Origin of the sequence: Pseudarthrobacter sp. NIBRBAC000502770 (assembly GCF_006517815.1) — a bacterium.
GTDB classification, from domain to species: Bacteria; Actinomycetota; Actinomycetes; order Actinomycetales; family Micrococcaceae; genus Arthrobacter; species Arthrobacter niigatensis.
In genome coordinates this window covers 2,564,381-2,676,353 of sequence record NZ_CP041198.1, presented here as the reverse complement: position 1 = coordinate 2,676,353, position 111,973 = coordinate 2,564,381, and the positions used below count along the sequence as shown (strand labels likewise).

112 protein-coding genes, 3 tRNA genes and 3 pseudogenes (2 of these 118 cut by a window edge) are annotated in these 111,973 nt (G+C 65.5%); 80 read left to right on the top strand and 38 right to left on the bottom strand.

The window, feature by feature from the left end; all coding sequences use genetic code 11:
• The 5 genes from NIBR502770_RS12855 to NIBR502770_RS12835 all read left to right on the top strand — a co-directional run.
• On the top strand, positions 1 to 1,382 hold the 3' portion of the coding sequence (locus tag NIBR502770_RS12855; protein WP_141159698.1) for a cystathionine beta-synthase. Its footprint begins 4 nt before the window's first position; the window shows 1,382 of its 1,386 coding nt (coding positions 5-1,386); its start codon lies beyond the left edge, outside the window; its stop codon occupies positions 1,380 to 1,382.
• A 24-nt stretch (positions 1,383 to 1,406) separates the two neighbouring features.
• Positions 1,407 to 2,570, top strand: coding sequence for a cystathionine gamma-synthase (locus NIBR502770_RS12850; protein ID WP_141159699.1), 1,164 nt, complete (start codon positions 1,407 to 1,409; stop codon positions 2,568 to 2,570).
• Between the two features lie 65 nt (positions 2,571 to 2,635).
• Positions 2,636 to 3,142, top strand: a complete 507-nt coding sequence (locus NIBR502770_RS12845) for a helix-turn-helix domain-containing protein (protein ID WP_141182160.1) — start codon at positions 2,636 to 2,638, stop codon at positions 3,140 to 3,142.
• Positions 3,139 to 4,485, top strand: a complete 1,347-nt coding sequence (locus NIBR502770_RS12840) for an MFS transporter (protein ID WP_141182159.1) — start codon at positions 3,139 to 3,141, stop codon at positions 4,483 to 4,485. The genes NIBR502770_RS12845 and NIBR502770_RS12840 overlap by 4 nt, the downstream gene beginning before the upstream one ends.
• A 25-nt stretch (positions 4,486 to 4,510) precedes the next feature.
• Positions 4,511 to 5,281, top strand: a complete 771-nt coding sequence (locus NIBR502770_RS12835; protein WP_141182158.1) for an SDR family oxidoreductase — start codon at positions 4,511 to 4,513, stop codon at positions 5,279 to 5,281.
• A gap of 22 nt (positions 5,282 to 5,303) precedes the next feature.
• On the opposite strand, the gene NIBR502770_RS12830 is transcribed toward NIBR502770_RS12835, so the two are convergent.
• From NIBR502770_RS12830 to NIBR502770_RS12815, 4 genes are read right to left on the bottom strand one after another with little or no spacing between them, the layout of a single operon-like run.
• Positions 5,304 to 6,479, bottom strand: coding sequence for an acyl-CoA dehydrogenase family protein (locus tag NIBR502770_RS12830; RefSeq protein ID WP_141182157.1), 1,176 nt, complete (start codon positions 6,477 to 6,479; stop codon positions 5,304 to 5,306).
• The gene (locus tag NIBR502770_RS12825) at positions 6,476 to 7,969 is read right to left on the bottom strand and encodes an APC family permease (RefSeq protein WP_141159704.1); all 1,494 of its coding nucleotides are present in this window, start codon (positions 7,967 to 7,969) and stop codon (positions 6,476 to 6,478) included. The genes NIBR502770_RS12830 and NIBR502770_RS12825 overlap by 4 nt, the downstream gene beginning before the upstream one ends.
• Complete coding sequence (locus tag NIBR502770_RS12820; RefSeq protein ID WP_141159705.1) at positions 7,966 to 9,177, bottom strand: glutathionylspermidine synthase family protein; 1,212 nt, start codon at positions 9,175 to 9,177, stop codon at positions 7,966 to 7,968. The genes NIBR502770_RS12825 and NIBR502770_RS12820 overlap by 4 nt, the downstream gene beginning before the upstream one ends.
• 1 nt (position 9,178) lies before the next feature.
• Positions 9,179 to 9,784 carry a Tat pathway signal protein gene (locus NIBR502770_RS12815; RefSeq protein WP_141159706.1) on the bottom strand — a complete coding sequence of 202 codons (606 nt, stop codon included), beginning with the start codon at positions 9,782 to 9,784 and terminating at the stop codon, positions 9,179 to 9,181.
• A gap of 179 nt (positions 9,785 to 9,963) precedes the next feature.
• Between NIBR502770_RS12815 and NIBR502770_RS12810 the strand changes: the two genes are divergently transcribed.
• The 5 genes from NIBR502770_RS12810 to yidC all read left to right on the top strand — a co-directional run bounded on the left by NIBR502770_RS12810 (position 9,964) and on the right by yidC (position 14,484).
• On the top strand, positions 9,964 to 10,617 hold the full coding sequence (locus tag NIBR502770_RS12810; protein ID WP_141182156.1) for an MOSC domain-containing protein: 654 nt from the start codon (positions 9,964 to 9,966) through the stop codon (positions 10,615 to 10,617).
• Between the two features lie 408 nt (positions 10,618 to 11,025).
• Positions 11,026 to 13,095 carry a DEAD/DEAH box helicase gene (locus tag NIBR502770_RS12805; protein WP_141159708.1) on the top strand — a complete coding sequence of 690 codons (2,070 nt, stop codon included), beginning with the start codon at positions 11,026 to 11,028 and terminating at the stop codon, positions 13,093 to 13,095.
• Between the two features lie 301 nt (positions 13,096 to 13,396).
• Positions 13,397 to 13,468, top strand: a tRNA-Thr gene (locus NIBR502770_RS12800).
• A 61-nt stretch (positions 13,469 to 13,529) separates the two neighbouring features.
• Positions 13,530 to 13,603 (top strand) — tRNA-Met (locus tag NIBR502770_RS12795).
• Between the two features lie 92 nt (positions 13,604 to 13,695).
• A complete protein-coding gene (gene yidC / locus NIBR502770_RS12790) occupies positions 13,696 to 14,484 on the top strand; it encodes a membrane protein insertase YidC (protein WP_371416460.1) in 789 nt (262 codons plus the stop codon).
• 8 nt (positions 14,485 to 14,492) lie between these two features.
• On the opposite strand, the gene NIBR502770_RS12785 is transcribed toward yidC, so the two are convergent.
• Complete coding sequence (locus NIBR502770_RS12785) at positions 14,493 to 15,392, bottom strand: SDR family oxidoreductase (RefSeq protein WP_141159710.1); 900 nt, start codon at positions 15,390 to 15,392, stop codon at positions 14,493 to 14,495.
• On the bottom strand, positions 15,389 to 15,841 hold the full coding sequence (locus NIBR502770_RS12780; RefSeq protein WP_141159711.1) for a nuclear transport factor 2 family protein: 453 nt from the start codon (positions 15,839 to 15,841) through the stop codon (positions 15,389 to 15,391). Before NIBR502770_RS12780 ends, NIBR502770_RS12785 begins: the two co-directional genes overlap by 4 nt.
• A gap of 92 nt (positions 15,842 to 15,933) precedes the next feature.
• Here NIBR502770_RS12780 and NIBR502770_RS12775 point away from each other — a divergent pair, with 92 nt between their 5' ends.
• A complete protein-coding gene (locus tag NIBR502770_RS12775) occupies positions 15,934 to 16,593 on the top strand; it encodes a TetR/AcrR family transcriptional regulator (protein WP_141182155.1) in 660 nt (219 codons plus the stop codon).
• Positions 16,594 to 16,660: 67 nt separating this feature from the next.
• Positions 16,661 to 17,215, top strand: a complete 555-nt coding sequence (locus NIBR502770_RS12770) for a dihydrofolate reductase family protein (protein ID WP_141182154.1) — start codon at positions 16,661 to 16,663, stop codon at positions 17,213 to 17,215.
• Here the strand turns inward: NIBR502770_RS12770 and NIBR502770_RS12765 are convergent.
• Genes NIBR502770_RS12765 through NIBR502770_RS12745 form a run of 5 tightly spaced genes read right to left on the bottom strand, consistent with a single transcriptional unit; the run spans position 17,200 to position 25,325 of the window.
• The gene (locus tag NIBR502770_RS12765; RefSeq protein ID WP_141159714.1) at positions 17,200 to 18,420 is read right to left on the bottom strand and encodes a nitrate/nitrite transporter; all 1,221 of its coding nucleotides are present in this window, start codon (positions 18,418 to 18,420) and stop codon (positions 17,200 to 17,202) included. The genes NIBR502770_RS12770 and NIBR502770_RS12765 overlap by 16 nt on opposite strands.
• Before the next feature lie 38 nt (positions 18,421 to 18,458).
• Positions 18,459 to 19,256, bottom strand: a complete 798-nt coding sequence (gene narI / locus NIBR502770_RS12760; protein ID WP_141159715.1) for a respiratory nitrate reductase subunit gamma — start codon at positions 19,254 to 19,256, stop codon at positions 18,459 to 18,461.
• 2 nt (positions 19,257 to 19,258) lie between these two features.
• A complete protein-coding gene (gene narJ, locus NIBR502770_RS12755) occupies positions 19,259 to 19,909 on the bottom strand; it encodes a nitrate reductase molybdenum cofactor assembly chaperone (protein ID WP_246839640.1) in 651 nt (216 codons plus the stop codon).
• Positions 19,906 to 21,615, bottom strand: a complete 1,710-nt coding sequence (gene narH, locus NIBR502770_RS12750) for a nitrate reductase subunit beta (protein ID WP_141182153.1) — start codon at positions 21,613 to 21,615, stop codon at positions 19,906 to 19,908. The genes narJ and narH overlap by 4 nt, the downstream gene beginning before the upstream one ends.
• Positions 21,615 to 25,325 (bottom strand): nitrate reductase subunit alpha, encoded by a 3,711-nt coding sequence (locus NIBR502770_RS12745; protein ID WP_141182152.1) that lies wholly within the window; start codon positions 25,323 to 25,325, stop codon positions 21,615 to 21,617. The genes narH and NIBR502770_RS12745 overlap by 1 nt, the downstream gene beginning before the upstream one ends.
• A 104-nt stretch (positions 25,326 to 25,429) precedes the next feature.
• On the opposite strand from NIBR502770_RS12745, the gene NIBR502770_RS12740 reads away from it, so the two are divergent.
• Together NIBR502770_RS12740 and NIBR502770_RS12735 are read left to right on the top strand one after the other, a co-directional pair.
• Positions 25,430 to 26,086 carry an SDR family oxidoreductase gene (locus NIBR502770_RS12740; RefSeq protein ID WP_141182151.1) on the top strand — a complete coding sequence of 219 codons (657 nt, stop codon included), beginning with the start codon at positions 25,430 to 25,432 and terminating at the stop codon, positions 26,084 to 26,086.
• 21 nt (positions 26,087 to 26,107) lie between these two features.
• Positions 26,108 to 27,678 (top strand): annotated as a pseudogene (locus tag NIBR502770_RS12735) (Na+/H+ antiporter).
• 7 nt (positions 27,679 to 27,685) lie between these two features.
• On the opposite strand, the gene NIBR502770_RS12730 reads toward NIBR502770_RS12735, so the two are convergent.
• Positions 27,686 to 28,897, bottom strand: a complete 1,212-nt coding sequence (locus NIBR502770_RS12730; protein WP_141182150.1) for an ROK family protein — start codon at positions 28,895 to 28,897, stop codon at positions 27,686 to 27,688.
• Between the two features lie 96 nt (positions 28,898 to 28,993).
• Here NIBR502770_RS12730 and NIBR502770_RS12725 point away from each other — a divergent pair, with 96 nt between their 5' ends.
• From NIBR502770_RS12725 to NIBR502770_RS12710, 4 genes are all read left to right on the top strand, one after another.
• The gene (locus NIBR502770_RS12725) at positions 28,994 to 30,709 is read left to right on the top strand and encodes a glycoside hydrolase family 13 protein (RefSeq protein WP_141182149.1); all 1,716 of its coding nucleotides are present in this window, start codon (positions 28,994 to 28,996) and stop codon (positions 30,707 to 30,709) included.
• The gene (locus NIBR502770_RS12720) at positions 30,709 to 31,650 is read left to right on the top strand and encodes an aldo/keto reductase family oxidoreductase (RefSeq protein WP_141183416.1); all 942 of its coding nucleotides are present in this window, start codon (positions 30,709 to 30,711) and stop codon (positions 31,648 to 31,650) included. Before NIBR502770_RS12725 ends, NIBR502770_RS12720 begins: the two co-directional genes overlap by 1 nt.
• Positions 31,651 to 31,806: 156 nt before the next feature.
• Positions 31,807 to 32,670 (top strand): CoA ester lyase, encoded by an 864-nt coding sequence (locus NIBR502770_RS12715; protein WP_141159722.1) that lies wholly within the window; start codon positions 31,807 to 31,809, stop codon positions 32,668 to 32,670.
• A 148-nt stretch (positions 32,671 to 32,818) separates the two neighbouring features.
• On the top strand, positions 32,819 to 33,043 hold the full coding sequence (locus NIBR502770_RS12710) for a DUF3188 domain-containing protein (protein WP_141159723.1): 225 nt from the start codon (positions 32,819 to 32,821) through the stop codon (positions 33,041 to 33,043).
• On the opposite strand, the gene NIBR502770_RS12705 is transcribed toward NIBR502770_RS12710, so the two are convergent.
• A complete protein-coding gene (locus NIBR502770_RS12705; protein WP_141182148.1) occupies positions 33,033 to 34,709 on the bottom strand; it encodes a SulP family inorganic anion transporter in 1,677 nt (558 codons plus the stop codon). The genes NIBR502770_RS12710 and NIBR502770_RS12705 overlap by 11 nt on opposite strands.
• The gene (locus NIBR502770_RS12700) at positions 34,706 to 35,086 is read right to left on the bottom strand and encodes a metalloregulator ArsR/SmtB family transcription factor (RefSeq protein WP_141159725.1); all 381 of its coding nucleotides are present in this window, start codon (positions 35,084 to 35,086) and stop codon (positions 34,706 to 34,708) included. Before NIBR502770_RS12700 ends, NIBR502770_RS12705 begins: the two co-directional genes overlap by 4 nt.
• A gap of 130 nt (positions 35,087 to 35,216) precedes the next feature.
• Between NIBR502770_RS12700 and NIBR502770_RS12695 the strand changes: the two genes are divergently transcribed.
• The 5 genes from NIBR502770_RS12695 to NIBR502770_RS12675 are packed head-to-tail and all read left to right on the top strand — an operon-like array spanning position 35,217 to position 39,632.
• Positions 35,217 to 35,678, top strand: coding sequence for a MaoC family dehydratase N-terminal domain-containing protein (locus NIBR502770_RS12695; RefSeq protein ID WP_141159726.1), 462 nt, complete (start codon positions 35,217 to 35,219; stop codon positions 35,676 to 35,678).
• Between the two features lie 2 nt (positions 35,679 to 35,680).
• Positions 35,681 to 36,118 carry a MaoC family dehydratase gene (locus tag NIBR502770_RS12690; protein WP_141182147.1) on the top strand — a complete coding sequence of 146 codons (438 nt, stop codon included), beginning with the start codon at positions 35,681 to 35,683 and terminating at the stop codon, positions 36,116 to 36,118.
• 10 nt (positions 36,119 to 36,128) lie between these two features.
• Positions 36,129 to 37,403: an MFS transporter gene (locus tag NIBR502770_RS12685; protein WP_141182146.1), complete on the top strand. Its 1,275-nt coding sequence runs from the start codon at positions 36,129 to 36,131 to the stop codon at positions 37,401 to 37,403.
• A 22-nt stretch (positions 37,404 to 37,425) separates the two neighbouring features.
• Positions 37,426 to 38,493: a UDP-N-acetylmuramate dehydrogenase gene (locus NIBR502770_RS12680; protein WP_141182145.1), complete on the top strand. Its 1,068-nt coding sequence runs from the start codon at positions 37,426 to 37,428 to the stop codon at positions 38,491 to 38,493.
• Between the two features lie 35 nt (positions 38,494 to 38,528).
• Positions 38,529 to 39,632: a winged helix DNA-binding domain-containing protein gene (locus tag NIBR502770_RS12675; RefSeq protein WP_141182144.1), complete on the top strand. Its 1,104-nt coding sequence runs from the start codon at positions 38,529 to 38,531 to the stop codon at positions 39,630 to 39,632.
• Between the two features lie 248 nt (positions 39,633 to 39,880).
• Here NIBR502770_RS12675 and asd read toward each other — a convergent pair whose 3' ends face one another.
• The 11 genes from asd to NIBR502770_RS12620 all read right to left on the bottom strand — a co-directional run bounded on the left by asd (position 39,881) and on the right by NIBR502770_RS12620 (position 50,021).
• Complete coding sequence (gene asd / locus NIBR502770_RS12670; protein WP_141159731.1) at positions 39,881 to 41,011, bottom strand: aspartate-semialdehyde dehydrogenase; 1,131 nt, start codon at positions 41,009 to 41,011, stop codon at positions 39,881 to 39,883.
• 104 nt (positions 41,012 to 41,115) lie between these two features.
• Complete coding sequence (locus NIBR502770_RS12665) at positions 41,116 to 41,532, bottom strand: hypothetical protein (protein WP_141159732.1); 417 nt, start codon at positions 41,530 to 41,532, stop codon at positions 41,116 to 41,118.
• Positions 41,533 to 41,534: 2 nt separating this feature from the next.
• A complete protein-coding gene (locus NIBR502770_RS12660; protein WP_141182143.1) occupies positions 41,535 to 42,179 on the bottom strand; it encodes a hypothetical protein in 645 nt (214 codons plus the stop codon).
• A 23-nt stretch (positions 42,180 to 42,202) separates the two neighbouring features.
• On the bottom strand, positions 42,203 to 43,180 hold the full coding sequence (locus tag NIBR502770_RS12655; protein ID WP_246857263.1) for a hypothetical protein: 978 nt from the start codon (positions 43,178 to 43,180) through the stop codon (positions 42,203 to 42,205).
• Between the two features lie 120 nt (positions 43,181 to 43,300).
• Complete coding sequence (locus NIBR502770_RS12650; RefSeq protein WP_141159734.1) at positions 43,301 to 43,519, bottom strand: NF038396 family protein; 219 nt, start codon at positions 43,517 to 43,519, stop codon at positions 43,301 to 43,303.
• A 4-nt stretch (positions 43,520 to 43,523) separates the two neighbouring features.
• A complete protein-coding gene (locus tag NIBR502770_RS12645) occupies positions 43,524 to 44,108 on the bottom strand; it encodes a dihydrofolate reductase (RefSeq protein ID WP_141159735.1) in 585 nt (194 codons plus the stop codon).
• On the bottom strand, positions 44,105 to 44,908 hold the full coding sequence (locus NIBR502770_RS12640) for a thymidylate synthase (protein ID WP_141182142.1): 804 nt from the start codon (positions 44,906 to 44,908) through the stop codon (positions 44,105 to 44,107). The genes NIBR502770_RS12645 and NIBR502770_RS12640 overlap by 4 nt, the downstream gene beginning before the upstream one ends.
• A gap of 44 nt (positions 44,909 to 44,952) precedes the next feature.
• Positions 44,953 to 45,921 carry an NUDIX hydrolase gene (locus NIBR502770_RS12635; RefSeq protein ID WP_141182141.1) on the bottom strand — a complete coding sequence of 323 codons (969 nt, stop codon included), beginning with the start codon at positions 45,919 to 45,921 and terminating at the stop codon, positions 44,953 to 44,955.
• Between the two features lie 11 nt (positions 45,922 to 45,932).
• On the bottom strand, positions 45,933 to 48,182 hold the full coding sequence (locus NIBR502770_RS12630) for an RNA degradosome polyphosphate kinase (RefSeq protein WP_141159738.1): 2,250 nt from the start codon (positions 48,180 to 48,182) through the stop codon (positions 45,933 to 45,935).
• Positions 48,183 to 48,320: 138 nt separating this feature from the next.
• Positions 48,321 to 49,289, bottom strand: a complete 969-nt coding sequence (gene mshD, locus NIBR502770_RS12625) for a mycothiol synthase (protein ID WP_141182140.1) — start codon at positions 49,287 to 49,289, stop codon at positions 48,321 to 48,323.
• A gap of 33 nt (positions 49,290 to 49,322) precedes the next feature.
• Positions 49,323 to 50,021, bottom strand: a complete 699-nt coding sequence (locus NIBR502770_RS12620) for a response regulator transcription factor (protein WP_133345752.1) — start codon at positions 50,019 to 50,021, stop codon at positions 49,323 to 49,325.
• Positions 50,022 to 50,360: 339 nt separating this feature from the next.
• On the opposite strand from NIBR502770_RS12620, the gene NIBR502770_RS12615 reads away from it, so the two are divergent.
• The 6 genes from NIBR502770_RS12615 (at position 50,361) to NIBR502770_RS12590 (ending at position 55,792) form a co-directional block, all read left to right on the top strand.
• Positions 50,361 to 51,128 (top strand): permease, encoded by a 768-nt coding sequence (locus tag NIBR502770_RS12615; protein WP_141182139.1) that lies wholly within the window; start codon positions 50,361 to 50,363, stop codon positions 51,126 to 51,128.
• A gap of 172 nt (positions 51,129 to 51,300) precedes the next feature.
• Entirely contained in the window at positions 51,301 to 51,909 is a 609-nt protein-coding gene (locus tag NIBR502770_RS12610; RefSeq protein ID WP_141159741.1) for an FABP family protein, read from the top strand.
• Between the two features lie 41 nt (positions 51,910 to 51,950).
• Complete coding sequence (locus tag NIBR502770_RS12605) at positions 51,951 to 52,688, top strand: flavodoxin family protein (protein WP_141182138.1); 738 nt, start codon at positions 51,951 to 51,953, stop codon at positions 52,686 to 52,688.
• Between the two features lie 22 nt (positions 52,689 to 52,710).
• Entirely contained in the window at positions 52,711 to 53,793 is a 1,083-nt protein-coding gene (locus NIBR502770_RS12600; protein ID WP_168223167.1) for a folate-binding protein YgfZ, read from the top strand.
• Positions 53,793 to 54,218: an ankyrin repeat domain-containing protein gene (locus NIBR502770_RS12595; protein WP_141159743.1), complete on the top strand. Its 426-nt coding sequence runs from the start codon at positions 53,793 to 53,795 to the stop codon at positions 54,216 to 54,218. The genes NIBR502770_RS12600 and NIBR502770_RS12595 overlap by 1 nt, the downstream gene beginning before the upstream one ends.
• Positions 54,219 to 54,271: 53 nt before the next feature.
• Positions 54,272 to 55,792 (top strand): DHA2 family efflux MFS transporter permease subunit, encoded by a 1,521-nt coding sequence (locus NIBR502770_RS12590; RefSeq protein ID WP_141182137.1) that lies wholly within the window; start codon positions 54,272 to 54,274, stop codon positions 55,790 to 55,792.
• On the opposite strand, the gene NIBR502770_RS12585 is transcribed toward NIBR502770_RS12590, so the two are convergent.
• The 5 genes from NIBR502770_RS12585 to NIBR502770_RS12565 all read right to left on the bottom strand — a co-directional run bounded on the left by NIBR502770_RS12585 (position 55,754) and on the right by NIBR502770_RS12565 (position 59,804).
• Positions 55,754 to 56,470, bottom strand: a complete 717-nt coding sequence (locus NIBR502770_RS12585) for a GNAT family N-acetyltransferase (RefSeq protein ID WP_141159745.1) — start codon at positions 56,468 to 56,470, stop codon at positions 55,754 to 55,756. The genes NIBR502770_RS12590 and NIBR502770_RS12585 overlap by 39 nt on opposite strands.
• Positions 56,471 to 56,497: 27 nt before the next feature.
• Complete coding sequence (locus NIBR502770_RS12580; protein WP_141159746.1) at positions 56,498 to 57,523, bottom strand: ATP-dependent 6-phosphofructokinase; 1,026 nt, start codon at positions 57,521 to 57,523, stop codon at positions 56,498 to 56,500.
• 180 nt (positions 57,524 to 57,703) lie between these two features.
• A complete protein-coding gene (locus tag NIBR502770_RS12575; RefSeq protein WP_141159747.1) occupies positions 57,704 to 57,961 on the bottom strand; it encodes a PspC domain-containing protein in 258 nt (85 codons plus the stop codon).
• 3 nt (positions 57,962 to 57,964) lie between these two features.
• On the bottom strand, positions 57,965 to 58,222 hold the full coding sequence (locus NIBR502770_RS12570; protein ID WP_141159748.1) for a hypothetical protein: 258 nt from the start codon (positions 58,220 to 58,222) through the stop codon (positions 57,965 to 57,967).
• 1 nt (position 58,223) lies between these two features.
• Complete coding sequence (locus tag NIBR502770_RS12565) at positions 58,224 to 59,804, bottom strand: PspC domain-containing protein (RefSeq protein ID WP_141182136.1); 1,581 nt, start codon at positions 59,802 to 59,804, stop codon at positions 58,224 to 58,226.
• Positions 59,805 to 59,929: 125 nt separating this feature from the next.
• Between NIBR502770_RS12565 and NIBR502770_RS12560 the strand changes: the two genes are divergently transcribed.
• Together NIBR502770_RS12560 and NIBR502770_RS12555 are read left to right on the top strand one after the other, a co-directional pair.
• A complete protein-coding gene (locus NIBR502770_RS12560) occupies positions 59,930 to 61,267 on the top strand; it encodes an ATP-binding protein (RefSeq protein ID WP_141182135.1) in 1,338 nt (445 codons plus the stop codon).
• Positions 61,264 to 61,953 carry a response regulator transcription factor gene (locus tag NIBR502770_RS12555; protein WP_141182134.1) on the top strand — a complete coding sequence of 230 codons (690 nt, stop codon included), beginning with the start codon at positions 61,264 to 61,266 and terminating at the stop codon, positions 61,951 to 61,953. The genes NIBR502770_RS12560 and NIBR502770_RS12555 overlap by 4 nt, the downstream gene beginning before the upstream one ends.
• Before the next feature lie 443 nt (positions 61,954 to 62,396).
• Here the strand turns inward: NIBR502770_RS12555 and NIBR502770_RS12550 are convergent, their stop codons facing one another.
• A complete protein-coding gene (locus NIBR502770_RS12550; RefSeq protein ID WP_141182133.1) occupies positions 62,397 to 63,614 on the bottom strand; it encodes a pyridoxal phosphate-dependent aminotransferase in 1,218 nt (405 codons plus the stop codon).
• 279 nt (positions 63,615 to 63,893) lie between these two features.
• Here NIBR502770_RS12550 and NIBR502770_RS12545 point away from each other — a divergent pair.
• The 9 genes and pseudogenes from NIBR502770_RS12545 to rplL all read left to right on the top strand — a co-directional run bounded on the left by NIBR502770_RS12545 (position 63,894) and on the right by rplL (position 70,433).
• Positions 63,894 to 63,966: transfer RNA gene (locus tag NIBR502770_RS12545), tRNA-Trp, on the top strand.
• A gap of 82 nt (positions 63,967 to 64,048) precedes the next feature.
• Positions 64,049 to 64,333 carry a preprotein translocase subunit SecE gene (secE, locus tag NIBR502770_RS12540; RefSeq protein ID WP_056388913.1) on the top strand — a complete coding sequence of 95 codons (285 nt, stop codon included), beginning with the start codon at positions 64,049 to 64,051 and terminating at the stop codon, positions 64,331 to 64,333.
• Positions 64,334 to 64,447: 114 nt separating this feature from the next.
• A complete protein-coding gene (nusG, locus tag NIBR502770_RS12535; protein ID WP_141159753.1) occupies positions 64,448 to 65,266 on the top strand; it encodes a transcription termination/antitermination protein NusG in 819 nt (272 codons plus the stop codon).
• A gap of 128 nt (positions 65,267 to 65,394) precedes the next feature.
• Positions 65,395 to 65,826, top strand: coding sequence for a 50S ribosomal protein L11 (gene rplK, locus NIBR502770_RS12530; protein WP_141182132.1), 432 nt, complete (start codon positions 65,395 to 65,397; stop codon positions 65,824 to 65,826).
• Positions 65,827 to 66,005: 179 nt separating this feature from the next.
• The gene (gene rplA / locus NIBR502770_RS12525) at positions 66,006 to 66,713 is read left to right on the top strand and encodes a 50S ribosomal protein L1 (RefSeq protein WP_018760471.1); all 708 of its coding nucleotides are present in this window, start codon (positions 66,006 to 66,008) and stop codon (positions 66,711 to 66,713) included.
• A 126-nt stretch (positions 66,714 to 66,839) separates the two neighbouring features.
• Positions 66,840 to 67,979: a GNAT family N-acetyltransferase gene (locus NIBR502770_RS12520; RefSeq protein WP_141182131.1), complete on the top strand. Its 1,140-nt coding sequence runs from the start codon at positions 66,840 to 66,842 to the stop codon at positions 67,977 to 67,979.
• A gap of 7 nt (positions 67,980 to 67,986) precedes the next feature.
• A pseudogene (locus tag NIBR502770_RS12515) lies at positions 67,987 to 69,104 on the top strand (GNAT family N-acetyltransferase).
• 292 nt (positions 69,105 to 69,396) lie between these two features.
• Complete coding sequence (gene rplJ / locus NIBR502770_RS12510) at positions 69,397 to 69,978, top strand: 50S ribosomal protein L10 (protein ID WP_141159756.1); 582 nt, start codon at positions 69,397 to 69,399, stop codon at positions 69,976 to 69,978.
• A gap of 77 nt (positions 69,979 to 70,055) precedes the next feature.
• On the top strand, positions 70,056 to 70,433 hold the full coding sequence (rplL, locus tag NIBR502770_RS12505; protein ID WP_018760467.1) for a 50S ribosomal protein L7/L12: 378 nt from the start codon (positions 70,056 to 70,058) through the stop codon (positions 70,431 to 70,433).
• Between the two features lie 54 nt (positions 70,434 to 70,487).
• Here the strand turns inward: rplL and NIBR502770_RS12500 are convergent, their stop codons facing one another.
• Entirely contained in the window at positions 70,488 to 71,015 is a 528-nt protein-coding gene (locus NIBR502770_RS12500) for an aminoacyl-tRNA deacylase (RefSeq protein WP_141182130.1), read from the bottom strand.
• On the bottom strand, positions 71,015 to 72,214 hold the full coding sequence (locus tag NIBR502770_RS12495) for an acetyl-CoA C-acetyltransferase (protein WP_141182129.1): 1,200 nt from the start codon (positions 72,212 to 72,214) through the stop codon (positions 71,015 to 71,017). The genes NIBR502770_RS12500 and NIBR502770_RS12495 overlap by 1 nt, the downstream gene beginning before the upstream one ends.
• Positions 72,215 to 72,464: 250 nt before the next feature.
• Here NIBR502770_RS12495 and NIBR502770_RS12490 point away from each other — a divergent pair, with 250 nt between their 5' ends.
• The 9 genes from NIBR502770_RS12490 (at position 72,465) to NIBR502770_RS12455 (ending at position 87,230) form a co-directional block, all read left to right on the top strand.
• A complete protein-coding gene (locus tag NIBR502770_RS12490; protein WP_246857262.1) occupies positions 72,465 to 72,950 on the top strand; it encodes a hypothetical protein in 486 nt (161 codons plus the stop codon).
• Positions 72,951 to 73,260: 310 nt separating this feature from the next.
• Positions 73,261 to 76,770: a DNA-directed RNA polymerase subunit beta gene (gene rpoB, locus NIBR502770_RS12485; RefSeq protein ID WP_141159759.1), complete on the top strand. Its 3,510-nt coding sequence runs from the start codon at positions 73,261 to 73,263 to the stop codon at positions 76,768 to 76,770.
• Between the two features lie 103 nt (positions 76,771 to 76,873).
• A complete protein-coding gene (locus NIBR502770_RS12480) occupies positions 76,874 to 80,773 on the top strand; it encodes a DNA-directed RNA polymerase subunit beta' (protein ID WP_141159760.1) in 3,900 nt (1,299 codons plus the stop codon).
• A gap of 398 nt (positions 80,774 to 81,171) precedes the next feature.
• On the top strand, positions 81,172 to 81,546 hold the full coding sequence (gene rpsL, locus NIBR502770_RS12475) for a 30S ribosomal protein S12 (RefSeq protein WP_009358312.1): 375 nt from the start codon (positions 81,172 to 81,174) through the stop codon (positions 81,544 to 81,546).
• A gap of 1 nt (position 81,547) precedes the next feature.
• Positions 81,548 to 82,018 carry a 30S ribosomal protein S7 gene (gene rpsG / locus NIBR502770_RS12470; protein ID WP_003803829.1) on the top strand — a complete coding sequence of 157 codons (471 nt, stop codon included), beginning with the start codon at positions 81,548 to 81,550 and terminating at the stop codon, positions 82,016 to 82,018.
• A gap of 69 nt (positions 82,019 to 82,087) precedes the next feature.
• Entirely contained in the window at positions 82,088 to 84,202 is a 2,115-nt protein-coding gene (gene fusA, locus NIBR502770_RS12465) for an elongation factor G (protein WP_141159761.1), read from the top strand.
• 253 nt (positions 84,203 to 84,455) lie between these two features.
• Entirely contained in the window at positions 84,456 to 85,646 is a 1,191-nt protein-coding gene (tuf, locus tag NIBR502770_RS12460) for an elongation factor Tu (protein WP_141159762.1), read from the top strand.
• 101 nt (positions 85,647 to 85,747) lie between these two features.
• The gene (locus tag NIBR502770_RS21670; protein WP_256371453.1) at positions 85,748 to 85,873 is read left to right on the top strand and encodes a hypothetical protein; all 126 of its coding nucleotides are present in this window, start codon (positions 85,748 to 85,750) and stop codon (positions 85,871 to 85,873) included.
• A 106-nt stretch (positions 85,874 to 85,979) separates the two neighbouring features.
• On the top strand, positions 85,980 to 87,230 hold the full coding sequence (locus NIBR502770_RS12455) for an Nramp family divalent metal transporter (RefSeq protein WP_141182128.1): 1,251 nt from the start codon (positions 85,980 to 85,982) through the stop codon (positions 87,228 to 87,230).
• Between the two features lie 4 nt (positions 87,231 to 87,234).
• Here the strand turns inward: NIBR502770_RS12455 and NIBR502770_RS12450 are convergent.
• Positions 87,235 to 88,685 (bottom strand): annotated as a pseudogene (locus NIBR502770_RS12450) (GH1 family beta-glucosidase).
• A gap of 396 nt (positions 88,686 to 89,081) precedes the next feature.
• On the opposite strand from NIBR502770_RS12450, the gene rpsJ reads away from it, so the two are divergent.
• The 23 genes from rpsJ (at position 89,082) to map (ending at position 102,211) form a co-directional block, all read left to right on the top strand.
• Positions 89,082 to 89,390, top strand: a complete 309-nt coding sequence (gene rpsJ, locus NIBR502770_RS12445) for a 30S ribosomal protein S10 (protein WP_003803825.1) — start codon at positions 89,082 to 89,084, stop codon at positions 89,388 to 89,390.
• Between the two features lie 17 nt (positions 89,391 to 89,407).
• Positions 89,408 to 90,058: a 50S ribosomal protein L3 gene (gene rplC, locus NIBR502770_RS12440; RefSeq protein ID WP_141159765.1), complete on the top strand. Its 651-nt coding sequence runs from the start codon at positions 89,408 to 89,410 to the stop codon at positions 90,056 to 90,058.
• A gap of 4 nt (positions 90,059 to 90,062) precedes the next feature.
• Positions 90,063 to 90,683 (top strand): 50S ribosomal protein L4, encoded by a 621-nt coding sequence (gene rplD / locus NIBR502770_RS12435; protein ID WP_141159766.1) that lies wholly within the window; start codon positions 90,063 to 90,065, stop codon positions 90,681 to 90,683.
• Positions 90,680 to 90,985, top strand: a complete 306-nt coding sequence (gene rplW, locus NIBR502770_RS12430; RefSeq protein ID WP_011692807.1) for a 50S ribosomal protein L23 — start codon at positions 90,680 to 90,682, stop codon at positions 90,983 to 90,985. Before rplD ends, rplW begins: the two co-directional genes overlap by 4 nt.
• A 29-nt stretch (positions 90,986 to 91,014) precedes the next feature.
• The gene (gene rplB / locus NIBR502770_RS12425) at positions 91,015 to 91,854 is read left to right on the top strand and encodes a 50S ribosomal protein L2 (RefSeq protein WP_141159767.1); all 840 of its coding nucleotides are present in this window, start codon (positions 91,015 to 91,017) and stop codon (positions 91,852 to 91,854) included.
• Positions 91,855 to 91,866: 12 nt separating this feature from the next.
• Positions 91,867 to 92,148, top strand: a complete 282-nt coding sequence (gene rpsS / locus NIBR502770_RS12420) for a 30S ribosomal protein S19 (RefSeq protein ID WP_003803803.1) — start codon at positions 91,867 to 91,869, stop codon at positions 92,146 to 92,148.
• 38 nt (positions 92,149 to 92,186) lie between these two features.
• Positions 92,187 to 92,552, top strand: coding sequence for a 50S ribosomal protein L22 (rplV, locus tag NIBR502770_RS12415; protein WP_009358304.1), 366 nt, complete (start codon positions 92,187 to 92,189; stop codon positions 92,550 to 92,552).
• Positions 92,553 to 93,383 (top strand): 30S ribosomal protein S3, encoded by an 831-nt coding sequence (rpsC, locus tag NIBR502770_RS12410; RefSeq protein ID WP_141159768.1) that lies wholly within the window; start codon positions 92,553 to 92,555, stop codon positions 93,381 to 93,383.
• The gene (gene rplP, locus NIBR502770_RS12405; protein WP_043454603.1) at positions 93,384 to 93,800 is read left to right on the top strand and encodes a 50S ribosomal protein L16; all 417 of its coding nucleotides are present in this window, start codon (positions 93,384 to 93,386) and stop codon (positions 93,798 to 93,800) included.
• 2 nt (positions 93,801 to 93,802) lie between these two features.
• Positions 93,803 to 94,132, top strand: a complete 330-nt coding sequence (gene rpmC / locus NIBR502770_RS21720) for a 50S ribosomal protein L29 (protein ID WP_018769136.1) — start codon at positions 93,803 to 93,805, stop codon at positions 94,130 to 94,132.
• A complete protein-coding gene (gene rpsQ / locus NIBR502770_RS12395) occupies positions 94,129 to 94,434 on the top strand; it encodes a 30S ribosomal protein S17 (RefSeq protein ID WP_141159769.1) in 306 nt (101 codons plus the stop codon). Before rpmC ends, rpsQ begins: the two co-directional genes overlap by 4 nt.
• A gap of 632 nt (positions 94,435 to 95,066) precedes the next feature.
• A complete protein-coding gene (gene rplN / locus NIBR502770_RS12390) occupies positions 95,067 to 95,435 on the top strand; it encodes a 50S ribosomal protein L14 (RefSeq protein ID WP_003803789.1) in 369 nt (122 codons plus the stop codon).
• A gap of 3 nt (positions 95,436 to 95,438) precedes the next feature.
• Positions 95,439 to 95,801, top strand: coding sequence for a 50S ribosomal protein L24 (gene rplX, locus NIBR502770_RS12385; RefSeq protein ID WP_015937845.1), 363 nt, complete (start codon positions 95,439 to 95,441; stop codon positions 95,799 to 95,801).
• A complete protein-coding gene (rplE, locus tag NIBR502770_RS12380) occupies positions 95,801 to 96,382 on the top strand; it encodes a 50S ribosomal protein L5 (protein ID WP_018769138.1) in 582 nt (193 codons plus the stop codon). Before rplX ends, rplE begins: the two co-directional genes overlap by 1 nt.
• An 82-nt stretch (positions 96,383 to 96,464) precedes the next feature.
• On the top strand, positions 96,465 to 96,863 hold the full coding sequence (gene rpsH, locus NIBR502770_RS12375; RefSeq protein WP_015937843.1) for a 30S ribosomal protein S8: 399 nt from the start codon (positions 96,465 to 96,467) through the stop codon (positions 96,861 to 96,863).
• Between the two features lie 18 nt (positions 96,864 to 96,881).
• Positions 96,882 to 97,418, top strand: a complete 537-nt coding sequence (gene rplF / locus NIBR502770_RS12370; protein WP_141159770.1) for a 50S ribosomal protein L6 — start codon at positions 96,882 to 96,884, stop codon at positions 97,416 to 97,418.
• Between the two features lie 2 nt (positions 97,419 to 97,420).
• On the top strand, positions 97,421 to 97,804 hold the full coding sequence (gene rplR, locus NIBR502770_RS12365; protein ID WP_141159771.1) for a 50S ribosomal protein L18: 384 nt from the start codon (positions 97,421 to 97,423) through the stop codon (positions 97,802 to 97,804).
• Positions 97,801 to 98,517, top strand: a complete 717-nt coding sequence (gene rpsE, locus NIBR502770_RS12360; protein ID WP_141159772.1) for a 30S ribosomal protein S5 — start codon at positions 97,801 to 97,803, stop codon at positions 98,515 to 98,517. Before rplR ends, rpsE begins: the two co-directional genes overlap by 4 nt.
• A gap of 2 nt (positions 98,518 to 98,519) precedes the next feature.
• Positions 98,520 to 98,726 (top strand): 50S ribosomal protein L30, encoded by a 207-nt coding sequence (rpmD, locus tag NIBR502770_RS12355; RefSeq protein ID WP_009358731.1) that lies wholly within the window; start codon positions 98,520 to 98,522, stop codon positions 98,724 to 98,726.
• Positions 98,727 to 99,212, top strand: coding sequence for a 50S ribosomal protein L15 (gene rplO / locus NIBR502770_RS12350; RefSeq protein WP_141159773.1), 486 nt, complete (start codon positions 98,727 to 98,729; stop codon positions 99,210 to 99,212).
• 211 nt (positions 99,213 to 99,423) lie between these two features.
• Entirely contained in the window at positions 99,424 to 100,734 is a 1,311-nt protein-coding gene (secY, locus tag NIBR502770_RS12345; protein ID WP_141159774.1) for a preprotein translocase subunit SecY, read from the top strand.
• 5 nt (positions 100,735 to 100,739) lie between these two features.
• Entirely contained in the window at positions 100,740 to 101,309 is a 570-nt protein-coding gene (locus NIBR502770_RS12340; RefSeq protein WP_210411207.1) for an adenylate kinase, read from the top strand.
• A gap of 74 nt (positions 101,310 to 101,383) precedes the next feature.
• On the top strand, positions 101,384 to 102,211 hold the full coding sequence (gene map / locus NIBR502770_RS12335; protein ID WP_141182127.1) for a type I methionyl aminopeptidase: 828 nt from the start codon (positions 101,384 to 101,386) through the stop codon (positions 102,209 to 102,211).
• A gap of 106 nt (positions 102,212 to 102,317) precedes the next feature.
• Here map and NIBR502770_RS12330 read toward each other — a convergent pair whose 3' ends face one another.
• From NIBR502770_RS12330 to NIBR502770_RS12320, 3 genes are all read right to left on the bottom strand, one after another.
• Positions 102,318 to 103,667 (bottom strand): ABC transporter substrate-binding protein, encoded by a 1,350-nt coding sequence (locus NIBR502770_RS12330; RefSeq protein ID WP_141182126.1) that lies wholly within the window; start codon positions 103,665 to 103,667, stop codon positions 102,318 to 102,320.
• A 73-nt stretch (positions 103,668 to 103,740) separates the two neighbouring features.
• The gene (locus NIBR502770_RS12325; RefSeq protein ID WP_141159778.1) at positions 103,741 to 104,661 is read right to left on the bottom strand and encodes a carbohydrate ABC transporter permease; all 921 of its coding nucleotides are present in this window, start codon (positions 104,659 to 104,661) and stop codon (positions 103,741 to 103,743) included.
• Complete coding sequence (locus tag NIBR502770_RS12320; protein WP_210418862.1) at positions 104,658 to 105,617, bottom strand: carbohydrate ABC transporter permease; 960 nt, start codon at positions 105,615 to 105,617, stop codon at positions 104,658 to 104,660. Before NIBR502770_RS12320 ends, NIBR502770_RS12325 begins: the two co-directional genes overlap by 4 nt.
• 222 nt (positions 105,618 to 105,839) lie before the next feature.
• On the opposite strand from NIBR502770_RS12320, the gene NIBR502770_RS12315 reads away from it, so the two are divergent.
• The 8 genes from NIBR502770_RS12315 to NIBR502770_RS12280 all read left to right on the top strand — a co-directional run bounded on the left by NIBR502770_RS12315 (position 105,840) and on the right by NIBR502770_RS12280 (position 111,082).
• Entirely contained in the window at positions 105,840 to 106,772 is a 933-nt protein-coding gene (locus tag NIBR502770_RS12315; protein ID WP_141182124.1) for a P1 family peptidase, read from the top strand.
• Between the two features lie 171 nt (positions 106,773 to 106,943).
• Positions 106,944 to 107,165 carry a translation initiation factor IF-1 gene (gene infA / locus NIBR502770_RS12310; RefSeq protein WP_009358723.1) on the top strand — a complete coding sequence of 74 codons (222 nt, stop codon included), beginning with the start codon at positions 106,944 to 106,946 and terminating at the stop codon, positions 107,163 to 107,165.
• Between the two features lie 71 nt (positions 107,166 to 107,236).
• Entirely contained in the window at positions 107,237 to 107,350 is a 114-nt protein-coding gene (gene rpmJ / locus NIBR502770_RS12305) for a 50S ribosomal protein L36 (RefSeq protein ID WP_009358722.1), read from the top strand.
• Between the two features lie 184 nt (positions 107,351 to 107,534).
• Positions 107,535 to 107,909: a 30S ribosomal protein S13 gene (gene rpsM, locus NIBR502770_RS12300; protein ID WP_003803743.1), complete on the top strand. Its 375-nt coding sequence runs from the start codon at positions 107,535 to 107,537 to the stop codon at positions 107,907 to 107,909.
• A gap of 54 nt (positions 107,910 to 107,963) precedes the next feature.
• On the top strand, positions 107,964 to 108,365 hold the full coding sequence (gene rpsK / locus NIBR502770_RS12295) for a 30S ribosomal protein S11 (protein WP_018760435.1): 402 nt from the start codon (positions 107,964 to 107,966) through the stop codon (positions 108,363 to 108,365).
• A 130-nt stretch (positions 108,366 to 108,495) separates the two neighbouring features.
• Positions 108,496 to 109,506, top strand: coding sequence for a DNA-directed RNA polymerase subunit alpha (locus tag NIBR502770_RS12290; RefSeq protein WP_013601812.1), 1,011 nt, complete (start codon positions 108,496 to 108,498; stop codon positions 109,504 to 109,506).
• 68 nt (positions 109,507 to 109,574) lie between these two features.
• Entirely contained in the window at positions 109,575 to 110,156 is a 582-nt protein-coding gene (rplQ, locus tag NIBR502770_RS12285) for a 50S ribosomal protein L17 (protein ID WP_141182123.1), read from the top strand.
• A 32-nt stretch (positions 110,157 to 110,188) separates the two neighbouring features.
• Entirely contained in the window at positions 110,189 to 111,082 is an 894-nt protein-coding gene (locus NIBR502770_RS12280; protein WP_141182122.1) for a tRNA pseudouridine(38-40) synthase TruA, read from the top strand.
• 12 nt (positions 111,083 to 111,094) lie between these two features.
• On the opposite strand, the gene NIBR502770_RS12275 is transcribed toward NIBR502770_RS12280, so the two are convergent.
• Positions 111,095 to 111,973, bottom strand: partial view of a cell wall metabolism sensor histidine kinase WalK gene (locus NIBR502770_RS12275; protein WP_141182121.1) — the 3' portion only. The gene runs 783 nt beyond the window's last position; only the last 879 of its 1,662 coding nucleotides appear in the window; the start codon falls outside the window, past its right edge; the stop codon is at positions 111,095 to 111,097.

The following is a 111,973-nucleotide window of genomic DNA, read 5'->3' as shown; positions in this document are numbered from 1 at the left end:
AGTACGCCCAGTCCATCCTGGACCTCATCGGCAATACGCCGCTCATCAAACTGAACCACGTGACCGACGGGATCAAAGCCACCGTCCTGGTCAAACTGGAGTACCTGAACCCCGGCGGTTCCATCAAGGACCGCATCGCGGCGCAGATGATCGAGGACGCCGAACGCGAGGGCAAGCTGAAGCCGGGCGGCACGATCGTGGAGCCAACGTCCGGCAACACCGGCGTAGGCCTGGCCCTGGTGGCGCAGCAAAAAGGCTACAAGTGCGTCTTCGTGGTCCCGGACAAGGTAGGCGAGGACAAGCGTGCCGTGCTGCAGGCCTACGGCGCCGAAGTGGTGGTCACGCCCACCTCCGTTCCACCGGACAGCCCGCAAAGCTACTACGGCGTCTCGGACCGGATCACCCGCGAGACCCCGGGCGCCTTCAAACCGGACCAGTTCTCCAACCCCGCCGCGCCCGGCAGCCACTACAAGACCACCGGCCCGGAGATCTGGCGGGACACCGAGGGCAAGGTCACGCACTGCGTCATCGGCGCCGGCACCGGCGGCACCATCACCGGGACCGGCCGGTACCTCAAGGAGGTCTCGGCTGACAGGCCGGAGTCCGACGGCGGGGTGGTCCGGATCATCGGCGCGGACCCGGAAGGTTCTGTCTACTCAGGCGGCACCGGGCGTCCGTACTTCGTGGAGGGCGTCGGGGAGGACATGTGGCCGGCGAATTACGACAAGACCATCCCTGACGACGTCATCGCGGTCTCCGATGCTGACTCGTTTGCCATGACCCGGCGCCTGGCGCGGGAGGAGGGCCTGCTGGTGGGCGGTTCCTCCGGCATGGCCGTGGTAGCCGCACTGCAGGCGGCCAAGGACCTGCCGGAGAGCGCCGTCGTCGTGGTCATCCTGCCCGACTCCGGACGCGGCTACCTGGCCAAGATCTTCAACGACCAGTGGATGCGCTCCTACGGTTTCCTCTCCGGCGGCGAGGAAACCTCCGTGGGGGAGGTCATCAAATCCAAGAACGGCGAACTGCCGGACCTGGTGCACATCCACCCCAACGAGTCGGTGCGCGACGTCATCAACATCATGAACGAGTTCGGCGTCAGCCACATCCCGGTCCTCTCGCAGGAACCGCCCGTGGTCATGGGTGAGGTCCTGGGCGCCGTGGATGAGCGCACCCTGACCGCCAAGCTGTTCCGCGGCGAAGCGAAGCTGACGGACAAGATCTCCGAACACATGGGACCCAAGCTTCCCGTGATCGGCTCACTGGAAACCATCTCCGCGGCACGGGAACTGCTCTCGGACGCGGACACCCTGATGGTCACGTTCGTGGGCGCCCCCGTGGGCATCCTCACCCGGCACGACCTGCTGGCCTACCTCAGCAACTGATCTGCGCTACCCAAAAGGAGCATCATGACTGCCTCTGGAAACCAAGGTTTCAACACCCGCGCCGTCCACGCCGGCCAGGCCTTCGAGCCCCGCACCGGCGCGGTGGTTCCGCCGCTGCACTTCAGTTCCACCTACGCCCAGGACGGCATCGGCGGCCTGCGCAGCGGCTACGAATACGGGCGCGGCGGCAACCCCACGCGGGACGCGCTGCAGGAACAGCTCGCGGCGCTGGAACTGGGCACCCACGCCTACAGCTTCAGTTCCGGGCTCGCCGCGGAGGACGCCCTCATCCGCGCGCTCACCCGCCCCGGCGACCACATTGTGCTGGGCAACGACGCCTACGGCGGCACCTACCGGCTCATCAGCCGGGTGCTGGGGGACTGGGGGATCGGCAACACTCCGGTGGACATGGCCAACCTTGACCGGGTCCGCCATGCGGTGGCCGCGCACAAGACCCGGTTCGTGTGGGTGGAAACGCCGTCCAACCCGCTGATGAAGATCACCGACATTGTGGCGCTCGCCGACATCGCGCACGACGCCGGGGCCCTCCTGGTGGTCGACAACACCTTCGCGTCCCCCTACCTCCAAAACCCGCTCGCCCTCGGTGCCGACGTTGTGGTCCACTCCACCACCAAGTACATCGGCGGCCACTCGGACGTCGTGGGTGGGGCCGTCGTGGTCAAGGACGCGGAACTGGCGGAGAAGATCGGCTTCGTGCAGTTCGCCGTCGGTGCGGTGTCCGGCCCCATGGATGCGTTCCTCACCACCCGCGGCCTGAAGACCCTGGGCGTGCGGATGGACCGGCACAGCGAGAACGGGCAGGCCGTGGCCGAGTGGCTGCTGGAGCGCCCCGAGGTGGAGGCTGTCCTGTACCCGGGCCTGCCGGACCACCCCGGCCACGAGCTCGCCAAAAAGCAGATGCGCAAGTTCGGCGGCATGGTCTCCGTCCAGTTCAAGGGCGGTGAGGCAGCCGCCCGCAAGGTGGCCGAGTCCACCTCCGTCTTCACCCTGGCGGAGTCCCTCGGCGGCATCGAGTCGCTCATGAACTACCCGTCCGAAATGACTCACGCTTCGGTCAAGGGCACGGAACTGGCCGTTCCCGTGAACCTGCTGCGCCTGTCCTGCGGCATTGAGGACAAGGAAGACCTGATCGCGGACCTGGACCAGGCTTTCTCGAACATCCCGTAATCCACCCCCGCGGGATCTCGCGACAGGTATGGCTTTCTTGAAGAAAGTCAGCTAGCGTTCAAGGTATGCCTCTTCGATCCGACTGGTCCCGACGCAACTGCAGCATGGCCCGCGGGCTGGACATCCTGGGTGACCCCTGGTCCATCCTGGTCCTCCGCGAGGTCTTCTTCGGCAACGGGCGCTTCGACGCCATGAAGGGCCGGCTGGAGGTGGCGGACTCGGTGCTCACCAAACGGCTGGCAGGCCTGGTGGAGTCGGGGCTGCTCGAGAAGAAGGCCTACGACGACGGCGGCCGCACCCGCCAGGAGTACGTCCTCACCCCCAAGGGTGAAGACGCGCTGCCGGTCCTGAACGCGGTCACTCTTTGGGCGGAAAAGCACCTGCCCGCACCCTCCGACCAGGCGCACCTGTATGTCATCCATTCAGGCTGCGGCAAAGCCACCAGCTCGGCGGATACCTGCAGCGAATGCGGAGAACGGCTCACCGCGGCGAACACCAGCTGGCACAGCCGCTCCCGGTCCGAACAGCCCATCCGGCTGTCCACCGCCGCAGGGAACGGAACGGCCGCATGAGCGCCCTGCCCGGGGAAACAGCGGACACGGCCTCGCTGCACACCCCGCGGGGACCGCGCCGCCGCCTGCATCCCGCCTGGATCGTCGCCGCCGTCGCATTCATGGCGCTGGTGGGCGCGGCAGGCTTCCGGGCTGCACCCGGCGTCCTCATGGTCCCGCTCCAGCAGGAGTTTGGCTGGTCCACCACGGTCCTGTCCTCTGCGGTCAGCATCAACCTGGTCCTCTTCGGCCTGACCGCCCCGTTCGCGGCCGCCCTGATGGAACGCTTCGGCATCCGGGCGGTGACGGCAACCGCCCTGGTCCTGATCGGCATGGGCAGCGCCCTGACCGTCCTGGTAAACCAGTCCTGGCAGATCCTGCTGACCTGGGGCCTGCTGATCGGGCTCGGTACGGGCTCCATGGCCCTGGTCTTCGCCGCCACCATCGCCAACACGTGGTTCACCAAAAGCCGCGGGCTGGTGATTGGCATCCTCACTGCCGGCAGCGCCGCCGGACAGCTGGTCTTCCTGCCCTTCATCGCCATGCTCGCCCAGGACCCCGGCTGGCGGCAGGCCTCGCTGCTGATCGCCGCCGGCGCCCTGGCCGTGGTCCCGCTGGTGCTGAAGTTCCTCAAGAACTCGCCGGCCGACGTCGGGGTGCTGCCGTATGGAGCTGCGCCGGTGGACGTCGAGGCGAAAGAGGCCGCACCAGTGCCGGACAGCGGCCCCCGCACCAACGCTGCCGTCCGTGCGCTGCAGGTCCTCCGGCGCGCCAGCAAGGTCAGGACCTTCTGGGCCCTCGCGGCGGGGTTCGCCATCTGCGGCGCAACCACCAACGGCCTGATCGGCACCCACTTCATCCCCTCCGCGCACGACCACGGCATGCCCGAAACCACTGCCGCGGGCCTGCTGGCCGTGGTCGGGATTTTCGACATCATCGGGACCATCGCCTCGGGCTGGCTGACGGACCGGTTCAACCCCCGCGTCCTGCTGGCTGTCTACTACCAGTTCCGCGGGATCGGCCTGCTGGTGCTTCCGCTGCTGCTGAATGCCGAGGTCCAGCCCAGCATGATCGTGTTCGTGGTGATCTACGGGCTGGACTGGGTGGCCACCGTCCCACCCACTGCAGCCATCTGCCGCGAAACGTTCGGAGCTGACGGCAGCGTGGTCTTCGGATGGGTCTTTGCAGCGCACCAGCTTGGCGCGGCAGCCGCCGCCGTTGCCGCCGGAGCCCTCCGTGACGCGACCGGGCACTACACCTACGCCTGGTTCGGCGCGGCCGCGATGTGCACCATCGCGGCGGTCATCAGCGCGACCATCCGCCGGCACCACAGCCCGCGGGAAGCGGCGCCCGCCGCGGCCTGAATCGCGGCGCCGCTAGGCTGGTCGGATGGAACCCCTCGCACCGGCCCCTGCCCGCCCCGTTGCCCTGGTCACCGGTGTGGGCCGGCTGGCCGGCATCGGCGCGGGAATTGCCCGCCGGCTTGCGGCGGACGGCTGGGACCTGGTCCTGTCCTACTGGGCCGAGTACGACGCCCGAATGCCGTGGGGGAGCGAACCCGAAGACGTGGTCCGGCTGACCGCGGAGCTGGAAGCCATTGGCGCCAAGGTCCACGTCCTGTCCGCCGACCTCCAGGATCCCGGCGTCCCGGACCGGCTCATGGCCGAGGCCGTTCAGCTGTCCGGACCGCTGCAGGGCCTGGTGCTCAGCCACGCGGAGTCGGTTGACTCCGGCGTGCTGGACACCACCGTGGAGTCCTTCGACCGGCATTTCGCGGTCAACACCCGCGCCAGCTGGCAGCTCATCGCCGCGTTCGCTCGGCAGGCAACGGACGACGGCGGCGCGATCGTTGCGCTGACCAGCGACCACACAGCGTTCAACCTTCCCTACGGAGCCTCGAAGGGGGCGCTGGACAGGATCGTGATTGCTGCCGCCCGCGAGCTGGGTCCGCAGGGGATTTCGGCGAACGTCATCAACCCCGGCCCGGTGGATACCGGCTGGATGACCCCGGAAGTTCGGAAAGAGCTCACGGCGCAGCAGCCGGGCGGCCGTTTGGGCACCCCCGCGGATGTTGCCGGAACCGTGGCTTTCCTGCTTTCACCCGCCGGCCGCTGGGTGTCCGGGCAGCTGGTCAAGGCCGACGGCGGTTTCTCCGCTTGACCACCCCAGTTGGGGCAGGCGATCAGTGGAAGGCGCCCAGGCCCGTGATGTGCCGGCCCAGGACCAGGGTGTGCACCTCGTCGGTACCCTCATAGGTCCGGACCGATTCCAGGTTCGCGGCGTGCCGCAGCGGCGAGTAGTCCGTGGTGATGCCGTTGCCGCCCAGGATGGAGCGGGCGTCGCGGGCGATCCTGATGGCCTCGCGGACGTTGTTCAGCTTGCCCAGCGAGATTTGCTCGGGCCGGATGGTCCCCGCGTCTTTGAGCCGGCCCAGGTGCAGCGCCAGCAGGGTGCCCTTCTGGATCTCCACCAGCATGTCCACCAGCTTCTGCTGCGTGAGCTGGTAGCCTGCCAGCGGCTTGCCGAACTGCAGCCGCCCCAGCGAATATTCCAGCGCCGCCTCGTAGGAATCGCGGGCGGCGCCCATGGCACCCCAGGCGATCCCGTACCTGGCCTCGTTCAGGCAGGTGAACGGGCCGCGCAGCCCCCGTGCACCCGGCAGCAGGGCCTCCGGACCCAGCCGGACGCCGTCGAACACCACATCGCACTGGATGGAGGCGCGCATGGACAGTTTCTGTTGGATGGGCGTGGCTGTGACGCCAGGGGTTCCGGCCGGCACCAGGAAGCCGTGCACGCCGTCGTCCGTCATGGCCCACACCACCATCACGCCGGCCACGGAGGCCAGCCCGATCCAGCGCTTGGTGCCGTTGAGCACCCAGCCGGCGTCGTCCCCGCTGCCATCCTTTGTGGCGTAGGTGGCCATGGAGGCGGGGTCCGAGCCGGCCGTTGGCTCTGTCAGGGCGAAGCAGCCGATCACCTCGCCGGCGGCCATCCGGGGCAGCCACTCCTGCTTCTGCTCCTCGGAGCCCCAGGTGTGGATGGCGGTCATGGCCAGCGAACCCTGGACGGACACGAAGGTGCGGATGCCGGAGTCGCCGGCCTCCAGTTCCATCGCAGCGAGGCCGTACTCGACGGCGGACCGGCCCGGGCAGCCATAGCCCTCCAGGTGCATGCCCAGGACGCCGAGTTCGCCCAGTTCCGTCGCCAGCTCCCGGGGAAAGACGGCTTCCTCATACCAGCGGGCTATATCCGGCTTGATCCGCTGCCGGGTGAAGTCACGGACCTTCTGCCGGAGCTCCAGTTCCTCCGCCGACAGAAGGGAATCGAGGTCCAGGATGTCCGATGATGCGGCGGTCATAGCTTCTCCTCAAAGTAAGCGCGGGTGGCGGGCAGGAACCGGCAGGCGGCGGCCAGGACGACGCCGAGGGCCAGCAGGACCACGCCGCTGACGAAAGCGCCGCCGACGCCGAAGATCCGGGTGTCGCCGTAGGCCGGGTCCCACATCTGGACTGCCGAGATGAAGAACGCGGCGGTCAGCAGCAGCGCCCCGGCCAGGGGAAGGATGCCGCGGAACCAGAGGTTCCGGGCCGAGTCCCGGAGCGTTCCGCGGAAGTACCAGAAGCAGGCGTACCCGGTGAGGGCGTAGTAGAACGCGATGAACAGGCTGATGGCGCTGATGGAGTCGGCCAGCAGGTTCTCGCTCAGGAAGCTCATGGCCACGTAGTAGGCAGCGGCTGCCCCGCCCATCACCTTGGTGGAAAAACCCGGGGTCTGGTTGCGCGGGTGCACCTCGGCGAATTTGGCCGGCAGCGCGCCGTGCACACCCATGGACAGGGTGCCGCGGGCGGTGGGCAGGATGGTGGTCTGCGTGGAGGACAGCACCGATGCCAGCACGGCAACGACGATCAGCCATCCCCACGGCCCCAGCACCACATCCTTCATGGCCAGGAACACGTCGTCCTGGTTGGCCTCGTTGCCCAGACCGATGCCCTCGGACCCCACGGTGGCGTACATCATCACCAGCAGCGCCACCGAAACGTAGATGGCCACCAGCACGAAAGCGGAGATGACCGCGCCACGGCCCGGCGTGGTGGACGGGTCCTCGGTTTCCTCGTTGACCGCCAGGCAGGTGTCCCAGCCCCAATAGATGAACAGGGCAAGGAGGGCGCCGTGCACCACGGCGCCGGGCTCGGCAAAAGCGCCCACCGGGTTGAACCATTCGAAGTCGAAGGCCTGGCCCTCCGGCGCCCCGCCCACGATCCGCATGACGATTGCCAGGGCAAAGATGCCCAGCGCAATGTACTGGACGTACGTCAGGACCCGCTGGACGTGCTCACCCAGCCGGATCCCGCGGTAGTTCACCAGGGTCATCAGCACGATGAAGAGCAGGCCGGTCCCGGTGACCAGCAGTTTGTTTTGTGCCAGGGATCCGTCACCCACCAACAGCCACAGGTACTGGCCTGCCACCTGCGCCAGGTTGGCCAGGACCACGACCCCGGCCAGCGCCACGCCCCAGCCGCCCAGCCAGCCGGCCCAGGGGCCGAAGGCCTGACGGGACCAGGTGAACGTGGTGCCACAGTCCGGGATGGCACTGTTCAGCTCCCTGAAGGCGTAGGCAATGAACAGGACCGGAACGAAGCCCAGCAGGAGGATCAGCGGTGTGTAGTTGCCGTTGACGGCAACGATCAGGCCCAGGGTGGCGGCCAGCGAGTACACCGGGGCGGTGGAGGCCAGCCCCAGCATCACGGAGTCGCCCAGGTCCAGGATCCCTGCCCGCAGCCCCTTGCCCGGGACGGGGGTGCCACCCCCGCCGCCGTGGCTTCCCGCCGTCGTCATGTCCGTGCTCATAGGATGATTCCTGCCTTGGTGGAGCCGGCCACCGCGGAAAGCGGAGCCGGCGCGTCAATGGTGTTGGGGACAAAGCGGCAGAAATAGTCCGTCACCGGCCCGTCCGATTCCCGGATGCCGCAGCCCACGGATTCACCGTCCACCACCCACAGGCCCAGGACGGGGCGGTTGCCGTCGAAGTCAGGGAGCGGGTGGTACTGCTGGTAGCACCAGCCCTCCCGGCCGTACCCGCCAGGCTGCTCCAGCGTGAGGCCCTCAGCGTGGATGCGGATGTTGTCGCCTTCCCGGCCGTGAAGGGGCTTGGCCACCCACTCCTTCAGCGGCCCCGGGTCAGTGAGGTAGGCCGGCAGCAGGTTGGGGTGGTTGGGGTAGAGGTGCCACAGCGCCGCGAGCAGGGCCTTGTTGGAGAGCAGCATCTTCCAGGCCGGTTCCACCCACCGCGGGTTGTGGGCGCGCTCCAGCAGCCGGGGGCCGAACTCCTCCTTCATCATCAGCTCCCAGGGGTACAGCTTGAAGATGGTGCTGATCATGAAGTTGTCCAGGTCCACGAACCGGTTCAGGTTGGGGTCCCATCCAATATCGGACATATTGATGCCGATGGTGGTCCACCCGGCCTGGCTGGCAACGTCGCGCATGTAGGCGGCGGTCATCCAGTCCTCGCCGGACTCCTCCACCTCGGAATGGGCAACGTGCAGGGTGCTCATCCCGGTGCGGTACTGGAATTTCTTCCACTGCCGGATCAGGGCTTCATGGATGCCGTTCCATTGATCCTTCTCCGGATGGACATCCTGCAGCCAGAACCATTGGGCCACGGCGGCTTCGATCAGGCCTGTGGGCGTGTCCGCGTTGTATTCGAGCATCTTGGCCGGGCCGCCCTGGCCGTCGTAGATGAAGTCGAACCGGCCGTAGACGTCCACGTCGCCGGCCTGCAGGGATTCGGCGGCCAGTTCCAGGGCCTGCGGGCCGATGCCTATGCTGCCCATGGCCCCGGTGGCAAGGAACTTGGCGGCCTCCAGGCACATCCGGTGCATTTCCTCGGCGGCGAGCTCCAGGGTTTCCACCTCGTCCATGGTGAACTCGTAGTAGGCCGACTCGTTCCAGTATTCAATCCGGCGCCCGTCATCCATGGTGGTGGAGGAAAAGACCAGGCCCTGCTCTTCGATCTTCTGCTTCCAGCCCTGCCGGGGCTCGCTTGCCAGCCTCTTCACATCAGCCCCCCGAGACCTTTCCACCGCCGCTTGTGCCGCTCTTCGCGCTTGAACCGAACCCGCCGCGGCTGACCGTGCCGCCCTTGCTGCTGTAGCCCGTGGACGCCTTGGCGCCGCTGGGGATGGTACGGGAGTAGCCGGGTGAGGTGGACCTGTTCTGGCCGATTGCCGGAACGCTGGCCCCGCGGGAGTAGAAGTACCAGGCGTAAAGGCCGCCACCGCGGCCTGCGGAACTGTCACAGCTGTTGTCCGCCACGCGCTCGCCGGTTTCTTCGTTGAAGCAGACCTGGGCGTAGTCGGGGTCGTCTTCGTTGCTGGCAACCACCGCCGTGATGGTGCCGGCCAGCAGAGCGGTCACGCCCAGGCCCACCACCACGGTGCGCCGCTGGGAGCGCTTCTTGCGCGCTGCCGCCTGGTTGAGCTGCTTCTCCCGCTCGCGCGCGAACGGATCCACGGGGGTGACGGGTTCGTTGAGGAGTTCGGGACGCAGGTCCGGCTTGGGTACCTGCCAGGGCGGTGGCTTGGCGGTGCTGCCGGTGTCACTGCTGCCGTTGCCCGCCGGCCCGTTTTCCGGTTCCTCGTTTGGGCCTTTCTGGTCCGAGTCCACGGCGTCCCCCCTCAATTGGTCGCACGGTTTGGGCGCAGCACTGCACCCCCAAATGCAAGTCTCGAATCAGCGTAGTCCCTGCAGGAACAGCCTGCGAGCGGAATTACCCGCGGCTGCGGGGGAGACCTGCCCATTGCCGGCGCGTGGGGCCCTGTGCTGGAAATCCCTAGACTGGTCCCATGGAATCCGGTTCTGTCCTTGCCGTCTGCCGCGTCCACCAGCTCCTGCGGGATGGGGGCAGCGTGGGCGTCACGGCCATCGACAAGCGCCCGGTAAATGGTCCGGTCAAGGTACACAAGCTGGGGCTGCGCGGCGATATCCAGGCCAACAGGGCCCACCACGGCGGGGAGGACCAGGCCGTCTACGCCTACTCACAGGCCGACGCCGACTACTGGGCCGACGCCCTGGGGCGGGAGCTGCCCGCGGGCTTCTTCGGCGAGAACCTGCGGATCTCCGGCATCGAGGCCACCCACGCGGTCATCGGGGAGCGCTGGACGGTGGGCGCCGGCGTCGAACTTGAGGTGACGTCTCCACGCACGCCCTGCGCCACTTTCCAGCGGCGGATGAAGGAACCCCAGTGGGTGAAGCGCTTCACCGACGAAGGACGGGTGGGAACATACCTGCGTGTCCTCCGCACCGGCAGCATCCAGGCCGGCGACACCATCGAGCGCACGTTCGTCCCGCGCCATGGGGTCACCATTGGCAAGTGGTTCAGTGAGCCGGACGCGGACCTCATTGCGGTCCTTCGCGGGGCAGAGGCCGACGGCGAGATCCGGCTCCAGGACGAATACCACACCAAGTTCGAGGTGCTGTTGCGGCGGCTGGGACGGTGACACCCGCCCGCCGTCGCTGCTGTGCGGCGGGCTGTGTGCGCAAGCTCACCCGCCGTCGTCGGCCGTTCAATTTCCGGTCCGCGGCGTCCGTGCCCTACACTGGAAACATCCCCCATTCCGGAAATCCCTTTTTCCTGCCCAATTCTTGAGGCAGGACTGGCAAGTGTTGGGGCCCGCGCAAGCGATGCGGGCATTTTCATAGGGAGAGCCGGCTAAAGAAAACGCTGTACAGACTGCTGGGATAGCAGCCAAGAGATGCAGCGCGAAGTCCTGCCATGGGATTGCGAAAGCGCCGGACTTCTGTGACCGGCCGGTCAACGTTTGCCCGGCACCATCGGCACGTGTACTGCGGCTCCGCTCACCTCGGGTAGTGCCGCCTGGCCCCCTATGGATGAGGAATAAATCCCTATGCCCGAAAACCAGAACGAAACCACCGCTGTTATCGAGGACGCCCCCGTGGCTGCCGCCGAGGCTCCCGTAACCGCTCCCGCCGCTGAAGCCCCTGCTGCTGAGGCTCCCGCTGCTGAGGCGCCTGCCACGGCCGCCCCTGCCGCGGACGAAGACGAAAACACCGTCAAGTTCGCCGACCTCGGCATCGACGGCCGAGTCCTGGCCGCCCTGCAGGACGTCGGGTACGAGAAGCCGTCCCCCATCCAGGCCGCCACCATCCCGCTGCTGCTTGAAGGCCGCGACGTGGTGGGCCTGGCCCAGACCGGCACCGGTAAGACTGCAGCATTCGCAGTACCGGCACTGTCCCGCCTGGCCGAGCTCCACGACCTCAACGGCCCCTCCCGCAAGACCCAGGCCCTGGTCCTGGCCCCCACCCGCGAGCTGGCGCTGCAGGTTGCCGAGGCCTTCACCTCCTACGCCAAGCACATTGACGACTTCACCGTCCTGCCGGTCTACGGCGGCTCCGCCTACGGGCCCCAGCTGGCGGGCCTTCGCCGCGGCGCCCAGGTGGTTGTGGGTACCCCCGGCCGCGTGATCGACCACATCTCCAAGGGTTCCCTGGACCTGTCCGAACTCCAGTACCTGGTGCTGGACGAGGCTGACGAGATGCTGCGGATGGGCTTCGCCGAAGACGTGGAGCAGATCTTCCAGCAGACCCCGGAGGACCGCCAGGTGGCGCTGTTCTCGGCCACCATGCCGGGCCAGATCCGCCGGATGTCCAAGCAGTACCTCAACAATCCGGCTGAGGTCCAGGTCAAGTCCAAGACCACCACCGGAGCCAACACCCGGCAGCGGTACCTACAGATCATGGGCCCGCAGAAGCTGGACGCGCTGACCCGCATCCTTGAGGTGGAAGACTTCGACGGCGTCATCGCTTTCGTGCGGACCAAGATGGCCACCGAGGACCTGGCTGACAAGCTGAAGTCCCGCGGATTCCAGGCTGCCGCCATCAACGGCGACATCCCGCAGCAGCAGCGCGAGCGCACCGTTGACGCGCTGAAGGAAGGCCGGATCGACATCCTGGTGGCCACCGACGTCGCCGCCCGTGGCCTTGACGTCGAGCGGATCAGCCACGTCATCAACTACGACATCCCGCATGACACCGAGTCCTATGTGCACCGCATCGGCCGCACGGGCCGTGCCGGCCGTTCCGGCGAGGCGATCCTGTTCATGACGCCACGGGAGAAGTACCTGCTGCGTTCCATCGAAAAGGCCACCCGCCAGCCGGTGGAACAGATGCACCTGCCCACGGCCGAGACCGTGAATACGCTGCGCCTGGGCAAGTTCGCCGAGCGCATCACCGAGACCCTCGCCTCCGAGGACGTCGCGGCGTTCCGCGACCTCATCGCCTCCTACGAGGAAGAGCACAACGTCCCGGCAGCGGAGATCGCTGCGGCCCTTGCCGTCATGGCGCAGGGCGGCCAGCCGCTGCTGGTCAAGGAACTGCCCGCCGCTCCAGAATTCCAGAAGCGCGAACGCTCCAAGGACGGCTTCGGCTCACGTGGGCCGACCCGTGCGCTGACCGAGGGCAACGCCACCTACCGCATCGCAGTGGGCCGCCGCCAGCGCGTCATGCCCGGCTCGATCGTGGGCGCCATCGCCAACGAGGGTGGCATCTCCTCCGCACAGATCGGCGGCATCGACATCCGCTCGGACCACTCCCTGGTGGAGCTGCCCGCGGACCTGAGCCAGGAACAGCTGCGCGCGCTGTCCCGCACCCGGATCGGCGGCGAGCTGATCCACCTCGAGCTGGACAACGGCCGCAAGCCCTCCGGCGACCGCGGCGCCTACCAGGGCAACCGCGGCGGCAATTTCAAGGGCAACGGCGGCTTCAAGAAGGAGTTCCGCAAAAACGACGGCGAGCGGTCCTCGGCTGACCGTGGCGGCCGTTCCTACAGCGAGCGTTCCTTCAGCGACCGCGGCCAGGCCGGGGACTCCCGCTTCGGCGGCCACGGCGACGGTTCCCGCAAGCCCCGCAGCGGCGGCGACAGCGGACACCGTGACTTCAACCGCAAGGGCAAGTGGTAAACACTTCCGCGCGTTGAGCAAATGACGACGACGATGGGCCGGCTTTCGAGCCGGCCCATCGGCATTTAACCCGAAGCCAGGATGTGGGGCTGGACACATTCCGGTCCCGGCATAGAGGGAAGGGGCCTCTCAAAGGTCCATCCCGGCGTCGGCAGCTGTGCCCTCACGGCCCCGCCAGCCCCGGAATTCCGGGGAAAGTGCCGCTTTGGAGGTCCCGGCAACGGGTGCCATTCCAGGCGCGCGGAGGGCCTGAATGCCGATTTGTTGGTGCGGAAATCTTCGGGTAGAGTATTTACTCGTTGCCCCCCTAGCTCAGTGGTAGAGCGCGTTCTTGGTAAGAACGAGGTCACCGGATCGATTCCGGTGGGGGGCTCTGAATGAGGGCCTGCGTCAAGGCGGTTTTGACCGGCTTGACGCAGGTTTTTCTCATTCGTGGCGGTGTAGCTCAGTTGGTTAGAGCGCACGACTCATAATCGTGAGGTCGGGAGATCGAGCCTCCCCACCGCTACCGGGCAGGCCCCCGGAATCCTTGAGATTCCGGGGGTTTTCCTGTTTCCCGCATTTGCAGTAGCTTGGCAGCAACTGCGGATGGGGGATTCGGTGGACGTTTTTGCGGCGGTCATGGAGCCGTTCCGATGGATAGTTTCGGTCGTCATGGCGGGGTTCCACGACTGGCTGGGTGCGGCGGGGATGCCGCCGGGGGACGGCTGGACCTGGACGTTGTCCATCGTCGGGCTGGTGCTGGTGATCCGGGCGGTGTTGATTCCCGTGTTCCTGGCGCAGGTCCGGGCCCAGCGCCGGATGCGGCTCCTGCAGCCGGAGCTGCAGGAGCTCCAGGAGCGGTTCAAGGGCCGGACGGACCCGGTGTCGCGGCAGGCCATGGCGCAGGAACAGATGGCCCTGTACAAGAAGCACGGCACCAACCCGTTCTCTGCCTGCCTCCCGCTGCTGATCCAGGCGCCGTTCTTCCTGGCCCTCTTCCAGGTTCTGTCCGGACTCTCCGGCGCCTCGCCGCGGGGCGAAGGCATCGGAGCCCTGGACCACGGGCAGGTGGTCCAGTTCGCGTCCGCCGGCATTTTCGGGGCGCCCCTCTCGGCGTCCCTCCTGCATGGGGGCGGTGACCCCGCCGCCGTGGCCGTCCTCGCCGTCGCCATGATCCTGGTGATGATCACCTGCCAGTTCCTCACGCAGAAACTCGTGGCGGCACGGACCTTGGCGGGGCAGGACACGGATAGCCCGTTGATGCGCCAGCAGCGGATTCTCCTCTACCTGCTCCCGCTGGTTTTCGGTGTGGGCGGGATCTTCTTCCCTATCGGCGTCCTGGTCTACTGGACGGTCTCCAACCTCTGGACGCTGGCCCAGCAGTTCCTGGTGTCGCGCCGACCGTGATTGGCGGGTCAGTGGCCGGCCAGCGCCTGCGACTGCTCCTTCAGGAATTCGGTGACCGACTTCGGGTTGATCCCGCGCTGGCGCAAGGGTTTGTCATCCCAGGTGGCCTCCTCAATATCCGAGGCCAACCCGACGCCCAGTGCAGAAGCCATGGCGTCGTTCCTGCGTTTCAACATAAGCGTGGCCATCCGCGCCACAGGACGGGGCATGCGCTGCACCTTCAGGGGACGGTGCGCCAGTTCCCCCGCGATGCCGATGATCTCCTTCTTGGTCAGAGGCTCGGGTCCGCCCACGTCGATCTGCGCCGGCGGATCGGGCTCCAGTGCCACGGCGGCGAGGAGAACGGCAATGTCCCCGGTGGACACCAGCCGACGGCGGTTGTCGCCCTTGCCGATGACGCCTGCCTTTCCCGCCGCGAGGTCGAACCGTGCGGCGGGGCTGAGCTGGACTTCCTGCAGTCCGTCGGAACGTACCACTACGGTCCGCATGGGTGAGTTCGCCAGGCGGCGCTCAATGGTGAGCTTGGCCTGTTCCAGCGGGGTCCGGAGGCTGGCGCTGCCGATCGGGAAGGACAGGTAGACAAAGCGCTGCACGCCGGCGGCTTCCGCGGCGTCGACAAGGTGGCCCATTCCCACTTCGTCGACGTCCCGGATGGTAGCGGAACTGGTCCCCGCGAACCGGCGGCTTATCGCCGTTGCCGTGGCAATCACTGTGTCCGCGCCCTCGCACGCGGGCGGCAGCGTGGCAGGTTCGGTGAGGTCTCCGCGCACCACTTCCGCGCCGATCGCCCGGAGTGGCGAATCGTCCGTTTGGCGCCGGACCAGGCAGCGGACCTCCTGTCCGGAAGCGCGCAGCCGTTTTGCCACCCGGCCGCCCAGGTCACCCGTTGCCCCGACCAGGAGGATCATGGCCGTGCTCCTTCCGTGCCTGCTCCGGTGACGGCCTGGACCGCGGCATCCACGTCCGCCGTGTCCTTTTCGACAGGCTCCAGGTAGAACCTCACCGCCGCAATCCGGTCGCTGCGGACGCTGAAGATTGCCACGCCGGCCTGCTCGACGGCGCTGCCGTCCAGGCGGGTGCCGCGCGATCCCCATTCGACCCAGACCTTGCCGCCGGTGCCGGTTGCCGAGTCCAGCACGGTCACGGTCATGTCGGGGATCCCTGCGAACAGTGCGGACCAGTTCTTCCGCACCTGTGCGCTTCCGGTGAAGCTGCGGGCCGGGTGGTTGGGGGTGATATTGACGTAATCGTCTGCGAACTCGGCCAGCATGGCATCGAGGTCGCGCCGCTGTGTTGCGGAAAACATTCGGCGCACAGGGCCGTCTGGGAGGCGGTCCACGCCGTCTGGCGTGTCCATGGAAATGCTCCTTGGTGCCTCGCCGGGCGAGGCTGTGACCTGTTAGATTGATTTCAATACAGTTAGCTGTATTGATTGGAGTTTAAGACCGCATGCAGAGCCCAGTCAATGCCTCCGGGAAACGCCCCGCAAGGCGAAGTTATGACGCACGGCGGCGCCGGCAGCTCGCTGCGGAGTCGCTGCACAGCGTCCGGACGCATGCCAGGGAGCTCTTCCTCACCCAGGGTTTCGGGGCGACGACGATTGCGCAGATTGCCCGCGCTGCCGGCGTCTCCGCCGAGTCGGTCTACAAGAACTTTGGCAGCAAAGCGGGGCTGGTCCGCGCCATCTACGAGGAGAGCCTCCTCGGCGCCGGCGGACCGCCGGCCGAGCAGAGGTCCGATCTCGCCCAGAAAACCGAGTCGGATCCCGTACGCCTGATGGAGCGGTTCGGCCGGTTCACCACGGAGATCAGTCCCATTGGAGCCCCGGTCTACCTTCTGATCAGGGACGCGGCGGCCAGCGGGGACGCCTCCATGGCGGCACTGCTGCGGGACGTGGACGAGGCCCGTTACCGCCGGATGCTGCACAATGCCCGGCAGTTGGTGGGCAGGGGGCTTCTCAGGCCCGGCCTCACCGAAGCCGAGGCTGCCGACGTCATGTTCACCTCCACTGCCGCCGAACTCTACGAAACGTTGGTGATCAAGCGGGAATGGTCCGCCGAACGCTACGGCACCTTCATCGCCCGGACCCTGGCGGCGAACCTGCTGTAATCCCTACCGGCCGGCCAACCTGGGCGGGCCCCTGTTCCCCGCGTCATTCCCCCGGCAGAATGGGCCCATGGCGAAGCTGATCTACTCCGCAATCATGTCCCTCGACGGCTACACCGCAGACACGGACGGCAACTTCAACTGGTCCATGCCGGACGAGGAAATCCACGCCTTCGTCAACGACCTGGAGCGGGATGTGGGCACCTACCTGCTGGGCCGCCGGATGTATGAGGTGATGTCCGTCTGGGAAACCATGGACACACGGGATGAGCCGCCCGTCATCCAGGACTACGCCCGCATCTGGCAGGGGGCGGACAAGGTGGTCTACTCAACCACGCTGGACACCCCCAGCACCCCGAAAACCCGCCTGGAGCGGCAATTCCTCCCGGAAACCGTGCGGGACCTGAAATCGGGCAGCGACCAGGACATCAGCATCGGCGGCCCCACCCTCGCGGCGCACGCCCTCAAAGCCGGGCTGGTGGATGAGTGCCGGCTGTTCATCAATCCGGTGGCCGTCGGCGGCGGCCTGCGCTTCCTGCCTGACGGACTCAAGGCGCAGCTGGAGTTGGTGGACCAGCGCCGGTTCGGCAACGGGGTGGTGTACCTGCGCTACCGCGCCCGCTGAACCGCTGCCGTCCCGGCCCTGCGCTGGACCGCGAACAGGGTAAACACCAGGGCCACCAGGGCCGTGCCGACCAGCAGGAGCAGCCCGATCGAATAGCTGCGCGTCGCGGCGTCGTAGGTCGCGCCCATCACCAGCGGTGGAAAGTACCCGCCCAGGCCACCCGCGGCACTGACAATGCCGCTGATGCTTCCCACCTTTCCGGCCGGTGACAGGACCCCAACCCAGGCAAACACTCCGCCCGTCCCCAACCCCAGCGCCGCAGCCATGGCAACGAAGGTGGCACCCGCGGGCACCTCGCCGTCGGGCCTGAGGTTGACCACCCAGCCCAGGACGGCGACGGCGGCCAGCGCCACGAGCACCACGGGCCTGGGGCCGAGCTTGTCCGCCAGCACCCCGCCGACGGGCCGGGCCAGGACCGCGGCCAGGGCAAAACCGGCCGTCCGGGCACCGGCGCCGGCGGGATCAAAGCTGTACACGTCCCTGAGGTAGGTGGGCAGGTAGGTGGCGAACGAAACGAAACCGCCGAAGACCACCGCGTACAGGAAGCACATCTTCCAGGTGACCGCCGTCCTGGCCGCGTCCATGAGCTTGGGCAGCACCGGCGCATGGTTGGGGGCCCACCCTGGCGCTTCCTTCATGAGGAACCAGACCAGCCCTGCCATCACCGCCAGGACGCCGGCGATCAGCAGGTGCGTGGGAAAGTACCCGATCCCGGCAACCAGCCGGGGATTCAGGAAGGCCGCCAGGGCTGTGCCGCCCATCCCCGCCCCGAACACACCGGTGGCGAAACCCCTGCGGGCCGGCTCATACCAGGCGCTGACGAACGGTATCCCGACGGCGAACACGGTCCCGGCCACGCCGAGCAGCAGCCCGGCGCCCAGCACCAGGGCGAAGGAACTGATGAGGCCGCCCACGGACACCAGGAGGATGGGAGGGATGGCGGCCAGCAGGACAAAGGTGAACATGGCCCGTCCGCCATACTTATCCGTCAGGGTGCCCACGACGATCCGTCCCAGCGAACCGACGAACACCGGCATGGCCACCAGGATGCCCGTGGTGGCAGGCTTCAGCTCCAAATTCTGCGTGTAGAAGGCACCGAGCGTGGCAACCGAGTTCCACGCCCAGAAACCCGCCACGGAGGCCGCCGTCGCCAACGCCAGGTTCAGCGCCCTGCCGGTGGCTGGCTTAGAGGTTGTTCCGGCCACTGCTAGCTCCTCACCACATCATCCAAACGCACCGCCGGTCAGCGGTTGCGGGTGTCCCTGTCCGGCGTGCCCACGGCGGACCAGCCGCGGCCCTTGGTCTCCCTGTCCCGCGACCGGTAGACGATGTACGGGCGGAACAGATAGTGCAGGGGCGCGGTAAAAGCGTGCACCAGCCTCGTGAACGGCCAGATGGCGAACAGCGCCATTCCCACCAGCGTGTGGAGGTGGAACGAGAACGGGGCGGCCGCCATCGCCGCGATGTCAGGCTGGAAGATGAACAGCGACCGGAACCAGGGCGCCACGGTTTCCCGGTAGTTGTGCCCGTGTTCGCCCTCGAAGACGCTGGCCAGCGTGGTCCAGAGGCCGAAGACGATGGCGGCGGTCAGCACCACGTACATGGTCTTGTCATTCTTGGTGGTGGCCATGAACACCGGCCCCGTGGTGCGCCGCCGGTAGATCAGCAGCGCGATTCCGCCCAGGGTTCCCACCCCGGCAATGCCGCCCACAGCCAAGGCATTGAAGTGGTAGAACTCCTGGCTCATGCCCACGGCTGCCGTCCAGGCCATGGGAATGACCAGCCCGAAGAAGTGGCCGGCGATGACGGCCAGAAGCCCGAAGTGGAACAGGGGGGAAGCGATCCGCAGGAGCCTGGATTCGTACAGCTGGGAGGACCTGGTGGTCCAGCCGAACTGGTCGTACCGGTAGCGCCACACCAGGCCGCCCACCAGCACCACCGCCATGACGTACGGCAGCACGCCCCACAGGACGGTGTCCCAGGTGCTAAGCACGACGACGGCTCCTGGCTCCGCCTCCAGCGCCGCCCCGAGTGCCGGCATGGTCAGGACCTCCTGACGGGGAGCAGCCGCGGGTCGTAGGGATCCAGTCCCACGCTTTCGGTCGGCGGACCGTATCCGGCCATGCGCATCACTTCCTGCTCGTCCTGGGGTGACTTTCCCGGCAGCGTGGCACAGATGGCCGCCAGGATCCGGGCGTGGGGCAGGTTGTCCCGCAGCAGCCCGAGCCGGAGCATCTCAAGGCTGGCCCGGTAGCGCTGCAGCAGGTCGCGGCCGGCGGCTCCATCCACCCTGGCGGCGAACTCGAGCACCATCGGCAGGTAGTCCGGGAGCTCCCCGTCCAGGTCCACCAGGACACCGCTGTGCCGGTAGGCCTCCTTGAAGTAGCCCAGTACTTCGCCGCGGCGCCGGGTGTCCCCGTCCGTCCAGTAGCTCAGGTGCAGGGCGTGCCGCCTGCCGAGATCGAATTCGCGGACGTACTGGGCCTGCAGGTCCATGGGCGGGGTCGCTTCCAGGAGGTCCAGCACGGGCGCGAACCCGGGCAGTGCGCCGGGGAATTCGGACAGCGCCGCCCGGACCAGGGGGACCCGCTCCACCAGTTCCCCATCCGGATAGGACAGGCACCAGGCTGCGGCAAGGTATACCACCTGGTCGCGGCGGTTCCCGGTCGACCGGTCCATGTTTGCCCGCTTCATGACCCGTCCTCGGCGCCGGCCAGGGTGTCCGGCGCCGGGCCCCTGTCCGGGGCGGGCTTGTCCGGGAAGAGTCCGGACGGGGCGCCCCGGCCGTCCCAGTTCAGCAGGTTCACCCGCCCGCGCAGGCCCGTCCCCTCGGCGATGGTGTCCGAGCTCTGCCGGTCCCGCAAGGCGTTGAACGTGTCCACTGCCACCGGGACGGGCCGCCCGCTCGCCTCGCCAAACGGGGCCGAGTCCTGCATGCCCGGTCCGCCGTCGAAATCCAGCGAGCAGCCCAGCTCCTCCAGGTCGTGCGCCTGCTCAAGGTGCGCCGTGGGAATGACATAGCGTTCGCTGTACTTGGCGATGGCCATCAGCCGGTACATGTCATACATGCTTTGCCCGTCCATGCCCACGGACTCCGGGATGGCCTCGTCCGGGTCCCCGCCCATGCTGATGCCGCGCATGAAGGACCGCATGGCCGCGAGCTTCCGCAGCACGGCCGTAACCCGCTCCGTATCCCCGGCAGTGAAGAGCTCGGCGAGGTACTCCACCGGGATCCGCAGGGCGTCGATGGCGCCGAACAGGTTGCCGGGATCCTCGCCGTCGTGCCCCTGGTCGCGGAGGAGGTCCACCACGGGGGAGAGGGGCGGGACGTACCAGACCATGGGCATGGTGCGGTACTCCGGATGCAGGGGCAAGGCCACCTTGTACACCTTGGCCAGGGCGTAGACGGGGGACCGGCGGGCGGCGTCCAGCCAGTCCTCGGGGATGCCCTGTGCCCGGGCCTCCGCCTGGACGCGGGGATCGTTGGGGTCCAGCAACACGTCCATCTGGGCGTCGTAGAGGTCCCTCGGATCGGTGACCGACGCTGCCGCGGTGACAGCATCGGCGTCGTACAAAAACAGTCCCAGGTAGCGCAGCCGGCCCACGCACGTCTCGGAGCACACGGTGGGCAGGCCGACCTCCACCCGGGGGTAGCAGAACGTGCATTTCTCGGCCTTGCCGGTCTTGTGGTTGAAATAGATCTTCTTGTACGGGCAGCCCGTGACGCACTGGCGCCAGCCGCGGCACCGGTCCTGGTCCACCAGCACAATCCCGTCCTCCACCCGCTTGTAGATAGCACCCGACGGGCAGGACGCCATGCAGGAGGGGTTCAGGCAGTGCTCGCAGATCCGGGGGAGATAGAACATGAAGGTCTGCTCGTAGGCGAACTTGATCTTGTCCTCGGACTCACGCCGGATCTTTGCCACGATCGGGTCCAGGTTCCCGTGCTCGGTGGCGCCGCCCAGATCATCATCCCAGTTGGCGGACCAGGTGATCTTGGTGTCCTTGCCGGTGATCAGGGACTTCGGCCGGGCCACGGGGAAGTCGTCGCCCAACGGAGCGTCCACCAGGGTCTTGTAGTCGTAGGTCCACGGCTCGTAGTAGTCCTTCAGCTCGGGCTGGACGGGGCTGGCGAAGATGCCGATGAGCTTCTTCACCCTGCCGCCGGCCTTCAGCGTCAGCTTGCCGCGCCGGTTCAGGGTCCAGCCGCCGTACCAGCGCTCCTGGTCCTCATACCGGCGCGGATAGCCCTGCCCGGGCCGGGTCTCCACATTGTTGAACCACACGTATTCCATGCCGGCGCGGTTGGTCCACGCCTGCTTGCAGGTCACCGAGCACGTGTGGCAGCCGATGCATTTGTCCAGGTTCATCACCATGCCCATCTGGGCCATCACCCGCATCAGTACTGCACCTCCTGCGAGCGGCGGCGCACCGTGGCCACCATGTCGCGCTGGTTCCCGGTGGGGCCAAGATAGTTGAACGCGTAGGCCAGCTGCGCGTAGCCGCCAGCCAGGTGCGAGGGTTTCACCAGCAGCCGGGTCACCGAATTGTGGATTCCGCCGCGGCGCCCGGTCGCTTCCGATTTCGGGACGTCGATGGTGCGCTCCTGGGCGTGGTGGACATAGACCACGCCCGCCGGCATGCGGTGGCTGACGATCGCGCGGGCCACCAGCACGCCGTTGACGTTGGTGCACTCCACCCAGTCGTTGTCCCGGACCTTGATGGCATCGGCGTCGGCGGGGCTCATCCAGACCGTTGGGCCGCCGCGGGACAGGGAGAGCATCAGCAGGTTGTCCTGGTATTCGGAGTGGATGGACCACTTGGAATGCGGCGTCAGGTACCGGACCGTCACCTCCATGGCCCCGTCGGAGCCGAGCCGGGGTTCGCCGAACAGCCGGTGCATGTCCAGCGGAGGCCGGTAGATGGGAAGGGCTTCACCGATGTCGATCATCCAGTCGTGGTCCAGGAAGAAATGCATCCTGCCGGTGAGGGTGTGGAAGGGCTTGAGCCGTTCGATGTTGATGGTGAACGGGGCGTACCGCCGGCCTCCGGTCTCCGAGCCTGACCACTCCGGGGACGTGATCACCGGGACCGGACCCGCCTGGGTCTGGGCGAAGGTGATGAACTTTTCCTCGGAACCCTCCGCGAGGTCCGCCAGTTTCTGTCCGGTGCGGACCTCGAGGTCCTTGAAGCCCTGGACGGACAGGGCGCCGTTGGTGGTGCCGGAGAATGCCAGGATTGCCTCTGCCATCTTCGCATCGGTGTCCATGGCCGGCTGGCCGTCCGCAGCCCCGCCGAGCATCACTCCGTTGGCGTGGCTGAGCCGGGCCAGCGGTCCGGCCATTTTGTACGTGACGTTCTTGACGGTGAAGCCCAGCTTGCCGGCCAGCGGTCCGACGGCGGCGAGCTTGTCCGCGATGGCCGTGTAGTCCCGCTCCACCACGGAGAAGACGGGCATGTTTTGCCCAGGCTCGGCAGGGATGTCCGGGTCCCGCCAGTCACGGACCCGGCCGCCGGGCTGGGCGAGCTGGCCCGGGGTGTCGTGCTGCAGCGGGATGCTCACGAGGTCGCGGCGGATGCCCAGGTGGGTCTTGGCCTGCCGGGAGAATTCCCGGGCCAGCAGGTGGAAGATGTCGAAGTCCGTTTTGGTTTCCCAAGGGGGATCGATCGCGGGGCTGAAGGCGTGCACGAAGGGGTGCATGTCCGTGGAGGAAAGGTCATGCTTTTCGTACCAGGTGGCGGCCGGGAACACGACGTCGGACAGCAGCGTGGTGGACGTCATCCGGAAGTCGGCGGAGACCAGGAGGTCCAGCTTTCCCTCCGGCGCTTGCCTGTGCCAGGCCACGTCCCGGGGTTTGAGTTCCTCCGCGCTGTCCCCGCCCAGGACGTTGTTGTGGGTTCCCAGCAGGTTGCGGAGGAAATACTCGTTGCCCTTGGCCGAGGAGCCGAACAGGTTGGACCGCCACAGCACCAGGGTCCGCGGCCAGTTGGCCGGGGCATCCACATCCTCGATGGCAGGGTTGAGGGAGCGGTTCTTCAACGATTCGGCGATGTAGGCGGGTGTGTCCGCGGCTGTCCCGGCGGCGACGGCGGCCTCCGCCTCGTCCGCCACGTCCAAGGGATTGCGGTCGAACTGCGGGTAGAACGGCATCCAGCCCAACCGGGCGGACTGGGCGATGGCGTCCGCCGTGTGCATGCCGTCCAGCTTGCCGGTGGACAGGGGTGACTTGAGGGCGTCGGCGGAGTATCCGTCCTGCCGCCACTGGTCCGTGTGCATGTACCAGTAGCTGGTGCCCGTCATGGTCCGCGGCGGCCGTGACCAGTCCAGGGCGTTGGCCAGTGACACCCAGCCGGTGATGGGCCGGGTTTTTTCCTGGCCCACGTAATGCGCCCAGCCGCCGCCGTTGCGGCCCATGCAGCCGGTGAGCATCACCAGTGCCAGCACCGCCCGGTAGGTGGTGTCGCCGTGGAACCATTGGCAGATGCCTGCCCCCATGATGATCATGGAGCGGCCTTTGGACTGCTCGGCGTTGCGGGCGAACTCGCGTGCCACCCGGATGCAGGCCTGTGCGGGGACGCTGGTGATCTCCTCCTGCCAGGCCGGCGTGTACGGGGTGGCGGCGTCGTCGTAGCCGGCCGCCCACTCGCCGGGCAGGCCGTCCCGGCCCACGCCGTATTGGGCCAGCATCAGGTCGAACACGGTGGTTACCAGATGGCCGCCCACCTCCATTACCGGGACGCCCCTGCGCAGGATGCTGCCTTCGCCGCCGGCGTCCTCGAAGCAGGGGAGCAGGATTTCGGCGTTTTCCCCGGATACTTCACGGAGGGACAACGCAGGTTCGATGCCCTCGAGGTCCAGGTTCCACTTGCCTTCCCCGCTGCCGGAATAGCGGAACCCCATCGACCCGTTGGGGACGGCGGGGCGGCCGGCGGCCCGGTCGAACAGGACGGTGCGGAACGCCGCATCCTCAGCCCCGGACTCGCCGGGGACGTCAAGGGCGGTGAGGAATTTCGACGGCGTCAGGGCGCCGCCGTCGTTCCTTTCCAGCCTGACCAGGAAGGGCAGGTCCGTGTACTGCTTCACGTAGTCGGTGAAGAACGGCACGTCCCTGTCCACGAAGAATTCCTTGAGCAGCACGTGCCCCATGGCCATGGCCAGGGCGGCGTCCGTTCCTGCCTGCGCCGGCAGCCATTCGTCGGCGAACTTCGTGTTGTCCGCATAGTCGGGGCTGACGGTGACCACCTTGGTGCCGCGGTACCGGACCTCTGTCATCCAGTGCGCGTCAGGCGTCCGGGTCACCGGAACGTTGGAACCCCACATCACGAGGTAGCGGGCGTCCCACCAGTCCCCGGATTCGGGAACGTCGGTCTGGTCACCGAACACCTGCGGGCTTGCGACGGGCAGATCGGCGTACCAGTCGTAGAAGGAGGTCATCACCCCGCCGATGAGCTGGATGAAGCGTGTCCCCACCGCGTGGGACACCATGGACATGGCCGGGATGGGCGAAAAACCGGCGCACCGGTCAGGGCCATACGTCTTGATGGTGTTGACGTGCCCTGCGGCGGCGATCTCGATGGCTTCCTGCCACGACACCCGCACCAGTCCGCCCTTGCCGCGGGCCTGCTGGTAGCGGCGGCGTTTCTCCGGGTCCGCTGCGATCTCCGCGAAAGCGAGGACCGGGTCGCCCAGGCGCGCCTTGGCCTCCCGGTACATCTCCACCAGGACGCCCCGGGCGTACGGAAACCGCACCCGGGTGGGGGAGTAGGTATACCAGGAAAAGGCCGCCCCGCGGGGGCAGCCTCTTGGTTCGTATTCGGGACTGTCGGGGCCCACCGACGGGTAATCGGTCTGCTGGGATTCCCAGGTGATGATGCCGTCCTTGACGTACACCTTCCAGGAACAGGAGCCGGTGCAGTTCACCCCGTGGGTGGAGCGGACCACCTTGTCGTGGCTCCAGCGGTCCCGGTAGAAGATGTCACCCTTGCGGCCGCCCTCCCTGAACACCGCCCTGCCGTCGTCCGTCTGGTCCCACCGCGTGAAGAAACGGCCCAGCTTCAACATTGCTTCTGATGCGGGTCCATCTAACCCCGCATGGGGTCCGGCAGCCATGCCCCCAAGCTAGGTGGGGGCCGGAAAGCCCGAACAGGGCCCAAAGGCCCTGTTCAGGGGCAAATGGCTTCTGCAGTTATCCGCGATGCGGGCAGAATGGGTGCATGACACGCATCGCCATCATCGGCGGCCACGGAAAAGTGGCCCTCCTCCTGTCCGCACTCCTCACCGGCGAGGGCCATTCCGTCACCTCGTTCATCCGCAACCCGGACCACGCAGCCGACGTCACCGGCACCGGCGCCACGCCGCTGGTCCTCGACGTGGAGAATTCGACGACGGTGGCCATCGCCGGCGCCTTGGCCGGGCACGACGCCGTGGTCTGGTCCGCCGGCGCCGGCGGCGGCAACCCGGAGCGCACCTACGCGGTGGACCGGGATGCTGCCATCCGTTCGATGGACGCAGCGGCCCAGGCCGGCGTGGACCGGTACGTCATGGTTTCCTACTTTGGTGCCGGCAAGGACCACGGGGTGCCCGAGGACAACAGTTTCTTCGCGTATGCCGAGGCCAAGGCGGCCGCGGACGAGTACCTGCGCGGCACCAGCCTGGACTGGACCATCCTGGGCCCGGGTGCCCTGACAGACAAGCCCGGAACGGGACTGATCGACGTCGACCCCTCACCCGTTGGGGGCCGGGATACCTCCCGCGCCAACACGGCCATCGTGGCGGCCGCCGTCCTGGACCTGCCCCAAACCGCCGGCCGGACCATCGAATTCCGCGACGGCACCCTGCCCGTCGCGGCTGCACTGGAACCGCGCGCGTAGCCGGCTGCGGGGACGGGGCTTATGGACCAGCTCGCACTCATTGTCGGACTGCTGCTGGCCACCGTGGTGGCCGTGGGCCTGGGGGACAGGCTCCGGTTGCCCTACCCGGTCCTGATGCTGCTCCTGGCGGCTGCGCTGACGTTCATTCCGGGCTTCCCCGACCTGGAAATCGAACCCGGGCTGATCCTGCCCATCTTCCTGCCGCCGCTGCTGTTCGCCACCGCCCAGCGGAGTTCCTGGGCGGTGTTCCGCGTCCGGTGGCGGACCCTGATCATGCTGGCCGTGGCGCTGGTGGTGATCAGTACCGCCGTGGTGGCCGGCGCAGCGTGGCTGATGGTTCCCGGCATCGGAGTACCCGCCGCCATCGCGCTCGGCGCCATGGTGGCGCCCCCGGATCCGGTGGCGGTGGACTCGGTGGCGGGCCGCGTGCACATGCCCCGCCGCCTCATCTCCGTCCTCCAAAGCGAGGGGCTCTTCAACGACGCTGCCGCCATCGTGATCTTCCAGGCGGCCGTGGCCGCCGCCGTGGGAGGCACCAAGGTAGGGCCCGACGTCGTCCTCCAGTTCCTGCTGGGCGCCGCGCTCGCCGTCCTGGTGGGCGTGGCCATGGGCTGGCTGATCGCGTTGGTCACCCGGCTGGTCACTTCCATGGTGGCCCGCAGCGCGGTGACGCTGGTGGTCCCCTTCGCCGCCTACATCCTCGCCGAGGAGGTGCACGCCTCCGGGGTTATCGCCGTGGTGGTCACCGCCCTCGAAATGCAGCGCCACGCCCGCCCCAGGACGCGGCGGAGCGCGTCTCCCGCAATGCCTTCTGGGATGTGGTGGAGCTGCTGGTGACCGGTCTCGCGTTCGGCCTGGTGGGCCTGGAAATCCGCCGTGTCATCCGTGATGAAGGAAGCGGGATCTTCGGCATGATCGGGGTGTCCGCGCTGGTCTGCGTGCTGGTTTTCGCGGTCCGGTTCCTGTGGATGGGCGTCTTGGCGCTGGGCGCCCGGAAACGGAAGAACCTCCTCCAGCCAACGTCCCTGAAAGAGGTCCTGATCCTCACCTGGTGCGGCATGCGGGGCCTGGCCACCCTGGCGCTGGCCCTGGCACTGCCGCTGACCCTGGCGGACGGCACGCCGTTCCCGGGCCGGGACTACCTCCTGGTCATTGCCTGCGCGGTGCTGCTTGCCACGCTGGTCCTTCCGGGCCTGACCCTGCCCTGGCTGATGCGTGTCCTGAAGGCCTCCGAGGATGGAACAGCGGAACGCGACGCTGTCCGGCTGCTTGCCGCCCGCGCCCAGGCGGCCGCCGTTGCGGCCCTGAAGCAGCATGACCTGATGACGGACCTGCCGCCGGAAAAGGTGAAGCTGGTCAAGGAACGGATGCAGCGCCTGCGCGCAGAACTGACGGACGGCAGCCTGCGGAACGAACCATTGGCGGAAAAGCGCCGGCGCGGACGGGAGCTTGCCATCGCGGTTCAGACCATCGCGCTCGACGCCGCCCGGCAGGAAGTGGTGGCAGCCCGCAACGAGCCGGACATGGACCCCGAGGTGGCCGACCGGGTGCTCAGGCAGCTGGACCTGCGCACCATGGTCATGCCGGAGTAGGAACCCCTCAGGCCGGAGCGGCGCGCCCTGCGAGCACCAGGTCCAGTGAGTTCTTCTCCACGTAGTCCAGGGCGCAGCGCACCGCGCCCACGGTGACAATGGCATCGCCCAGCGGCGATGCCGCCACCCGTGCGGGGGTGGCTGTGTACCCGGCAAGGCGCTCACTGATCGGGGCCAGGAGCACGTGGGCGGAATCCGCAACGCCGCCGCCAAGCACCACCAGTTCCGGATTGAGCATGGTGGCCACGGTGCCCACCACCCGTGCCATCCTGTCCGCGAGCCGGTCGAGGATGTCCAGCGCCACGGCATCGCCCTGGCCGGCGGCGGCGAAGACCTGTTCGGCCTCCACCCGTCCGGGCTGGAATGCCCGGAGGGCGGTGGGGGTGGCGGTGTCCAGTGCTTCCGCGGCCCAGGTTCGCGCCAGGTGGGCGATGCCGTAGGTGTCGCCCACGCCTTCCACCAGGTTCAGGTAGGCGAGTTCGCCGGCACTCCCACTGGTGCCGTGGACCAGCCGTCCACCCTCCACGATGCCCGAACCCAGCCGCTCACTGGCCAGGATCACCACGACGTCGTCGACGCCGGCAGCCGCTCCCTGCCACCGGTCGCCGAGGGCGGCGAGGTTCGCGTCGTTCTCCAGCAGGACGGTCCACCCGCGGGCTGCCTTGAGCGCGGGCCGCAGCCCCAGGTCGAACAGTCCCCAGAACTCCTGCGTGGCCACCACCTCGCCGTGCCGGTCCACGGGCGCGGCAACCCCGGCACAGGCGGCCAGCACCCGCTCCGGTTCCGTTCCGGCCGAGCGCAGGGCAGTCATGGCAACGCCGTCAATGAAGGCGATCCGTTCCTGCGAACCCACCTCCCCGGCCTGGAAGGGGCGGCTGGACCGTCCCAGGGTGGTGCCGCGCAGGTCGGACACCACCACGGTGACCTTGGAATACCCGATGTCCATGCCCAGCACCACGCCGGCCCGCTCGTTGAGTTCGAAACGCCGGGCGGGGCGGCCCTTCAGGTATCCGCCGAATTCACGCTGGTTCTCCAGCTCCAGGATCCAGCCCCGCCGTACCAGGTCTTCGCAGACGGCGATGGTGGTTGCCCGTGTTAGCCCGGTGGCGGCCATGACCTCGGTGACCGTCACGGCCTCCGAGGCGCGCATGAACTCCAGGACCGCGCCGGCACTGACGCGGCGCAGCAGCTGGGGAGTGGCCGGAACCGGTTCAGGCATGCTGTTGACCTTCCTGTCCAAAGCATCCGATAATACTTGAGGAAGTAAATTTAGATTCAATATAAATATAGCCGCACTGAAGAAAAGGGTCAGTCCTTGTCCACCACTGCCACTCTGGCAACCCTGTCCGACTCTGACCGTCTGGCCGATCCCAACTGGTGGCGCCAGGCCTCCGTCTACCAGATCTACCCCCGCAGCTTCGCCGATTCGAATGGCGACGGCATCGGCGACCTGAAGGGCATCACCGCCAAGGTCCCCTACCTGAAGACGCTGGGGATCGATGCCGTATGGCTCAGCCCGTTCTATCCCTCGGCGCTCGCCGACGGCGGCTACGACGTTGATGACTACCGCGACGTGGACCCCAAGCTGGGCACCCTGGCCGACTTCGATGAAATGGCCAAGGCGCTGCACGAAGCCGGCATCAAGCTGATCGCGGACATCGTCCCCAACCATTCCTCCAACCGCCACAAGTGGTTTCAGGAGGCCCTCGCTGCGCCCAAGGGTTCCCCGGCCCGCGACCGCTACATCTTCCGTGACGGCAAGGGCCCCAACGGCGAGTTTCCGCCGTCAGACTGGGACTCCGTGTTCGGCGGACCGGCCTGGGAGCGCATCACCGAGCCGGACGGCACCCCGGGCCAGTGGTACATGCACATCTTTGCCAAGGAGCAGCCGGACCTGAACTGGTCCAACCGCGAAATCCGTGACGACTTCCTCAAGACCCTGCGCTTCTGGTCCGACCGTGGCGTGGACGGCTTCCGCGTTGACGTGGCTCACGCCCTCACCAAGGACCTCACCGAGCCGCTCCTGTCCAAACTGGAACTCAGCGCCGCCAACACCGGCGTGGACGGATTCGACGACGGCTCGCACCCGTTCTGGGACCGGGACGAAGTGCACGAGATCTACGCCGAATGGCGCGAAGTGTTCAACGAGTACAACCCGCCGCGCACCGCCGTCGCCGAAGCCTGGGTGCACGCCACCCGCCGCGCCCGCTACGCCAGCCCCCAGGGCCTGGGCCAGGCGTTCAACTTCGACCTCCTGCAGGCCGACTTCGACGCCGCCGAATACAAGGAAATCATCACCCGCAACCTCGCCGAGGCCGCTGCCACCGGTGCCTCCTCCACCTGGGTGTTCTCCAACCACGACGTCGTCCGGCATGCCACCCGCTACGGCCTGCCCCAGGTTGCCAAGGAAAAAGCCGGCGCCAAGGGCCAGGACGGCAAGGACTGGCTGCTCGCCGGCGGCCCCAAGGACCAGCTGGACGTCGAACTGGGTGAACGCCGTGCCCGCGCCGCCACCTTGCTGATGCTGGCTGTCCCCGGATCCGCGTACCTGTACCAGGGTGAGGAACTGGGCCTGCAGGAAGTGGCCGAGATTCCCGAATCGGAACGCCAGGACCCGTCCTTCTTCCGCAACAAGGGCGTGGAAATCGGCCGTGACGGCTGCCGCGTCCCGCTGCCCTGGAAGGTGGAGGGCACGTCCTTCGGCTTCGGCGACGGCGGGTCCCACCTGCCGCAGCCGGACTGGTTCAGCAAGTATGCCGTCGAGGCCCAGGACGGGACGGAGGGCTCCACGCTGGAGCTCTACCGCAAGGCACTGAAGCTGCGCCGCGAACTGCTGACCGACGAGGACCTCGAGTGGGTGGAAAACGCCAACCCGGACGTCCTGCACTTCAAGCGCCCCAACGGGTGGCAGTCCGTGACCAACTTCGGGAACACCGCCGTCGACCTTCCCGCCGGCACGGTCCTGGTCAGCAGCGGCCCGCTGGAGGACGGCAGGCTGCCGGGCAACACCACCGCATGGCTGCGGGCCTGATGCAGGAAATCATTTACGGATGCATGGGGCTGGGCGGCAGCTGGTCTGACGAGCCACATGGAGTTGACCATGTGGAGCAAGCCGACGCTGCCGTCCAGGCCGCCGTGGACGCGGGCATCACCCTGTTCGACCATGCTGACATCTACCGGAACGGCAAGTCAGAGGCCGTGTTCGGTGAGGTCCTGGCCGCCACTCCGGGCCTCCGCGACCGGATCCGGCTGCAGACCAAGTGCGGCATCCGGCTGAACGAGCGGGGCCTGCAAACCCACTACGACCTGAGCCGGGAGGCGATCCTGGAGCGGGTCAACGGCAGCCTTCAACGGCTCCGGAGCGACTACGTGGACGTCCTCCTGCTGCACCGCCCGGACCCGCTGGCAGACCCGGCGGAGGTGGCGGCCGCCGTCGGCCAGCTCATGTCCGAGGGCAAGGTCCGGCAGCTGGGTGTGTCCAACATGTCCGCTGCGCAGATCGAGGTGCTGCAGGACCGGCTGGAAACTCCCGTGGTGGCCAACCAGCTGGAGATGAGCCTGCTGAAGCGGGCGTGGCTGGAAAGCCAGGTCCTGGTCAACCATCCGGAACACCTGGACTACAGCTTTCCGCACGGCACGCTGGAATACTGCACACGCAACAACGTCACCCTGCAGGCGTACGGATCGCTGGCGCGCGGCATCTACACCGGCGCTGAACCGGAAAGCCCCACGTCGGCCGAGGCCGCCACCGCGGAACTCGTCGCAGAACTGGCGGGGACCTACGGCACATCCGGCGAGGCCATCCTCCTGGGCTGGCTGATGAAGCATCCGGCCGGCATCGCGCCGGTCATCGGCACGGCTAATCCGGACCGGATCCGGGCCTCCGCGGACGCCGCCCGCGTGGCCCATGCCCTCACCCGCGCAGACTGGTACCGGCTCTGGGTCACCGCACGGGGCAGCAACATCCCCTGACCGTTCCGCAGCCGGTGGCGGCGGGCGCCCTGATGCATGGTCATCAGGGCGCCCGCCGCTTCCGTATCCGGTCACAACGCGTTTAGTTCGTATTGATCCTCACAAGCGGGCTGTTTTCTTCGCCGTGCCGCTTGCAGGCCGGATACTGTAGAAAGCATGACGTCTACCATCGCCGCCGAAACCGTTAGGCCGGAACGGAATATCCCCGCCGAGATCGCACGCTCCTGGCTGCTGGTCAATGCCATGAAGCCCGAGCTCTTCGACCAGTCGGCCGTGTCGCGGGCTGATTCGATCATCCTGGATATTGAAGATGCCGTAGACCCGTCGCAGAAGGACCAGGCCCGGAACAACGTCATCGACTGGCTGACCGGAGGCGGCAAGGCCTGGGTCCGGATCAACGACGCCACCAGCCCGTTCTGGGCCGACGACCTCGCCGGCCTGCGCGGTACCCCGGGGCTGCTGGGCGTCATGCTCGCCAAGACCGAATCCGCGGACCAGGTCACCGAGAGCTACCACCGCATGGACGGCAAGACCCCCGTCATCCCGCTGGTGGAATCGGCGCTCGGCATCGAGGAAGCCAACCACATCGCCAAGGCCCAGGGCGCGTTCCGCCTGGCGTTCGGCTCCGGTGACTTCCGCCGCGACACGGGCATGGCCGCCACCCCCGAGGCCATGGCGTACCCGCGGGCCAAGCTCGTCGTCGCCAGCCGCGTGGGCAACCTGCCCGGCCCCATCGATGGCCCCACCGTGGGCACCAACCACCCCATCCTGCGCGAGCAGACCGGCATCACGGTGATGATGGGCATGACCGGCAAGCTGTGCCTGGCCATCGACCAGACACCCGTGATCAACGAGGTCATCAGCCCCACGCCGTCGGACGTCGCCTGGGCCACCGACTTCATGAACGACTTCGAAGCCAACGGCCGCGTCATCCGTGACGGTTCCGACCTGCCCCGCCTGGGCCGCGCCGAGAAGATCATGAAGCTCGCGGTAGCCTTTGGGGTGCAGCCGGCGCTGTAGCGCCCCCACTACTTCAGGAGACCCCGTGACCGATACCCGCTATCTGGTCCACGGGTCTTTTGGGATGGTCCGCCTGTGGCAAGCCCGGCGGCCGACGGCGGAGCCCCGGTCCGCCGGGGGCGTTCCGGGGACTCGGTAGACTTGGACGGTGCTGAACGAATTTTGGGCCACCGCGCCCACTCGCTACAAAGTCCTGGTTTTCAGCGCGATGGGACTGATCGCCGTCGGGATCATCCTTAACCTCGTGGGCAACATCAACGGCAACCAGGCCCTGGCCATGGCATCCCTGCCCCTCATCGGGCTGGGCCTGGTCCTCCACGTCGTGGGCATCGTGGTCCGCGGCCAGGCGATCCGCAAGAACCTCAGGCGCTAGCTGCCGCCGCGTTCCGCAGGACGTGGCTGCGGGCGTGTTCCACGGCATCCGGCAGCTCCTCGAACAGGTGCTTGTGGTGCCGCAGGGAACGGATCACGCCCACGTTTGTCACCAGGTCAAGGTGGTCCGGCCGGACACCCTTGAGCAGGACGGTGATGCCGCGCAGCTCCAGTGCGGAAATGACCTCCACCAGGGCGTGGGCGCCGGTGGCGTCCAGCATCCGCAACTGGGACAGCCTGATGATGGCCACCTGCACATCCTTGACCTGGCTGATCTCCTGGAGGACGCGTTCGGCGGCGCCAAAGAACATCGCCCCATCAAGCCGGAAGAGCGCGATGTGGCCGTCCCCTTCCGCCGGTGGGCCCGGAATCTCCTCACGCTGGACACCGCTCAGGGAGGCAAAGGTCCGCAGGGCGAAGAGGGCCGCCGCGGCCAGTCCAATCTGGATGGCAACGATGAGGTCGAAGGCTACGGTGATGACGGCCGTGAGTACGAAAACGGCGGCATCTGCCCGGGTGGACCGAAGGATGGCGGTGACGGTGCGCCGCGAGACCATTCGCACGGCTGTGACCATCAGTACCCCGCCCAGTGCCGCCAGCGGGATGCGGCTGACCATTCCTGACGCCAGGTACGTGATGCCCAGCAGCACCACCGCGTGCACGGTAGCGGCCAGCCGGGTCCTGGCTCCGGACCGCACGTTCACCGCCGTCCGTGCAATCGCGCCGGTGGCTGGCATCCCGCCGAACAGGCCGGCCGCGATGGACGCCAGGCCTTGTCCCATCAGCTCGCGGTCGGGGCTGTAGGCGCCGGTAGGCCTGCCGTCCGGCCCGGCCATCCCGGCGGCCACCCGTGCCGAGAGCAGGGATTCAATGGCGGCCAGGACGGCGACGGCGACGGCGGGCATCGCCAGGCTGCCCAGGGCGGCCGGGTCCAGGGCCGGGAGGGCCGGCGCCGGCAGGGAATGCGGCAGCGGACCGATCCGCGGGACGTCCAGCTGCAGGAATTCGGCGGCGGCGGTTGCCAGGAGGACTGCGAGCAGGCTGGCCGGGATGGTGCGGAACAGCTTCTGCACCAGGACCATCACGACGGCGACTCCGGCCACCAGCGCGAGCGTGAACAGGACCGTCGGGGAGGCTGCGCCCGCTGCCGCCTCTACCGCGGCCAACAGGGTATTGTGCCCCGGAGTTCCGGACGTGCCGGTGGCCAGCGGAACCTGCTGGAGGAAGATGATGGCGGCAATGCCCAGCGTAAAGCCCTCGACCACCGGCCACGGAATGAAGGCCACGGCCCGGCCCAGGCCGCTGAATCCCAGGGCGCAGACCAGCAGCCCTGCCATCAGGGACAAGAGTGCGACGCTGCCGATGCCGTGGACCGCCACCACCGGGGCGAGTACCACCACCATGGCACCCGTGGGCCCGGATACCTGTACCGGGGACCCGCCCATGACGGCGGCCACCAGTCCGGCCACGATCGCCGTAATGAGGCCCGCCTCGGCGCCTACCCCGGAGCTGACGCCGAACGCGAGGGCCAGCGGCAACGCCACAATGCCTACGGTGATCCCTGCCAGCAGGTCGGTGCGCCACGTGCCGGCAACTCCGGCATAGTCCTTCCGCCACGGGAGGAACCGGGTGATGCTCCTTGCGGCAGTGGCCGGGGTCGCGCTCACGAGGCTTGGCCGCCGGCCAGGTGGTCCGCCGGCAGCTGCCGTGCCAACCGGAGCTGTTCGTTGGAATCGGCCAGGCTGTCCAGGAGGAACGTCCGGGCGATGGCCAGCAGCTGCGATACGCCCGGGTGGGCGAGTTGGTACGTGACCGCGTTGGCGCTGCGTACGGAGGTCACCACTTTGTGTTTCCGCAGGGTGGCCAGGTGCTGGGAGAGGTGGGAGGCCTCCAGCCCGGTCTCTGCGAGGAGATAGCTCACGGGCGCAGACTCCTGCGGTGCTGCGGCCAGCAGCTCAAGGATCCGAATCCTCGCCGGGTGGGCCAGGCCTTTGAAGAGGTTCGCTTTGATCTCATAGAGAGGTGCTTGGGCGGAAGACAGCATCCGGGGTGGCGCTCCTGTGCGCGATGGCCGCCGGATCAGGCCCCGGACAGCGAATTGATGAAATGATGAATTCATCATACCAGTGCGGTAGGGCCTTTTTGAAGGGCGTGGCAACGATAGGCTGGAATCCATGACTATCAATCCGGACCTGCAGGGCCGCAGCTACCCTGCCGCAGAGGTGTACGACGTCGGCCGCGAGAAGATCCGCGAGTTCGCCCGCGCCGTGAAGGCGACCCACCCTGCCCATTTTGACGTGGACGCAGCCAAGGCCTTGGGCCACCCAGATCTGGTGGCGCCACCCACCTTCGCCATCATCATCGCCCAGCGCGCCGACGCCCAGCTCATCGAGGACCCGGAGGCAGGCATCGACTTCTCCCGCGTGGTCCACGCCGACCAGCGCTTCACCCACCACCGGCCCATCGTTGCCGGTGACCGGCTGGTTGCCGAACTGCACGTGGACGGTGTCCGGGCCATGGGCGGCGGTGCCATGATCACCACCCGCTCCGAGATCTTCGCCCTCGGTTCCAGCGACTCGCGCGAACCCGTCACCACTACCATGTCATCCATCCTGGTCCGCGGAGAGGGACAGTAACCATGAGCCCCAGCTTCAACGAACTCAGCGCCGGCCAGGAAATCGGCAGCCGCACCATCGAGGTCACGCGCACCGACCTGGTCAAGTACGCAGGCGCCTCCGGCGACTTCAACCCCATCCACTGGAACGAGGCCTTCGCCACCGGCGTGGAACTGCCCGGGGTCATCGCCCACGGCATGTTCACCATGGGCTCGGCCGTCCAGCTGGTGACCGACTGGGCGGGTGACCCCGCCGCCGTCGTTGATTTCCAGACCCGCTTCACCAAGCCGGTCCTGGTCACCGACACCACCGGCACCGACCAGCCCGGGGCCACCATCGAGGTCAGCGGCGCCATCGGCAAGCTCGATGCCGATGCCGGCACCGCGCGCGTTGACCTCACGGTGGTCTCCGCGGGGCAGAAGGTCCTGATGAAGGCCCAGGCCCTCGTCAAGTTGTCTTGAGCTGCAACTTTTGACCACGTCCGCAGGAACCACCGCGACTGGCGCCCAGGTCTCGTCCTGGCGTAACGCCGTCGTGGTGGCCTATGGCGCCAGCGGCCTTGCCTTTGCCTCCTGGGTGTCCCGGCTGCCGGCCATCAGGGACGCACTGGACCTCACCCCGGGCAACGTCGGCGTCATTCTGCTGTGCATGACCCTGGGGTCCTTTGCCTCCGTCTCCGCCTCCGGGCTGATCGTGCTGCGGCTGGGCTCCAAGAGGACCATCCGGACCGGCAGCATCATGGTGGGTGCAGGCCTGCTGACGGCGGGTTTTGGCACAACCGTGCTGGCAAGTCCCGTGGCGACCGCCATTGGCCTGGCCATCATCGGGCTGGGCACCGGAAGCTGGAACACGGCATCCAACGTTGAAGGTGCCGCGGTGGAGCGCGCGGTGGGCAGGCACATTATGCCGCGGCTCCACGGGGCCTTCAGCTTGGGGACTGTAGCAGGCGCCGGCCTGGGTGCCCTCGCCGCCGCGGTGTCCCTGCCCGTGTTTTGGCACCTCGCGGCGGCCGGGGCCGTGGTGGCAGTTTCAGTTGCGACCGCGGCGTCCTGGTTCCGGGCAGACATCACCCCGGTGGCAGGGGAGCGCAGTTATTCCCCGGACACCTTCGGGGACCCCACCACCGGTCCCATCCCCGTGATCACCGCCGAGGCCACAGCGGACGCGCCGCTGGACAACAAGCGGAAGATCGCCCAGGCGTGGCGGGACCGGCGGACCCTGCTCCTGGGCGTCCTGGTCCTCGGCCTGGCCCTGGCCGAAGGCGCGGCAGGGGACTGGGTGGCGCTGGCACTCGCCGACGGCCACGGGCAAAGCGACGCTGCCGGGGCCGCCGGTTACGGCCTCTTTGTCACGTTCATGACCATCGGGCGCTTTGCCGGGACGGTGCTGCTGGACAAGTTTGGCAGGGTCCCCGTGATGCGGTGGTGCGCTGCCATGGCTGTGCTGGGACTGGGCGTCTTCGTCTTCGCCCCGGTGCCCTGGCTTGCGTATGGAGGACTCGCGCTGTGGGGCCTGGGCGCCTCGCTGGGCTTCCCGGTGGGCATGTCAGCCGCTGCCGACGACCCCGCAAGGGCTGCCGCCCGGGTGTCCGTGGTGTCCACCATCGGCTATGCCGCGTTCTTGTGCGGCCCTCCGCTGCTGGGGCTGCTGGCTGAGCATGTGGGCATCCTGCATTCGCTGCTGGCCGTGATGGTGATGCTTGGGGTGAGCTTTGTGCTGTCCCCGGTGGCCCGGAAGGCTGACTAGCTTTCCCTTGTATTGTTGACGGGTGACTTCCACCCTCCTTTCCGCCCTGACCACCTCCGCCGTCGGAGGCCCTGCCGGCAAGTACGTCGAGGCCCGCACCGAGGCTGAAATCATCAACGCGGTCAGCTCGGCGGATGCCGCCGGCGAACAAGTCCTCATCGTCAGCGGCGGGTCCAACCTCCTGGTGTCCGACGACGGGTTCCCCGGGACCGTCATCAGGATCGCCTCCGAGGGGTTCACGGTCAACGCAGAGGACTCCTGCGGGGGAGTGGCAGTGGTGGTGCAGGCAGGGCACAACTGGGACAAGCTGGTGGAGCACGCGGTGCTGCACGCCTGGTCCGGTATCGAGGCGTTGTCCGGCATCCCCGGCTCGACCGGTGCCACGCCGGTCCAGAACGTGGGTGCCTATGGTGCCGACGTTTCCCAGACCATCGCCGCCGTGCGTACCTGGGACCGCGAGCGGAACGCCGTGCAGACCTTCACCAACTCGGAGTTGAAGTTCGGCTACCGGGACTCCATCCTGAAGCAGGCCACCGTCAACGGCTCGCCCCGGTACGTGGTCCTCACCGTCGAATTCCAGTTGCCGCTGGGCCGGATGAGCGCGCCCATCCGGTATGCCGAGCTGGCCCGGGCCCTGGGTGTGGAAGTGGGCCAGCGCGCCTACGCCAACGATGTCCGCCGCAAAGTCCTGCGCCTGCGTGCCTCCAAGGGAATGGTGTGGGACGCCGCGGACCGGGACACTTACTCCACCGGGTCGTTCTTCACCAACCCCATTGTGGCGGCTGACGTAGCGGACAAACTGCCGGAAAACGCTCCGCGATACCCTGCCGGGCAGGACGGAATGGTGAAGCTCTCCGCGGCATGGCTCATCGACCAGGCAGGCTTCGGGAAGGGCTTCGGCCTGGAAGACGGCGGCGTGGCCGGAGGCCGCGCGTCTCTGTCCACCAAGCACACCCTGGCCATCACCAACCGTGGCTCCGCCAGCGCCGCCGACATGGTGGCTGTCGCGCGGGAGGTGCGGGCCGGCGTCGAACGCCACTTCGGCATTTCGCTGCACCCGGAGCCGCTGCTGATCGGCCTCGAACTCTAGTCCCCCCAGGGCCGCACCCGGCCTAGGATGGGCGCATGGCTGCATCTGGTGCCCTGCGTGACGGCAGGATGGTTGGCAGGCTCCGCCTGGCGTCCCAGCGGCTCGCCGGGATGGAGGCTACCTCTGTGCCGGAACTGGTCCGCTGGATGACCGCCGTGCAGGCACAGGACCTGCCCGCGGCATTGTGGGCGGTCGGGGTCCGGGTGCCAGGGGCGGGGCTCTCCCAGGTACGTGCCGCCATCGATTCCGGAGCCATTGTCCGGTCCTGGCCTATGCGCGGGACGTTGCACCTCGTGGCTCCGGAGGATCTGCGCTGGATGCTGGACCTCACGGCCGAACGGCTCACCAGGAGCATCGCCGGCCGCCACCGGCAGTTGGAGATTGCGTGGGCGGACGTGGAGAAGGCCCGTGACCTGGCGCTGGACCGCATCCTGGCGGACGGCCCCATCAGCCGCGCGGCACTGTTCAAGGTGTTCGACGACGGAGGCCAGCCGACACAGGGCCAACGCGGGATCCATCTCCTGGGTTCGCTCTGCCGGCACGGCTGGCTGGTACTGGGGCCCCTGGCCGGAAACCAACAGCTGATCGCTGCGTTCGACGAATGGATCCCGGCGCCGCGGAGCCTGGAACGCGAATCCGCCCTGGCTGAGTTCCTGCTCCGCTACTTCCGCAGCCACGGGCCGGCCACCCTCCGTGACTTCGCCTGGTGGACCCAGCTGCCGTTGACCGAGGTGCGCACCGCGTTCGAGCACGTCCGGCGCGAGCTGGTGGAGCTGGAGTTCGAGGGGACCAGCTACTGGCTGTCCCCGGAGGTGGCGGCCTTGGTGGGCTCCAGTGTGCCCGGGGCCCGGTCCGTCCACCTGCTGCCCGGTTTCGATGAGTTTGTCCTGGGTTACACCGAGCGCAAAGTCGTCCTGGCGCCGGAGCATTTCGACCTGATCGTGCCCGGCGGCAACGGTGTCTTCAAGAAGACAGTGGTTGCCGCGGGCAGGGTGGTTGGCACCTGGGCGTTGCAGGGATCGGGGCCGGGTGCCGTCGTCGTGCCCGAACTCTTCGATGAAGTCCGGCCGCTGGGTCCCGCCGCGCAGGCAGCCCTGGCCAAGGCCGCCCGGCGTTACACGGCGTTCCTTGCCGCATAACCGGCCCTGCCCCGCATAACCGGTGCCGGGCAGCAACGGTTGTGCGGGAACGGGCCGCTCAGGCTACCGACAATCCACATGGCGGTGGGGTCTTCCGGCTGCACTGGAATCACTTGGACCGGCCCGGGGAGCTCCGTGCCCGGCTGGCGGCGTTCCTCGGACAGCCCGGAACACACAAACGGCCCCTGCCCGCATGAACGGCGCCGGGGAGCAGCGTTCATGCGGGCAGGGGCCGCTCGTGGGGCAAGTTACAGGGTGCCGGTGGCGATGTTGAGCATGCGGCGCAGCGGCTCGGCGGCGCCCCAGAGGAGCTGGTCGCCCACGGTGAAGGCACTGATGTACTGCGGGCCCATTTCCATCTTGCGGATGCGGCCCACCGGGATGTCCAGGGTGCCGGAAGCGGCAACCGGCGTCAGGTCCGCCATGGAGGCTTCCTTGGTGTTGGGAACCACCTTGGCCCACTGGTTGTCCTCGTCCAGCAGCTTCTCGATCTCGGCGACGGACAGGTCTTCGCGGAGCTTCAGGGTCAGGGCCTGGGAGTGGGAGCGCATGGCACCGATCCTGACGCAGAGGCCGTCCATGATCACATGGTTTTCCTCGGAGGTGCCCAGGATCTTGTTGGTTTCCACCCCGGCCTTCCACTCTTCCTTGGACTGCCCGTTGCCCAGGTCGGCGTCGATCCAGGGGATCAGGGAGCCGGCCAGGGGAACGCCGAACTGGGTGGCGTCGATGTCGGTGCGCTGGTGGGCCAGGACCTTGCGGTCGATGTCCAGGATGGCCGACGCCGGGTCGTCCAGTTCCGTGCTGACCTCGGCGTTAAGCGTGCCGAACTGGCTGAGCAGCTCGCGCATGTGCCGGGCGCCGCCGCCGGAGGCAGCCTGGTAGGTCATGGAGGTTCCCCACTCGACCAGGCCGTTCTTGAACAGCCCGCCCAGGCCCATGAGCATGCAGGAAACGGTGCAGTTGCCGCCAATGAAGTCTTTGGTGCCGTTGACCAGGCCCTTGTCGATGACATCCCGGTTGATCGGGTCCAGCACGATGATCGAGTCGTCGTTCATGCGCAGGGTGGAGGCGGCGTCGATCCAGAGGCCGTCCCAACCGCGGCTGCGCAGTTCGCCGTGGACCTGCTTGGTGTAGTCCCCGCCCTGGGCGGTGACGATAATGGGCAGCTTCGCCAGGGTGTCGAGGTCGAACGCGTTCTCGAGCTTGCCGGCGCCGTCAGCGAAGGACGGCGCGGCACCTCCCGCGTTGGAGGTGGAGAAGAACACCGGGTTGATGTTGGCGAAGTCGCCCTCGTCCTGCATGCGCTGCATCAGGACGGAACCGACCATGCCGCGCCATCCGACCAGGCCGACGGAAGGGGTAGCTGCTGTAGTCATTGGTCCAGTTTAGACTTCGCATCCGGAAGGACGCAGTCGGTTACGTCACGCCCCGCCGGGCCCTCCCCGCCGAGGTGGCGGGCGCCTCGTGGCCGCCATGCGGTTCATTCACTGAGGGGTCCTGCTCCAGGTTCCGGTGCATGCCGTTCCTTCCGCAGTTTCTTGGCCCGGTACTCGTTCCTCGCCATGCCGAAGGTATACCAGGCTCCAAAAATGCCGAATGCAGTGAGGACCAGGGCGCCCCAGAACGGCTGGCCGCCGTCCGGCAGGGGCCGGAGCAGTATGACCAGGGAAAGGAGGGTCAAGAGCACCATGACGCCCGTCAGGATCCCCATACCCCACCAGGTTTGGACCTGTACGTGGCCACGGCCTGGGGAAAACCCAATTTCGTCGGCGGGGTAACTGTGCAGTTCGCCGGTGCTGGTGGTGCGCAGCACCCGCTTTTCACCCCGTGCAAGCGCGGCCTTATGTTCGGCGTGAACGGCGTCGTTGCGCCGCTCGCGGTCGCGGTCGAAGGTCACAGTCAGTCCTGACGGATGGCGCGGATTTGGTGAAGGAGGCCGGCGTCGTCCACGCCTTTGGTTTCAGCGATGTCTGCCTGTTTGGGTGTGGAGATACCAGTGGTCCATGATCCGTCGCCGCCATCCTTCACGTACAGGGTCTGTCCGGTGGGATCCTCGCGGCGGCGCAGAGTGGCGCCGCCCCCTGGGTTGCTGTCCAGGTGCTGCTTGATAACCATGAGGTTGGCTTCGGCGGCGGTAACGTCCGGCCGCTGGGCCATTGCCCACCACGTGAAGTAGGCGCGGGGCTGGAACAGCAGATGGATGTCGTCATTTTCCATGAAGACCACGCTGTCGCCCCCTTCGGCCGTCAGCAGCGAGATCTCAATGCGACGGAGGGCGGAGGAGAGCAGGGCAGCCACGGCGGCAGTGGGTCCTGACACTGAGAGGAGCCTGTCATTTTCGGCTTTGGCCAAGCCTCGGGCCACCAGTGACGACGCGCCTGCGCTCACCATGTCCGTATTGTCCAAATACCCGTCCACCCTCAGTGCTTCAGCGCTGAGGACCGCAGCGTCCCCGCCCTGGAGGCTTGCAAGGGTAACCATTTCCGCAAAGCCATATCCGATCGCATCAGGGATGGTGGCGGCTTCCGTCGCTGTCTCAGTCATCGTCCATACCTCTCGTTGTGGGCTCAGAATCCAAAGAAGTCGCCGACTTTTTCGGCGGCGTCCCCAGCGCCTTCCCAGACTTCCTTGGCACCGTCAGCGATGGACCCGCCGATGGCATTCACTGTTTCCTTGACTATGGGCACATTGTCATAGATGGCCAACGCTCCGGATGCGACCATGGCCGCCGTTCCGACAGGCGGGGGAGCAAAACTTACCACTCCCAGGCCGGCCTTGATTCCAGAGTAGACGGCGGCCCCTGTGTCGCCCTCCTTTGCGTTGTTGACGGTGTCCAAAACGTCAAGACCCACTCCGATTCCGCCCAGGGCCCTGCCACCAAATTTGAAGAACTCCGCGGCCTTGCCACCTTCGGCGAGACGCAAGGCCGTATCCCACCTGCCGTCGAACAGTTCCGAGGAAGTGTTGAAATACTGGCTCAACATGTTCGTGTTCTGGAATGCTTTTGCCACGTTCTGGAAGTCCCTGGAGAACAGGAACTCACCGAGATTGTCTGCCTTGCTAATGAAATGGGGAAGATCGAACAGTCCTGCCCGGAGGTTCGGCAACGCTTTGGTGAGGTTGTAAATGTCCCAGCCGCTGCGGAAAGGGGAGTTGGGATCCGTGAGCCAGCCCGGGCCCCACGGATCGTTGCTGCCCTGACCCGGGATTGGCGGGCGGGGACCGTTGTTGCCGGCGGGAGAGCCGTTGCCAGGTCCTCCGCCGGCGCCGGAGCCGGTGCTGGCCTTCTCCTGCTCGTCCGCGTTCCTGAGCAGGACTTTGGACTCCTGCTTCAAGCGGGCGACGGTTTGTTGAAGGAGCGTGCGGTGGTTGCTGTTCCAGTCAGACCGGAACCGCTGTGCGTCGGCGCCCTTCCAGGCTGGATTGTTGTTGATCTGACTGCTCAGCTGGGTCGACTGCTGCTGCAGCAGGTCCGCCGTCTTGCTGAACTGCTGCGCGAGGGTCCGCAGTTGCTCTACGTCGGCACCCCACAAAGTTCCTGCCACCAGGATTCCCCCCAATATTCGTTCAACAGCCCCCAGAGTGCTGCGTGCACCAGCCTAGGGCAGGAGCAGCCCGGCCGCGATGGGGCGGTCTCCCCATGCCAGCCCGCCAGTTGGCTGGAGCTAGCCTTGGTCGGACTGTTCCAGCACCGCCGCCTTCCGTGCACGCAGGGCGAAGAACGCCCCGAAAGTGAACACCTGGGTGACCACCACCAGCACGATGGCCCCGGCGATCTTGTTGCCGCCCAGGATCATGGTCAGCCCCACGATAGCGGACAGCAGTGCCAGCAGGGGCAGCAGCATATAGCCCAAAACGAACAGGGTTTCCGGTTTCTTCAGCATGTTCCTAGCCCTCGGTCCGTGACCACTTGGTGAATCGGTAGCGTGTGCCGTTGGCGGCCGTCAGCCACCCGTCCGGCGGGACGGAGGCGGTGGCCTCCCAACTGGTGCCGAGCTCCGGGGCGAACGTGTCGCCGTCGGCCTTCACATCGATGGTGGTGACCACCGCGACGTTGGCGAGGTCCGTGGACTGGCGGAAGACGTCACCGCCGCCCAGGATCCAGACTGTTTCGCCGCCGTCGACGAACTGCGACTCAAGGAGTGCGTCATCCAGGGAAGGAACCACGACGGCGCCCTCCGCCTCGGGCGTGCCGGCCCAGCTTTTCTGCCGGGTGATGACGATGTTGGTGCGTCCGGGCAGCGGCCGGTACTTGTCCGGGAAGGACAGCCAGGTCTTGCGGCCCATGATGACCGGGTGGCCGGTGGTGAGCCGGGTGAAGTGCTTGAGGTCCTCCGGCAGGTTCCAGGGCATGTCCCCGTCCTTGCCGATGACGCCGTCGGAAGTCTGGGCCCACACCAGCCCGACGCCGGTGATTGATGCGGCCAGTTCCTCGGTGAAGGACTGGGGATCAGTGAAGTTTTCGGTGCTCATACAGCGATCGGTGCCTTGATGGTGGGGTGGTGCTGGTAGCCCACCACGTCGAAGTCCTCCAGCGTGTAGTCGAAGATCGACGCGGGCTTGCGGGTGATCAACAGCCGCGGATAATCGTAGGGCTCGCGTTCCAGCTGCTTGAGGACCTGGTCCATGTGGTTCTCGTAGATGTGGACGTCCCCTCCGGTCCAGACAAACTCGCCGGGTTCGAGCCCTACCTGCTGGGCGACCATGCAGGTGAGCAATGCGTAGGAGGCGATGTTGAACGGCACACCCAGGAACATGTCAGCGGAGCGCTGGTAGAGCTGGCAGGAGAGCCTGCCGTTGGCCACGTAGAACTGGAAGAACGCGTGGCAGGGCGGGAGCGCCATGTCGTTGAGCTCGGAGACGTTCCAGGCGGACACGAGGTGCCGGCGGGAGTCCGGATTCGACTTCAGGTTCTCGATGAGTTCGGCGATCTGGTCGATGTGGCCGCCGTCCGGGGTGGGCCAGGAACGCCACTGCACGCCGTAGACCGGGCCCAGGTCGCCGTCTTCGTCGGCCCATTCATTCCAGATGGTGACGCCCTGGTCCGTCATCCACTTGATGTTGGTCTCGCCGCGCAGGAACCACAGGAGTTCCACCGCCACTGACTTGAAGTGGACCCGCTTGGTGGTGATCAGCGGAAAGCTCTTGGAGAGGTCGAAGCGGATTTGGCGCCCGAAAACGCTGGTGGTTCCGGTGCCCGTGCGGTCCGATTTATGGGTGCCGGTGGCCAGGACATCGCGCAGGAGGTCTTCATAAGGCGTTGGGATGCTCACGCCCCAAGTCTACTTTGAAAGCCTGGAGGCTCAGGGAGGCCGGGCTAGTCGTCAAAGGGCTTGAACTGCTCCACCGCTACAACCCGCTTCTTCCCGCCGTTGGCCACATGGCACACCACCAGCTCGCCGGGCGAGAGGTATGGCTCGTGGGCCGGCAGCAGCTTGGCGAGGTGTGACGGCATGTGCGTGGCCAGCTGCTTGAGGACCGTGGGCAGGGCGGGCCTGTGGGTGCAGACCACCACAGGCCGTTGCTTGTCCACCAGGGACTCGATGACGGCAGCGGTCTTCTTCGGGCTGCGCTGGTGCTTGTGCTCGGTCAGGCCCTCCGCCAGCTTCACCTTGGCCCCGCTGGCCCGCGCGTACGGGGCAACGGTGGCAACGCAGCGCAGCCAGGGGCTGCTGACAACCCGCATCGGCTTCCACGCCTGCAGGAGCCGGCCCACGGCCTGGGCCTGACGTGATCCGGTTGCCGCCAGCGGACGCTCACCTTCGGCTTTGCTCCAGGATGCGCGTGGTTTGGCTTTGGCATGGCGGAGCACCAGCAGGGGCCAGGTGTCCAGCTCCCCGCGCCCGTGCGCGTCCTGCAGGTACTCGAGCGGTACGACGTCGGACGGGTTGGACAGCAGGCGGGCCGCCTTTTCGGGTGCGCACCACATGACGCTGTCCACCTCCTTGCCGTCCGGAACCAGGCTGTCGCCGTTGACCTTTACGGCCCAGTAGTGGACAACCTTCAGTCCAGACGCTACGTGGTAATGGATGGGCGGCAGCGGGATTCCCAGGGGCGCCTTGAGGCCGATCTCCTCCCACACCTCACGGACGGCGCATTCCGGGACGGTCTCGCCGGCGTCGATCTTCCCCTTGGGCCATGACCAGTCGTCATAGCGTGGACGGTGGATCAGCAGGACTTCCAGGCCGTCCCGGCCGGCACGCCAGGGAATGGCTCCTGCCGCAGTGACGGCAATGGGTTCGCCCGGGTGGTCTGTCTGGTCGGCTACGAGTGCATCGCTCGACAACGCGGCGGCCCTTATCGCCGGCTCAGGCTGCGTTGCCGCGGCCGGGACGCCAGCAGCCAGGACTGGACGTCTTCGAGCGGCTTCCCGTCCTCGGAGAGGTGGTGCCGGGTCCAATGGCCCTGGTTGTCAAGATGCCAGCTGGAGGTCTCCGGATCCATGTAGCGCTGCAGGAGGTCAAGGACGTAGGCGATGTCGTCCGCACTGGCCAACTGGACCAGGGCCTCCACCCGGCGGTCGAGGTTGCGGTGCATCATGTCCGCGGAGCCGATGTACACCACGGGGTCCCCGCCGTTGGCGAATGCGAACACCCGTGAGTGCTCCAGGAACCGGCCCAGGATCGAGCGGACCGTGATGTGCTCGCTGAGGCCGGGAACGCCGGGCCGCAGCGAACAGATGCCCCGGACCACCACGTCCACCTTCACGCCCGCCTGGGACGCGCGGTACAGCGAGTCGATAATGGCTTCGTCCACCATCGAGTTCACCTTGATCTGCACGTGTCCGGGAATTCCGGCGCGGGCATTGCGGATCTCGGTTTCGATGCGGTCGATGAGGCCGGAACGCACGGAACGGGGTGCCACCAGGAGGCGCTTGAACGTCGACTTGGGCGCGTAGCCGGAAAGCTGGTTGAACAGCTTGGAAAGATCCTGCCCCACCTGTTCGTCGGCGGTCAGCAGGCCCAGGTCCTCGTAGTACCGGGCGGTGCGCGGGTGGTAGTTGCCGGTACCGATGTGGCAGTAGCGGCGCAGGCCGTCCACTTCCTGCCGGACCACCAGGGACAGCTTGCAGTGCGTCTTCAGGCCCACGATCCCGTACACCACATGGACGCCGGCCTGCTCCAGTTTGCGGGCCCACGAGATGTTGGCCTGCTCATCGAACCTGGCCTTGATTTCCACCAGTGCCAGCACCTGCTTGCCGGCCTCGGCGGCGTCGATCAGGGCATCCACAATGGGGGAGTCCCCGGAGGTCCGGTACAGGGTCTGCTTGATGGCCTGGACCTTCGGGTCTGCCGCAGCCTGCTCCAGGAACGCCTGCACGGAGGTGGAGAACGAATCGTAGGGGTGGTGCAGCAGAATGTCCCGGCGCCGCATGGCAGCAAACACGTTGGCGGCCTTGGACGTTTCGGACTCGTTCAGGTACCGGGAGGTGTGCGGGACGTGCTTGGGGTAGTGCAGGTCCGCCCGATCGATGCCGGCTATGACGGACAGGCCCCGCATGTCCAGCGGCGCCGGCACCGAGTACACCTCGGACTCCTCCACGCCCAGCTCACGGATCAGCAGCGCCCGGATGTTGGGGTTGATGTCATTGGTGACTTCCAGCCGGACAGGCGGCCCGAACCGGCGGCGGAGGAGTTCCTTCTCCAGGGCCTGCAGGAGGTTCTCGGCGTCGTCTTCCTCAACCTCCACGTCTTCATTGCGGGTGACGCGGAAGGTGTGGTGCTCCAGGACCTCCATGCCGGGGAAGAGCTTGTCCAGGTGGACGGCGATGACTTCCTCCAGTGCGATGAACCGTGCCACCCGGCCCGGCACCGCACCGGCGCGGGGGCCGTCAATGGAAATCAGCCGCGGCAGCTGGTCCGGGACCTTGACGCGGGCGAAGAGCTCCTTGTCGCTTACGGGGTTCCTGACCACCACGGCGAGGTTCAGCGACAGGCCGGAGATGTACGGGAACGGGTGCGCGGGATCCACGGCCAGCGGCGTGAGGATGGGGAAGACCTTTTCCGCGAACATGACGCTGAGCTGCTGCTGGGCGGCGTCGTCCAGTTCCCCCCACTGCATGACGTGGATGTGCTCGTACGCCAGCGCGGGCCGGATCTGCTCGGCGAAAACCTGTGCATGGCGCTGCTGGAGCCGGTGGGCTTCTTCGCTGATCCGCTCCAGCACCTCGACAGGGCTGAGCCCGGCAGGGGAGGGGACGGCCAGCCCGGTGGCGATGCGGCGCTTCAGGCCTGCCACGCGGACCATGAAGAATTCGTCCAGGTTGGAGGCAAAAATGGACAGGAAGCTGACCCGCTCCAGCAGGTGGAGGGTAGGGTCTTCCGCCAGTTCCAGCACCCGCGAATTGAAGGCGAGCCAGCTCAGCTCGCGGTCCAGGAACCGGTCGGGCCGGATGTCGCCTTCGGGCTGCAGGTTCGGTGCGAATTCGGGGATGTCGATGCGATCCTGCGTGGCCCTGGATGCCGGTACCTCGGATGAGCCGAAGCGGGCCCGGACAGGCACCGCAACATCCTGGGACGTGGCTGTTCCGGACGGTTCCGGGTTCATGGCTTCTCCTTTAGCTGGCGCTCCGGTGCCTGCGCTTCCGCCCCGCGCGGCTCCATTTCAACCTTACAAGCATTCACCGCCCCCACGGCCTTTGTTTTACGCCGTGCCAGGGATTGCTCCGGCCTCCCGACCTCCCGGCTACCCGGCGGCGGGGCCGTACATGACGTCCATGTCCCAGCGGCTGAAACCGAGCCGCCGGTACAACGCGACAGCCGGAGCGTTGTCCGCATCCACGTACAGCATCACACCGGCCAGTCCTGAGTCGCGGAGGTGCTTGATGCCGGCAATGGTCAGTGCCTTGCCCAGTCCCATGCCCTGCGCGTCAGGTGTCACGCCCACCACGTAGACCTCGCCGATGGCCGGGTGGGTGCCGTGGCGTGGGTGGACCTTGGTCCAGTGGTACCCCAGCAGCCTGCCGTCCCGGTCCTCGGCGAGGAGGAAGCCGGACGGGTCGAACCAGTCTTCCGCCATGCGCGCCTCGAGGTCGGCCCTGGTGAGGCTGCCCTGCTCGGGGTGGTGGGCGAATGCTGCCCGGTTGGCTACCAGCCACGCCTCTTCATCCTTGCCCGGAACGAACGTGCGGATGGCCACCCCGTCCGGCAGGCCGGCATCGGGCAGGTCCGCGCCCGCCGTCGTCATCCTCATCTTCCACAACTCGCGTACCGGCGCATACCCGTAGCGCGCGGCGAGGTCGGCAGCGGCTTCATGGTTGCCATGCGACCAGGCGTTCAGCCCGTTGAAGCCCCGGACCTCCTTGAGCGCGCCCACCAGGCGGTCCGCCACGCCCTGGTTCCGGTAGGAGGGATGGACGGCGATTTCCAGGATGCCGCTGCCGTCCGGCTCCTCAACCACGACGGCGAAGCCCGCCAGGTCCTGGCCGGTGGCCGGATCGGAGTCCTCGTCGGGAGCGTAGAGGGCCAGAGTCAGGAGGCTGTGCTCCGCCGAGTCACCGGCGCGCATGGTCACCAAGGTTTGCTCGGAAATGGAAGGATTGCCGTCCGATTCCTCAGCCGCGGCCAGAAGGTCACGGCAGTCTTTCAGCAGTTGCTGGTCAACTCCGCCCCGGACAACATGGACGGGCCACTTCTGCGGATGCGCTGGAGTCATGAGCCAAGGCTATACGCCGGCGGCAGCTCAGGCTCATGCCTCCGTGAGTTCATCTTCCTGCTGCCGGACCAGCGTGAGGCGGTAGCCGACGTTCCGGACGGTGCTGATCAGGTTCTCGTGGTCCGCTCCGAGCTTTGCCCGCAGGCGCCGGACGTGGACGTCCACGGTGCGCGTGCCGCCGTAGTAGTCGTAGCCCCACACCTCCGTCAGCAGTTGCTGCCGGGTGAACACGCGGCCAGGGTGCTGCGCCAGGTACTTCAGGAGTTCGAACTCCTTGAAGGTCAGGTTCAGGGGCGCCCCGTTGACCCGGGCCGTGTAGCTTGCCTCATCGATGACGACGCCGGCGGCACGGATTTCGCTGGGCGCGTCTTCCTGCTCGGGTACTGCCCGGGCAACGGACAGCCGGATACGGGCCTCCACCTCGGCGGGGCCCGCGGAATCGAGGACGATGTCGTCAACGGCCCACGCGGAGGACACCGCCGCCATGCCACCTTCGGTCAGGATCAGCACCAGCGGGGCGCTGAGGCCTGTGGCCTTCAGGAGCTGGGTGAGGGAACGGGCGCCCACCAGGTCCTTGCGGGCGTCCAGCAGGACAATGTCGCAGGGGTCTGTTTCCAGGAGGGCCGTTGGTTCGGCGGGGAGGATATGGACCCTGTGGTTCAGCAGCTCGAGGGCAGGCAGGATGTCCACCGAAGAACCGGTGCTGTTGGTCAGTAACAGGATGTGCGACATTGTTCCTCCAAGGGCTGTCCGCGCATCATTGGGCGACTGAACCGGATTCTCACCGGCCGGTACTGGCTCCTGCGGAAGGTTTTGGACCGTCAGCACGCCGCCGGCCAGCCACCTCAGCAGGGAGCGTAGCTGAGCTTTGAGTATACCCGGCAGCCCCTCCCTGGCCACAGATTCAGGACGTGGACCGGCACCATTTGCGACATATCCAGTTCACATAAGGCAGGATTGGACCAGGGCGCACCCGCCCTGCCATGAGGGGGCAGACCTGCCTTCCGGCCGACCGCCAGGATGGGAAAACAGCGCAGTGAGTGCACCGACGAAGCACAGGCCGGGCCACGCATGACGGCGGAACTGCAGGCTCCCGCGCGTTCACTGGGCTCCTGGACCGTCGGCGTCGTCGGGATCGCCGGCCTCATCGCGATCATCGCCGGGGTCTACGCCTCGCCGGAGGCACTCGTGGTGGTGGGCATCGTGATCGCCGTGGCGGTGGGCATCGGCTGGCCGCACTTCCTCCGCATTCCCGCCAAGAAGACCCTCGCCGCAGTTATCGCCCTGCCGGGTGCAGGCGCGGCCATAGCCGCCGCCCTGGTGCCTGCCCCCGGATACCTGGACTGGACTCCCGGCTTCGTGGCCTTGGGAATGATGGCCGTGTTCGTGGTGCAGCTCATCCGCGGAACAGGACAGGCGCAACGGCTGGAATCCACCCTGGGGTGCTGCGCCGGTGTCCTGCTGTCCTGCCTGGGAGCAGGCTGGATTGCCGGCTCCCGCTTCAACGGTGTCCGCGAGATGCTCCTGGTGGCGGCGATCAGCGCGGCTGTGGCCCTGCTGGCCGGGCTCATCCGCTGGCCGGACAGCATTGTTGCCCCGCTCGGAGTGGTGCTTGCAGGCCTTGCCGGTCCGCTGGCCGGGCTGGTCCTGTCGGACATTGCCGTCCTGCCGGCGGCCATCTTCGGCGTGGTTGTGGGCGCGGTGCTGGCGAGCTTCCGGCGGCTGGCCACCCTGCGCGGTGCGCCACTGAACATCCTGGCCGCCCTGGGCATGGGGCTGGCCCCGGTCTCGGCTGTTGGATCCCTTGCGTACTTCATAGACAAACTACTCATCTACTAACGGTTAGGATGGCACCATGTCCGTACTTGCTTTTGAAATCTTCTTCCTTGTCCTGCTCGGCATCGCGAGCCTGTCCATGGCCTGGTTCGCCGGCTTCGTGGTCTACCGCCTCTTCAAGGGCCAGCAGTAGCCACCCCTTTCCCGGGACCGGCCGTAGCTGGAGGTAATACCAATGCCCATTGAGATTCCTACAGACCTGACCCCCGAACTCGTCCCCCTGTCCTGGCTCATCGGTGAGTGGGAGGGCCGGGGGCGGTTGGGCAGCGGCGATGAGGATTCTGAACACTTCCTGCAGCACGTCTCCTTCACCCACAACGGGCTGCCGTACCTGCAGTACCGTGCCGAAAGCTGGTTGACCGACGACGAAGGGACGCGCCTGCGTCCGCTCACCGTCGAAACCGGCTTCTGGGCGCTGGAGCGCAAGCAGCTAGACGCCGACGGCGGCCCTGGGCTAGTGCCGGCAGACATCGTTCCCGTGTTGAAAAGCGCCGACGAGGTCGAAGCGCTGCGCAACAAGGACGGCGGCTTCGACATCTCCGTATCCATCGCCCACCCCGGCGGCATCACGGAGCTGTACTACGGCCAAATCAAAGGGCCTCAGATCCAGCTGACCACCGACATGGTGATGCGCGGCAGCCACTCCAAGGACTACAGCGCCGCCACCCGCATATTTGGCCTGGTGGACGGCAACCTGTTGTGGCGCTGGGACGTTGCCACCGGGGGTGACGCAGGAAAAGGGCTGGAGGCCCACGCCTCTGCGTTCCTGCACCGGGTCTCATGACCAGACAGGGTCTTCCGGACCCATAAGAGGGGAGCGGCACCGTGGGAGAAAGCACCGTCCAGGCAGCAGGAGCACCGGCTGATTACAGCGACCTGAAAGCTGTCTTCTTCAATGGCACGCTGAAGAAGTCGCCGCAGACGTCCAATACGGACGGGCTGATCCGGATCAGCCGCATGATCATGGAAAAACACGGCGTGGGCACCACGGTGATCCGGACGGTGGACCATGACATCGCCAGCGGCGTCTACCCCGACATGACCCAGTACGGCTGGGCCACCGACGAGTGGCCCCAGCTTTACCCCGCGGTCAAGGAAGCCGACATTGTGGTGGTGGCCGGGCCCATCTGGTTGGGGGACAACTCGTCCCAGACCAAGAAACTGATCGAACGCCTCTACGCCCACTCCGGCGAACTCAACAGCAAGGGCCAATGGGCGTTCTATCCCAAGGTCGGCGGTTGCCTGATCACCGGAAACGAGGACGGGATCAAGCATTGCGCCATGAACGTCCTCTACAGCCTTCAGCACATCGGCTTCAGCATCCCGCCGCAGGCCGACGCCGGATGGATCGGACCCGTGGGGCCCGGCCCGAGCTACCTCGATGAAGGCTCCGGTGGCCCGGAAACCGACTTCACCAACCGGAACACGACGTTCATGACCTGGAACCTCCTGCACCTGGCCCGGACGCTCAAGGACTCCGGGGGCTACCCCGCGTTCGGAAACCTGCCCGGCGAATGGGCTGCCGGAACAAGGTTCGATTTCGAAAATCCGGAATACCGCTGACCTCCAAGGACTTCTACTTCATATGACTACGCCCAGCCCTTTGTTGTCGCGCCCCGGTGCCGTCGAGGCCACCGGTCCTGACGCCGGAGTCGCCGCCCACTACGGCGAGCCGCTGCGCGAGCAGCGCGCCCTTGCCGCCGGAACTGCCGTCGTCGACCTTTCCCACCGCGGCGTGGTCACCGTCACCGGGCCCGACAGGCTCAGCTGGCTCAACACCCTGTCTTCCCAGCAGGTGGCAGCCCTGAAGCCGGGCGAGTCCAGCGAACTGCTGCTCCTCAGCGTCCAGGGCCGGATCGACTTCGATGCCCGTGTGGTCGATGACGGGGAAACCACCTGGCTGATCGTCGAAGCAACGGAGGCCGCCCCGCTGGCCGAGTACCTCAACCGCATGAAGTTCATGTTGCGGGTCGAGATTGCCGACGTCTCCGCGGACTGGGCCGTGGCCGGCAGCACCAGGGCCGTGCCGGAATGGGCCGGGCACCTCGCCTGGCAGGACCCGTGGCCACACGTGTCCGCGGGCGGGTACTCCTATGCCACAGTTTCCGAGGAGAACCACCCCGGCCTTGAACGTCCCTGGTTCGAGTACCTCATCCCTGCCGGCGGCCTTGAGGACGCCCTTGCCGGCCGGCCCCTGGCCGGTGTGCTCGCTGCTGAGGCCCTTCGCGTGGCCGCCTGGCGGCCCCGGATCGGCGCCGAAACGGATGACAAGACCATCCCGCACGAACTGGACTTGCTGCGCACGGCCGTGCACCTGGCCAAGGGTTGCTACAAGGGCCAGGAAACCATCGCCCGCGTCCACAACCTCGGGCACCCGCCGCGCCGGCTGGTGTTCCTCCAGCTGGACGGATCGCAGCACACCCTGCCCGCCGCCGGCAGCCCCGTCATGGCCGGGGAGCGGAAAGTGGGGACCGTGACCTCGGTGGCGCAGCACTACGAGATGGGTCCGGTGGCCCTGGCAGTCATAAAACGTTCAGTGGCCCCGGATGACGTACTGACGGTCCTGGACGGCGATGAGCCGTATGCGGCCGCCCAGGAGCTCATCGTCGCCCCCGACGCCGGCCAGGTTGTGGGGCGCCAAACCGGATTCCTGAGGGGGCCGCGCTGATGACCGGGAACACCACGCCCGTCCACGCCGCGGCGAAGTCAACGGAGGGGCACGACGACGATGCGCTGGCTTTGGCGCATACGCTCTTCCAGGCTGCCCGTGAAGGGGACGCCGCGCTGCTTGGTCCCTACCTGGAGGCCGGTGTCCCCGCCACCATGACGAACTCCGCCGGCGACTCCCTGCTGATGCTCGCCGCGTATCATGGCCATGCCGGAACCGTACAGCTGCTGCTGCAGCACGGCGCCGACGCCAACACCGCCAACGATCGGGGCCAGACCCCCCTCGCCGGAGCGGCATTCAAGGGCTACACGGATGTGGCCCGCGTCCTGCTGGGCGCCGGAGCGGATCCGGACGCCGGTGCGCCGTCGGCCAGGGCCGCAGCGCAAATGTTTGCCCGCAAAGAGATCCTGGACCTGCTGGGCTGATCTTCCCGGGTTTCCGCCCGGGCACCAAAACAAAACTCCAGAAGGATGACCGAGTGGAAAACGTAGAAAAGCCGTGGCCGGCGCTGTGGTCCCTGGTGATCGGGTTCTTCATGATCCTGATCGACAGCACCATCGTCTCGGTAGCGAATCCCCGGATCATGGAGGGACTGCACGCCGATATCAACTCGGTGATCTGGGTGACCAGCGCCTACCTGCTGGCTTACGCCGTCCCGCTGCTCATAACGGGCCGCCTCGGTGACAGGTTCGGGCCGCGGAAGCTGTACCTGCTGGGCCTGGTGGTGTTCACCCTGGCCTCGCTGTGGTGTGGCCTGGCCCAAAATGTGGAAACCCTGATCGCGGCCCGCGTGGTGCAGGGGCTCGGCGCCGCAGTCATGACGCCCCAGACCATGGCGGTCATCACCCGCATCTTTCCGCCGGACCGCCGTGGCTCCGCCATGGCCGTCTGGGGTGCCACGGCCGGCATGGCCACCCTGGTGGGGCCCATCCTGGGCGGTGTCCTGGTGGACGGCCTGGGCTGGGAGTGGATCTTCTTCATCAACGTGCCCATCGGCGTCGTGGGCTTCATCCTGGCCATGCGCAACGTCCCGGCACTGAGCACCCACCCGCACCGGTTCGATATCCCCGGCGTCCTGCTGAGCGCCGTCGGACTCTTCCTCCTGGTCTTCGGTATCCAGGAAGGCGAGACGTACAACTGGGGGACCATCACCGGGCCCATCAGCGTCTGGGGACTCATTATTGCCGGCCTGGTAGTCCTGGCCGCCTTCGTGGCATGGCAGCGCTTCAACAAGGGCGAACCGCTCCTGCCGCTGGGCCTGTTCCGGGACCGGAACTTCTCCCTCGCCAACCTTGGCATCACCATGGTGGGGTTCACCGTCACGTCCTTCAGCCTGCCGCTGATCTTCTACTACCAGCTGGTCCGCGGCCTGACGCCCACCCAGTCGGCACTCCTGATGGTGCCCATGGCGCTGATTTCGGGCGGCATGGCGCCCGTGGTGGGCAAGATCGTGGACCGGGTCAACCCCAAATACCTTGCCGCCGGCGGCCTGACGCTGATGGCTGTCGCCCTTGTCTGGAACGGCCTGCTCATGCAGCCGGACACACCCATCCTGCTGTTCCTTCTCCCCAGCGCTGTCCTGGGGTTCGCCAACGCCGGCATCTGGGCACCGTTAAGCACCACCGCCACCCGGAACCTGCCGCCGCGCCAGGCCGGCGCAGGTTCCGGCGTCTACAACACCACCCGGCAGTTCGGGGCCGTGCTGGGCAGCGCAGCTATTGCCGTCCTGATCCAGTCCCGGCTCGCCGCGGAACTCCCGTCCGGCGGCCCTGCGGCATCAGCCGGTGAAGGGATGGCGATGGGCGGTACGTTGCCCGGATTCCTGCAGGCAGGGTTCTCGACGGCGATGGCCCAGTCGATCCTGCTGCCCGCCGGCGTTGTGCTCGCCGGGGCGGCGGTGGCACTGTTCTTCGCCAAGCCCAAGCCGGTCCAGGACTGGGGCGCCGCGGGCAGCCCGGCCTCAGCGAAGGTGGACGCTGGTCTGGATTCCGCCGGCTGACAGGCCCAGCTTCCGGGCCAATGCCAGGCAGCCGGTGTTGCTGACATCAGCGCGCCACTGCAGGGTAAGCCCGGCGGCCAGGGCCTCGTGGGCAGCGATGGAACCCGCCAGCGCTCCCAGGCCGCGGCGCCGCCAGTCCGGATCCACCAGGACGCCCATGTTGGCCAGCAGGCCCTCCCACTCGCCGTAGGCCCCGCAGGCCAGGGGCACGCGCCTGCCGTCCAGTTCATGGACGATGGTGTATCGGTTCTCGAGGTCGGACAGGCCCACTTCATTCACGTCATCCGGCGGGCACCTGCCCTCCAGTTCGATCGCCTCGGGATTCCCGTGCGAGACCGTCAGTTCCTCCGACGGTTGCTGCAGCGGCAGGTCGTCGGCAAAGAACAGGGCCGCGGCGCCCAGCCCGTGGCCACCCTGTTCCCTGGTCAGTTTCAGGAGCGTGACATGCTGGGCCATTTCCTCGTCGGGGATGCCGGCCGCTGCCTCGATGATGCTCCGTGGTCCTACCAGGACGGAACTGCCGAACAGCCGCACAAACTCGACGGTCCGGGCCGATTCGTCGGCGCGGACAATCCGTTCGCCGGATGCCAGGGCGTCACCGAATGCGTCGTCGTCAAGGCCCAGCCGGCGTGCCCACGCCAGCTGGATGATGGCCGCTGAGCCGGGATCGAGTGTCATGGTCCCAGCCTAGGGCGGCCCAGTGGCTTAGCCGAACAGGACCGCGGCCTCGTCGTAGCGGTTTTGCGGGACGGTCTTGAGCTGGCCCAGGGCCTCCTCGAAGGCGACATGCTGGATGTCGGTGCCCTTCAGCGCCACCATGGTGCCCCAGTAGCCTTCCACCACGGAGTCAATGGCGGCCATGCCCAGCCGGGTGGCAAGGACCCGGTCGAAGGCTGAGGGGACACCGCCGCGCTGGATGTGCCCCAGGATGGTGGCTCGGGTTTCGATGCCGGTCCGTGCTTCAAGTTCGGGCGCAAGCTGGTCCGCGATGCCGCCCAGGCGCGGACGGCCGAAGGTGTCCAGGCCACGCTCCGAGTGCGGGCTTTCCATGTGTTCGGGCACGAAGCCCTCGGCCACCACCACAAGGGGTGCGCGGCCGCGGGCATGGGCTTCCTTGACCCATTCGGTGACCTGCTCGATGCTGACCTTCTGCTCCGGGATGAGGATGGCGTGCGCCCCGGCTGCCATCCCGGCGTGCAGTGCAATCCAGCCCACGTGGCGGCCCATCACCTCGGCAATCATGCAGCGGTGGTGGGATTCACCCGTGGTACGGAGCCGGTCGATCGCCTCGGTGGCGATCTGTACCGCGGTGTCGAAACCGAAGGTGTAGTCGGTGGCGTCAAGGTCGTTGTCAACGGTCTTGGGGACACCCACGATCTTGAGTCCGGCGTCGGTCAGGCGCTTGGCCGCTGCCAACGTACCCTCACCGCCGATTGCGATGATGGCATCGATGCCAAGCCGGTCCATGTGGGCTTTGATGGCCTCGGGACCGCCGCCGTTTTCGAACGGGTTGGTGCGGGAAGTGCCCAGGATGGTCCCGCCCTGCTTGGCGATGCCGCGGACCATGGTGCGGGGGATGTCGATGATGTCGCCCTCCACCACGCCCCGCCAGCCATCCCGGAATCCGACGAATTCCTGGCCATGGACGGCGATGCCCTTCAGTACCGCGCCGCGGATCACGGCATTCAATCCGGGGCAGTCGCCACCGCTGGTGAGGATTCCAATTTTCATGTTCGGCTCAAATCCTGGGAAGAAGGTTTACAGGCAGAGCGCCACGCTGAGCTCACCTAGAAGTGTAGTGGGGTGTGTGGGGTACGACACAAACCGGTTACATTGGGGCCGGCCGCCGGGGACACGGCAAGGCCCCCGCCGTGGATTATGACTACCCACGGTCAGGGGCCTAAGGCGCGGTCAGGGCCGGTTGAGCGACCGCCGGTCCAGGAAGGTCTGCAGCAGGATTTCATTGCGCTGGTCCGGGATGATGATCCAGGCCAGGAGGTAGAAGACCACGGCTGGTCCGGGGAGCAGGCACAACAGGAGGAAAGCGATGCGGACATAGGCAACGTCGACGTTGAGCTGCGCCGCGATTCCTCCGAGTACTCCACCCACCCAGCGCTGCGGTCCGCGCTTCAGGCCGAAGCCCCTGACAATGCTGAAGAACTTATCCATGGTTCAAGACTTCCCTGTAGTTGGTTGGTTGTCACGTTTCCGGGCTGAGAGCAGGCCGCCCACCACCAGGGCCACTCCGGCGCCGATCATGAGGCCGATCAGGACGTAGGTGCCATTGAGGGCGACGATCCCCAGTTGGGCCACGATGATCAGCGCGGCCAGCGCCAGGACGATCAGTCCCCACACCACCGTTCCCACCCTTGCCGGTGCCGGTCCGGCGGTGTCGTGGCCCGCCGTCGTCGGAATGTTGCTGTTGTCCATGTCAGTTGCCTTCCTGGATCGTGACGTTGCTGAAGGTGCCGTCGATCTGGACCACCAGGTGGTTGCCGGGCCGGTCGGTGTTGTAGCTGCTTTGGCGGGTGGTGTTGCCGCCGCGCTGGCCTCCGCCCTCATTCAGGTTGCCCATGGTCATGTCCGCCTTGATGTCCACCGGCACGTTCTGCGGAATCACCACGGTCACGTTGCTTGCGGTGATGTCCAGGGGAACCACGACGTCGGACGTCAGGGGGGCGGTTGGGGACAGGCCCGTGAGGTCCACGGTTCCACGTCCGGCGGTGATGTCGATTCCACCGCGTGCTTCCTCGATGCTGGCGGGGTTCCAGTCCACCTGCTGGAACCGCATCCGGCCATCGTCCAGGGTGTTGTAGACGCCCCCGGTGACCAGTGCAACCACGGCGAAGAGGCTCAGGATGCCGGAAGTGCGGCCGCGGAAGCCCGCCACCAGGATGCCCAGGCCCAGGACCGCTGCCGCGCTGGCCCACACTATGGCGTTGGCGGAGCCGCCCAGGTTGATGACGTTCGCGGCGTCGAGGGCCTTCAGCCCACCGCCCACCACCAGGGCGGAACCCGTTGCGATGGCCACGCCGGGGGCGCCGGGACCGGACGGCCGGGGCTTGGGCGGCCGCGGCGGAACCCATGGGCTGGGGTAGCTGCCGCCGCCGGGCGCTCCGCGGCCGGGACCGCCGGGAGACGTGCCGCCAACGCCGCCGGAGCCGGGAGCCGGTGGCACACTTCCGGCCGGGCTGTAGCCGCCCTGGCCGTAAGGGCCGCCCGTTGCGCTGGTGTCCGCCGTGCCTGCGGTGCTGCTGCCATAGGGCGGCGCCGCAGCCGCAGCCGGTCCGGCTTCGGTGCCGGCGGAGAACGTCGCGGTGTGGGCCGCGCCGGAACTCCCCATCGGATAGGTCCCGGCTGGTGCGGCACCGCCGTGGCCGGCCATGGTGGGGTGGGCCTTGTTGCGCTGGGAGAGGTAGTAGATCAGGTAGATGGCGCCGCCAACCCAGAAGAGGGTCCACAGCAGCCCGCTGAGGCCGTTATGGCTCCAGCCCCAGAAGCCTCCGCCCAGGCCCGTGAGGCCCAGGATGGTGGCGATGAGGGAACCTGTCATGCCGCTGGACCAGCGGCCCGCACCGGCTTCCTGGACATGGATCCTGCCGTCCGGTTCCGGGAGGAAGGCCCAGGCCAGGCCGTACAACAGGACTCCGATGCCTGCCAGGAGGGTCAGGACAATGAAGACGCCGCGGATGATGATGGGGTCAACGCCCAGCCTGTGCGCAATACCGCTGCAGACGCCGCCAACCCACCGGTCATTGCCGCGGTAGATGCCGTTGCTGCGGATCCAGCCGAAGAAGTCGGTGGACGGAGCGGGTGCCGGGCTGCCCTGGTACGCATAGTTAGGTGAAGGTTCCGCCGGCGGGACTATCGGCGGGCCTGTGGCGGGGTCAGGAGGCGTCGGGCCGGAGGATGGCAGCGGCTCGGTGGGCTGCCCGCTGTCCGTGCCGGGCTGCTCCTTGTGAAGGGGCTCGGCAGGGTGTTCGTCGTCGGGGGAGGGGGTCTGCGAGTTCATACCTCGATCCTCCCGTCCATGCCCGGCAGCCCTCTACTGGGGGAAACCCTGAACCGTCCCTGAGCTGTCCCCGGGAAGCGGCTGAATGCGGTCCGGGCAACCCTGATCCATGTTTGGATTGACCCATGACAACCCTTCCGGTGCGGCCACCCCTGGCACGGAGCAGCGACCGTGTCATCGCCGGGGTGTGCTCCGGCTTGGCTGCACACCTTGGCTGGCCGGTGCGGAACGTCCGCCTGGGCATGGTCCTGGCGTGCTTCGCAGGCGGTGCCGGCCTGGTCTTCTACGCATGGCTCTGGATCATGGTGCCCACCGCGGACGAGGCCGTGCGCCGCAACGCCCGCCGCCCGGCATCGCCCATTGCCCCGGCGGTGAGCCGGCCCGCCCAGGGGACCGCTGCCGACGCCGGATCCCCGGCAGGTGCCCCCGGTCCGGTTCCGGACGGCGCCGGCGTGCCGCCGGGCGCCCCTTGGTTCCGGGCGCGCGGAATGCGGTACGGCAAGGAAATCCTGCTGGGCTGCGGGCTCCTGCTCGTCGCCGGCATCATGATCGCCCAGCTGCTGGGCGTGGACGTATCACTGGGAACGCTGATCCCGGCGGCCGCGGTCCTGGGCGGCGCCTCGATCGCATGGATGCAGCTGGATGAGACCCGTCGCGCAGGGCTGGTGGACAAGACCAAGGCTGACCAGGCCGGCGGCTGGGGCCGCCTCGCTGCAGGCCTGGCGCTGGTGGTGGCCGGGGTCCTGGTGATGGTCTCCGGCTCGGGGTCATGGGAGCAAACGTGGCTTGCGCTGCTTGCCTCGGTGGCCGTCCTGGGCGGGGTGGTGCTGGTCCTGCTGCCCTGGGCGCTGAAGTTTTGGCGTGACCTCGAGGCCGAACGCGCCGGCCGGATCCGGGAGACGGAACGTGCCGAAATTGCCGCCCACCTCCACGACTCCGTGCTTCAGACCCTCGCCTTGATCCAGCGGCGTGCGGGCAACGAGCACGACGTCGTCCGCCTGGCCCGTGCCCAGGAACGCGAGCTGCGCGGCTGGCTATTCCAGGACCCCGGCCGGGAAAGCGGGCAGCTTTCAGACCGGATCAAGGCCGTTGCCGGCGAGGTGGAGGACCTGCTAGGCAACGCCGTGGAGGTGGTCACCGTTGGTGATGCCCCCATGACCGAGGCGTACGAAGCCTTGGTCCAGGCAAGCCGGGAAGCCATGCTCAACGCATCCCGCCATGGTGGCGGGACGGTCTCGGTCTACCTTGAGGCATCGGACGGGCTGGCCGAGATCTTCATCAAGGACAGGGGCCCGGGCTTTGAGCTGGGGGACGTCCCGGCGGACCGGCTAGGCATCCGGGAATCGATCATCGGCAGGATGAAACGGCACGGCGGCTCGGCTGCCATTCTCAGCACGGGGGACGGCACGGAGGTCCGGCTCCGGCTGCCGGCTGCAGCAGAACACGCGGAAGGAAAATCATGAACCTGACCCAGGGTGCCGGCGGCGGAAGCGCCCGGCCGGCCAACTCCGCACGGGTTGTCATCGTGGATGACCACGCCATCTTCCGGTCCGGCCTGAAAGCGGACCTTGACCCCAGCATCCAGGTGGTGGGTGAGGCTGCCACCGTGGAGCAGGCCATCGCCGTGATTGCCCAGCAGCGGCCCGACGTCGTCCTCCTGGACGTCCACCTCCCCGGCGGACTGGGCGGCGGCGGCCGCGAAGTCATCGCCGGATCCGCCGCGCTCCTGTCCAGCACCCGGTTCCTGGCGCTGAGTGTGTCCGACGCCGCAGAGGATGTGGTCGCAGTGATCCGCGCCGGCGCCCGGGGCTATGTCACCAAGACCATTTCCGGCGCCGAGATCACCGATGCCGTGTTCCGGGTAGCCGGCGGCGATGCGGTCTTCTCACCCCGGCTTGCCGGTTTTGTCCTGGACGCCTTCGGCACTGCCCCCGCGGACATTGCCGACGACGAACTCGACAAGCTCTCAGCCCGCGAGCTTGAGGTCATGCGGCTCATCGCCAGGGGCTACAGCTACAAGGAGGTGGCCAAGGAGCTCTTCATCAGCATCAAGACCGTGGAAACCCATGTCTCGGCGGTTCTGCGCAAGCTCCAGCTCTCCAGCCGGCACGAACTGACCAAGTGGGCCGCGGAGCGCCGCCTCCTCTAAACGCCCCATCAGATCCTGCGTCTCTAACCCAAACGCCCCATCAGATCCTGCGTCTCTAACCCAAACGCCCCATCAGATCCTGCGTCTCTAACCCAAACGCCCCGTCAGATCCTGCGTCTCTAACCCAAACGCCCCATCAGATCCTGCGTCTCTAACCCAAACGCCCCGTCAGATCCTGCGTCTCTAACCCAAACGCCCCATCAGATCCTGCGTCTCTAACCCAAACGCCGCATCAGCTCCTGCGTCTCTAACCCAAACGCCCCATCACCAGGTGATGGGGCGTTTGGGTTATTCCTGCGGAAGGTGATGGGGCGTTTGGGTTATTCCTGCGGAAGGTGATGGGGCGTTTGGGTTATTCCTGCGGAAGGTGATGGGGCGTTTGGGTTATTCCTGCGGAAGGTGATGGGGCGTTTGGGTTATTCCTGCGGAAGGTGATGGGGCGACTACTGGGCCTTGCCGAGGAAGTCCTGCAGGCGCTGGACGCCCGTGGCGAGGTCGTCGTCGCCCAGGGCATACGAGAGACGCAGGAAGCCGGAGGGCCCAAACGCCTCACCGGGAACCACCGCTACCTCAACCTCGTCGAGGATCAGCGCAGCCAGCTCCGCGGACGTCTGCGGCGTAGCGGTGCCGGAAGCGGTGGGGAACTCCTTGCCCAGCAGCGCACGGACGTCCGCGTACACGTAAAAGGCGCCCTTCGGCGTCGGGCACTCCACGCCCTCAATGGCATTCAGCCCTGCAACGATGGCCTTCCGACGGCGGTCGAATGCCACTTTCATCTCGTCGACGGCGGTCAAGGGGCCGGACACGGCGGCGAGGGCAGCGATCTGCATGATGTTGGACACGTTGGACGTGGCGTGCGACTGAAGGTTCGAGGCCGCCTTGATGACGTCCGCGGGACCGATCATCCAGCCCACGCGCCAGCCGGTCATGGCGTAGGTTTTGGCAACACCGTTGAGGATGACCACCTTGTCGCCCAGCTCGGGGGCAGCAGTGGCGATGGACGTGAAGGGTACGCCGTCGTACGTCAGGTGCTCGTAGATTTCGTCAGTAACCACCCAGAGTCCCTTTGCCGCGGCCCACTTGCCGATCTCCGCCACCTGCCCGGGGGAGTAGACAGCGCCCGTGGGGTTCGACGGCGAGACGAACAGCAGGATCTTGGTCCGGTCCGTCACGGCTGCCTCGAGCTGGTCAACGGTCACCAGGTAGTCCTGTTCAGGCCCGGCAAACACTTCCACGGGGACGCCGCCGGCCAGCCGGATGGCTTCAGGGTAGGTGGTCCAGAACGGGGAGGGCACGATGACCTCGTCGCCCGGGTCCACCAGCGTGGCGAAGGTGTTGTAGACAGCCTGCTTGCCGCCGTTGGTGACCAGCACCTGTGAAGGATCCACGGAGTAGCCCGAGTCGCGCAGGGTCTTCTCCGCGATGGCCTTCTTCAGTTCGGGCAGCCCGCCTGCGGGGGAGTAGCGGTGGAACCTGGGCTGGGACGCCGCCTCGATGGCCGCCTGGACAATGTAGTCCGGGGTGGGGAAGTCGGGTTCGCCCGCACCGAAGCCAATAACCGGCCGGCCAGCTGCCTTCAGCGCCTTGGCCTTGGCATCGACGGCCAGGGTTGCGGATTCGGCAATTGCGGAGATGCGTTGGGAAACGCGGGCGAAAGGCATTGGCAGGTCCGTTCTTCGCTTGCAGCCCAGGGGCTGGAATGTGGGATTCGACGAGTTCTACTCTATGCTGTTCACCGGACCCTCCGGGGTGCCGGTTTTGATTTATGACTGCCCCGCGCAGCAGGATCCGGGCCGGGCAGCGGATGGTCCGGAAAACGGGCTGGTTTTACCTACGCGAAGTTCTTGCGTAGACTGGTTCACCGGTGTTGAAACACGGATGATGGCGTGCGCCCCAGTTCAAGCTGGTGGTTGGCCATCAAAGAGTGCAATTCACTCCATAGGGTAGTGGCGCAATTGGTAGCGCAGCGGTCTCCAAAACCGCAGGTTGCAGGTTCGAGTCCTGTCTGCCCTGCGCAAGCTGCTCCGGGCGAAAGCCCGGAGCAGGCGCAGCAACCATGGTTCTGATCAGGGCCGGGTAATCCACCATTGCAAAGATGAGCGAGGACCAGGTGACCGAAACAGCTGCCAGCAGCTCCAAGGGCCGCCCAGCTAAGAAGGAAGCCAAGGCAAACTTCTTCGCCCGCATTGCACTCTTTGTCCGCCAGATCATCGGCGAACTGAAGAAGGTTGTTGCCCCCACCCGCAAGGAACTGATCAACTACACGCTCGTGGTGCTGGTGTTCGTGGCCATCATGATGGTCATCGTCAGCCTGCTGGACATTGGTTTCGGAACCGCTGTCAGCTGGATCTTCGGCGGCACCGGCCCCAAGGACAGCTAAGGCTGAACGGTCCGCAGGCTGCGTGCTTCACCCGGGTAACCGGGAGGAAGCGCCGGCGTGCGGAATTGAGCCATTTAAATAGGCATGTTAGGCAATGAGGAAGCAGGAGACCAAGTGTCTGAGCAGGAGCTCGAGGTAACCGAGACGGGGCTGGAAGAATCCCCGGACGTCACGGCAGAAGCCGGTGAAGAGTCCGAGGTTGAGTCCTCCGCGCCCGAATCCGACGACGCCGCCTCCGACGCAGCAGTTGCTGACGAAGCCGACGCTTCAGAAGCCGACGGCGAAGATGAGCCTGCAGACGCCCTCGCCGCTGCGGCAGCCACCGCCGCCGCTGACCCGGCTGAGGAGTTCAAGGCCAAGCTGCGCCGCCAGGAGGGTGACTGGTATGTCATCCACTCCTACGCCGGCTACGAGAACCGCGTGAAGGCCAACCTTGAAACCCGCATCCAGACCCTGGACATGGAAGATTACATCTTCGAAATCCAGGTCCCCATGGAAGAAGTCGTGGAGATCAAGAACGCCCAGCGCAAGGTGATCAACCGCGTCCGCATCCCCGGCTACGTCCTGGTCCGCATGGACCTCACGGACGCCTCCTGGGGCGCCGTCCGCCACACCCCCGGCGTCACCGGCTTCGTGGGCAACGCCCACAACCCGGTTCCGCTGCGCCTGGACGAGGTCTTCTCCATGCTCGCCCCTGTCTTCGAAGAGGAACAGGCTGAGAAGGGCAAGCCGGTCAACAAGCAGAACCAGGCACCCGTGGCCGTGGACTTCGAAGTTGGCGAGTCCGTCATCGTCAAGGAAGGTCCGTTCGAGACCCTCCCCGCCACGATCTCCGAGATCAAGCCCGAGTCCCAGACCCTCGTGGTGCTGGTCTCCATTTTCGAGCGCGAAACGCCGGTCACCCTGGCGTTCAACCAGGTCACCAAGATCTGAAAATCCTAGAATTCGTCCCGGCGCCGCCCGCTTAGCGGCACCGGAACGGCCGGCCGCCTTGCCATGGCGGCCACAAACCTGAGGCACGCTCCTGTGCCCCAGGACGTTATTGAGAGAAGGACCCTACATTGGCTCCCAAGAAGAAGGTCACCGGCCTCATCAAGCTGCAGATCCAGGCAGGTGCCGCCAACCCGGCCCCGCCGATCGGTCCTGCGCTTGGCCAGCACGGTGTCAACATCATGGAATTCTGCAAGGCGTACAACGCTGCAACGGAAGCCCAGCGCGGCAACGTCATCCCCGTGGAAATCACCGTCTACGAGGACCGTTCCTTCACGTTCATCACCAAGACCCCGCCGGCTGCAGAGCTCATCAAGAAGGCTGCAGGCGTTGCCAAGGGTTCATCCACCCCGCACACCGTCAAGGTTGCCAAGCTGACCCAGGCCCAGGTCAACGAGATCGCCTCCGCCAAGATGGAAGACCTCAACGCCACCAGCCTCGAAGGCGCAGCCAAGATCATCGCCGGCACCGCCCGCTCCATGGGCATCACCGTCGAGGGCTAACCACCCTTCCCGCTGTCCAGCGTCAAAGTAATTGACGACGACGGGCGGCACCGCCGGGACACCGGCACCAAACACATTGAAATGTCGGGCATCCGGGCCGGATAACGATCCGGACCACCGACTGTGGCAGGGCCCAGCGCGGTCCGCAGACCACAACTGCACAAGGAGAAATAAGCAGCATGGCAAAGCGCAGCAAAGCATATGAGGCAGCAGCCGCCAAGATCGACGCGGAGAAGCACTACGCACCGTTCGAGGCAGTAACGCTGGCCAAGGACACCAACCCGTCCAAGTTCGACGCCACGGTTGAGGTGGCCTTCCGCCTCGGCGTTGACCCCCGCAAGGCTGACCAGATGGTCCGCGGCACCGTCAACCTGCCCCACGGCACCGGTAAGACGGCCCGCGTCCTGGTCTTCGCCACGGGCGACAAGGCTGAGGCCGCAATCGCAGCCGGCGCCGACTTCGTTGGTTCCGACGACCTGATCGAAAAGATCGCCGCCGGCTGGACCGACTTCGACGCCGCCGTTGCCACCCCTGACCTCATGGGCAAGGTTGGCCGCCTCGGTAAGGTCCTGGGTCCGCGTAACCTGATGCCGAACCCGAAGACGGGCACCGTGACCCCCGACGTCACCAAGGCTGTCAACGACATCAAGGGTGGAAAGATCGACTTCCGCGTCGACAAGCACTCCAACCTGCACTTCATCATCGGCAAGGTTTCCTTCGACGCCATCAAGCTGGCCGAGAACTACGCAGCGGCACTGGAAGAGGTTCTTCGCCTCAAGCCGTCCGCCGCAAAGGGCCGCTACATCCAGAAGGCCACCGTTGCCACCACGTTCGGCCCGGGCATCTCCGTGGACCCCAACGTCACCAAGGTTCTGACCGAGGCATAGTCCTTCCTGAAGTTCCTGCCTCCGGATTGATTCCGGAGCAACCAAAGACCGTCCCGGCGCCAAGGCGCCGGGACGGTCTTTTTTGTGCCGGCTGCCACGCGGGCCGGTGCTGCCTAAGCTGGCTGCATGGACCACGTTGAGCGAACCGGCCCCCCACTGTCGCCGTCGATCCCGTCCTGGGCAATTGCCGCCGTCGTTATCCCGCCACGCGGACCCGACCGCCGCGGCACTGGGCTGACCGCGGACTTCCTGGCATGCCAGGCCATGAAGGAGGCCCACGCCCTCGAGCTTTGGGGAAGCCTGGAGCGCTGCCCCACCTTGGACGAAGCGCTGGAGTATTGGCGCGGGAACGAGTACGAGGAACGGCTGCTTTTCCTTGCCCGGGCCGGCGCTGAGCCGGTGGGGCTGTGCTCCGTGGCGCTGCCTCTGCGCGAGAACCTGGCCACGGCGGGGATCGACGTCCTGGTGGCTCCCGGCCGGCGCCGGAGGGGAGCGGGGCGGCGCCTGCTGGAACATGCCGAAGCCGTGGCCCGCGCCCGCGGCAGGACATCCCTGGAGGGCTTCCATGAAGTTCCCTTGGACAAAATGCTCCAAGGTTCACGCATGGTCACCGCCAAATCGGGGGCGGGCCAGCTGCCGGCGGATGACCCTGCAACCGCCTTCGCCCTGGCCTCCGGGTACCAGCTCGAACAGGTGGAACGCTCCAGCAGGCTGGAGCTGCCAGTCGCCACGGACCTGTTGTCACAGCTGGCCGAGGACGCCGCAGCCCACTCCGGGGACTACGTGCTGGCCGGCTGGGACGACCACTGTCCGGACAAGTTCGTTGCAGGTTATGCCGGATTGAGGGCGCGGATGAGTACGGACGCGCCCACCGCCGGCATGGACTGGGAACGGGAGGACTGGGACGTCCAGCGCGTGCGCCGCGATGAAGAGGCCCAGGTCCGCAGCGGTGTGCAGACCTCCGTGGCCGCAGCCCTGCACCGGCAAAGCGGCGAACTGGTGGCGTATACGGTCCTGACCTGGCGGCCGGAGGTGCCGGAGTCGCTGATCCAGCAGGACACCCTGGTGGCGGCCGAGCACCGCGGCCACCGGCTGGGGATGCTGACCAAGGCGGCTAACCTGCGGCGGGCCCGGGAAAAATGGCCGCAGGCGCGCTCCGTCCTGACATGGAATGCCAGCGAAAACCAGCATATGCTGGCGATAAATACCGCCCTTGGATTCAGGCCCGCCGGCTATGAAGGTGAGTGGCAGAAACGGCTGGGATGATGCCCGAATGGCAATAGACGTGAAGATCGAGCAGCTCTGGATTCCCGACTCCCTGGACACCCCGGACGCTGCGGATTTCCTCGCCGCGGTGGAAGTGGGCCGCAAGGTGCGCATGCAGACGTGGGGCAGTGACGATCTTGCGTACGGTCCCGAGGAAAAGCTGCTTGAGTTCGCGGACCCGTATGAGCGCCAGTTGATCCTCGTTGCCAGGGTGGACGGCGCGATCGTGGGCACGGTTGATATTGCGCTGCCCCTGACCGACCACCTGGACCTTGCCGAGCTCACCCTGGACATCCTGCCCGAGTTCCAGCGGCAGGGGGTGGGCCGCCGGCTCCTGGAGGCTGCCGAACAGCTGGCCCGGGGGAGGGCCGCACCATGATCCTGGTGGATACCAACCATCCCGGGGCGTCCCTGCATGAGTTTGAACGGGCCCAGCTGGTGCCGGGCTCCGGGCAGGGCTTCGTGCCCCTGGAGAGCCGCGAGGTGGAGTTCGCACAGAAGACCGGCTACACCCTGCAGCACATCGAGCAGTTCAGTTCCTGCCTCCTGCCCCTGGACACCAAGCTGGTGGCCGACCTCCAGGCTGAGGCCGAGGAAGCGAACAACGGCAGGTACCGGCTGCACCACTGGACGGACCGCTGCCCCGACCGCTGGCTGGAGGCCGTGGCCGCGCTGGAAAACCAGGCGGGCGCCGACGTGGACCCGTCACTGGACATGCCGGTTGAACAGGGCATGGTGTTCGACGGCGGAATCCTGCGTGAGGCGGAGGACGTCGCCATCGCCCAAGGCAGGAGAACGGTGGTCACCGCCGTCGAGCACATCGCCACGGGGGCCCTGGTGGGCCTTACCACCATCACTGTCCTTGCGCACCGGGCGGACGTGGTGTTCCAGGACGATACCCTGGTCCTCCAGGAGCACAGGGGCAACAAGCTCGGGCTGCTGATCAAGGTGGCCAACATGGAGCGGCTCAGCGAACAGTTCCCGGACGCCCGCATCATCTACACCTGGAACGCCCCGGAGAACCGGTACCTCCTCACGGTCAACAAGCAACTGGGATTCCAGACAGCCGGCGTCACCGGCATCTGGCAGAAGGAGCTCCCGACCCTGCACACCAGCACCAGCTGAGGCCGATTTGGCGGACCGGCAGCGCCTCGCGTAAGCTGGATGTACCAAAGACCGTCGGTTGTTGGAAATCCACTCTCCTGAACATGGCTCAACTCTGCAGTTGTGCGCGGGGGACCACAGTGGCTTTCCGGACGAAGGACCCTCAACGCAGGGCGGCCGGCGCAGGTGAACGAAGCAAGGCTCCACGGCAACGTGTTGAGCCAAGCCCCGTGCATCTGCGCGGGGCGTTTTTAGTTTTAGCTCTCTTGAGCGGGGACCGTCGAATACCGGCACTATCCCCGGAAGGAGGGTTATGGCAACGCCTACCAAGGTTTCAGCAGTAGCTGAGATCACTAACGATTTCAAGGAATCGAACGCCGCTGTCCTGACCGAATACCGCGGGCTCACCGTTGCACAGCTCAAGCAGCTGCGTGTTTCTCTCGGCCAGGACACCAAGTTCGCGGTCGTCAAGAACACCCTGACCGCCATTGCAGCCAAGGAAGCCGGCGTCGAAGCATTCGACGGCCAGCTTGCCGGCCCCACTGCAATCGCGTTCATCAAGGGTGACGCAGTTGCCGCTGCCAAGAGCCTGACGGATTTTGCCAAGGCCAACAAGCAGCTGGTCATCAAGACCGGTTACTTCGAGGGCAAGGCGCTGGACGCCACCGAGGTCGCCGCACTGGCTGCCCTCGAGTCCCGCGAGCTGCAGCTCGCCAAGGTTGCAGGCGTCCTCAAGGCACCTGCCGCCGCAGCTGCACGCATCATCGACGCACTGCGCCTCAAGCTTGAAGAAGAGAACGGTGCACCGGCAGCTGCCGAAGCGCCCGCCGCTGAAGAAGCCCCCGCCGCTGAAGCTGACGCTCCCGCCGAAGCTCCCGCTGCCGAAGAGAACTAATTCTCTTACCCCCACCAGACTCCGGTGTCCGTCCGGCCCAGCGCCTCCCGGTCACCACAACAGGAAGGACGCCTACCATGGCGAAGCTCAGCAACGAAGAGCTCATTGAAGCTTTCAAGGAACTGACCATCATCGAGCTCTCCGAGTTCGTCAAGCTCTTCGAAGAGACCTTCGAAGTTACCGCTGCTGCTGTAGCTGTTGCCGGCCCCGCCGGTGGCGGCGCCGCTGAAGAGGTTGAAGAGAAGACCGACTTCGACGTCATCCTCGAATCTGCCGGTGACAAGAAGATCGCAGTCATCAAGGAAGTTCGCGCCATCACCTCCCTCGGCCTCAAGGAAGCCAAGGACCTGGTTGACAGCGCCCCCAAGGCTGTTCTCGAAGGCGCCAACAAGGAAGCTGCCGAGAAGGCCAAGGAGCAGCTCGAGGCTGCAGGCGCCACCGTTACCCTCAAGTAACAGCGCCTTTTCCTTCGGAAACCCCGTCCACTCCGGTGGGCGGGGTTTCCTGCGTTAACGAGCTCGACCGATTCCAGGTCCCGCCTGGACGGGATCGCTGATGTCCGCCACCACGGCTTCCAGGGCGGCAGTCAGAGCGTCGGCGTCGACGAACGCGCTGTATCCGTGCGCACCGGCGCCCATGGAGATGCGCCGCCCGGCGATGGTGGCGTCGGCATAGACAGGCCAGGTAGTGGTGCTGCCAAGCGGGGTGATGGTGCCCCGCTCGTAGCCGGTGGCCTCCAGCGCAGTTCCTGCGGGCGGCAGGGACAGCTTGTTTACGCCTACCAGGGCGCGGAGCTTGGGCCACGAAATCTGCCGGTCACCGGGGATCAGCGCAAAGAGGAACGTCCCGTCCTTGTGCTTCACTACCAGGGATTTGACGATGTCCGCCGGCGTGATGCCCAGGATGTCCGCGGCCTCTTCAAGGCTCTTCGCTGCGGGCCGCTCCACGACGTCCACTTCCAGGCCACGGGCAGCGGCGTCGGCCAGGAACCGTTCCCGTCCGGCGCCGTCCGCTCCGCTTCCGGATGGGCCGGCCATCAGTCGCGGTACAGCAGTAGGGCCTCGCCCTGCCCGCCCCCGCCGCAGAGGGATACCGCAGCCCTGCCGGTGCCACGCCGCTTCAGCTCATGTGCGGCATGGGCCGCCAATCGTGCGCCCGAGGCCCCGATCGGATGCCCCAGGGCGATGGCGCCGCCATGGATATTGCACTTCTCCAGCGGGTAGTCCAGGTCCTTGAGGGACTGCACAGCCACCGAACCGAAGGCTTCGTTGATCTCGATGAAGTCAAGATCGGCGGTGCTCCACCCCGCCTTGCCCAGGGCGTTCATGATGGCGTTGGAGGGCTGTGAATGCAACGAATTGTCAGGGCCGGCCACCTGCCCAGGCTTCCCCACCACCGCCAGGTATTCCAGCCCGTGCTCCTCCGCATAGCCGCGGGAGGTGAGTACCAAAGCAGCGGCGCCGTCGGACAGGGGAGAGGAATTGCCTGCGGTGATGGTGCCGTCGGTGACGAACGCGGCGCGCAGGCCCGCCAGCGACTCGACCGAGGTGTTGGGGCGGACCCCTTCGTCGGCGTCCACGACCAGGGGCTCGCCCTTGCGCTGCTTGACGCTGATGGGTGCGATCTCGCCGTCGAACGTTCCGTTCTTCGCCGCAAGCGCAGCGCGCTGGTGCGATTGGGCCGCGACGTTGTCCTGCGACATGCGGTCAATGCCCAGCGTGAGGTTCCGTGTTTCCGTGGACAGTCCCATGGACTGGCCGTCGAAGGCATCGGTCAGCCCGTCATGGGCGGCTGCGTCCAGCGCCTGGATGGAGCCGTACGTCCAGCCCTGGCGTGAGCCAGGAAGCAGGTGCGGTGCGCGGCTCATCGATTCCTGGCCGCCGGCAACCACCACGGCGGCCTCGCCGGCCCGGATCATCCGGGCGGCATCGATCACCGCGGTCAGGCCGGAAAGGCAGACCTTGTTGACGGTCACCGCGGGGACGTTCCACCCGATGCCGGCGCCGATGGCGCTCTGCCGGGCGGGGTTCTGGCCGGCTCCTGCCTGCAGGACCTGGCCCATGATGACGGCTTCCACGTCGGCCGCGTCGACACCGCTGTGTTCCAGCGCGGCCTTGATGGCGTGGGCACCAAGATCCACTGCCGTGAGGCTGGACAGCTGGCCGTTGATCCGGCCCTGCGGCGTCCGTGCCGCCCCGAGGATGACAACGTCGCTGTTGTCGGAAGAGTTGCCCATGGTTACCACTTTCCGTCCGGTTTTGATCTAAGCCACCAAGGCTATCGTGAGCCTGGTCACCCAACTATTCAAACGCCAAAGCCGCTATGTGCATTCCGGCCATGCGGCGGGGAATGCTGGGGGAGATGTCCCCATCCGTGGGGTTATGCACGACGGCGGGCGCCTGCGTAGGGTGGACGGCGAGGCTTTGCAGGGGGACGCTTTGCAGGGGGGACGCCAGGTCCGGAGCCGGGATGGACGGAGCGACATTGTGAAGAAACCACTGACGGCGGTTGCCATGGCCGTGGCGGTCCTGAGCGGTGGCGCCCTGGCGGGCTGTTCGGTCTCCACACCGGCGCCCGCGGAATCCACCCGCTTCACAACGGCTGCGTCGAACCCGGATAACAGCACGGAGAGCAGCAGCCCGGCTGCCTCCACAGGCTCGGGAAGTTCCGCGGCCGGCGGAGCCAGGGCGGCCTGCGAACTCTTCAACAAGTTGGTGTCGGACTATGCCGCAGTTTCCCCCACCGACCCGCAGGGCTACGAAGACGTCTACACGAAAGCCCAGGACGCCAAGGAGACCGTTTCGGGGGAGCTGAAGGGACTCTTCACCTCGCTGGGCCTGCTGGCCATCGACCACTCATCGGCTGCGGAGTCCGGGGGCAAGCCGTCCCGGGAATCGGAGGACGCCGTCCGGGATGCCGTCTTCGCGAACGCCGGAACCTGCACGGCGCAGGGCGTGACGCTGCGCCTCTAGCCTGTTCCGGACCTCGCGGGACGGAGCCTGGGAACAAGGTGCTTGCATTCCGGCAGGAAGTGGGGTAGACACGTAGGTTGTTTTGCCGTATCGTAGATATTTGCGTCTTCCCTGTTTACCTTCAGCCTTCATATAGCGGTGGGCTTTGCCTGGCAGCTGGCAATCAACGTGCCGTAACAACGGTTACAGCATAGTCAGTCCAGGCCCCGGGTCATATAGCGGAACCGGATGGTAGCGCTGCGGAGTCACTTCGCAGGGTGCACAGCGGGGGAGATCTGAAAACGCCTGAAGGTCTGTGGAAGGATCCCTCTTGGTCGCCTCGAGCACCTCTAATAACGAAACCGCTAACACCGCCGACAGCACTGATGGTGCCACTCGCCGGCTCTCATTCGCAAAGATTCACGAACCCCTTGACGTTCCGAATCTGCTTGCCCTGCAGACGGACAGCTTTGACTGGCTGGTAGGCAATGAGCGCTGGCAGGCACGCGTGGCAAAGGCTGTCGAAGAAAACGATCTCAGCGTCGCCACCACGTCCGGCCTGTCGGACATCTTCGAAGAGATCTCCCCGATCGAGGACTTCCAGGGCACCATGTCCCTGAGCTTCTCCGATCCGGAGTTCGCTGACCCCAAGTACACCATGGCCGAGTGCAAGGACCGGGACGCAACGTACTCGGCTCCGCTGTACGTCAAGGCCGAGTTCATGAACAACAACACGGGCGAAATCAAGCAGCAGACCGTGTTCATGGGTGACTTCCCGCTGATGACCGAGAAGGGCACCTTCGTCGTCAACGGCACCGAGCGTGTCGTCGTCTCCCAGCTGGTCCGTTCGCCGGGCGCCTACTTCGAGCGCGCCGCCGACAAGACCAGCGACAAGGACATCTTCACCGCCAAGATCATCCCGTCCCGCGGTGCATGGTTCGAGCTCGAGATCGACAAGCGCGACCAGGTCGGTGTCCGCCTCGACCGCAAGCGCAAGCAGTCCGTCACGGTCCTGCTGAAGGCCCTGGGCTGGACCGAAGGCCAGATCCTCGAAGAGTTCGGCCAGTACGACTCCATGCGGGCAACCCTGGAGAAGGACGCCACCGAAACCCGCGAAGACGCCCTCCTGGACATCTACCGCAAGCTGCGTCCGGGCGAGCCGCCCACCGTCGAGGCTGCCCAGTCCCTGCTGGACAACCTGTACTTCAACTCCAAGCGCTACGATCTGGCCAAGGTTGGCCGCTACAAGATCAACCGCAAGCTGGGCATCGACCGCTCCCTTGGTGACAAGGAAGCCTCTGTCCTGCACGTTGAAGACATCGTCGCCATGATCAAGTTCCTCGTCGCGCTGCACGCCGGCGAGAAGACCATCAAGGGCACCCGCGATGGCCAGGAAGTGGACCTGCGCGTCGAGATCGACGACATCGACCACTTCGGCAACCGCCGCATCCGCGCCGTCGGCGAGCTCATCGAGAACCAGGTCCGCACCGGCCTGTCCCGCATGGAGCGCGTTGTCCGCGAGCGTATGACCACCCAGGACGTCGAGGCCATCACGCCGCAGACCCTGATCAACATCCGCCCCGTGGTTGCGGCCATCAAGGAGTTCTTCGGAACCTCCCAGCTGTCGCAGTTCATGGACCAGAACAACCCGCTCTCGGGCCTGACCCACAAGCGCCGCCTGTCGGCACTTGGCCCCGGTGGCCTGTCCCGTGACCGCGCCGGCATGGAAGTCCGCGACGTGCACCCGTCCCACTACGGACGTATGTGCCCCATCGAAACCCCTGAAGGCCCGAACATTGGCCTGATCGGTTCGCTGGCTTCCTACGGACGCATCAACCCGTTCGGTTTCATCGAGACCCCGTACCGGCTGGTCAAGGACGGCGTCGTGTCCGACGACGTCCAGTACCTGACCGCCGACGACGAGGCAGAGGTCCTGATCGCCCAGGCCAACGCCCCGCTCGACGAGAACAAGAAGTTCGCCGAAGAGACCGTCCTGGTCCGTGCCCGCGGTGGTGGCGGTGAGCCCGTCCTGGTTCCGGCCGAGGACGTCGAGTTCATGGACGTTTCCCCGCGCCAGATGGTGTCCGTGGCTACGGCCCTGATCCCGTTCCTGGAGCACGACGACGCCAACCGCGCACTCATGGGTGCCAACATGCAGCGCCAGGCTGTGCCGCTGGTCCGTTCCGAGGCCCCCGTTGTGGGCACCGGCATGGAGCGCGCCGCCGCCGTCGACGCCGGTGACGTTGTCATCGCGAAGAAGGCCGGTGTGGTCACCGAGGTTTCCGCCGAGCTCGTCATCATGCTCAACGACGACGGCACCGAGACCAACTACCGCATCAACAAGTTCGCCCGCTCCAACCAGGGCAACTGCTACAACCACCGCGTCCTGGTCAACGAAGGCCAGCGCCTGGAAGTTGGCGGCATCATTGCCGACGGCCCGGCAACGGACCAGGGCGAGCTCGCTCTGGGCAAGAACCTGCTCGTGGCATTCATGTCATGGGAAGGCCACAACTTCGAGGACGCCATCATCCTCTCGCAGCGCATCGTTGCCGAGGACGTCCTTTCTTCCATCCACATCGAGGAGCACGAGATCGATGCCCGCGACACCAAGCTTGGTGCCGAGGAAATCACCCGTGACATCCCCAACGTGTCCGAGGAAGTCCTGGCCGGCCTGGACGAGCGCGGCATCATCCACATCGGTGCCGAGGTTGAAGCAGGGGACATCCTGGTCGGAAAGGTCACCCCGAAGGGTGAAACCGAACTGACCCCGGAAGAGCGCCTGCTGCGCGCCATCTTCGGCGAGAAGTCCCGCGAAGTCCGCGACACCTCCCTGAAGGTTCCCCACGGCGAGTCCGGGACCGTCATCGGCGTGCGCGTCTTCGACCGCGACAACGACGACGAGCTGCCCCCGGGCGTGAACCAGCTGGTCCGCGTCTACGTGGCCGCCAAGCGCAAGATCACCGACGGCGACAAGCTCGCCGGCCGCCACGGCAATAAGGGTGTTATCTCCAAGATCCTTCCGATCGAGGACATGCCCTTCCTTGCCGACGGCACCCCCGTTGACATCGTCCTGAACCCGCTGGGTGTTCCGGGCCGTATGAACGTGGGCCAGGTGCTCGAAACGCACCTCGGCTGGGTTGCCAAGACCGGTTGGAAGATCGAAGGCGAGCCCGAGTGGGTCAAGCAGCTGCCGAACCTCCCGCGCGAGAGTGGTCCCACCACTGTTGCCACGCCGGTGTTCGACGGCGCCCGCGAAGAGGAAATCACGGGCCTGCTGGATTCCACCAACGTGACCCGCGACGGTGACCGCCTGATCAACTCCTCGGGCAAGACCCGCCTGTTTGACGGCCGCTCCGGCGAGCCGTTCCCGGATCCGATCTCGGTCGGCTACATGTACATCCTGAAGCTCCACCACCTGGTGGACGACAAGATCCACGCACGCTCCACCGGCCCGTACTCCATGATCACGCAGCAGCCGCTGGGTGGTAAGGCACAGTTCGGTGGCCAGCGCTTCGGTGAAATGGAAGTGTGGGCGCTCGAGGCTTACGGCGCCGCTTACACGCTCCAGGAACTCCTCACGATCAAGTCCGATGACATCCACGGTCGCGTGAAGGTCTACGAAGCGATCGTCAAGGGCGAGAACATCCCCGAGCCGGGCGTTCCCGAATCCTTCAAGGTCTTGATCAAGGAAATGCAGTCGCTGTGCCTGAACGTGGAAGTCCTTTCCACGGACGGAACCACAATTGAAATGCGTGACTCTGATGACGCAGTCTTCACGGCTGCGGAAGAACTGGGCATCGATCTGTCTCGCGCAGAGCCCAGCTCCGTAGAAGAGGTTTAGCAGGAGGTTTACGACGGCGGGTGACCACCCGCCGTCGTACGCCCCCTCCCTCATCCCGCACCAAGACTTCAGAATTTAGAGAACAAGAGAGAACAGGGACCATATGTCCAGCGAATCCTCCTTCGGCCTCATGCAGATCGGCCTCGCCACCGCGGAAGACATCCGCGGCTGGTCGTACGGCGAGGTTAAGAAGCCGGAAACCATCAACTACCGCACGCTCAAGCCCGAGAAGGACGGCCTCTTCTGCGAGAAGATCTTCGGCCCGTCCCGCGACTGGGAGTGCTACTGCGGCAAGTACAAGCGCGTGCGCTTCAAGGGCATCATCTGTGAGCGTTGTGGCGTTGAAGTCACCCGCGCCAAGGTCCGCCGCGAGCGCATGGGCCACATCGAACTGGCCGCCCCCGTCACGCACATCTGGTACTTCAAGGGTGTTCCGTCCCGCCTGGGCTACCTCCTTGACCTGGCCCCGAAGGACCTCGAAAAGGTCATCTACTTCGCTGCCTACATGATCACCAGCGTCGACGAAGCTGCCCGCCACGAGGAACTGCCCAACCTGCAGGTTGAGCACGACATCGAGAAGAAGCAGCTGATCGACAACCGCGACGCCGATATCGCCGCTATCGCCCGCGACCTTGAAGGCGAAATCGCCCGTCTCGAGGGCGAAGGCGCCAAGGCTGCCGACAAGAAGAAGGCCCGCGACTCCGCCGACCGCCAGATGGCCAACGTGCGCAAGCGTGCCGACGCCGACATCGAACGCCTCGAGCAGGTCTGGGACCGCTTCAAGAACCTGAAGGTCGCCGACCTCGAAGGTGACGAGGGGCTGTACCGCGAACTGCGCGACCGCTACGGCATGTACTTCGAAGGCTCCATGGGTGCCGAGGCCATCAAGAAGCGGCTCGAGAACTTCGACATGCAGGCCGAGTCCGACCTGCTGCGCGACGTCATCGCCAACGGCAAGGGCCAGCGCAAGACCCGCGCCCTGAAGCGGCTCAAGGTGGTCAACGCGTTCCTGACCACCAACAACAGCCCGCTGGGCATGGTCCTCGACGCCGTCCCGGTGATCCCGCCGGAACTGCGCCCCATGGTCCAGCTGGACGGTGGCCGCTTCGCGACCTCCGACCTCAACGACCTGTACCGCCGCGTGATCAACCGCAACAACCGCCTCAAGCGCCTGCTTGACCTGGGTGCTCCGGAGATCATCGTCAACAACGAGAAGCGCATGCTTCAGGAAGCTGTTGACAGCCTCTTCGACAACGGCCGCCGCGGCCGCCCGGTCACCGGACCGGGCAACCGTCCGCTGAAGTCCCTGAGCGACATGCTCAAGGGCAAGCAGGGCCGCTTCCGCCAGAACCTCCTCGGCAAGCGCGTCGACTACTCCGGCCGTTCGGTCATCGTCGTCGGCCCGCAGCTGAAGCTGCACCAGTGCGGCCTGCCCAAGCAGATGGCCCTGGAGCTCTTCAAGCCGTTCGTGATGAAGCGCCTGGTCGACCTCAACCACGCCCAGAACATCAAGTCGGCCAAGCGGATGGTGGAGCGCTACCGCCCGCAGGTCTGGGACGTGCTCGAAGAGATCATCACCGAACACCCGGTGCTGCTCAACCGTGCACCTACCCTGCACCGCCTGGGCATCCAGGCGTTCGAGCCGCAGCTTGTTGAAGGCAAGGCAATCCAGCTGCACCCGCTGGTTTGTGGCGCGTTCAACGCCGACTTCGACGGCGACCAGATGGCAGTCCACCTGCCGCTGAGCCCCGAGGCGCAGGCTGAGGCGCGCATCCTGATGCTGTCCTCGAACAACATCCTGAAGCCCTCTGACGGACGCCCGGTCACCCTGCCTTCGCAGGATATGATCATCGGCCTGTACCACCTGACCACCAAGCGGAAGGGTTCCGCCGGCGAAGGCAGGATCTTCTCCTCCGTATCGGAAGCGATCATGGCCTTCGATGCACGCGAGCTGCACCTGAACTCGCAGGTCAAGATCCGGCTCGAAGGATTCGTTCCCTACGCCGGCTGGGAAGCCCCGGAAGGCTGGGAGCCCGGTCAGCCGGCACTCGTCCAGACCTCCCTGGGCCAGGTTGTGTTCAACCAGACCCTGCCCGAGGACTATCCGTGGGTTGAAGCCGTTGCCGACAAGGGCGAACTGTCCCGGATCGTCAACGACCTCGCCGAGCGCTACCCCAAGGTCGTCACCGCGGCAACGCTGGACAACCTGAAGGATGCCGGTTTCTACTGGGCAACCCGTTCGGGCGTCACCGTCGCCATCTCCGACATCGAGGTTCCTGCTGCCAAGCCGGAAATCCTTGCCGGGTACGAGGAACGCGCCGCCAAGATCCAGGGCCAGTACGACAAGGGCCTGATCGACGACGACGAGCGCCGCCAGGAACTGATCGAGATCTGGAACAAGGCAACCAACGACATCGCCACCGTGATGCGTGAGAGCCTGTCCCCGATGAACACCATCAACCGCATGGTGTCCTCCGGTGCACGTGGTAACTGGATGCAGGTCCGCCAGATCGCGGGTATCCGTGGCCTGGTGGCCAACCCGAAGGGTGAGATCATCCCGCGCCCCATCAAGTCCTCCTACCGCGAGGGCCTGTCGGTGCTGGAATACTTCATCGCCACGCACGGTGCCCGTAAGGGCCTGGCCGATACCGCACTGCGTACCGCCAACTCGGGTTACCTGACCCGTCGACTGGTGGACGTCTCGCAGGACGTCATCGTCCGTGAAGAGGACTGCGGCACCGAGCGCGGCCTGGTCACGCCCATCGCCGTCGCCGATTCCAACGGTGAGCTGGTCCTGGACGAGAACGTCGAGAACAGCGCCTACGCACGTACGCTGGCCGTCGACGTCGTCGACTCCGAGGGCAACGTCCTCGCAGCGGCCGGCACCGACTGCGGCGACGTCGTGATCGCTGAGCTCTTCAAGGCAGGCATCACCGAGGTCAAGGTCCGCTCCGTACTCACCTGTGAGTCCAGCGTCGGCACCTGCGCCCTGTGCTACGGCCGCTCGCTGGCCACCGGCAAGACCGTGGACATCGGCGAGGCCGTTGGCATCATCGCCGCACAGTCCATCGGTGAGCCCGGTACCCAGCTGACCATGCGTACGTTCCACACCGGTGGTGCTGTTTCCGCCGGCGGTGGCGACGACATCACCCAGGGTCTGCCCCGTATCCAGGAGCTCTTCGAAGCCCGTACTCCGAAGGGTGTCGCGCCGATTGCTGAAGCAGCCGGCCGCATCACCATCGAAGAGTCCGAGCGCCAGATGCGCTTGGTCATCACCCCGGATGACGGAACGGAAGAGATCGCCTACCCGGTCCTCCGCCGTTCACGCCTGCTGATCGAAGACGGCGACCATGTCGCCGTTGGCCAGAAGCTGATCAACGGTCCGGTGGACCCCAAGCAGGTCCTGCGCATCATGGGTCCGCGTGCGGCACAGAAGTTCCTCGTGGACGAAGTGCAGGGCGTGTACCGCAGCCAGGGCATCGGTATCCACGACAAGCACGTCGAGGTCATCGTCCGCCAGATGCTGCGCCGCGTCACTGTCATCGAGTCCGGCGAATCGGACCTGCTGCCCGGCGAACTCGCCGAGCGCAGCCGCTTCGAAGACGCCAACCGCCGCGTTGTGTCCGAGGGCAAGACTCCGGCTTCCGGACGTCCTGAACTCATGGGCATCACCAAGGCGTCGCTGGCCACCGAGTCCTGGCTGTCCGCAGCTTCCTTCCAGGAGACCACCCGCGTCCTGACGCAGGCGGCCATGGAAGGCAAGAGCGATCCGCTGCTCGGCCTGAAGGAAAACGTCATCATCGGTAAGCTGATCCCGGCCGGCACGGGTCTCCCGCGCTACACCGAGGTCACCGTGGAGCCCACTGAGGAAGCAAAGGCCAACCTGTTCACCGGCCCCAGCGCGTTCAGTGACTTCTCGTACGACACCCTGGGTGGTGACGGAGCTCCCGAGTTCCACGCCATCCCGCTGGATGACTACGACCTGGGCAACGACTTCCGGTAACCACTGACGGTTGACGCCTGACCAAGGGATGGTCCCGCACCGCAAGGTGGGGGACCATCCCCGTTTAACCATGGTGGGAGGCCCGATTAAGGCATGGGGCCTGTCCATGCTAGACTTGTTACCAATTGTTATTGTGGCAGTGGATGAGTGCGCCGGTATCAGCTGAAAAGCTGGACCAGAGCGACGTTTCCGGTTTGCAGGGTTCTTGTGCAGCGTATGCCACATTTTTGCATGCCTAGGGAACTGCAGGAATGTACGTTTCGATCCCGGTGTGCGATCCGACTATTAAGGCTTCGCCTTCGCCGCCATGGAGATTCCCTTCAGGGCCCGGGCGGCGGGGCAACGCAACAAGAGAGTGGCCGGAAACAGCCACTCCGGATAAAACGGAGAACACGAGAGTGCCTACGATTAACCAGCTGGTCCGTAAGGGCCGCACGCCTAAGGTCTCAAAGACCAAGGCTCCCGCGCTTAAGGGCAGCCCCATGCGCCGCGGTGTTTGCACCCGCGTCTACACCACCACCCCGAAGAAGCCGAACTCGGCTCTGCGTAAGGTGGCACGTGTGCGCCTCAACGGCGGCGTGGAAGTTACCGCCTACATCCCCGGTGTTGGCCACAACCTGCAGGAGCACTCCATTGTGCTCGTTCGCGGTGGTCGCGTGAAGGACCTCCCGGGTGTCCGCTACAAGATCGTCCGTGGCGCCCTCGATACCCAGGGTGTGAAGAACCGTAAGCAGGCCCGCAGCCGCTACGGCGCAAAGATGGAGAAGAAGTAATATGCCTCGCAAGGGTCCGGCCCCCAAGCGGCCGCTCGTTTCGGATCCGGTTTACGGTTCCCCGCTGGTAACCCAGCTCATCAACAAGGTGCTCGTTGACGGCAAGAAGTCCACGGCAGAGCGCATTGTCTACGGTGCACTCGAAGGCGCACGCGCCAAGTCCGGCGGCGACCCCGTTGCAGCCCTGAAGAAGGCCATGGACAACGTCAAGCCGTCCCTCGAGGTCCGCTCCCGCCGTGTCGGTGGCGCCACCTACCAGGTTCCGGTTGAGGTCAAGCCGGGCCGCTCCACCGCACTCGCCCTGCGGTGGCTGGTTGGCTACTCCAAGGCCCGCCGTGAAAAGACGATGACCGAACGTCTCCAGAACGAAATCCTGGATGCGTCCAACGGTCTCGGTGCCGCTGTGAAGCGTCGCGAAGACACCCACAAGATGGCCGAGTCCAACAAGGCCTTCGCACACTACCGCTGGTAATACTCCCCGGACGCCGCCGGCTCAACCGAGCCGGCGGCGAACGTGTAGTCCATCCCAAAAGGAGACCCCGTGGCACAGGACGTGCTTACCGACCTTAGCAAGGTCCGCAACATCGGCATCATGGCCCACATTGATGCCGGCAAGACCACCACCACCGAGCGCATCCTGTTCTACACGGGTGTGAACCACAAGATCGGCGAAACGCACGACGGCGCTTCGACCACTGACTGGATGGAACAGGAAAAGGAACGCGGCATCACCATCACGTCTGCCGCCGTGACCTGCTTCTGGGAAAACAACCAGATCAACATCATCGACACCCCCGGCCACGTGGACTTCACGGTTGAGGTTGAGCGCTCCCTGCGCGTCCTCGACGGTGCAGTCGCCGTCTTCGATGGCAAGGAAGGCGTTGAGCCCCAGTCCGAGACCGTGTGGCGCCAGGCTGACAAGTACAACGTTCCGCGTATCTGCTTCGTCAACAAGATGGACAAGCTCGGTGCTGACTTCTACTTCACCGTGGACACCATCATCAGCCGCCTCGGTGCGAAGCCGCTGGTCATGCAGCTGCCCATCGGTGCCGAGAACGACTTCATCGGCGTCGTCGACCTGCTCTACATGCGTGCCCTGGTTTGGCCGGGCGACGCCAAGGGCGACGTGACCATGGGTGCCAAGTACGAGATCCGCGAGATCCCGGCAGACCTCCAGGAAAAGGCCGAGGAATACCGCGCGAACCTCGTTGAGACCGTCGCTGAGTCTTCCGAGGAACTCATGGAGAAGTACCTCGAGGGCGAAGAGATCTCCATCGACGAACTCAAGGCCGGCATCCGCAAGATGACCATCGCTTCCGAGCTCTACCCGATCTTCTGCGGCTCCGCCTTCAAGAACCGCGGCGTTCAGCCCATGCTGGACGCGGTGGTTGACTACCTGCCGAACCCGCTCGACGTTCCCCCGATGGTCGGCCACGACCCTCGCGACGAAGAGAAGGAACTGACCCGCAAGCCTTCCGCTGAAGAGCCGTTCTCGGCCCTTGCGTTCAAGATTGCGGCCCACCCCTTCTTCGGCCAGCTCACCTTCATCCGCGTGTACTCCGGTCACGTGGAAGCAGGCGCCCAGGTGGTCAACTCCACCAAGGGCAAGAAGGAGCGCATCGGCAAGCTGTTCCAGATGCACGCCAACAAGGAAATGCCCGTTGAGGGCGCTACCGCCGGCCACATCTATGCAGCCATCGGCCTGAAGGACACCACCACCGGTGACACCCTGTGCGATGCCAACAACCAGATCGTGCTCGAGTCCATGAGCTTCCCGGAGCCCGTGATCTCGGTTGCCATCGAGCCGAACACCAAGGGTGACCAGGAGAAGCTCTCCACGGCCATCCAGAAGCTCTCCGCTGAGGACCCCACCTTCCAGGTGTCCCTTAACGAAGACACCGGCCAGACCATCATCGCCGGCATGGGCGAGCTCCACCTGGACATCCTGGTGGACCGCATGCGCCGCGAGTTCAAGGTTGAAGCCAACGTTGGCAAGCCGCAGGTTGCTTACCGCGAAACCATCAAGCGCGCCGTCGAACGCCACGACTACACGCACAAGAAGCAGACCGGTGGTTCGGGTCAGTTCGCAAAGATCCAGATCGCCATCGAGCCGCTGGACACCGCCGAAGGCGAGCTGTACGAGTTCGAGAACAAGGTCACCGGTGGCCGCGTTCCCCGCGAGTACATCCCGTCTGTTGACGCGGGCATCCAGGATGCGCTGAACGACGGCGTCCTGGCCGGCTACCCGGTTGTCGGCATCAAGGCCACGCTGATCGATGGCGCGTACCACGATGTTGACTCCTCGGAAATGGCGTTCAAGATCGCCGGACGGATGGCTTTCAAGGAAGCTGCACGCAAGGCGAACCCTGTCCTGCTTGAACCGCTGATGGATGTCGAGGTCCGCACCCCTGAGGAATACATGGGTGAAGTTATCGGTGACATCAACTCACGGCGTGGCCAGATGCAGTCCATGGAAGATGCACAGGGCGTCAAGGTCATCCGTGCGCACGTCCCGCTGTCCGGCATGTTCGGCTACATCGGTGACCTGCGCTCCAAGACCCAGGGCCGTGCTGTTTACTCCATGACGTTCAACAGCTACGCCGAGGTCCCGAAGGCAGTTGCCGACGAGATCATCCAGAAGTCCCGCGGCGAATAGTCCCTCCGGACTCTCGCAGCGAAAACCTCGGTTGCGCTGTCCGTCCTTGGACAGTGCGGCCGGTGCAGGCGGCCGGCCGGCCGGATTCGTCCGGCTGGTTCCGGCCCCTGCACGAACAGGCTCAGGGGATTAGTATTAGTTCCTGAATCTGCAATTTCACCAATCCAAAGCCCCCCAAGTAGACTTGCCTGAGTTCTACCGCGATAAGCGCGGCTGGAGGGCAAGCTATTTGAAAACGTTCTAGGAGGAACCTGTGGCAAAGGCAAAGTTCGAGCGGACTAAGCCGCACGTCAACATCGGCACCATTGGTCACGTTGACCACGGTAAGACGACGCTGACGGCCGCCATTTCCAAGGTGCTGTACGACAAGTACCCGGATCTCAACGAGAAGCGTGACTTCGCGTCGATCGACTCTGCACCCGAAGAGCGTCAGCGCGGTATTACCATCAACATCTCCCACGTGGAGTACCAGACCGAGAAGCGTCACTACGCACACGTTGACGCCCCCGGCCACGCTGACTACATCAAGAACATGATCACCGGTGCTGCCCAGATGGACGGCGCAATCCTCGTGGTTGCCGCTACCGACGGCCCGATGGCTCAGACCCGCGAGCACGTTCTGCTCGCCCGCCAGGTTGGTGTTCCCTACCTGCTGGTCGCCCTGAACAAGGCTGACATGGTCGACGACGAAGAACTGCTCGACCTGGTCGAAATGGAAGTTCGTGAGCTCCTGAGCTCGCAGGGCTTCGATGGCGACAACGCTCCGGTTGTCCGCGTTTCAGGCCTGAAGGCACTGGAAGGCGACCCCGAGTGGGTCAAGTCCGTTGAGGACCTGATGGCTGCCGTCGACGAGTCCGTTCCGGACCCCGTACGTGACCGCGACAAGCCGTTCCTGATGCCGATCGAGGACGTTTTCACCATCACCGGCCGTGGCACCGTTGTTACGGGCCGCGCCGAGCGTGGAACCCTCGCCATCAACTCCGAGGTCGAGATCGTCGGCATCCGCCCGGTCCAGAAGACCACGGTTACCGGTATCGAGATGTTCCACAAGCAGCTCGACGAAGCATGGGCCGGCGAGAACTGTGGCCTGCTGCTCCGCGGTCTGAAGCGCGACGATGTCGAGCGTGGCCAGGTTGTCGTCAAGCCGGGTTCCATCACCCCGCACACCGACTTCGAGGCCAACGTCTACATCCTCTCCAAGGACGAAGGCGGACGTCACAACCCGTTCTACTCCAACTACCGCCCGCAGTTCTACTTCCGCACCACGGACGTAACCGGCGTTATCACCCTGCCCGAGGGCACGGAAATGGTTATGCCTGGCGACAACACTGAGATGACCGTTGCGCTCATCCAGCCCATCGCCATGGAAGAGGGCCTCGGCTTCGCTATCCGCGAAGGCGGCCGCACCGTTGGTTCGGGACGCGTTACCAAGATCATCAAGTAGTACTTGCTGAACTGAAGGACAGCCCCGCTGCAGAAGCAGCGGGGCTGTCCTTTTTCGTTAAAGGCCCCCTGATACTGTTGCAGCACTGAAAGGAGACCATCATGGGCTGGCTTATCTTCCTCATCATCGCGGTGGCCGTTGTGGCCGGGGTGTTTTGGGTCAAGCGGAACTTCCGGCACGAAATCGACCGGGCAAAGCGGATCAACAGGGCAAACAAGAACCAGTAGTGCCGCGGGCACCTCAATCTCGAAGGCATGCCTTAGTCCTACTTTTCGGTACACCTAAATTCGCGGTATCCTCGTCCTATTGACGCCCCGACGACGAGGACACGTGATGGCTGTTTCAACATTGGCGGCTGAATCCGCTTCCACCAAGGGCTGGTCGCGCCTCCTGCTGCTCGGTCCGGCCTTTGTGGCGGCAATTGCCTACGTTGATCCCGGCAACGTGGCGGCGAACCTGACGGCCGGGGCAAACTTCGGTTACCTGCTTGTCTGGGTGCTGGTAGTTGCGAATGCCATGGCCGTGCTGATCCAGTACCAGTCCGCCAAGCTGGGCCTTGCCACCGGCATGAGCCTGCCGGAGATCCTGGGCAAGCGCTTGGGAACCGGGCAGCGGCGTGCCTTTTGGGTGCAGGCTGAGATCGTTGCCGGTGCTACAGACATGGCAGAGGTCATTGGCGGAGCTGTCGCCCTCAACCTGCTGTTCGGCCTTCCGCTGCTCACGGGCGGAGTGATCATTGGATTGGCGTCCATGCTGCTGCTGGGACTTCAATCGCACCGGAGCCAGAAGTCCTTCGAACTCGCCATCCTGACCCTGCTCGGCGTGATCGCCGTTGGCTTCGTGTCAGGCCTGGTCGCTGCCCCGCCGGACGCGGGCGGGGCCCTCGCCGGCCTCGTGCCACGGTTTGGCGGGACCGACACCGTCCTGCTCGCCGCCAGCATGCTCGGGGCCACTGTCATGCCACACGCGATCTACCTGCACTCAGCCCTGGCCCGGGACCGTCACGGTTTCTCCGAAGATCCCGTTATCAGGACGCGGCTGATCAGGGCAACCCGGCTGGACGTCGCCGGAGCGCTGCTGCTGGCCGGCATCGTCAATATTGCCATGCTGCTGCTGGCCGCCACGAGCCTCCGCGGAGTGGAGGGGACGGACACCATCGCCGGGGCGCACGCGGCCGTGACGTCGGCACTGGGGCCGGTTATCGGCGTCGTATTTGCCGTGGGACTCCTGGCCTCCGGCCTGGCGTCCACCTCGGTAGGGTGCTATGCCGGGGCCACGATCATGGGCGGCCTGCTGAAAGTGCGGATTCCGCTGCTTGTCCGCCGCACCGTCACCCTGATCCCGGCGCTGCTGGTCCTGGGCGCCGGCATTGAACCTACCCTGGCCCTGGTCCTCAGCCAGGTCCTCCTGAGTTTCGGTATCCCCTTCGCGCTCATCCCGCTGATCCGCCTCACCGGGAGCCGCAAAGTCATGGGCATCCATGCGGACTCGGCGGCGCTCCGGATTGCAGGCTGGACCAGTGCCACACTGATCGTGGGCTTGAACTGCGTACTGATCGTGCTGACGGTGCTGGGGCGCCAGTGACCCTTTAGGGACGGACCGTGTGGTCCTGCCGGCTGCCGCGGGCCCGGGACAACGCCTGGTACCAGTAGAAGGAACGCTTGGGAGTCCGCTCCAGCGAGTCGAAATCCACATGCACCAGGCCAAAGCGCTGGGAGTATCCGGCGGCCCACTCGAAGTTGTCCATCAGCGTCCACACATAGTAGCCCCGCAGGTCCACGCCTTCTGCGACGCCGCCGGGCGAGGTGGCCTCCAAGGCTGCCCCCAGATGGGTTGCGAGGTACGCCACCCGGTCCGTGTCCTCCAGGGTCTGCGTAACGCGGTCCGGTTCCGGGAAGCTCGCGCCGCCTTCGGTGATGTATACCGGCGGGAGGGATGGCCCGTACCGGTCCCGCATCTCCTGCAGCAGGACACCCAGATGCTCCGGCGCGACGGGCCAGCCGAAGCCGGTGCTGCCGTACTCCGGGTAACCCGCCTCGTGGAAGGGCAGCTTCGCCAACTCCTGGTGCATGTCCGCAGGTAAGGGGTGATGCCTGGCCCCAGGGCCACTTTGACCGGGAAATAGTAATTGAGGCCGTAGAAGTCCAGCGGCTGGTGGATGGTCTTCAGGTCGGCATCGGAAATCCTGCCAATGGAGCGCAGCCACGGCCTCGCATACAAGGGCAGGGACGGGTAGCGCCCCAGCAGGACTGGATCGGCGTAGAGCCTGTTCATCAGCAGGTCGTACAGATGCGCCACCAGTCGGTCGCCGATCTTCCGGGTGGCAGGCCTGACGGGGGAGTGCAGGTTGGTCAGGCCGACGCCGCCCGCTACGCCGGCTGCCCGCAGGGCCTGCACGCCAAGTCCATGCGCCAGGAGTTGGTGGTGGATGGCGGGGAGGGCGTCGAACATCAGGCGGCGTCCCGGCGCGTGGACTCCCAGCGCGTATCCATTGAGGGTGACCGACACGGGCTCGTTGAGTGTCACCCACTGGTCAACGCGATCGCCAAACCGCTCACCGGCGGCGCGTGCGTACTCGCCGAACCGCTCAGCGGTATCCCGGTTCAGCCAGCCGCCGCGGTGTTCCAGCGGCAGGGGGGTGTCCCAGTGGTACAGGGTGGCCATGGGGGAGATGCCGGCCTCAAGGAGCTGGTCGATTAGGCGGTCGTAAAAGTCCAGGCCCTCAGCGTTGAAGCTGCCCTGGCCATCAGGCTGGATGCGCGGCCAGGACAGGGAGAACCGGTAGGAGTCAACGCCCAGCTCCTTGAGCAGTCCAACATCTTCCGGCAGCCGGTTGTAGTGGTCGCACGCCACTGCGGGGGAGTGGCCGTCAATGATGGCGCCGGGTTTCTCCGCGAAGGCGTCCCACCCCGAGGGCCCGCGGCCTCCTGCCGTCAGCGCGCCTTCTATCTGGAACGCCGCGGCGGCGACGCCAAGGGTGAACGACGGCGGCACGCGCCCGGCCAGTTGCGTCACCGATTCAGTGCCTTCCAGGGTCATGCACCTATCATCCAGCCGGTTTCATGCCACTGCAATGGGATCTCAGGGGGCGAACGGAAGGCCAATTCGCATCTGCCGGGCTTTTCCGGCATACTAGATGAGTTGTTCAAGCGCTTCTTCGTGTCCCGATCCGGATAATGCCGGGTGCAGGGTCCAAGCTGAAGACCAAACATAACCCACCCCCAAGGAACTGCGGATTCATATGCGCGCCCAGCGCGACACGCCCGACCGCGGGGGTCGGTTACGCCGGCAAGGTGAGGAACCCGGATTTATCCGGATTCAGTTTGTGCGGCGGATGGTGGTTACGACCTCAAATGCTTCGGCAGCCATACAACGAGTAAGTGAACAGGGCAGCCCTAATCCGGGGAAGCACAGACTGAAAGAGAGTCAGGCGACATGGCGGGACAAAAAATCCGCATCCGGCTGAAGTCATACGACCACGAGGTCATTGACGTTTCAGCACGGAAGATCGTTGAGACGGTCACGCGCGCAGGCGCAACGGTAGTTGGCCCCGTGCCGCTGCCCACGGAGAAGAACGTTTACTGCGTTATCCGCTCTCCGCACAAGTACAAGGACAGCCGCGAGCACTTTGAAATGCGCACGCACAAGCGTCTTATCGACATCATCGATCCCACGCCGAAGGCTGTCGACTCGCTCATGCGTCTCGACCTGCCGGCTGACGTGAACATCGAAATCAAGCTGTAGGGAGGTGCTGAGAGACTATGACCGCAACCCGTAACGTAAAGGGCCTGCTGGGCACGAAGCTCGGCATGACCCAGGTCTGGGACGAGAACAACAAGCTCATCCCCGTCACTGTGGTCCAGGCAGACTCGAACGTCATCACCCAGCTGCGCAACGCAGAAGTTGATGGCTACGTCGCCGTTCAGATCGGCTACGGCCAGATCGATCCCCGCAAGGTCACCAAGCCGCTGGCTGGTCACTTTGAAAAGGCAGGCGTCACGCCTCGCCGCCACGTCGTCGAACTTCGTACCGCAGATGCTGCCGAGTACGAGCTGGGCCAGGAGCTCTCCGTAGAGCTCTTCGAAGCCGGCCAGAAGATCGACGTCGTCGGGACCACCAAGGGTAAGGGCTTCGCCGGTGTTATGAAGCGTCACGGCTTCCACGGCGTTGGAGCTTCCCACGGTGCCCACAAGAACCACCGTAAGCCCGGTTCAATCGGTGGCGCATCCACCCCGAGCCGCGTCTTCAAGGGCATGAGAATGGCCGGCCGCATGGGCGCCGTTCGTCACACCACGCTGAACCTCACCGTTCACGCGGTCGACGTCGAGAAGTCGCTGCTCCTGATCAAGGGTGCCGTTCCCGGTGCCCGCGGCCAGGTCGTCTTCGTACGCACCGCCGTGAAGGGAGCCTAGTTCAATGGCTAACACTGTCCAGGTTGACCTGCCTGCAGAGATCTTCGACGTTCAGACCAACGTGCCGCTGCTGCACCAGGTTGTCGTTGCCCAGCTCGCTGCTGCCCGCCAGGGAACCCACAAGACCAAGACCCGCGCTGAAGTTTCCGGTGCAGGACGCAAGCCGTTCAAGCAGAAGGGCACCGGCCGCGCCCGTCAGGGTTCCATCCGTGCTCCCCACATGACCGGCGGTGGCATTGTCCACGGTCCCACCCCGCGTGACTACAGCCAGCGCACCCCCAAGAAGATGATTGCTGCTGCACTGCGCGGCGCACTCTCTGACCGGGCCCGCAACGGTCGCATCCACGTTGTCGCAGAACTGGTTGAAGGCACCAAGCCGTCCGCCAAGACCGCCCTGGCAACGCTCCGCGGTGTTTCCGACCGCAAGAACCTGCTGGTCGTCATCGAGCGCGATAACGACGTTGCCGCACTGTCCGTGCGCAACCTCGCCGGCGTTCACGTTCTGTACGCAGACCAGCTGAACACCTACGACGTCCTCGTCTCCGATGACGTTGTCTTCACCAAGGCTGCCTACGACGCATTCGTTGCCGCCAAGGCAGCTAAGAACGAGGAGGATGCCAAGTGAGTGCAGCCACCATCAAGGATCCCCGCGACGTCGTGCTTGCACCCGTCGTGTCGGAAAAGAGCTACGGCCTGATCGACGAGGGCAAGTACACCTTCCTGGTGGACCCCCGTTCGAACAAGACCGAGATCAAGCTGGCCGTGGAGAAGATCTTCTCCGTCAAGGTCGAATCGATCAACACCATCAACCGTGCCGGTAAGCGCAAGCGCACCAAATTCGGATGGGGTACCCGCAAGAACACCAAGCGTGCGATTGTCACCCTCAAAGAAGGCACCATCGACATCTTCGGCGGTCCGCTCGCGTAGCGGAGACCACTTTAACGAGGAAATAAATTATGGGAATCCGTAAGTACAAGCCGACTACCCCGGGCCGTCGTGGCTCGAGCGTAGCGGACTTCACCGAAATTACGCGGTCGACGCCGGAAAAGTCGTTGGTACGTCCGCTGCCCAAGAAGGGCGGCCGTAACAACTCCGGCAAGATCACCACCCGTCACAAGGGTGGTGGACACAAGCGCCAGTACCGTCTGATCGACTTCCGTCGCCACGACAAGGACGGCGTCAACGCCCGCGTTGCCGAAATCGAGTACGATCCGAACCGCACGGCCCGCATCGCCCTCCTGCACTACGTTGATGGCACCAAGCGTTACATCATCGCCCCCAACAAGCTCGCCCAGGGTGACGTTGTTGAAGCAGGTGCCGGTGCTGACATCAAGCCCGGTAACAACCTGCCGCTGCTCAACATCCCGGTGGGTACTGTCATCCACGCAGTTGAACTGCGCCCGGGTGGCGGCGCCAAGATGGGCCGCTCCGCCGGCGCATCCATCCAGCTTGTTGCCAAGGAAGGCCGCTTCGCCCAGCTGCGTCTGCCTTCCGGCGAAATCCGCAACGTTGACGTGCGCTGCCGCGCAACTGTCGGCGAGGTTGGCAACGCCGAGCAGTCGAACATCAACTGGGGCAAGGCCGGCCGTATGCGGTGGAAGGGCGTTCGCCCGACCGTCCGTGGTGTCGCCATGAACCCGGTTGACCACCCGCACGGTGGTGGTGAGGGTAAGACGTCCGGTGGACGTAACCCCGTCAACCCGAACGGTAAGCGGGAAGGCCGCACCCGCCGCCCCAACAAAGAGAGCGACAAGCTTATTGTGCGTCGCCGTCGTACTGGCAAGAACAAGCGATAGGAGCCTGGACACATGCCACGCAGCCTGAAAAAAGGTCCTTTCGTTGACCAGCACCTCTTTGTGAAGGTAGCCAGGGAAAACGAAAAGGGCACCAAGAACGTCATCAAGACCTGGTCCCGCCGTTCGATGATCATCCCCGACATGCTCGGACACACGATCGCCGTACACGACGGACGCAAGCACATCCCGGTGTTTGTCACTGAGTCGATGGTCGGGCACAAGCTCGGCGAATTCGCTCCCACGCGGACATTCCGCGGCCATGTCAAGGACGACCGTAAGGGCAAGCGCCGCTAGGCGCCTGCGTTTACGTCAAAGACGAGAGAAGGAAAGCAATGGAAGCCAAGGCAATTGCGCGCCACATCCGCGTAACGCCTATGAAGGCCCGGCGCGTCGTCAACCTTGTTCGTGGATTGCAAGCGAATGAGGCTCTGGCAATTCTGAAGTTTGCCCCGCAGGCAGCTTCGGAGCCGGTATTCAAGGTAGTTCAGTCAGCAATCTCCAACGCCCGGGTCCTCGCAGACCGCGACGGCGTGGCGTTTGACGAAGGCGACCTCATCATCAGCGAAGCGTTTGTTGATGAAGGCCCGACCATGAAGCGGTTCCAGCCGCGTGCCCAGGGTCGTGCATTTCAGATCAAGAAGCGCACCAGCCACATCACCGTGGTAGTCGCTACCCCGGAGAAAGAGGAGGCTCGCTAAGTGGGACAGAAAGTAAACCCGCACGGGTTCCGACTCGGCATCACCACCGATCACGTATCGCACTGGTTCGCTGACAGCACCAAGGCCGGACAGCGGTACAAGGACTTCGTTCGCGAAGACATCCGCATCCGCCAGCTCATGTCCACGGGCATGGAGCGCGCCGGCATCGCCAAGGTCGAGATCGAGCGCACCCGTGACCGTGTCCGCGTGGACATCCACACGGCCCGCCCGGGTATCGTCATCGGCCGCCGTGGAGCAGAAGCAGACCGCATCCGCGGCGAGCTCGAAAAGCTCACCGGCAAGCAGGTCCAGCTGAACATCCTCGAGGTCAAGAACCCCGAAATGGAAGCCCAGCTCGTGGCCCAGGGCGTTGCAGAGCAGCTGACTTCCCGCGTGGCATTCCGCCGTGCGATGAAGAAGGCCATGCAGTCCGCACAGCGTGCAGGTGCCAAGGGCATCCGTATCGCCTGCTCGGGCCGCCTGGGTGGCGCTGAAATGTCCCGCTCGGAGTTCTACCGCGAAGGCCGTGTGCCCCTGCACACCCTCCGCGCGAACATCGACTACGGCTTCTACGAAGCCAAGACCACCTTCGGCCGCATCGGTGTGAAGGTTTGGATCTACAAGGGTGACGTCACCGCCAAGGAACTGGCCGCACAGGCCGCTGCTGCACCGTCCCGCGGTAGCCGTGGCGACCGTCCCGGCCGTCCGGGTGGCGCTGACCGCGGTGACCGCCGCCGTCGTAACGACCGCCCGGCCGCTGACGCAGCTCCTGCTGCCGAAGCACCGGCAGTTGAAGCAGCACCCGCTGCTGCAGAAGGAGGACAGGCTTAAATGCTTATCCCACGTCGAGTAAAGCACCGTAAGCAGCACCACCCGGGTCGTTCCGGCGCTGCTACGGGCGGTACCCAGGTCTCCTTCGGTGAGTACGGCATCCAGGCACTGAGCCCGGCATACGTCACCAACCGTCAGATCGAGTCCGCTCGTATCGCCATGACCCGCCATATCAAGCGTGGCGGTAAGGTCTGGATCAACATCTACCCGGACCGTCCGCTGACCAAGAAGCCTGCCGAAACCCGCATGGGTTCCGGTAAGGGTTCACCGGAATGGTGGGTCGCCAACGTCAAGCCGGGTCGGGTTCTCTTCGAACTCTCCGGTGTCAATGAAGAGGTAGCTCGCGAGGCCCTGCGCCTGGCAATCCACAAGCTGCCGTTGAAGGCACGCATTGTGCGTCGCGAGGGTGGTGAATAGAAATGGCAGTAGGATCCAAGGATCTGGCTCCCGCACAGCTGGACGGTTTCGACAACGAGCGTCTCGTTGAAGAACTCCGCAAGGCCAAGGAAGAGCTGTTCAACCTGCGTTTCCAGTCCGCCACCGGACAGCTGGAAAACCACGGCCGCCTGCGTGCAGTAAAGAAGGACATTGCACGCATCTACACCGTTCTCCGCGAACGCGAACTGGGCATTCGTGCCGAGGTTGCCGCACCGGTTGTGGAAGCCAAGGAAGAAAAGAAGTCCAAAAAGGCTTCAACCAAGAAGGCCGACAAGGCTGAAAAGGCTGAGACCGAGGAGGACGCCAAGTGAGTGAAAAGGACCAGAACGTGACCGAAACTGCTACCGCAGCCAAGGCTGGGGAGCGCGGTTACCGCAAGACCCGTCGCGGCTACGTGGTCTCCGACAAGATGGAAAAGACCATCGTTGTCGAGGTTGAAGACCGCGTGAAGCACGCACTGTACGGCAAGGTCATCCGCCGCACCTCCAAGGTCAAGGCGCACGACGAAGAGAACACCGCCGGCATCGGCGACCTCGTAGTCATCGCCGAGACCCGTCCGCTGTCCGCCACCAAGAACTGGCGGCTCGTGGAAATCCTCGAAAAGGCCAAGTAGCACCCGCTGCTTTGCTGGATGCCTCCGCTCCCTTCCGGGAGCGGGGGCATCCTCGTTTAACGGGCAGCGGGCGTGGCCGTCCGCCCCACACAGACGCCCCATCGCTTCCTGCACCTTTTCCCGAAACGCCCCATCAGTTCCTGCACGCTTTTCGGAAACGCCACATCACTTGCCGAAACGTACCAGCGGGAGGTGATGGCGCGTTGGAGGATCTCCTGCAGGTAGTGATGGGGCGTAAGTGGACTGCCGGACGACGCCGGCGCCTGGGTTGGCGGGGGAGTGGCACCTGGGTGGGCCGGAAGGCTGCCCCGCGCGGCGCCGTCGTCCGTCTTGCGGGGCAGGCGACGGTGGTGATATGGGGACCGGCGGAAAACGTGCTAGGATATTGAGTTTGTATGGCGCCTTTCGTGCGCCATCATCAACCTCGTAAACAAGCGTGCCACAGCATAGTGCCCCTGTGCGCCCGGGATCCGTTCCCGGACCGGGTGGGAGCAACTGCTCCTGGCACGGGCGTTTAGGCCTGGTCTGGCAAAATCCAGGCAGGTCAAGAGACACCCCGATCAACCGTTCCGCAAGGCTCATTCCGTAGCAAGACCACGGCCTGAGAACCGGCGCGACGCAAGGAGTAAATAGTGATTCAGCAGGAGTCGCGACTCAAGGTCGCCGACAACACGGGTGCTAAGGAAATCCTTACCATTCGCGTTCTCGGTGGATCCGGCCGTCGCTACGCAGGCATCGGTGACGTCATCGTCGCCACCGTCAAGGATGCAATCCCGGGCGGCAACGTAAAGAAGGGCGATGTGGTCAAGGCCGTCATCGTCCGTACCAAGAAGGAACGCCGCCGTGCGGATGGTTCCTACATCAAGTTTGACGAGAACGCAGCTGTGATCCTGAAGAACGACGGTGACCCCCGCGGTACCCGTATCTTCGGACCGGTTGGTCGTGAACTGCGTGACAAGAAGTTCATGAAGATCGTTTCTCTGGCTCCGGAGGTGCTCTAGTCCATGGCTGCAAAGATCAAGAAGGGTGACCTGGTTCAGGTCATCACTGGCGCCAAGGCTGAGCGTGGCGGCGACCGCGGCAAGCAGGGCAAGGTTCTGCGCGTCTTCACCGACACCAACCGCGTGCTGGTTGAGGGTATCAACCGCGTCACCAAGCACACCCGTGTTGGACAGTCGCAGCGCGGCACCAAGACTGGCGGCATCGAGGTCGTAGAGGCCCCGATCCACATTTCCAACGTGGCCCTGGTTGACCCGTCGACCAAGAAGCCGACCCGCGTGGGCTTCCGCCTCGACACTGTGGAGAAGAACGGTGTCAAGAAGACCGTCCGTATCCGCGTGTCCAAGAGCTCCGGGAAGGACATCTAATGACTGAGACTCTCGAGACTCCGGCAACGAAGATCGTTCCTCGTCTGAAGACCAAGTACGCCGAATCCATCAAGGCAACGCTCCAGGATGAATTCAAGTACGAGAACGTGAACCAGGTACCCCGCCTGGTGAAGGTCGTTGTGAACATGGGTGTTGGAGATGCCGCCAAGGACTCCAAGCTGATCGACGGCGCTGTCCGCGACCTCACCCAGATCACCGGCCAGAAGCCGCAGGTTACCAAGGCCCGCAAGTCGATCGCACAGTTCAAGCTGCGCGAAGGCATGCCCATCGGTGCACACGCAACCCTGCGTGGCGACCGCATGTGGGAATTCGTGGACCGCCTGGTCACCCTGGCACTGCCCCGTATCCGCGACTTCCGCGGCCTGAGCGGCAAGCAGTTCGATGGCAACGGCAACTACACCTTCGGTCTGACCGAGCAGGTTATGTTCCACGAAATCGACCAGGACAAGATCGACCGCGTCCGCGGTATGGACATCACGGTTGTCACCACCGCCAAGACCGATGACGAAGGCCGCGCGCTGCTCAAGGCGCTTGGTTTCCCGTTCAAAACCGAAGCTTAATTAACTACGTAAAAGGTCCGGCCGCTCCGCTCCCCAGGGGATGGAACGGCGGAAACCGTTACGAGGAAGGGCATGAGCCCACATGACAATGACAGATCCTGTCGCAGATATGCTTACGCGCCTGCGTAACGCAAACTCGGCATACCACGACTCCGTGTCTATGCCTTACAGCAAGCTCAAGGCACGCGTTGCCGACATCCTCAAGGCCGAAGGTTTCATCGCCGGCTGGAAGGAAGAGGACGCTGAGGTTGGCAAGAAGCTGACCCTGGACCTCAAGTTCGGTCCGAACCGCGAGCGTTCCATCGCCGGTGTACGCCGCATCTCCAAGCCGGGCCTCCGCGTTTACGCGAAGTCCACCAACCTGCCCCACGTGCTCGGTGGCTTGGGTATCGCAATCCTGTCCACCTCTTCCGGCCTCCTGACTGACAAGCAGGCCGGCAAGAAGGGCGTGGGCGGCGAAGTCCTCGCTTACGTCTGGTAACGGGAAAGGAAGAGAAAAATGTCACGTATTGGACGTCTCCCCATCACCGTTCCTGCCGGCGTTGAGGTCAAGGTTGACGGCTCTGTCGTCAGCGTCAAGGGTTCCAAGGGGGAGCTGACCCACACAGTGGCCAGCCCCATCGAGGTTGCCCTGGATGACAACACCCTGACCGTCAGCCGCCCGAACGACGAGCGCGCCTCCCGTTCGCTCCACGGCCTGACCCGCACCCTGATCGCCAACATGATCCAGGGCGTCACCGCAGGCTACGAGAAGAAGCTTGAAATCGTCGGTACCGGTTACCGCGTTCAGGCCAAGGGATCTGACCTTGAGTTCGCTCTGGGCTACAGCCACCCGGTCAACGTTTCGGCTCCGGCCGGCATCACCTTTGCAGTAGAGGGACCGACCAAGCTCTCTGTCTCAGGTATCAACAAGCAGCAGGTCGGCGAGGTCGCTGCCAACATTCGCAAGCTGCGGAAGCCTGACCCCTACAAGGGCAAGGGCATCCGTTACGCAGGCGAAGTCATCCGCCGCAAGGTCGGAAAGGCTGGTAAGTAACCATGGCCATCTCCATTAACAAGAAGCGTACGAACAAGAGCAAGGCTGCTGGTCGCAGCCGCCGCCAGCTTCGTATCCGCAAGCGCATTTCAGGTACGGCTGCCCGCCCCCGTCTGGTGGTCAACCGTTCCGCACGCCACGTATTTGTCCAGGTTGTCGATGACACCATTGGCCAGACCGTAGCAAGCGCGTCCACCCTGGAAGCCGACCTTCGTGCATTCGACGGTGACAAGACTGCCAAGGCCAAGCGCGTTGGCGAGCTCGTTGCCGAACGTGCCAAGGCTGCCGGCGTCGAGGCTGTTGTCTTCGACCGTGGTGGTAACAAGTACCACGGCCGGATTGCCGCCGTCGCTGACGGTGCACGCGAAGGTGGGCTGTCACTGTGACCGAAGCAAACAAGGAAAAGGACACTGTGTCTGCAGATCAGAAGGCGCCCGAAGCCGCAGCTGCTGAGACCACTGCCCCCGCTGCCGAGGACCGCCGTGGTGGCGCCCGTCGCGGCGAGCGTGGCGACCGTGGCCAGGGCCGCGGCGACCGCGGTGGCCGTGGCGGCCGCGACGGTGGCCGTGAAGCCGAAAAGAACCAGTTCGTAGAGCGCGTTGTCACCATCAACCGCGTTTCCAAGGTCGTCAAGGGTGGTCGTCGCTTCAGCTTCACCGCACTGGTCGTCGTTGGTGACGGTAACGGCATGGTCGGCGTGGGCTACGGCAAGGCCAAGGAAGTTCCCGCTGCTATCGCCAAGGGCGTTGAAGAGGCCAAGAAGTCCTTCTTCCGCGTTCCCCGCGTTGGCAACACCATCCCGCACCGCGTTCAGGGTGAAGCCGCTGCCGGCGTCGTAATGCTGCGTCCGGCTTCCGCCGGTACCGGTGTTATCGCCGGCGGTCCGGTCCGTGCAGTACTGGAGTGCGTGGGCATCCACGACATCCTCTCCAAGTCGCTCGGTTCCTCCAACGCCATCAACATCGTTCACGCGACCGTTGATGCCCTGAAGCGCCTCGAAGAGCCGGCAGCAGTGGCTGCACGCCGCGGCCTGCCGCTGGACGAGATCGCTCCGGCTGCGCTGGTGAAGGCCCTCCTGGCTCCGAAGGCAGGTGTTTAGTCTTGGCTAAGAACCTGGTCCCCTCCGACGCTCAGTTGGAGATCACTCAGATCAAGTCCGCCATTGGCGGCAAGCAGAACCAGCGCGATACCCTGCGGTCCCTCGGCCTGAAGCGGATTGGACACACCGTTGTCCGCACCGCCGACGCCGTGACCGTTGGAATGCTCAACACGGTTCCGCACCTGGTAAAGGTAGAGGAGGCGAAGTAAATGGCAGAGAACACTGCTGATAAGGCGCAGGCTGCTGAGAAGCAGAGCGCCCTGAAGGTTCACCACCTGCGTCCCGCACCGGGTGCCAAGACCGCCAAGACCCGTGTTGGTCGTGGTGAGGCATCCAAGGGCAAGACCGCCGGTCGCGGTACCAAGGGTACGGCTGCCCGCTACCAGGTGAAGGCTGGCTTTGCCGGCGGCCAGCTGCCGCTGCACATGCGCCTGCCGAAGCTGCGCGGCTTCAAGAACCCGTTCCGGGTTGAGTTCCAGGTTGTAAACCTGGACAAGCTCAACGAGCTGTTCCCGGAAGGTGGCGCAGTCACCGTGGAGAACCTGGTCGAAAAGGGTGCCGTTCGCAAGAACCAGCCCGTCAAGGTGCTGGGCACCGGCGACATCACCGTCAAGGTTGACGTCACCGCCCACGCATTCTCGGCCAGCGCCGCAGAAAAAATTGCCGCAGCAGGCGGAAGCACCACCGCCCTCTAAAGGGACGGCGCCAGCTGTTGAACTCCCGGTATCCGCGGGCTTCGGCCCCGGATACCGGGAGTTTTTCATATCCGCCCGGCGAACAATTCCCGCCATCCGGCGCATGCGCGGGGGCCCGGATTGTTCGGTCGGGTCCTAGACCCGTTAGACTCGGATGTCGGGATTTATCAAATTCCGCCACCCCACCCTTATTGACACCACAGGAGGACGCTTGCTTAGCGCATTTGGCCGGGCCTTTCGCACGCCTGATCTGCGACGCAAGTTGTTGTTCACGCTGGGAATCATCACCATCTTCCGCTTGGGTGCTTTCATTCCCTCGCCAGGTGTGAACTACCAGAATGTCCAGCAATGCTTGCATAACGGTCAGACCGCCGGCGGGCTGTATCAGCTCGTCAACCTCTTCAGCGGCGGCGCGTTGCTCCAGGTGTCCATCTTCGCCCTGGGCATCATGCCGTACATCACGGCCAGCATCATCGTCCAGTTGCTCCGGGTGGTCATTCCCCGGTTCCAGCAGCTTTACGAAGAGGGCGCCTCGGGACAGTCCAAGCTGACCCAGTACACCCGCTACCTCACCATCGCTCTGGGCCTGCTCAACGCCACCACCCTGGTGTCCCTGGCCCGCTCAGGGCAGCTGCTTCCCGGCTGCCAGCTGCCGGTGATCCCTGACAGCAGCATCATCACCACCATCCTGATCATCATCACCCTCACGGCCGGCACCGGCCTGATCATGTGGATGGGCGAGCTCGTCACGGAGAAGGGCGTGGGCAACGGCATGTCGCTGCTCATCTTCACTTCCATCGCCGCCCAGTTCCCCACTTCGCTGGGTGCCATCTGGACCTCGCAGGGACCGGGAACCTTCTTCCTGGTCCTGGTGGTGGGTCTGCTCACGGTGGCCCTGGTGGTCTTCGTCGAGCAGTCACAGCGCCGCATTCCGGTGCAGTACGCCAAGCGGATGATCGGGCGGCGCACCGTGGGCGGCACCAGCACTTACATTCCCATCAAAGTGAACATGGCCGGCGTCATTCCGGTGATCTTCGCTTCTTCCATGCTCTACATTCCCGGGCTGATCGCGCAGTTCAACCAGCCCCGGAACGGCGAGTCCATGCCAGCGTGGGTTGAGTGGATCAACAACAACCTCACCCGCGGAGACCACCCGATCTACATGGCGGTTTATTTCCTCCTGATCGTGTTCTTCACCTACTTCTATGTCGCGATTACCTTCAACCCTGAAGAAGTCTCAGACAACATGAAGAAGTACGGCGGCTTCATCCCAGGTATCCGCGCCGGCAGGCCGACCGCTGACTACCTGCAGTACGTGCTCTCACGGATCACGCTGCCCGGCGCCCTCTACCTGGGCTTCGTGGCACTGATTCCGCTGGTGGCGCTCGTGCTGATCAACGCAAACCAGAACTTCCCGTTCGGTGGCACCTCGATCCTGATCATGGTGGGCGTTGGGTTGGAGACCGTAAAGCAGATTGATGCGCAGCTACAACAACGTCACTACGAAGGGCTTTTGCGATGACGAGAATGCTGATTATTGGACCTCCCGGTTCCGGAAAAGGAACGCAGGCGGAGCGGATTTCAGAACGCCTCGGCGTTGTGGCCATCTCCACCGGCGACATCTTCCGGGCCAACGTGAAGGGTGAAACCCCTCTCGGTATTGAGGCCAAGAAGTACATGGACAACGGCGACTTCGTCCCGGACAGCGTGACCAACAAGATGGTCCGCGACCGGCTGAACGAGTCCGACGTCGAAAACGGCTTCCTGCTGGACGGCTACCCGCGCACCACCGCGCAGGTTGACTACCTTGACGAGATCCTCGCCGACGGCGACGAGAAGCTCGACGTGGTCCTGCAGCTGACTGCCGACGACGAAGAACTGGTACACCGCCTCCTGGGGCGTGCCAAGGAAACGGGCCGGAGCGACGACAACGAAGCCGTCATCCGCCACCGCCTGGACCTGTACCACGAGCAGACCGAAGCCGTGGTGGCCAAGTACGCAGACCGCGGCATCCTCACCAAGGTTGACGGGATCGGTCCCATCGACGAAGTCACCAACCGCGTAATGCAGGCCATCAAGGCCGCGCAGGCAGCCTGACCCAAGGCGCCCAAGTTTTATCGAGGCTCCTCCCGGCATCCGGGAGGAGCCTCAGCCATTTGAAAGGACACATCATGGCCTTCGGCCAGCCCCGCATCGAAATCAAGAACAACGCCCAAATGCGTACCATGCATGAGGCCGGACTGGTCCTCAGCCGCGCCTTGGACGCCGCCGTCACCGCCGCAGTTCCCGGGGTCACCACCAAGCACCTTGACGATGTCTTCGCCGCCGTCCTCAACGAGGCCGGTGCCAAGTCCAACTTCCTGGGCTACCATGGCTTCCCGGCCACCATCTGCACGTCCGTGAACGAGGAAGTGGTGCACGGAATTCCTGGCAACCGCGTGCTGCAGGACGGCGACATCATCTCCATCGACGGCGGCGCGATCGTCGACGGGTGGCACTCGGATTCCGCCCGCACCGTGATCGTGGGAACCGCGGATCCTGAAGACCAGAGGCTCTCCGATGTGACCCAGGCTGCCATGTGGCACGGGATCGCTGCGCTGGCCAAGCGGGGCCACGTCGGTGACGTCGGAGCGGCCATCGACGATTACGTGTCCTCGGTCCCGGGCAAGCCGCTGGGCATCCTGGAGGATTACGTGGGGCACGGCATCGGCTCCGAGATGCACATGGCCCCGGACGTCCTGAACTACCGCACCAGCCACCGCGGACCCAAGGTCAAGGCCGGCCTTTGCCTGGCCATTGAGCCCATGCTGGTGCGGGGCAGCATCGAGACCGCGGTCCTGGAGGATGATTGGACCGTTGTGACCACGGACGGCCAGCGCTCCTGCCAGTGGGAGCACTCCGTGGCAGTCCACGACAGGGGGATCTGGGTTCTTTCCGCGCCCGACGGCGGTGCGGCGCACCTGGTGCCCCTAGGCGTTACGCCGGTCCCGATCCCGTAAGGGACGTGCATTTTCCCCCACGACGCAGAAAATCCCTGCCGACCCCGAAATAATGGGGTCGGCAGGGATTTTGCGCGTCACCGGCGTTTCGGCGTAGCGAATTCCGCTAGGACTTCAGCTTCGGCTTCACGTCCTTGTCGTAGATGCCCTGCAGCGTGGTCTTCAGGTCCGTCATGGTGGCCTTGACGTCGCCCTGCTGCGTGAGGATCTTCGCTGCGGACTTCGCCATTTCCTGGTCGGCGCCCGGCAGGAACACCCTGGCGTTGTCCTGGACCTTGGTCACCGCGAGCTGGTCCATGGCGGTTTTGATCTGCGGTGTCTTGGCCAGGACTGCCGTCATGTCAGCCGACTTGCGGGTGGGCATGTACCCGGTGGCGGCAGAGAACTCGGCGGTGCTCTCCGGCTGGGTGACGAAGTCCAGGAACATGCCGGCCGCGAGCTGTTCCTCCTTGGTGATGCCGCTGGGGATGCCCAGGCCCGCGCCGCCCGTGGGGCAGACGTTGGTCTCCGCTTTCGGGCCGCCGGGCAGGAAGCCAACGCCCACGTTGAACTTTGCCGATTTCAGGATTCCCAGCAGCGAACCGGTGGAGGAAATGGTGGTCGAGGTCAGCCCTGCGGAGAAGTCGTCCGCCGCTTCCTTGGAGGAGACGCCTGCCCACTTGTCCTTGTAGATCGAGTCCTGGGCCCACTGCAGTGCGGCCACGGAGTCGCTGGAGTCGCAGGTGATGTCCCATTCCTTGGACCAGCCACCGCCCCAGCCCCAGAGCATGTTCTGCAGCGTCCAGCCCGCGTACCCGGCAAGCGCTGGGTAGATGTAGGCGTACTGGGCGCCGGAGCTTGCCTTCAGCTTCGGGGCCCACTCAGCGAATTCCTGCCACGTCTTGGGTGCACGGTCCGGCAGCCCGGCTGCGGCGAAGTGGTCCTTGTTGTAGTAGAACAGCGGAGTGGAGCGGCCGTAGGGGAGCGCCCACTGCTTGCCGTCGTATTTGTAGTCGTTGACCAGCGACTGCTGGAAGTCGTCCATCTTCATGTTCAGCTGCTTGGTCAGGCTGTCCACGGGAATGATGCTCCCGTTGGTGTAGTACCGGAACCACCACACGTCGGAGAGGACAACCACTCCGGGGAGGCCGGACTTGGCGGCCTGCGCGGTCTGGAACTTCTGGGCAATTTCCTCGTAGTTGGCCCCTGCCGTGACCAGGTTGACGGTGATGCCAGGGTTTTTGGCCTGGAACTTTTCGATCAGGCTCTTCTCAACGTCCTGTGACTGGCCCGGGTGGCTGGACCAGAAGTCGATCTTTGCCGCCGGCTTCACGCCGCTGAAGTCGATGTCGGCTGCCTGGGATGTGGCTTGGCCACCGCCGGTTGTCGAGGGTCCGCCGCATGCGGCCAGGGCAGCGGCAGAGGCGGTGGCCCCTGCCAGGCCCAGGAAGTGCCTCCGGTCCAGGTGAAGTGTCATGACAGTTCCTTTCGGTTGTTGCCTGCGGAAGGGGGGTACTAAAAGGTTGGGAAGTACGACGGCGGCCGGCGGCTTAGCCGGTCACGCTGCCCTGGGTGAGGCCCGCCACGATGTAGCGCTGCAGGGCCGCGAAGACGATCAGGATGGGAACGATGACCAGGACCGCGCCGGCCATGAGGACGCCCCAGCCGGCTGCGTTGCTTTCGTTGTTCTGCAGCAGGGTCAGGCCCACCGGCAGGGTCATGGTTTCCGGCCGGTCCGTGATGATGAGCGGCCAGATGTAGTCGTTCCATTCGGTCACGATGGTCACCAGCGCTACGGTGGCGATGGAGGGAACGGACACGGGGACCACGATCTGCCAGAGGCGGCGCCAGTGCCCGGCCCCGTCCATCTCGGCCGATTCCAGGATGGACGCCGGCAGGGTCCGGAAGTGCTGCCGCAGCAGGAAGGTACCGAACGCAGTGCCCAGGCCGGGGAGGATGATCCCCCACAGCGTGTTCTTGCCGCCGATCCCCGCGATGAGGATGAAGTTGGGCAGGATGGACACCTGCGGTGGCACCATGAGGGCCACCAGGATCAGGAGGAAGATGAAGTTCCGGAACGGAAAGCGGACAAAGACCAGGGCATACGCCGTCAGGATCGCCAGGATCACTTTGATGGTGGCCCCTGCCAGCGTGACGATGGTGCTGTTCAGGAAGAACTGGCCGAACGGGACCGTGGTCATTGCGGTCCGGTAGTTCTCTAGGTTCAGGCTTTCCGGGAGGATTTTCAGGTCGGTGGTGACAATCTCGCCGGAAGTCTTAAAGGAGCTGAGCACCATCCACAGCAGGGGCAGGAATACCACCAGGGTGGCAATGATCAGGGGCAGGTAGCCGCCCACCACGGTCTGGACCAGGTTCCGGCGGGAGAACGGCCGGTCGGGACGCAGGCCCGGGTCTGGAGCGGAGACGGCGGGGGCGGTGGGGTCCGGGCTCACCGGTGAGAGGGACGTCACGAGTAATGAACCTTTCGTTCCACGAACCGCAGCTGGAGCACGGTGATCACCAGGAGGATGGCAAACAGGACCACGGAAATGGCTGCGGAGTAGCCGGCCCTGTTGTAGGCGCCGAAGGCCTGGAGGTAGGCCTCGTAGATCAGGGTGCTGGTGCCGGTGCCCAGTGGCGTCATGATCCTGATGAGGTCGAAGGCCTGCAGCGAGCTGAGCAAAGTGGTGATCAGGAGGAAGAACGTGGTGGGGGACAGCAGCGGCAGGGAGATGCTGACGAAGCGCCGGAACCCGTTGGCGCCGTCGAGGGACGCCGCCTCCATGACTTCGGTCGGCAGGGACTGCAGCCCGGCGAGGTACACCACCGCGCAGTAGCCCAGGTTCTTCCAGACGTACACCAGGATCACCATGACCAGGGACAGCTGGGGATCGTTGATCCACTGCGGGCTCTGCTGGCCGATGCCGCGGAGCAGCCAGGCAAGGACGCCATAGCCGGGATCGAAAATGAACAACCACACCAGGCCGACACCGACGCCGGAGAGGACATAGGGGGCAAAGACCGCGGACCGGGCGAACGTGGTGCCGCGGACCCTGGCGTTCAGGGCCAGCGCCACCAGCAGTCCCAGGATCATGGAACCGCCTACGGTGACCAAGGTGAAGACTGCCGTGGTGCCCAGCACCTTCGGTGCATCGTTGCTGGTGAAGAAGGTGACGTAGTTACCCAGGCCCACCACGGTTGCGGAGGGGGAACCCAGCGTCCAGTCCAGCGTGGAGTAGTACATGTTGCTGAACAGCGGCCGGTACGTGAAGACGGCGATCAGTATCAGGTTGGGCAAGGCCATGGCAAGGAAAACAAAGAAATCGCGGCGGTTCCTTGCGCTCCACCGCCTGTGGGGTATTTTAGCGGTGCTGCCACCGGGGCCAGCGGGCCTGGTGGAGGGTCGTGGGGAGAGTTGACGTGTCATGCGGATCTCTCACGGGTTTCGGAGCCAGCTCGTGGCCGGTCGCGGGTAAGGGGAATCAAGCCATTACTTCACCACATTGTCGGTGGGCGAAACCCCTGAAAAAGCCCTTCTCCTCAAATAGTTAACAAAGGCTTCGTTGCCCATTAACCCTGTGTTGTTTGCAGTCTCGCATAAAGTTTGCCGATGCGGCAGGGGCGCGCCAGCAGAGGGGACAATAGGGGAATGGGAACCCTTACCGATGTCCCGGGCATCCGCGTGGGCCACGTCCAAAAGAACACCGACGGCTGGCTGACGGGCGTCACCGTGGTCCTGCCACCCCCGGGTACGGTGGGCTCGGTTGACGTCCAGGGCGGCGGCCCGGCCACCCACGAAACAGACGCCCTCGATCCCACTACCTTGGTCCGCACAGTGGACGCCGTCGTTCTCACCGGCGGCAGTGCCTATGGCCTGGCCTCTGCCACCGGTGCCCAGCGCTGGTGCGAGGAAAACGGCCGCGGCTTCGCCGTCCCCGGGGGAGTGGTGCCCATTGTCCCCGCCGCCGCCATCTTCGACCTGGGCAGGGGCGGGAACTTCTCCGCACGGCCGACGCCGGAGATGGGCTACGCGGCAACGGCCGCCGCAGCAGCACAAGGGGAAGGGCACGACGTCGGACGCGGCAATACCGGTGCCGGAGCCGGCGCCCTTATCGGCAGGGGGCAGTACAAAGGGGGAGTTGGCACGGCGTCCGTCACGCTGGAGAACGGGGTTGTAGTCGGCGCGCTGGCCGTAGTCAACGCACTTGGGCTCCCGTTTGGCGCGCCCGTCCAGCCGGCGCAGCCCGCACACGGTGCCCCGCTCAATACCACTCTTGTCGTCGTGGCTACCAATGCCGTACTTGATGGGGCCGAATGTAAACGTACGGCCGCTGCATCCCATGCGGGGATTGCCCGGGCCTTGATTCCGAGCCATACCCTGGCTGACGGGGATACCGTTTTTTGCCTGGCAACCGGCGCCGTCGCACTCGACCGCTCCGACGAAGCTGCCCGGCAGGACAGCCTCATCACGCTCCAAAGCGCGGCAGCCGACGTCGTCCGTTTGGCGATCCTTGACGGCGTGGCCGCAGCAGATCCCGTGGCCACCCCGGCCGGTGAATATGGTGCGTACCGCACCGCGTAGGCTACTATGGCCGATTTAACTTTTACCGGCCAACAGGGTAGTGTTGTTTGTTGGTTGTCTGGACTGCCACGCCCTTTTGGGCCTGGAGGCGGCAATCGATCCAACAAAAACGTTCGTGGTCATGCCCGGTGCTATCCGGCGGGGCTGCGGCAACAACAGTTAGCGGAGGGTATGGCCAAGAAGGACGGGGTCATTGAGATCGAAGGCGTTGTGACCGAGGCGCTGCCTAACGCGATGTTTCGCGTTGAGCTCACCAACAAGCACATCGTTCTGGCACACATCTCTGGAAAGATGCGTCAGCACTACATCCGAATCCTCCCTGAGGACCGCGTAGTGGTGGAGCTGAGCCCGTACGACCTCACCCGTGGTCGTATCGTCTACCGCTACAAGTAAATTGCTGGGCTGCGGCAGTGCAAGCTGACCGTTGCTCCAGTTGACCAAACTGCTACACGCAAAGGAATGCCATGAAGGTCAAGCCGAGCGTCAAGCAGATCTGCGAAAAGTGCAAAGTGATCCGCCGTAATGGCCGGGTCATGGTGATCTGCGAGAACCCGCGCCACAAGCAGCGCCAGGGCTAATTTCCTTCCCTGAAGGAAATCCTGGGTTGCTAACCCACGCAAGTAAATAAAGGCAGCACAAGCTGATCTGGAACATTGAGCTCGAAAGAGTCCGGACAGCTAACCCCCGGTCGGAGGCTGGGGCCGCACGGAACGTGCGGGTGTACTGCCTACGACCTCCGGTTTATCAAGGAGTACTGCCACTATGGCTCGTCTCGCTGGCGTAGACATTCCCCGCGAAAAGCGGCTGGAAATTGCGCTTACTTACATCTACGGCGTGGGCAAGACCCGTGCACACGAAACCCTGGCTGCCACTGGCATCAGCGCTGACGTCCGCGTCAAGGACCTGACTGATGCCCAGCTGGTTGAGCTGCGTGACTACATTGAAGGCAACTACAAGGTTGAGGGTGACCTTCGCCGCGAAGTAGCAGCAGATATCCGCCGCAAGGTTGAGATCGGCAGCTACGAAGGCCTGCGCCACCGCAAGGGCCTGCCCGTACGCGGTCAGCGTACGAAGACCAACGCACGTACCCGCAAGGGCCCGAAGCGTACCGTCGCCGGCAAGAAGAAGGCCCGTTAAAATTCCCGCCCGGGATTTACGGACTTTCCCCAATAACTTTCTGTAGGAGAAAAAATGCCCCCGAAGACTCGTGGCGCGGTTCGCAAGCCGCGTAAGAAGGACAAGAAGAATATCGCGCTTGGCCAGGCGCACATCAAGAGCACCTTTAACAACACCATCGTTTCCATCACGGATCCGAGCGGCGCTGTTATTTCCTGGGCTTCCTCCGGTGAGGTTGGCTTCAAGGGCTCGCGCAAGTCCACCCCGTTCGCTGCCCAGATGGCTGCCGAAGCCGCTGCCAAGCGTGCGCAGGAGCACGGCATGCGCAAGGTAGACGTTTTCGTCAAGGGACCGGGTTCCGGACGCGAAACCGCCATCCGTTCGCTGCAGGCCGCAGGCCTTGAGGTTGGCTCCATCCAGGACGTCACCCCCGCAGCGCACAACGGCTGCCGCCCGCCGAAGCGCCGCCGCGTCTAATTCTTTTCCGCAGCAGGAGCTTGCCCGGACCAGTGATGGTCCGGGCAAGCCCAGCGCGTTAAGTCTTCAGACCGAATTTCCACCACCTGTGTTGCGTCATATAGCGGATGCTCGCCGAAAGGAAACCTAAGTGCTCATTGCACAGCGCCCCACCCTCTCCGAAGAGGTCGTCTCCGAAAACCGTTCGCGTTTCATCATCGAACCGCTGGAACCGGGCTTCGGCTACACCCTCGGAAACTCCCTCCGCCGTACCCTGCTCTCCTCCATCCCCGGTGCTGCCGTAACCAGCATCCGGATCGATGGTGTGCTGCACGAGTTCACCACGGTTCCGGGTGTCAAGGAAGATGTCACCGAGATCATCCTTAACATCAAGAGCCTCTCGGTTTCCTCCGAGCACGACGAGCCTGTCGTGGCTTACCTGCGCAAGCAGGGCCCCGGAGTCGTCACCGCCGCGGACATCGCTCCGCCGGCCGGCGTCGAATTCCACAACCCGGATCTGCACATCGCCACGCTGAACTCGAAGGGCAAGTTCGAACTCGAACTGACCATCGAGCGCGGCCGCGGCTACGTTTCGGCAGCTCAGAACAAGTCCGGCGACGCAGAGATCGGCCGTATCCCGGTTGACTCCATCTACTCGCCGGTGCTGAAGGTTACTTTCCGCGTGGAAGCAACCCGTGTTGAGCAGCGCACCGACTTCGACAAGCTGATTGTCGACGTCGAGACCAAGCAGGCCATCGCCCCGCGCGATGCCGTTGCTTCCGCAGGCACCACCCTGGTGGAACTGTTCGGTCTGGCCCGTGAGCTGAACACCGCAGCTGAAGGTATCGAGATCGGCCCGTCGCCCACCGACGCTGCGCTGGCAGCCGACATGGCACTGCCGATCGAGGATCTGGACCTCACCGTCCGTTCCTACAACTGCCTCAAGCGTGAGGGCATCCACACCGTGGGTGAACTCGTTGCCCGCTCCGAGGCTGACCTGATGGACATCCGCAACTTCGGTGCCAAGTCCATTGACGAGGTCAAGGCAAAGCTGGTTGAACTGGGCCTGTCCCTCAAGGACTCGCCTCCCGGTTTTGACCTCGCAGCACGCGCCGCAGCAATCGAAGAGGACGACGCCGCTTTCGGCGACGACGAACTCTAAACCAGACCTTGGCCGGCGGGCAGCACCATGGTGTGCCGCCCACGGCTTCCACATGAGGAGAAACAATTATGCCTACCCCCACTAAGGGTCCGCGCCTCGGCGGCGGCCCGGCTCACGAGCGTCTCATGCTCGCGAACCTGGCCTCATCCCTGTTCGAGCACAAGCGGATCACCACCACGGTGACCAAGGCCAAGCGCCTGAAGCCGTACGCAGAGCGCCTGGTGACGTTCGCCAAGCGTGGCGACCTCGCTTCCCGCCGCCGCGTGCTCGGCCTGATCAGCAACAAGGGCGTCGTCCACGAGCTGTTCACCGACATCGCCCAGGCTGTGGAGAACCGCGACGGCGGCTACACCCGCATCACCAAGATCGGCAACCGCAAGGGCGACAACGCTCCCATGGCTGTCATCGAACTGGTCCTCGAGCCGGTTTCCGCGAAGCAGGCCGTAGTTGCTGAGGCTACTTCCGCTGCAAAGCGCGACGCCGACAAGAAGGAAGCTGCTGCTGCCCCCGCTGCAGAAGAAGCTCCCGAGGCCGAGGTCGTCGAGACCGAAGCTGCTGAGGCTCCTGCCGAAGAAGCTGCAACCGAAGAGGCACCCGCCGCTGAGGAAGCTGCCGAGGCTCCCGCCGCTGAGGAGAAGGACGCGAAGTAATTCGCTGATTCTCTTCGCATAGACTTAGGTCTGTGAACCACCAAAAACCCGCGGCCCCCGTTCCAGGGGGCGGCGGGTTTTTGCGTATCCGGCTTGACCTTTCGTACGACGGCGGCCCGTTCAGCGGGTGGGCGCTGCAGCCCGGCCTGCGCACTGTCCAGGGCGTTCTCGAGGAAGCCATCGAGCTGCTGGTCCGGCGCCAGGTGCGGGTCACAGTTGCCGGGCGGACCGACGCCGGCGTGCACGCCCGCGGCCAGGTAGTCCACCTGGACCTCACCGAAGCCGAGTGGCTGGGGCTGCCGCGCGGGCACGAACTTGATCCCGCCGTCGCCATGCTGCGCCGCCTCCGCGGTGCCCTGAACCGGTCCCTGGGTGATCTGCACGGGGCGGTGGAGGTCCACAAAATCTCGCCGGCACCCGCGGGCTTCGACGCACGCTTTTCCGCGCTCTGGCGGCGCTACAGCTACCGGATAGCCGACGGGCCCGCCCTGTGGGACCCGCTGGAGCGGTACTTCACGCTGTGGCACAAGAACCCGCTGGACGAGGACCTGCTGAACCAGGGTGCATCACAGCTGCTGGGCCTGCAGAATTTCATGTCTTTCTGCAAGCCCCGCGAAGGAGCCACCACCATCAGGGAACTACAGCGCTTTGAGTTCCGGCGCGGCGAGGACGGCGTCATTGTGGCCACCGTCCAGGCGGACGCGTTCTGCCACAACATGGTGCGGGCCCTCATCGGCTCGGCACTGTACGTGGGGGAAGGCATTGAAGAACCGGGCTGGCTGCACGAGCGTCTGCTGCTGCAGAAGCGGGACGCCAAGTCGGTCCTCGCGGCCCCCCATCCGCTGGTGCTGGAGGAAGTGGCCTACCCCTCGGACAGCGAAATGCTGGCCCGCGCCGAACAGACCAGGGCCGTCCGCGAGCACTGATCCGGGTCGTTGCTAAAACGACGGCGGAGGACCCTCTGCGGGGAGCGTCACCGTGAACGTGCTGCCCTGGCCTTCCCCGCTCTCGCACATGATGCTGCCGCCGTGGCGCTCCACGATCATCCGGGTAATGGAGAGGCCCAGGCCTGCACCCGGGATGGCCGCCTTTTGCGCCGATTCGGTCCGGAAGAAGCGGTTGAAGACTTTGGCGGCGTCGTCGTCGGAGATGCCCATCCCGGTGTCGCTGACGCTCAGCCGCACCCACTGCGGATCCGTCGTCGCGCTAATGCTGATCCTTCCGCCGTCCGGTGAGTACTTGATGGCGTTCGAGACCAGGTTGTCCAGCACTTGCCCGATCCTCAGCGGGTCCGCGTAGGCCCACAACGGTGAGGGGACGTCGGCTGCGATCTCCACATGGGACCGCTGCGCCGAGGCCAGGGCCGAACTGAGGCTGGTCTCCACCAGGCTGGCGAGGTCTGTCCGCTTGGGGTGGACGTTCAGGGCGGTGGTGGCGGTGAGGTCGGCCACCAGCTCCAGGAGCCGCTCAGCATTCCGCTGGACCACCAGGAGCCGCTGGGCCAGGTGCGGTGGCAGGCTGTCCGCCTCTTCCAGGACCAGGTCCACGTTGCCAATGATGGAGTTCAAGGGGTTCTTGAACTCGTGCGAGACGTTGGAGATAAGGTCCTGGTTGGCGGCCAGGGATTCCACCCAGCCCGTGACGTCGGTGTAGACCACAACGGCTCCTGTGAGCCTGCCGTCCTCGCTGACCAATGGACGCGCCGCCGTGGATACTGCGCGCTGATCCGGGCCTTCACCGGCCCACACGAGGTAGTCGGCGAAGGATTCCCCCGCCATGGCGCGGCTGATGGGCCGGCGGTCAGGCGGAAGCAGCGT

What these genes read in the sequence shown, in the direction of transcription:
- NIBR502770_RS12730 (WP_141182150.1), bottom strand. Translation starts at nt 28,897, where the DNA reads ATGCCTGAACCGGTTCCGGCCACTCCCCAGCTGCTGCGCCGCGTCAGT.
- asd (WP_141159731.1), bottom strand. Translation starts at nt 41,011, where the DNA reads ATGACTACAGCAGCTACCCCTTCCGTCGGCCTGGTCGGATGGCGCGGC.
- NIBR502770_RS12480 (WP_141159760.1), top strand. Translation starts at nt 76,874, where the DNA reads ATGTCCAGCGAATCCTCCTTCGGCCTCATGCAGATCGGCCTCGCCACC.
- NIBR502770_RS12650 (WP_141159734.1), bottom strand. Translation starts at nt 43,519, where the DNA reads ATGCTGAAGAAACCGGAAACCCTGTTCGTTTTGGGCTATATGCTGCTG.
- rplF (WP_141159770.1), top strand. Translation starts at nt 96,882, where the DNA reads ATGTCACGTATTGGACGTCTCCCCATCACCGTTCCTGCCGGCGTTGAG.
- rplV (WP_009358304.1), top strand. Translation starts at nt 92,187, where the DNA reads ATGGAAGCCAAGGCAATTGCGCGCCACATCCGCGTAACGCCTATGAAG.
- NIBR502770_RS12570 (WP_141159748.1), bottom strand. Translation starts at nt 58,222, where the DNA reads ATGGACAACAGCAACATTCCGACGACGGCGGGCCACGACACCGCCGGA.
- rplX (WP_015937845.1), top strand. Translation starts at nt 95,439, where the DNA reads ATGGCTGCAAAGATCAAGAAGGGTGACCTGGTTCAGGTCATCACTGGC.
- NIBR502770_RS12315 (WP_141182124.1), top strand. Translation starts at nt 105,840, where the DNA reads ATGGGAACCCTTACCGATGTCCCGGGCATCCGCGTGGGCCACGTCCAA.
- NIBR502770_RS12595 (WP_141159743.1), top strand. Translation starts at nt 53,793, where the DNA reads ATGACCGGGAACACCACGCCCGTCCACGCCGCGGCGAAGTCAACGGAG.
- NIBR502770_RS12550 (WP_141182133.1), bottom strand. Translation starts at nt 63,614, where the DNA reads ATGCCTTTCGCCCGCGTTTCCCAACGCATCTCCGCAATTGCCGAATCC.
- rpsJ (WP_003803825.1), top strand. Translation starts at nt 89,082, where the DNA reads ATGGCGGGACAAAAAATCCGCATCCGGCTGAAGTCATACGACCACGAG.
- NIBR502770_RS12770 (WP_141182154.1), top strand. Translation starts at nt 16,661, where the DNA reads ATGGCGAAGCTGATCTACTCCGCAATCATGTCCCTCGACGGCTACACC.
- NIBR502770_RS12340 (WP_210411207.1), top strand. Translation starts at nt 100,740, where the DNA reads ATGCTGATTATTGGACCTCCCGGTTCCGGAAAAGGAACGCAGGCGGAG.
- rplE (WP_018769138.1), top strand. Translation starts at nt 95,801, where the DNA reads ATGACTGAGACTCTCGAGACTCCGGCAACGAAGATCGTTCCTCGTCTG.
- rpsH (WP_015937843.1), top strand. Translation starts at nt 96,465, where the DNA reads ATGACAATGACAGATCCTGTCGCAGATATGCTTACGCGCCTGCGTAAC.
- map (WP_141182127.1), top strand. Translation starts at nt 101,384, where the DNA reads ATGGCCTTCGGCCAGCCCCGCATCGAAATCAAGAACAACGCCCAAATG.
- NIBR502770_RS12455 (WP_141182128.1), top strand. Translation starts at nt 85,980, where the DNA reads ATGGCTGTTTCAACATTGGCGGCTGAATCCGCTTCCACCAAGGGCTGG.
- NIBR502770_RS12330 (WP_141182126.1), bottom strand. Translation starts at nt 103,667, where the DNA reads ATGACACTTCACCTGGACCGGAGGCACTTCCTGGGCCTGGCAGGGGCC.
- NIBR502770_RS12690 (WP_141182147.1), top strand. Translation starts at nt 35,681, where the DNA reads ATGAGCCCCAGCTTCAACGAACTCAGCGCCGGCCAGGAAATCGGCAGC.
- rpmJ (WP_009358722.1), top strand. Translation starts at nt 107,237, where the DNA reads ATGAAGGTCAAGCCGAGCGTCAAGCAGATCTGCGAAAAGTGCAAAGTG.
- NIBR502770_RS12630 (WP_141159738.1), bottom strand. Translation starts at nt 48,182, where the DNA reads ATGAACCCGGAACCGTCCGGAACAGCCACGTCCCAGGATGTTGCGGTG.
- NIBR502770_RS12560 (WP_141182135.1), top strand. Translation starts at nt 59,930, where the DNA reads ATGACAACCCTTCCGGTGCGGCCACCCCTGGCACGGAGCAGCGACCGT.
- rplR (WP_141159771.1), top strand. Translation starts at nt 97,421, where the DNA reads ATGGCCATCTCCATTAACAAGAAGCGTACGAACAAGAGCAAGGCTGCT.
- rplB (WP_141159767.1), top strand. Translation starts at nt 91,015, where the DNA reads ATGGGAATCCGTAAGTACAAGCCGACTACCCCGGGCCGTCGTGGCTCG.
- rplO (WP_141159773.1), top strand. Translation starts at nt 98,727, where the DNA reads ATGGCAGAGAACACTGCTGATAAGGCGCAGGCTGCTGAGAAGCAGAGC.
- NIBR502770_RS12740 (WP_141182151.1), top strand. Translation starts at nt 25,430, where the DNA reads ATGACACGCATCGCCATCATCGGCGGCCACGGAAAAGTGGCCCTCCTC.
- NIBR502770_RS12610 (WP_141159741.1), top strand. Translation starts at nt 51,301, where the DNA reads ATGCCCATTGAGATTCCTACAGACCTGACCCCCGAACTCGTCCCCCTG.
- NIBR502770_RS12500 (WP_141182130.1), bottom strand. Translation starts at nt 71,015, where the DNA reads ATGGCCGGCCCATCCGGAAGCGGAGCGGACGGCGCCGGACGGGAACGG.
- NIBR502770_RS21670 (WP_256371453.1), top strand. Translation starts at nt 85,748, where the DNA reads ATGGGCTGGCTTATCTTCCTCATCATCGCGGTGGCCGTTGTGGCCGGG.
- rplJ (WP_141159756.1), top strand. Translation starts at nt 69,397, where the DNA reads ATGGCAACGCCTACCAAGGTTTCAGCAGTAGCTGAGATCACTAACGAT.
- NIBR502770_RS12660 (WP_141182143.1), bottom strand. Translation starts at nt 42,179, where the DNA reads ATGACTGAGACAGCGACGGAAGCCGCCACCATCCCTGATGCGATCGGA.
- NIBR502770_RS12600 (WP_168223167.1), top strand. Translation starts at nt 52,711, where the DNA reads ATGACTACGCCCAGCCCTTTGTTGTCGCGCCCCGGTGCCGTCGAGGCC.
- NIBR502770_RS12580 (WP_141159746.1), bottom strand. Translation starts at nt 57,523, where the DNA reads ATGAAAATTGGAATCCTCACCAGCGGTGGCGACTGCCCCGGATTGAAT.
- NIBR502770_RS12850 (WP_141159699.1), top strand. Translation starts at nt 1,407, where the DNA reads ATGACTGCCTCTGGAAACCAAGGTTTCAACACCCGCGCCGTCCACGCC.
- rpsK (WP_018760435.1), top strand. Translation starts at nt 107,964, where the DNA reads ATGCCCCCGAAGACTCGTGGCGCGGTTCGCAAGCCGCGTAAGAAGGAC.
- NIBR502770_RS12575 (WP_141159747.1), bottom strand. Translation starts at nt 57,961, where the DNA reads ATGGATAAGTTCTTCAGCATTGTCAGGGGCTTCGGCCTGAAGCGCGGA.
- NIBR502770_RS12745 (WP_141182152.1), bottom strand. Translation starts at nt 25,325, where the DNA reads ATGGCTGCCGGACCCCATGCGGGGTTAGATGGACCCGCATCAGAAGCA.
- narJ (WP_246839640.1), bottom strand. Translation starts at nt 19,909, where the DNA reads ATGAAGCGGGCAAACATGGACCGGTCGACCGGGAACCGCCGCGACCAG.
- NIBR502770_RS12775 (WP_141182155.1), top strand. Translation starts at nt 15,934, where the DNA reads ATGCAGAGCCCAGTCAATGCCTCCGGGAAACGCCCCGCAAGGCGAAGT.
- NIBR502770_RS12830 (WP_141182157.1), bottom strand. Translation starts at nt 6,479, where the DNA reads ATGACCGCCGCATCATCGGACATCCTGGACCTCGATTCCCTTCTGTCG.
- NIBR502770_RS12565 (WP_141182136.1), bottom strand. Translation starts at nt 59,804, where the DNA reads ATGAACTCGCAGACCCCCTCCCCCGACGACGAACACCCTGCCGAGCCC.
- rplP (WP_043454603.1), top strand. Translation starts at nt 93,384, where the DNA reads ATGCTTATCCCACGTCGAGTAAAGCACCGTAAGCAGCACCACCCGGGT.
- infA (WP_009358723.1), top strand. Translation starts at nt 106,944, where the DNA reads ATGGCCAAGAAGGACGGGGTCATTGAGATCGAAGGCGTTGTGACCGAG.
- NIBR502770_RS12675 (WP_141182144.1), top strand. Translation starts at nt 38,529, where the DNA reads ATGGCTGCATCTGGTGCCCTGCGTGACGGCAGGATGGTTGGCAGGCTC.
- NIBR502770_RS12785 (WP_141159710.1), bottom strand. Translation starts at nt 15,392, where the DNA reads ATGATCCTCCTGGTCGGGGCAACGGGTGACCTGGGCGGCCGGGTGGCA.
- NIBR502770_RS12840 (WP_141182159.1), top strand. Translation starts at nt 3,139, where the DNA reads ATGAGCGCCCTGCCCGGGGAAACAGCGGACACGGCCTCGCTGCACACC.
- NIBR502770_RS12845 (WP_141182160.1), top strand. Translation starts at nt 2,636, where the DNA reads ATGCCTCTTCGATCCGACTGGTCCCGACGCAACTGCAGCATGGCCCGC.
- rpsM (WP_003803743.1), top strand. Translation starts at nt 107,535, where the DNA reads ATGGCTCGTCTCGCTGGCGTAGACATTCCCCGCGAAAAGCGGCTGGAA.
- NIBR502770_RS12715 (WP_141159722.1), top strand. Translation starts at nt 31,807, where the DNA reads ATGACGTCTACCATCGCCGCCGAAACCGTTAGGCCGGAACGGAATATC.
- narH (WP_141182153.1), bottom strand. Translation starts at nt 21,615, where the DNA reads ATGCGGGTGATGGCCCAGATGGGCATGGTGATGAACCTGGACAAATGC.
- NIBR502770_RS12835 (WP_141182158.1), top strand. Translation starts at nt 4,511, where the DNA reads ATGGAACCCCTCGCACCGGCCCCTGCCCGCCCCGTTGCCCTGGTCACC.
- mshD (WP_141182140.1), bottom strand. Translation starts at nt 49,289, where the DNA reads ATGACTCCAGCGCATCCGCAGAAGTGGCCCGTCCATGTTGTCCGGGGC.
- rpsG (WP_003803829.1), top strand. Translation starts at nt 81,548, where the DNA reads ATGCCTCGCAAGGGTCCGGCCCCCAAGCGGCCGCTCGTTTCGGATCCG.
- NIBR502770_RS12825 (WP_141159704.1), bottom strand. Translation starts at nt 7,969, where the DNA reads ATGAGCACGGACATGACGACGGCGGGAAGCCACGGCGGCGGGGGTGGC.
- secE (WP_056388913.1), top strand. Translation starts at nt 64,049, where the DNA reads ATGAGCGAGGACCAGGTGACCGAAACAGCTGCCAGCAGCTCCAAGGGC.
- NIBR502770_RS12810 (WP_141182156.1), top strand. Translation starts at nt 9,964, where the DNA reads ATGGAATCCGGTTCTGTCCTTGCCGTCTGCCGCGTCCACCAGCTCCTG.
- NIBR502770_RS12585 (WP_141159745.1), bottom strand. Translation starts at nt 56,470, where the DNA reads ATGACACTCGATCCCGGCTCAGCGGCCATCATCCAGCTGGCGTGGGCA.
- rpmC (WP_018769136.1), top strand. Translation starts at nt 93,803, where the DNA reads ATGGCAGTAGGATCCAAGGATCTGGCTCCCGCACAGCTGGACGGTTTC.
- NIBR502770_RS12645 (WP_141159735.1), bottom strand. Translation starts at nt 44,108, where the DNA reads ATGAGCACCGAAAACTTCACTGATCCCCAGTCCTTCACCGAGGAACTG.
- NIBR502770_RS12495 (WP_141182129.1), bottom strand. Translation starts at nt 72,214, where the DNA reads ATGGGCAACTCTTCCGACAACAGCGACGTTGTCATCCTCGGGGCGGCA.
- NIBR502770_RS12320 (WP_210418862.1), bottom strand. Translation starts at nt 105,617, where the DNA reads ATGACACGTCAACTCTCCCCACGACCCTCCACCAGGCCCGCTGGCCCC.
- rplA (WP_018760471.1), top strand. Translation starts at nt 66,006, where the DNA reads ATGGCAAAGCGCAGCAAAGCATATGAGGCAGCAGCCGCCAAGATCGAC.
- NIBR502770_RS12700 (WP_141159725.1), bottom strand. Translation starts at nt 35,086, where the DNA reads ATGCTGTCTTCCGCCCAAGCACCTCTCTATGAGATCAAAGCGAACCTC.
- rplC (WP_141159765.1), top strand. Translation starts at nt 89,408, where the DNA reads ATGACCGCAACCCGTAACGTAAAGGGCCTGCTGGGCACGAAGCTCGGC.
- NIBR502770_RS12805 (WP_141159708.1), top strand. Translation starts at nt 11,026, where the DNA reads ATGCCCGAAAACCAGAACGAAACCACCGCTGTTATCGAGGACGCCCCC.
- NIBR502770_RS12615 (WP_141182139.1), top strand. Translation starts at nt 50,361, where the DNA reads ATGACGGCGGAACTGCAGGCTCCCGCGCGTTCACTGGGCTCCTGGACC.
- NIBR502770_RS12780 (WP_141159711.1), bottom strand. Translation starts at nt 15,841, where the DNA reads ATGGACACGCCAGACGGCGTGGACCGCCTCCCAGACGGCCCTGTGCGC.
- NIBR502770_RS12620 (WP_133345752.1), bottom strand. Translation starts at nt 50,021, where the DNA reads ATGTCGCACATCCTGTTACTGACCAACAGCACCGGTTCTTCGGTGGAC.
- NIBR502770_RS12695 (WP_141159726.1), top strand. Translation starts at nt 35,217, where the DNA reads ATGACTATCAATCCGGACCTGCAGGGCCGCAGCTACCCTGCCGCAGAG.
- NIBR502770_RS12555 (WP_141182134.1), top strand. Translation starts at nt 61,264, where the DNA reads ATGAACCTGACCCAGGGTGCCGGCGGCGGAAGCGCCCGGCCGGCCAAC.
- narI (WP_141159715.1), bottom strand. Translation starts at nt 19,256, where the DNA reads ATGCCGGCACTCGGGGCGGCGCTGGAGGCGGAGCCAGGAGCCGTCGTC.
- NIBR502770_RS12520 (WP_141182131.1), top strand. Translation starts at nt 66,840, where the DNA reads ATGGACCACGTTGAGCGAACCGGCCCCCCACTGTCGCCGTCGATCCCG.
- rpsS (WP_003803803.1), top strand. Translation starts at nt 91,867, where the DNA reads ATGCCACGCAGCCTGAAAAAAGGTCCTTTCGTTGACCAGCACCTCTTT.
- rplL (WP_018760467.1), top strand. Translation starts at nt 70,056, where the DNA reads ATGGCGAAGCTCAGCAACGAAGAGCTCATTGAAGCTTTCAAGGAACTG.
- NIBR502770_RS12720 (WP_141183416.1), top strand. Translation starts at nt 30,709, where the DNA reads ATGCAGGAAATCATTTACGGATGCATGGGGCTGGGCGGCAGCTGGTCT.
- rplQ (WP_141182123.1), top strand. Translation starts at nt 109,575, where the DNA reads ATGCCTACCCCCACTAAGGGTCCGCGCCTCGGCGGCGGCCCGGCTCAC.
- rplD (WP_141159766.1), top strand. Translation starts at nt 90,063, where the DNA reads ATGGCTAACACTGTCCAGGTTGACCTGCCTGCAGAGATCTTCGACGTT.